Below are 115,343 nucleotides of genomic sequence, written 5' to 3'. Positions count from 1 at the left end.
ACTTTAAATAATTTTTATATGCCACTAATTCGTTATAAGATCGGAGATAGAGCGGTAAAAGGTGATGATCTAGAGTTTGGTACTTTAAAAATGGATAAAGTTACAGGTAGAACTTTAGGTGTCATTCATAAGGCTGATGGTACTAAAATTGATGGACAATTCTTTACAACGCTATTTTTCGCTAAACCTAGTATTAAATCATTTCAATTAATACAAAAAGATATCAACTTATTAGAGTTAAATATCGTTAAAAATGAGCCTTTTAATTCAGATGAGTTAGAAGCAGTATTAAATAGAATTATGACAGAACTCCCTGACATACGTATTAAAGTTAACTTTTGTGAACGTATAGACCTAACACAAACAGGAAAGATAATGTACGTATATTCAGAGTTATGATTTTATAGGTTATTGGAATGATAATTTAGAATGAATTGAAAATAACTTTAATCCACAAGATTGAATGATTCAAAACCTTATAGAATCATTACAACTTTCTATTTCTATTGGTATAATAGGCTATGCTCTTAATAAGTTATTTCTTACTATATATAATTTGTCTGTTTTCCATAACTTTATTAGTCAAAGGTTTTCTAAGAGGAGCAATAAACGCCTACTATTTTATTATTCCAGTACTAATTATATTCTATATCTTACCAGAAGTATTAGATTTTTTAGTAGGAACTAAGTTTATTGGACCAAGTTCCACTTATGTAATGCGTGAGGCTCTTCTTGATGAGAAAACTACTATTTTTTATAATATTTATATATCAATAATATTGGTGTTGTTTTCTTATCTAATGGTTAAAAGTTCATCTATCGGTACAGAAAATTTGAAGAACCAAATATATCGTTTTTCTATATTATTTAAAAAATATAAATACTTGTATTGGGCTTTGATTTTTATTCCAATTATACTTGTTTTTTATACTGGTAGCCTAGATTTTTATATGGATTATACGGATCGAAATAGATATGAAGGTCCTGCAGTTCAAGGTGTCATAAGTAAACTAGTGCTTGCTTCAACCTTATTAAGTACGTTAGCCAATCTCTACTATATTAAGTCTATAAATAATAATAATTCGTTTAAATATCTTATTCCTATATTTTTTATTAGTATACTTTTATTAATTAATTTTTACTTGCATGGTAAGCGAAGTATCGTAGTAGTATTTTTTATGGTACAGATCGCAATACTATTTATCTCTAAAGCTGTTAGTCGAAGAAAACTTTCACTGATTGCAGTAATATTTTTATTGCTCACAGCTGTTTTTATGAAATTATATGGAAAGAATATAGAATCTGGCTCTAGCCTTCTAGAGGTAATAACAAATCTAAGAGTAGATTTTAGCCGTGATTATGGAGTTAAATTTGTAATATATCACGAGTTATTTAATAATAATTCTGTTTTACCATTTAAAGGAGCTTCGTATCTATTTTTATTAACTTTTTTTATTCCAAGATCGATTTATCCTGAAAAGCCATATCCTTATGCGGTCTACTTTACAAACTCAGCATTTGGTAACTTTGGTAATGATTATTTATATGGTTGGGGGCTCACTACCTCTTTTTTATCAGAAAGTATTTCGAATCTAGGATGGTTTGGGTTATTTGCTTTTCCAGTTTTTTACATTTTATTAATAAGGTATATCTCAAATATAAATTCGATTTTCACTCACTTATTAACTTATTTAGTATTGGTATTATTACTATTAATTCAGCCTATAGCTTTTATGGTTCTGATATTGTTGCTTATTTTATTTCTTTTAAAACGGAATAAGAAAGTAGTATGGAAAAGGATATGATATGACTCAAAATGATAAAATTGTATTTTTTGTAAACAGCTTAGATAGCGGCGGTATTGAAAACTATTTACTTCGTTTTTTAAAGGAAAATCATAGTAATTTCAAAAATATTTATGTTTATTGCAAAAGTGGAAAAGGTGGTCAGTTAGAAAATGCATATAGTGAAATAATTAATTTAGTTATAATAAAAAAGGAAATAGGTTTCTTTAATTATAGAAATACTATGTCTTTAAATTCATTTTTTGTAGATAATGAAATATCTTCTGTTTGTGATTTCACAGGAAATTTTTCTGGTTTAGTTTTATTAGTAGCTCATAAGGCTGGTATTCATAAAAGAGTAGCTTTTTATAGAAGCTCTACTAATCGTTTTAAGTCAGACATATTCAGAAACTCATATGACAGACTAGTAAAAATGATGGTGAAAAAATACGCTACAGATATTCTTTCAAATTCTAAAGCTGGATTAGATTACTTTTTTTCGAAATATTGGGAAAACGATAGTAGATTTGAAATTATAAAGAACGGTATAAATGCTGAACTCTTCTTAAAAGAGTCAGGAAATCTAAGACAAGAGTTTAGTATCCCTGATACGGCTTTTGTCGTAGGACATACAGGACGTTACAATCCAGCGAAGAATCACAAGACTATTTTATCTGTAGCTGAAATATTAGTAAAAAACTATGACGATATATACTTTATTTTATGCGGTAACGGAGTCAAGAATAACCTCCAAGATATCTTGAAAACTAAAAAACTAGATAGTAGGATTTTAGTTTTTGAGAATCGAAGCGATATTTCAAAATTCTTAAATACTATGGATTGTTACTTTTTTCCTTCAATTACAGAAGGACAGCCAAATGCATTGATTGAAGCAATGATGATAGGATTACCTTATGTTGCTTCTAATATTGAATCTATAAAAGAAACAGTTCTCGATCTAAAAAACTTGTACAATCCAAAAGATATAGATTCTTTTGTTAAAGCGTTAGAACTTAATTATAAAAATCGACCACAAAAAAATGTACTTTATCAACAGCAAGTTATTGAAAAGTTTGATGCGGATAAGTGTTTTAATGCTTTTTATGAAAGGTTGTTCATATGAATATTACTTTTGTTCATGATCATAAGTTTAAGAAAATTAAGGATAAATATTTTTCTGAAGGAAAAATTACAGACGAGGTTTTTTCTCGCTATATTTCACTTTCTGAAAAACTAGTAGTAGTTAGTCGAATGGAAGAGATAGCTAACAATAGTAATCTATCTAAGATAGAGTTAGATAACATTACTTTTAATTCTGTTAAAGGGTTGCAATTCCCAAATATTTTTTCAGTTTTTTTAATTGAAAATAGTAGATGTATTATCCGAGATATATCGAATTCTGACTTTATTATTGTACGGTTACCAAGTTTTCTAGGGGTTTATGCTTTAATTTTAAATGCTTTTATAAAAAAGAAGTATTTTATTGAGCTTGTTGGTGATCCTCAAGAAGCACTCACAACATCTAAAGAAAATATAAATTTTTTTTTTAAGGTATTCGTTTATGCTTTTTCAGGGTTAAATAAATTTTTTATAAAAAGATCTGATGGTGTCATTTATGTAACTCGGTTGGCTCTTCAAAAAAAATATCCAACTGATGGTATTTCAAGCTATGCTTCAAATGTTGAGGTATCAATACAAGAAAGATTTATTGATATTAAAGACTATGAAGTCAATGAAAGAAATTTCAAGATCGGATTAATTGGCTCTTTTAATAATCATTATAAAGGCATAGCCGAAGCGATTAAAGCTATTGGCTTCCTAAGAAATAGTATGGAAAATGTTGAACTACATATATTAGGATCTGGTTCTTTAGAAAGTCATTACAAATCTGTAGCGAAAGCACTAGGTGTAAATGACTTGGTTTTCTTTGATGGTATCCTCAAAGGTGGAGATGAAGTTGCTAAATGGTTGAGTTCATTAGACTTGTATATTCAGCCAAGCTATACCGAAGGTCTACCTCGTGCTTTAATCGAAGCGATGAGTGTCGGCTTACCCGCAATAGCAACTGATGTAGGTGGTATTCCTGAGCTACTATCTAAAGATGCTTTGATAAAACCATACGACTCAATAGCTCTAGCGAAAAAAATAGATTTTTTTATAAACTCTCAACAACTTAGATTCGAGCAAGGTGAGTTGAATTATAAGAAATCCAAAGAATACGACCAAAGCGTTTTAAAACAACGTCGTTCAAAGTTTTGGAAGTCAGCTAGAGATATAGTTAAAAGGAGTTTGGTTTGAGTAAATTCCTAATAATAGCCAGTTACCCTGCTTCTATCTTAAAGTTCCGTGGTGCTCTAATTAAAGCTATACAGGATAAAGGCTTTGAAATTCATATAGCGGCACCTGAATTTAATAATTATCTAGAAGAGCGCGAACAGCTAGTAGTATTGGGATATGTCGTCCATGACATTGCTATGCAACGTACGGGTACCAATCCCAAAAAAGATTTAAAAACCATTATTGAGCTGTATCGCTTGATGACGAAAGTTAAGCCTGATTATGTGCTTGGCTATACCATCAAACCGGTTATTTATGGTTCGCTCGCTGCTAAGCTTGCCCGTTTGCCGCATATTTTTGCGCTGATCACAGGGCTTGGCTATGCCTTTAGTGGGGCAGATGAGGTAGGGTACAAAAAGTCCAATCTACAAAAAGTGATGCATCAGTTATATGCCGCAGCATTGATGACAGCCGATAAAGTCTTTTTCCAAAATCCTGATGATCAAGCGCTATTTAAAAAAATGGGTATTTTAAAGCCATCAACACCTAGCACGGTGGTCAATGGCTCAGGCGTCAATGTATCAGAATATAGCGTTGCGCCATTGCCGACAGAAAACGACGTGCCTGTACCGCGATTTTTGCTCATTGCGCGTTTGCTTGGCGCAAAAGGGGTACGTGAGTATGCTCAGGCCGCAGCCATTATCAAATCGCGTCATCCGCAAATACAGTTTGACTTGGTAGGCTGGGTCGATGACAATCCTGATGCGATTGCGCAGCGTGAGCTGGATGCTTGGATTGACGATGGAGTAGTCAGTTTTTTAGGCAAGCTTACAGATGTCAAGCCTGCCATCGCAGACAGCTCCGTCTATGTGTTGCCCTCTTATCGTGAGGGGACGCCGCGTACTGTGCTAGAGGCAATGGCCATGGGTCGCGCGGTCATCACAACCAATGCGCCAGGTTGCCGCGAGACAGTCATTGATGGGCATAATGGCTATCTGGTACCCGTCAAGGATGCGGACGCCTTGGCTGAAGCTATGCAAAAATTCATCGATGAGCCTGAGTTAATTGTTAAGATGGGTCGTACTGCTCGCCAAGTGGCTATGGATAAATTTGATGTCAATGCGGTTAACCAGATGATGTTAATGGAGATGGGAATACAATGATAAAACGACTGTTTGATATTGCAGCAGCGTCCAGCGCACTTGTGGTCTTAGCCCCTGTCTATGCGGTGACCGCTTATAAAGTAAAAAAGAATCTAGGCTCGCCTGTCTTATTTCGTCAAGTACGTCCAGGTTTGGATGGTAAGCCGTTTGAGATGCTCAAGTTTCGCTCGATGAAAGATGCTATTGATGCTGATGGCAATGTGTTGCCTGATAGCGAGCGCTTGACCGATTTTGGTAAGCGTTTGCGTGATAGTAGTCTGGATGAGCTGCCTGAGCTGTGGAATGTGATCAAAGGCGATATGAGCTTGGTAGGGCCGCGTCCATTATTGATGGAATATCTGCCGCTATACAATGATGAGCAAAAGCGCCGCCATCACGTGCGTCCTGGTATTACAGGCTATGCGCAAGTTAATGGGCGTAATGCAATTGGCTGGGATGAAAAGTTCGCGCTCGATGCGTGGTATGTGGACAATCAATCATTGTGGCTAGACATTAAAATTTTGGTAAAAACGGTTAAAAAAGTGGTTATCAAAGATGGTATCAGCGCTGAGGGTGAAGCAACGATGCCAAAGTTTACTGGCAGTATAGCCGAGCCAAGTCATGCGTAAGGTATATGCGGTTTATGGCGCATCAGGCTGTGGTCGTAGCTTGATGCCTGTTGCCAAAATGACGGTGATGCGGGAAGAGCGCACAGCAGATTTGGTATTTATTGACGACGGCTTAGAGCAGCCTGCTACGGTCAACGGCTATCCAGCGATGAACTATCAAGATTTCGTCGCACTCAGCGCTGACAAGTCAGTACTGATAGCCATTGCCAATAGCCAAGTACGCGCGCGCATCACAGCCAAACTTGCTGCCGATGATATCGCGCTCTGGTCAGTACAAGCAGACAGCACCATCATTATGGATGACGTGAGCATAGCAGCAGGTGCAGCGCTTAGTCCGTTTGTAACTATTGGTGCAAATGTGCGTATTGGCAAATGCTTTCATGCCAACTTATACAGTTATGTCGAGCATGACTGTATCATCGGCGACTATGTGACCTTTGCCCCGCGTGTCAGTTGTAACGGCAACATTCATATCCATGACCATGCCTATATCGGTGCAGGTGCCGTGATCAAACAAGGCACTCCTGACAAACCTTTAGTCATAGGGAAGGGCGCTATCGTAGGTATGGGTGCAGTTGTGACCAAAAGCGTGCCCGCAGGTGCTGTCGTGATAGGCAACCCCGCCAGACCGTTGGCGCGCTAAGATGCGCTCAGTTTTTTCTTAACCTATCGCCCTTATAGTTCCAACGTCTTATTTATTGAGGATATTATGCTAAATTCATTTTTTTCACCGTGGCCCAGCTTTACTCAAGAAGAGGCGGACAAGGTTAGTGCTGTTTTGTTGTCTAATAAAGTCAACTACTGGACAGGACAAGAAGGGCGCGAGTTTGAAAAAGAATTTGCATCGTGGGCAGACAGCCAGTATGCGGTAGCCGTTGCTAATGGCACCCTAGCATTGGATGTGGCATTAAAAGCGCTGGATATCGGTGCAGGTGATGAGGTGATTGTCACGCCGCGCACCTTTATTGCCAGTATCTCTTGTGTGGTCAATGCAGGTGCGACGCCTGTATTTGCGGATGTGGATGCCGAGACTGGCAATATCTCGCCTGAGACCATCAAAGCCGTATTGACCGATAAGACCAAAGCCGTCATTTGCGTACATTTGGCTGGCTGGCCGTGCAATATGGATGGCATCATGGCATTGGCAGACGCGCATGATTTATACGTCATCGAAGACTGCGCGCAGGCACATGGCGCAACCTACAAAGGACGCAGTGTCGGCAGTATCGGTCACGTAGGCGCATGGAGCTTTTGCCAAGACAAAATCATGACCACAGGCGGTGAAGGTGGTATGGTCACTACCAATGATGAAAGCTTGTGGCGCAAAATGTGGGCGTACAAAGACCATGGCAAAAGCTACGCCGCTGTCTATGAAACCGAGCACCCACCTGGCTACCGCTGGCTGCATGAAAGTTTTGGTACCAACTGGCGTATGCCTGAGATGCAATCGGCAATCGGACGTATTCAGCTGGCGCGCATGAGCGATTGGACACAAAAACGCACGCAAAACGCGCAGGCAATTTTGGATGCGTGTACACGCTGGGCAGAAAAAGGCTATCTGTCTGTACCCCGCCTAGAAGAAAGCGCCGACTTTGCTGATGCCAAGCACGCTTACTACAAACTTTATGTTTATGTAAAACCTGAAAATCTGCCTGAAGGCTGGACACGAGATGCTATTATTGCAGCGATTAATGAGCAAGGCGTGCCGTGCTTTTCAGGCTCGGCGTCTGAAGTGTATTTAGAAAAAGCCTTTGATGATACAGGTCTGCGTCCAGAAATCAGGCTGCCAATAGCCAAACAATTGGGTGAAACCAGTTTGATGTTTTTGGTGCATCCAACCTTGACAGAGGCAGAAATTACGCAAACGGTTCAGGCTTTAGACAAAGTTCTTGTCCGTATCGATACGGATGCTAAATAAATAATGATTCATTAAAACTTATCTATTCTGGATAAGTACACTTTATAAAGAGTAGATAATTATGTCTAAACAAAGAAAGTACAAGCAGCTGAGTGTGTTAGTAGGGCTGGGTATGGTATCCATGCTGGCCTCAGCACAGAATTTGTATATGAATGATATGAAGCTCAAATCAGAGCTAGAATGGTTAAACGCGCAAGGCGTCACTCACATTAGTACCAGTACATGGCCTCTAACTGCTAATGAAATTACAAAAGCAATCACCACGGCTCAAGTGAGCACTGACGCACAGCAAAAAGTACTACAGTCAGTCCGTGCAACACTTGCTCAAAAACCCAACTCCTTGGTGAAGGCTGAAGTAGACGCTTATGTACAGACAGATCGTCAGCAGTTACCGCAAACTTTTGCTGATGACCATTTAGCAGGGCAAGAGGTTTCAGCAGCACTCAGTTTGAGTGAAGAAAATTGGGAGATGAAACTTCAAGCCAATCTAAAAAACGACAGTTTGCTCGAAGACAGTAACGATTTGAGTTTTGAAGGTTCATATATTGCTGGCTCTGCTGCCAATCAATGGTTGATTGCCGGTCAGATCCCGACATGGTGGGGCCCTGGTACTGACGGCAGTTTGATTCGTGGCGATGCCAGTCGTCCTGTTGCAGGTATCACCATGCAACGTGATAAGCAAAATGCACCAACCTCGCCTTATCTTTCATGGGTTGGTCCTTGGCAGTATCAGTTATTTGCAGGTCAACTTGAAGATTATGATGCCGTAGCAGATGCTAAGCTATTTGGTGCTCGTCTGACGGCCAGTCCTTTACCATGGTTAGAAGTTGGTGCGTCTCGAACCTTTATGTGGGGCGGGGAAGGTCGTCCAGAGAGTTTTAGCTCCTTTGGTGATGCTGTTTTAGGCACTAAAGATAATGGTGACAATGGTGCGACGATTGGTGAAGACCCTGCTAACCAATTAGGTGGTTTTGATGCTAAGGTGCAGCTTGCCCCACTGATCAATATTCCTGCGAGTATCTACGGTCAATATATTGGTGAAGATGAAGCAGGGGGTCTACCTGCTAAAAATATGTATTTGGCGGGTGCAGACTACGCTTCGGAAGCTTATGGAAAACCATATCAATTGTATACAGAGTATGCAGACACACGTACTAGTGGTGAAGTCCGAGGCATATCATATGATCATGGTACATATACCGATGGGTACTACCAGCAAGGCTACCCACTTGGGCATTCTTTGGGCGGCGATGCAGAGAGCATATCAGTAGGTGGCAAGTTATGGCTAGATAGTCGAAACTTTATCAATACAAAACTGCAATATGCTAAGGTCAATCAATCAGGAGAGTTAGACAATCGCACTGGAAAGTCTGATAATCAAGCCTTCCCAATAACGGATAAATTAACAGCTATTGATGTATCATGGGCGCATCAGTTGAATCCAAAAACTTTAGTGACATCTCGTGTATGGGGTGTCGATTCAGACAATGCTTCAAGCGATATTGGTGCAGGCGTTGGGCTAGAGTTTCAGACTTATTAAGTTCAAGCCTATAGCCGCTAATAAATAACGCGAATGCATGAGAATGAAATGGTCTGCTAGATGATAGTAGCCCATTTTTTTATTGTATCCCAATACACGCTAGGATTTTGCAGCGTACACAGGTACAATATTATTATCAGTCAAAGGTTGACGAAGCAAAAGACAGGCATGCAAAGTACTTGCACGCGCTGTCTTTATTTTTTTATATCGTACCCTCTATTGGAGTTACTATGTCTATTGCCCACGAGTCCGCCACCGTTTTGGACGGCAAAGCACTTGCCAAACAAATAGAACAGGATCTACGCACGCGCGTGGATGCGATCAAGGATAAGACGGGGCGCACCCCAAGCTTAGCGACGATATTGGTTGGTGACGACCCAGCCTCTGCCACTTATGTCCGTATGAAAGGCAACGCCTGTCGCCGTGTTGGTATGGACTCTATACGTGTTGAAATGCCCAGTGCCACGACCACTGAGCAGCTCATGGCAAAGATTGATGAGCTAAACAGCAATCCAGACGTACACGGTATTTTGTTACAGCATCCAGTCCCTGAGCATATTGATGAGCGCGCTTGCTTTGAGCAAATCGACTTAGCAAAAGACGTCGATGGCGTGACTTGCCTTGGTTTTGGTCGTATGGCGATGCAGCAGTCCGCTTATGGCTCATGCACACCGCAAGGCATCATGCATTTACTAGAGCACTATAATATCGAGCTTTCGGGTTTGGAGGCTGTGGTCGTAGGGCGTAGTGCTATTTTGGGTAAGCCAATGGCGATGATGCTACTCAATGCGAACTGTACGGTGACTATCTGTCATTCAAGAACGCAAGACTTAGAGTCTCATATTAAGCGTGCTGATATCGTTGTTGGTGCTGTAGGTGTGCCTGAGCTGATCAAAGTAGAATGGATCAAAAAAGGCGCAGTAGTAATTGATGCGGGTTTCCATCCAACGGATAACGGCGGTGTTGGTGACATTGAAATGCAAGGCATGGAAAACATTGCTAGCGCGTATACGCCAGTGCCAGGCGGCGTTGGCCCGATGACCATCAACACGCTTATTCGCCAGACAGTCGATGCGGCTGAAAAATCAGCAGGTTTGGGGATTAACTAAAAAGATAGTCATGTGAGTGCTGATCGCCGATAGATAAAAGGCTTGAGGCAAAGTAGCCTCAGGCCAAATTAACCACCTCTTAGTTGATAGGACCTAAAAATGGCTAAAAAAGACGTAGGTATTCATGAGCGACTACAAGGTATTGGTAGAGAGTTTGTCGATGTCTGTCATTACGTTATCTTATTTTTAATCAGCGTGGTGGTGGTCTGGACGGCAGGTAAAGAGTTTATTTATATTGTCCAAAAAGGCTCAGCGGATTTAAAAGATATTTTGATGCTATTCATTTATCTTGAGCTGCTGGCTATGATAGGGATTTACTTTAAAACCCATCGTTTGCCCGTACAGTTTTTGATATTTATTGCCATAACGGCTTTATCACGACATTTAGTTGTCGATGTGCAGGCAGTGTCAGATTATTTTCATTTATGGTTGCTGGCCACCATTTCTGTGGCAATCATGCTATTGAGTGGGGCTATTGTCATACTAACCTGGACGGCAAAAACATTTGGTCGCCCAGAAGACAATCTTGATAGACAGTATGCAAATTTAACGGTCAAGGCTATGCTGCCTGATAATGCGCAAGCACCAGATAGCCATACCAAGCACCGCCGCGAATAATGATTGACGATCAGCATAAAAAAGGGCTACCAGTGGTAGCCCTTTTTTATGCATGAATGAGTTATCACAACCATTTGAGTCGCTTAAAGTTGTAATACAAGAAGCTACAAAGAGCGATGATGATTATCATAATAACGAAGTACGCATACTTCCAATGGAGCTCGGGCATAAAGTCAAAGTTCATACCATAGATACCAGCGATGGCGGTTGGTACGGCAAGGATACCTGCCCAAGCTGCAAGTTTACGTACGACTTCGTTCTGTCCCATATTGACCATTGCCATATAAGTGTTCATGACCACACTTAGCATCTCATTAAGACCATTAATGGCATCCAATGAGTGCAGGAGATGGTCATTCACATCGCGAAAATATGGCTTGGCTGCTTGAGAAAACCCTGAGACTATCTCGCTTTTTTTATGATTGATAAAAAAGCTACAGATGTCTTGCACGGGTAGGATAATGGCGCGCATATGTACCAGCTGTGATTTGAGCTGATATAGGTTTTTTAATGTGCCTTTATCAAATTCATAGGTGAAGACATAGCGCTCTTGCTCACGCAAATATCGTCCCAATCGATCGGTGATCGGCATATAGTTATCAACGATAAAATCGAGTATGGCATGGAGTACAAATATGGGACCCATGCGTAGCTTTTCTGGGCGACGATGACAGTGCTCACGTACTGGCGCATAGGAGTTTGACGGACCATTACGAATCGTAATCAGGTAGTTTTTGCCCATAAATATCGCAGTCGTACCATAACGAATGACATTGTCTTCGAGTTTGGCCGTACGTAGCACCACAAAGACCATATCGTTGTCGTAGTTCTCTACCTTGGCTCGCTGGTGGTCAGCAAAGGCATCTTCAATCGCCAATTCGTGTAGATCAAAGGCGTCTTTTACCTTGACCATGGTTTCTAGGCTGGGGTCGTAAAGACCAAGCCAGATAAACTGACCATTATTACTCAACGCACGGCTCACATCAGTAAGGGCAATTTTGTCTAGATTTTCGCCTGTTTTTCGCGAATACGCATAGCAATTAACCACTTCATCCTTACTTGATGAATCAATGTCTTCATAGCGCTCAGAGTCAGGATCATAGACCGTCATGGTCTCGATGGTATCCTGAGTTGTGGCTTCAGCATCGCCGTAGATATAGCTGTCATCGTCATTTAGATAGAGATGCCTGTCATTCATATTGGCATAAATGTGGCTCATATTAGAGTCAGGTGCAATGTGAGCCGTTTTTTTGATTAATTGGTTATTGTCGTTTTTCACACACCCTCCTGTCATATAATAAACAGCTGCAAGACTCAAAACTTGTCTTAAGCAAAGCCATTATCATTTGGTCGCACTATCTATGAACAACCTTTTACAATGCATAGCTTTTTAGCGTGTCGATATCTACCAATGCCAGTAGGCTCTCGTGGCAAGCTTCTAGTTTTATCTGCGGAGCAATGTTGAAATCTAGTGCTTCAACCCAACGCAGGGCGCAGATACACCAGTAATCACCAGGCTTGAGACCGGCAAAGTTATATTCAGGTAGCGGGGTGATAAGGTCATTGCCACGACTGGCTGAGAAGTTTAAAAACTCACTGGTCATCTTGGCACAAACGGTATGTTGACCAACATCATGGTTGCCCGTATGACAAAAACCATTGCGATAATAGCCAGTGATAGGGTCGAAGCAACAGCTGGCAAGCGCTGTGCCTAAGACATTGGTTTGGTTGATGGCAGGGTTTGGGTGGTAATCAGATGACATAAGGCTTCCGAGATAAAAATATGTGTTAGTGTACCATGAGTCGGTATTGATGACGCTGCCGTAATCACGCTCATCAGTGTATGTATAACAAAAAATAAACGCTATTGTGATCAGTCAATGCCGAGCTGAATATATGAGTGTCAATGGCTACCTCTACCGTACTAATGAGAAGCACTTAGACAGTAATTAGATACGGATTGTGGCTAATTGTCACTAGGCGAACCTTGAGTGCTATGCTAAACTAAAGCATAAAGTGCCTTGATTATTTGTCGCAATTTTTTAGCGCATAAAGATACTCGTCTTATCATTCCAAATTATACTTATTACTCACCCTCTTAAAGTCACCTGGTTTGTTTATAAATAATTGGGTCAATGATGTTGCGCGTTAAAAATAAAAACACTCGGCGTCAATACTTGGTAAAACAACCTTTGAGTACCGCATCAGTACCGCGTTTTTGGTAAGCGATACGCCAAACAAGGATTTATTGTGTCTGTTAGTTCTGATTCTGCAAAATCTGCCCAGCAAAACCCTCTAAATGAAACAGTGACTCAGTCTGCCAAAAGCAGTACTGCATCTAATAGCATGCCGTACTTGAGTAACTTTGGCAGCGATGTTGCCAATAGTTGGCTGTTGCCTGATGGGGTGGTCGATGTCCTGTTTGAAGATGCACATAAGCAAGAAGTGCTTAGGCATCAACTGATTGAGCAGCTTATCACTCATGGTTATCAGCTGGTTTGTCCGCCGATGATTGAGTTTACTGAATCTTTGCTCAGTGATGCATCAGAAGATTTGAAACGTCAAACCTTTAAGATTATCGACCAGTTGACGGGTCGCCTAATGGGCGTGCGCGCGGATATTACCCCGCAGATCTTGCGTATCGATGCGCATCATGGCGGTACGGGTATCGCTCGTTATTGCTATGTCGGTGATGTGATTCATACCCTGCCATCAGGATTGTTTGGCTCACGCACACCATTGCAGCTAGGTGCTGAGATATTTGGCTGTGCATCACTGGCAGCAGATATTGAGTTGATCGATGTGTTGTTTACCATGGTCAATAAACTCAATATAAGTGCTGCGCTTCATATCGATTTGGGTCATGTGGCGATATTTAAGCGTTTAGCCGAATTGGCTGAGTTGCCAGACAGCGCCACTGAGCAATTGATGTACTTGTACGCCAATAAAAATCTACCGGAGCTTAAGCGTCTTTGCCGAGAGTTACCGATGGGCGATGATTTTTATGTGTTGGCACGCTTTGGTCATGACATTGCAAACTTATTATCTAAATTGTCAGACGCAGCTCAGCAAGACGATCAAATCGCGGCCGCTGTCGATGAGTTACAACGCCTTAAGTCGTATTTAGAAAATCACTGGCAGTGCCCAGTCAGTATCGATGTGACAGAGTTGTCAGGCTACCACTATCATACAGGTATCGTCTTCAACGGTTATATCAATAGTGAAACGCAGCCACTAGTACGTGGTGGTCGTTTTGATGGTATGCAAAGTCAGACGCAAGCGTTACGCGCGGCCACGGGCTTTAGTATGGATGTCAGTCGCTTGCTGGCGCATACACAGTTAGATGCACCAACCACAGTACTAGTTGATTTTGCTGCTATAAATAATGCTAACGAAGATGAGATGCAGACGCTACTGCAACAAGTAGAGAGTCTACGTCAGCAAGGCTATCGTGTCACTATGCCGTTAGATGCACAGGATAGTCCAGATGATGTGACGCATCGCTTGAGTTTTGCTGACAATCAGTGGCAGCTACAAACGATTTAGCTATTCATTTGTTAAGCGAGCGCTTATTAAGCACCATTTATTAGAACGCTAAGTTTTTAGACAGAAAGCTTTTTTATATAGAAAGATATCGTCAATAAAGTCACTTTAATTTTTTAGCTTTTATTGCACACACCTCAATACATAAAGGTAAGGATTGATCATGGGTAAGAATGTTGTAGTCTTGGGTAGCCAATGGGGCGACGAAGGTAAGGGTAAAATCGTTGATTTACTTACCGAAAAAGCCTCAGCAGTAGCCCGCTTCCAAGGCGGTCATAATGCTGGTCACACGTTGGTTGTCGATGGCAAAACCACGGTCTTGCATTTGATTCCATCAGGTATCTTGCGTGAAGGCGTTACTTGCTTTATCGGTAATGGCGTGGTGTTGGCACCTGACGCATTACTAAAAGAGATGAAAGAGTTAGAAGACAACAACGTACCAGTACGTGAGCGTCTACGTATCTCTCCTAACTGCCCACTTATCATGCCTTACCATGTGGCACTTGACCAAGCTCGTGAAGCCAAGCGTGGCAGCGGCAAAATCGGTACAACAGGTCGCGGCATTGGTCCTGCCTACGAAGACAAAGTCGCTCGCCGTGCGATCAAGCTTGCTGACTTGTTCCGTGAAGATCTAGAAGAAAAACTACGTAACTTGATCGAATATCACAACTTCCAACTGACTGAGTACTATAAAGTTGAAGCGATTGATTTTGATGAAACGTACAAGCTTTGCCAAGAGTGGAAAGAAGAGATTAAAGGGATGGTTACTGATGTAACTGAAGACCTAAATCAATTGCGTTTGGCTGGTAAAAACCTCATGTTTGAAGGTGCGCAAGGTACCCTACTTGATATCGATCACGGTACTTATCCGTTTGTAACCAGCTCAAGCGTAACTGCTGGTGGCGTATCAACGGGTACCGGTATTGGTCCATTGTACTTAGACTATGTACTTGGTATCACTAAAGCTTATACCACGCGCGTTGGTAGTGGCCCATTCCCAACGGAATTGTTCGATGATGTTGGTGCTCACTTAGCCAAAGTCGGCCACGAGTTTGGTGCAACAACTGGTCGTGCGCGCCGCTGTGGTTGGTTCGATGCTGAAGCATTACGCCGTGCAGTGGTACTGAACTCTATGTCAGGTATCTGCTTGACCAAGCTTGACGTATTAGATGGTCTTGAAGAGTTGCTAATCGGTGTGGGTTATAACCTACCTGAGACTGAGTGTGCGGGCGCACATGATGCTGAATTCTATGAGTCAGTAACACCTAAGTACGAAACGATGCAAGGCTGGAGCGAGTCTACTGTTGGTATTACTAATTATGACGACTTACCAGAAAATGCGAAAAAATATATCAAACGTATCGAAGATTTGATCGGCTGTCCTGTTGACATCATCTCAACTGGTCCTGATCGTGAAGAGACTATCGTATTGCGTGATCCATACGATGCGTAGTTTTTAGCGCTACTGTGATTCAGTAGGCTGTAGTATCAATAAAAACCTCAGTGCTGAGCATTGGGGTTTTTGCTTTTGTTATAACTGATAGCATTATCAACGACTAATGAATAATAAATTTGCTGTCATGCAAGTTATAGTCATAAATTAACCCTATCATTTATAGTCTTAATCATTATAATAGGCAGCAATCCTATGTTGGCGTTCAGGTTTTTGATTTGACAGACCACTTGTCAGTCAAATCAGTCCAAATCCAACATTGTGGCCAAAGACAAAACAAAGTGTTAACCCTTTGACTTTTATCGATTTTATTACTTATTAGGAGCTTTTCATGGCTAACGAACGTACTTTATCTATCATCAAACCTGACGCAGTTGCTGGCAACCACATCGGCGCTATCTATAGCCGCTTTGAAGACGCGGGTCTAAAAATCGTTGCCGCTAAAATGCTACAACTTGATGACGAAAAAGCAGGCGGTTTCTACGCTGAGCACGCTGAGCGTCCATTCTACAATGACCTAAAGTCATTCATGATGTCAGGTCCAGTATTGGTATCAGTACTAGAAGGCGAAAACGCGATCGCTAAGCATCGTGAAATCATGGGCGCGACTAACCCAAAAGAAGCCGCTGAAGGCACTATCCGTGCTGACTTCGCGAGCAGCATCGACGAAAACGCGGTACATGGCTCAGACTCAGCTGAATCAGCAGCACGTGAAATCAGCTACTTCTTCAGCGATGACGAAGTTTGTGCACGTACGCGTTAATAGCAGCGGTTATTAATGTCAGCTCTTATTTAGCATATTGATTGTTAATAATAGGTTGTGTAAGACGGCTTATATCTTATGGGTATAGGCCGTTTTCGCTATAAATCGTTTTCGCTATTTGCCAACGGGTGACTTCGATTATAATAGCGTACTCTAGATTGAAATTATCTGCAGGGTCCCTCATTATTAGTTTTAACTAGCGTTATCAATCCCTTATGAGCATGTTTTTACTCAATATACCAAAACTGCGCTCATAACGGATTGCTCATGCATTCCTGCCGTACGTACGGCAACGCTCATCTCAATAATTGCAGCGCTTATTTAAGTGCATGCAAAAAGGTTACCTATTATGTCAACTGTTCAAGCACCAACCCAGCACGTACCTACCAAGCTTACTGATAGTATTAAGCTAGTAGACGAGGCGCACGCAAAAACCAATCTATTAGGCATGACACAAGCACAGCTGTCTAATTACTTCAAAAGTATCGGTGAAAAGCCATTCCGTGCGACTCAGGTCATCAAGTGGATTTATCAGCATGGGGTGACGGACTTTGAGAAGATGACCAACTTGAGTAAAACACTGCGCGATAAATTATCGCTCAATGCTTGTGTGGTTCCGCCCAAGATTATCCACCGTCAATACAGCGATGATGGCACGCGTAAATGGGTGTTTGAAGTGACAGGCGGCTCATTGGTCGAAACCGTATTGATTCCGGCTGATGACAGCAAACTAAACGGCCGCAAAACGCTATGTGTGTCTTCGCAAGTTGGCTGCGCGCTCGATTGTAGTTTTTGTAGTACGGGCAAGCAAGGGTTTGAGCGTGATTTAAGTGCCGCTGAGATTATCGGACAGCTGTGGGTCGCTAATGCTTCATATATGACGGACGAAAATGAAAGCTTAGAAAACGTCGATCATAGCCTATGGGAAAATAACGTTACCAACGTGGTGATGATGGGTATGGGCGAACCACTATTGAACTATAAGCCTGTGGTAAGCTCGATGGAGATCATGCTAAGCGATCATGCTTATGGACTATCAAAGCGCCGCGTCACCTTATCGACTTCTGGTGTCGTGCCGAAAATGTATCAACTGGCGCAAGATATTGATGTGGCATTGGCCATCTCATTACATGCACCAAACGATGAGCTGCGTAACGAATTAGTACCTATTAATAAAAAATATCCGTTAGATGAGCTGATTGCCGCTGCGAAAAACTACGTCTATGATGTCAATCCGCGTCATAAAAAGCACGTCACGATTGAGTATGTGATGCTCGATGGTGTCAATGATAGCAATGAGCATGCTCACCAGTTGGTCGCATTATTAGAAGGGCTGCCAAGTAAGATAAATCTTATTCCGTTTAATCCTTTCCCACATGCGCCGTACGACAAGTCAAGCAACAATCGTATTCATGCGTTTAGCAATATACTGAGCGAAGCTGGGTTTGTCTGTACTGTTCGTCAAACACGTGGTGATGATATTGATGCCGCCTGCGGTCAGTTAGTTGGACAAGTGGCTGATCGTACCAGACGTTCAGCAGCGTGGCAACAGAGCATCAAAGATCGTGAAAATGTTTGATACGTTTTGCATATGGCAGGATAAATATCCGTCTGTTCTAAAGGCTTAGCTGTCTTTTATCTGTCGCAACGGTAATGAAAATGTATCAATAACGGTCAAGATTGAAGAACATAGCAATTAATAACAACTAAATTGTACTTATAGGGGCTAAATCTATTAAACTGATGCCTCGAAGATCGAACGCATTGAACCACAGTTTTATGATGGCGGCTATGATGACTTCTAAAAATTCTTATCAGTTGGTAGAGCAAAAACCATTTTTCAACCTCTATAAAAAGGCAAGTGTGGTGACGAACCGAGTCACTGCACCGAAGTGCGCATTACTGGCCGCCGCACTCGCAGGATTATTGCTAAGTGGCTGTCAAAGTACGCCAAACAATGACTTGTCAGGCATCGCGCCTTATCAGACATCCACGAGGCCCAGCGGTGATCGCAACTTAGATCAGCAAGAAATTGCTCGTGTACGTACCTCACTTGCTGCACAATATATCCGCAAAAATGAGCTCGATACGGCGCAGCGGCAACTCGAAAAAGCCTTTTCTGCGGATAGCCGTTACGCGCCAGCCTATGATATGATGGGCGTTTTGTTGCAGCAAGAAGGCAGCCGCATTAATCTTGCAAAAGCCGATCAGTACTTTAAAAAAGCCATCGCGCTCGATAAAGAATTTGTGCAAGCACACAATAATTACGGTGTTTATTTATCACAGATGAAGCGCTATCGTGAGGCGGCGGAGCAGTTTGAGATTGCAGGCGCCTCATTAGGTTATGAAGGTCGTATCGGTGCGTTAGAGAATTTAGGGCGTACATACCTTCAGTTGGGTGACAATAGTGCCGCTGCTAAAGCGTTTTTGCGGGCCCTCGATGGCAATCGCAACAGTATTATTGCTCATATTGAGCTGGTAGATTTATTGCTTGAGCAGCAGCGTGTGCCACAGGCTCAGCGCTTGTATGACGAGACCTTGATATTGGTACAAGGGCAGGGCATCAGTCCTAGATTGCTCCTACAAGGTATCAAACTTGCGGCAGCACAAAACAACATTACAACTCGCCAGCAATTGGCACAGCAGCTTTTGTCCGCTTATCCATTGAGCGACGAAGCGAAACAACTTAAGACTTGGCTTAACAATCCAGAGGCACCATGGAAATGATCACCCCATCATCAAACACTCAATCTAACGCTCAGGGATCATTTGGTGCCACGTTGCAGCAAGCCCGTAAAACGAAGCAAGTCAGTTTAGAAGAGGCGGCTGCCGAGTTATTTATCTTAAAACGTCATCTAGAAGCACTAGAGAGCGAAAACTTTGCTGAATTACCGCAAGCGGCATTTGCTCGCGGCTTTGCTATTAACTATGCCAAATACTTGGGCCTAGACTCAGCCAAAATCGCGAGTAGCTTTGATGCCGCTTACCCCAATGAGCTCAAAGCCAAATCGGTCAACAATACTGATACACCATTGCAACCAATGGGCACGCTGCAGCGCGATACACACAATCGCATTCGTTTTAATCCGCTATTGATCATCGGTGTGATTGGACTCATTATCTTGGCAGTATTTTTATTTCGCATGGTAAGCAATGCGAGTAAAGAAAATAACCAAGAGCCTGTCTCTACTGTTGAAGATGTATCTGCTATTGAGCAAGCGCAAGGGGCTGCAATTAGCAATGATGCAAGTGGTGTCGGTGCGTCTGGCTCTGCGTTGAATTTAGGGGCTGCCAGTGCAGATACGGCTTTTTTAAACGTGAAGTTGACCGATGATGCTGTGGTTAGCATCACGGATGCATCGGGTAATAGTCTCATCAGCGGTTCACAGACGGCAGGTGACTATGACCTATCAGGTGTGCCACCATTTAGTGTACAAATTGATAATATCGATAATGTTAGCTTGATGCTCAATCAAGAAACGGTTGCTTTAGATACTTATGCAACGGATAAGCAAGCTACCTTTGAGCTAGTACCTTAGTCATCATTGGCCTCTTATCGAGCATGATTACTAGTGTTTAATAAAACTACTATACGTCTAAGTTTATTTATATATACAAGCCTGTGGTTTTTCTATTTTTGATTCAAGGATTTATCTATGTCAATGCCATCGCCTATTAACCGCCGTTTGACCAAAAAAATCTATGTCGGCGATGTTGCGATTGGTGGTGATGCGCCAATTAGCGTACAGAGCATGACCAACACTGACACTTGTGATGTGGCAGCAACCGTCGCTCAAATCGAGCGTTGCGTAGAAGCCGGCGCTGATTTGATGCGCGTATCGACGCCAACGATGGATACCGTCAAAGCCTTTGGCGAGATTCGCAAACTGGTGAGCGTACCTTTGGTTGCAGACGTGCATTTTGATCATAAGATTGCCTTAGCTGTGGCTGAAGCCGGCGCTGATTGTTTGCGTATCAACCCTGGTAACATCGGTAGCGATGCCAAGGTGCGTGAAGTGGTTGCTTGTGCCAAGTATCACAATATCCCTATCCGTATCGGCGTCAATGCAGGCTCTTTAGAAAAAGACATTCAGCGTAAATATACTGAGCCGACTGGGGAGGCGATGCTTGAGTCAGCAATGCGTCATATCGACATTTTAGAGCGTCTTAATTTTGACCAATACAAAGTGTCTGTCAAAGCCAGTAATGTGTTTTTGACACTGGATGCATATCGCCTGCTATCAGCGCAGATTGATAACCCACTGCATTTAGGTGTCACTGAAGCAGGTGTTTACCGTACTGGTGCTGTCAAATCTGCCATTGCGCTTGGTGGCCTGTTATTAGACGGTATTGGTGATACTATTCGTATCTCCTTAGCGGCTGAGCCTGAAGAAGAGATTAAGATTGGTTTTGATATTTTAAAGTCGCTTAATATCCGCTCAAATGGCGTAAACTTTATCGCTTGCCCAAGCTGCTCGCGTCAAGAGTTTGACGTGATTAGAGTGATGACGGCATTAGAGTCACGTTTGGAAGACATCCGTGAACCAATGGATCTATCTGTGATTGGTTGTAAAGTGAATGGTCCAGGCGAAGCAAAAGAAGCAGATATTGGTATCGTTGGTGCCGCACCAAGATCACTGGTATACCGTATGGGTCAAAAAAGCCATCTTATCGATACTGACAATTTAGTCGATGAAATAGAAAGTATGGTTCGCGCCCATGCAGAAGATTTGGCGAAAAAGCGCGAGAACGAGATTATTCGCGTAAAATAAGTCGCAATATAAGTATCTGCTTTTTGCTATGTGGACAAAGGGTAGGCAGCACATTTTTTATTTTAATACGTAGATAACAACAATAGATATAACTGTTAAATTTTAAGGACATGACCGTATCATGATTAAAGCTATTAAAGGGTTTAATGACATTTTACCTGATCAATCAGCAAAGTGGCTGCATCTAGAAGCGATATTGGCTGATGTACTTGGTAGATATGGTTATGAGCATATTCGCTTGCCTATCGTTGAGCAAACTGATCTGTTTGCCCGTGCTATTGGCGGCGCGACAGATATCGTTGAAAAAGAGATGTACAGTTTCACTGATAAATCTGAGCCACCGACGCCTTTGGCCTTGCGCCCTGAAGGTACAGCAGGAGCAGTACGTGCCGTTATCGAGCATAACTTATTGCGTGGGGACACGCCGAAGCTTTGGTACGTTGGTCCAATGTTCCGCTATGAGCGTCCGCAAAAAGGCCGTTATCGTCAGTTTCATCAGCTGGGTGTCGAGAGCTTTGGCAGTGCACTACCAGACGCTGATGCTGAGCTGATTGCAATGACGCATCTGATGTGGCAAGAACTGGGCCTAAAAGATGAGATGCACTTACAGCTAAACAGCCTAGGTGAGCTTGATGAGCGCCATGCCTATCGCGAAGCGCTGGTTGCCTATTTGACGGACAAAAAAGATCAATTAGACGAAGACAGTAAGCGCCGCTTGACGACCAACCCATTACGTATCTTAGATAGTAAAGAAGCAAGTACGCAGGCAGTATTAGCAGACGCACCAAAGCTTGCTGACTTCTTGGGTACAGAGAGTGTGGCGCACTTCGAACAAGTCCAAGCTTATCTGACTGCGCTTGGTATCGATTTTGAAATCAATCCACATCTGGTGCGCGGTCTTGATTATTATAATAAAACGGTTTTTGAGTGGGTAACGGACAAGCTTGGCAGTCAAGCGACGGTATGTGCTGGTGGTCGCTATGACGGTCTGGTTGGACAATTAAAGTCCATAGGTACAAACGATGATAAGTCAGATAAAAAACCTGTAAAATCTGAACCGGCTATTGGTTTTGCGATGGGGCTAGAGCGCTTATTGCTACTCATGGAAGCCGTGGCACCGATTGCTGACAAACCCGCTTGTGATGTCTTTGTTGTGGCGCATCCTGACGTTTATAGTGCAGGTATCAGCTACGCACAAAACCTACGTTATAGTCGTCCAGATGTACGCGTGAAGATGGCAAGTGCAACGAGTCTAAAAGCGCAAATGAAAAAGGCAGATAAGTCAGGCGCAGCATTGACAGTTATTATTGCACAGCAAGAGCTGGATGATAATACCATCAGTGTCAAAGACATGCAGACGGGTGAGCAACAGACTGTCACACAAGATTGGCTATCGAGTAAAGATAACTTTTCTCGTAAATAATCGTCTTGCAACGCCGCAGTTTTGATTTTGGCATCAGCAATTTAATGTACATTTTATCAGGTAAATATATATGGCTCTGACCCCCAATTCGCCGAATGCAGACAACTCCATGCAAGCATTAAAGCAGTATGGTAGTTATATTGTCACTGCGATTTTGTTGGCACTGGCTGCTTATTTTGGCTGGACATACTGGCAGAACAACCATGCGCGAGTAGATACTGTCGCCGCTGATCAATATGCCGATATCCAGCGATTGAATGAAGAAGTCAGCTTGGCTTCGCAAAATCCAGATCTAGAAGCCGACGCGCAAGAGGCGCTTGTACAGAGCCGCACACAGCTAGATAAAGATATTGATACTTTAGTCAGTACGCATGGTGAGTCAGTTTATGCCTGGCAAGCGCTGATGATAAAAGCTCGTCAACAGGTCGATAATGATGATTTTACGGCGGCAGCTGAGACATTTAAGCAAGCACTCGCCATTGATCTGGGCGATGCCGGTCTAAAGGCAATTACTCAGCTGCGTTATGCCAAGACGTTACTGGCGACAGGCGATGCAGATGCAGCCTTGTCAGAAGCCAATAACGATATGCCAAGCTCGTTTGAAGCCAGTCAGCAAGAGCTGCTGGGTGATATTTACTTGGCACAAGACAACAAAGAATCAGCGATTAAGTCTTACAATAATGCTTGGGAGCTATTACGTAGCCGCCAAGAAACGCGTGCAGTATTGGCCTTAAAGATGGAAAGCTTAGGTGTCACCCCTGAGCCAATTGCTGGGCCTACCAGTCTTATTCAAGAAACAGCTACTCCTGAGCAGCCATTGGTGGTTGAAAACTCAGAAAGTACGAGCGTTGAAGCTGTTCAGTAAGTCAATAAGTTCAGTAAATCGCTAAGTATAGTATTGAGCAGTAGCAATCGTCTAAATGCTTTTTGATATGACGTCATAATGACTAATGTGCTGTTGGCCAATGTACCAATTAATAATAATTCATTTGTAGTGAGAACATATAATGACTCAATCTATTCGCTCTAGAAAAATGTTAAAAACTACGTTGAGTAGCCAGACCATCAAGAAGACAGTCATGCATGTGGCAGTACTTGCCGTGATGAGCACTGCAGTGATTGGGTGTAACCGCGGTATCAAACCAGTGGTTAACGACCCAGTAAAATTGGTACAAATTGCGCAACCGATCAGCGTGCTCCAGCCAGTATTTAGCACCGATGTAGGTAACAAAAAAGCCAGTAAGAAAGACCCTCTAGATTTGCAAGTTGGTTACGCCAATGGGCAAATCGTTACGGCATCACGTGGTGGTGATCTGATAGGGTTTAATCAGGCAGGCGAGCGCTTATGGTCGATTAACGTCGGTGATCAGATCACAGGTGGCGTGGCGTTAGACGCTCTAAGTCAGACAGCGATCGTGAGTACTCGCAATGGTCAAGTAATGGCGTTTGATACTATGACTGGCGCAAAACGCTGGCAGCAGCAGTTGTCAGGGTCGGTGTTATCCCCAGCGCTTATCAGTAATAATCGTGTGGTACTATCAGCAAATGATGGCTTCTTGCATGGCTTATCACTACAGACTGGTGAATCAGTGTGGCAGTTCGCGACGCAAGTACCAGCGATCAGCGTGCGTGGTAGCGCGGCACCAACTTTGCTAGATAATGAAACGGCATTATTAGCGACTGCTGATGGTCGTTTGCATGCAATCACCGTTGATAATGGCTTACCAAAGTGGTCAAGACGTGTCGGTATTGGGTCTGGAAGCAGCGAAGTTGAGCGCATGAGCGATGTCGATGGCAAACCTATCGTGGATAAAAACCAGCTGTTTGCGATTAGTTATAGTGGTCAGCTATTGGGGATTGATTTAGCCTCACGTCAAGTGATGTTCGTCAATGAGCTTGCTAGTTTAAAAGCACTTGCTGTCAACCCTCAGCAAGTCGTTGCTACTAGCCTAGATGGTAAAGTGGTAGCCTATGATCGCAATAGCGGCGAGACATTGTGGGAAAGTGAGGCACTGGCTTATCGTGACCTAACCAATCCTGTCATGATTGGCAATTATATTGCAGTCGGTGATTTTGACGGTGTGGTACATTTATTTGACCCTGCTACTGGCAATATCGTTAGCCGCGTGCAGACAAAAGGGGCGCTGACGAACTTGCAAGTACAAGGCAATCGCCTCATGACTCAAAGCACGTCAGGACAAGTTGCTATCTGGCAGTTAACGCGCTGATAAGAAAATACACTGGTTTTTATCTATAAAACACAAACGCTGCTTAGTCAGCGTTTAGTGCCTTGTGTAAATCGCTTGTTTAAGTACAGGCTTTCGCGTACTCTATGCGACCGATGTGCTAACCATATATACTATATATAATTTAGTCGTCCCAATTATTTTTTAGCCATAAAATAGCCAGCTACTATTTTTGCTATTGTTTTATCATTCATTTTAATTTGCGGTTAAGTGCAGCCTTATTCGTTACTATTGCTATATCAGTGGTCATAAGAATAATTGTACTGTCCGTCATTGTGCCTTTCACTGAGAGTAACCCATGAGTATCAAGCCTGTGGTCGCCTTAATTGGTCGTCCAAACGTCGGTAAATCCACCTTATTTAATCAGTTCACAAAAAGTCGGCAGGCATTGGTTGCTGATTTATCGGGATTGACTCGTGACCGTCAATACGGTGATGCGACTTATGAAGATAAATCTTTCATCGTTGTGGATACTGGTGGTATTGGTGAAGCAGATGACGGCAGCGGTAATATCGATGATTATATGTCTGAGCAGTCGCATACCGCGATTCACGAAGCAGATATCATTGTATTCGTCGTTGATGCTCGTGCTGGTATGATCGGTGCTGACGCTGAGATTGGCAAGTTTTTGCATACTCTAGGCAAACCGGTTTATGTCGTTGCCAATAAAGTTGATGGCGTCCACGATTCAGCGCCAGCGGAATTCTATGCACTAGGATTGGGCGAGCCGTATCCGATGGCAGCCAGCCATGGTCGCGGTGTAGGCAACTTGCTTGAAGTGCTAACGGCTGATATGCCTGAGCAAGAGAATATAGTAGAGCCAAGAGGGTTGAAGCTTGCCATCATTGGTCGTCCAAACGTTGGTAAATCAACACTGGTTAACCGTCTGTTGGGTGAAGATCGAGTGGTGGTATTCGATATGCCTGGTACGACGCGTGATAGTATTTATATTCCTTATCAGCGTGAGGGCAGAGACTACGTATTGATTGATACTGCTGGTGTACGTCGCCGCGGTAAAATCGATGAAAAAGTAGAAAAATTCTCTGTTATCAAAACCTTGCAAGCGATTGAAGACTCTAATGTAACCGTTATTGTCATTGATGCGCATGAAGGTATCGTTGACCAAGATTTGCATATGATTGGCTATGCGCTTGATGCTGGTCGTGCTCTAGTCGTCGCGATCAACAAATGGGATGGTTTGACGCCAGATCAAAGAGACTATATTAAGCTTGAGATGGATCGTCGTTTTAACTTTATCCCCTATGTAAAAGTGCATTTAATATCAGCGCTACATGGGACTGGTGTGGGTAATTTATATCCATCTATCTTGCGTGCATATAAGTCTTCGATGTTTGAAGTCTCGACCAATCGCTTGACGCAAATCTTGCAAGATGCTGTCACTGCCAATCCGCCACCAACTATTGCTGGTCGCCGTATTAAGCTACGTTATGCACATATCGGTGGTCACAATCCACCTGTTATCGTGATCCATGGCAATCAAACCAGCGCGCTTCCTAAGAGCTATCAGCGTTACTTAGAGAACCAGTTCCGTCAAGTATTTAAGCTTGAAGGTACGCCGCTCAACGTCATCTTTAAACAAAATGACAATCCATACGCCAATAAGAGCGACACGCCAACCAAGGCAAAAACACAGCAATTGCGTCAGCGTGAGCGCAATCGTGCGAAGAAATTCACTACTAAAGATAAAAAGTCTCGTTAATCGCACAATCTGCTATGACTTATTTTACCGTGCAACCTAGCACGGTAAAATAAAAAAGCACTATAATCATATAGTGCTTTTTTTAGCAGTTCAGGATACTCGCTAATTACCTCAATCTTTCGCTTATCACATCTCTCAAATACCTGTAATATAAGTAAAACCTTTTTTGACTCAGTAGAGTGATATGAACAATCGTTCGTCTCAAACCATTTCTATGCTCATTTGGCGCTCTGTTGGACAGGCCGTAATTCTGGCTCTGCTGGCAGGTTTTGTATTGCCTTTTATTTATGGTTTGGTGCATCACTACCAAGAAAAACATCAGCATATACAGCAGTTAGCTTCGTTATTAACAACCAGTGCATCGACGCCAGACGGCGCTGACGTCGTCGCTGAGCAAGTGAATGTTTTATTAGAAAATGAGCCAAGCATTCAGAGTATTGTGTTTTATTCCACATCCCAGCCTATCAACGATATCAGCCAATCACTAGATGACTGGAAAAACGCTTTATTTGCCGATACGGTCAGCTTTAACTATCCTGTCGTTAGTAAGTACGAAGATTTTGAGAGTGTCAGACCCAATAAACCCACATCTAATCAGCAGTTAGCGACAGATCTGTCTGAGAGTATGAGCGCGTCATCAGTTACGGATGAATCGATCGGTAACACGAATAGGAATAACACGCTGATTGGCTATATCAACATCACCATGGATGTGAAAGTACTGCGTTCACATTGGTTTCGTAGCATTATCCCGTTGTGGTTGACCACGTTACTACTGACTATTATTTCAGGTATATATATCTTTCGAAAGCTGAATTGGCCGGTCAAAGATATCGAAGCATTAAATGGTGTCTGCGGTATTATCATCAAAAACGCAGAGCTAGAGCAGCTACCTATTATTCCGCAGCGCTTTAACTTTCAAGAACTGACACAAATAAAAAAGGCCTTGGCTATCTTGTTTGGTCGACTGCAAGAAGCCAAGCAAGGATATGATACGCTTGCTGCCTTTGAGCAGCAACTACATAACAAAGATGTCTCGCTTGATGTGCAGTTGCATAATTTCCAAAGCATGATTACCCACGAACTAAAAACATCGCTCAACGCTATCGTGGGTGGGCTACAGTTATTGGACTACGAAACCTTAACTAGAGAGCAAAAAGACGCTGTCGAAATCATCAGCAATGGTAGTGATAAATTGGTGCTGTCACTGGATCATATTATTCAGTTAAATCAGATACAAAAAGGACAAATAAAAATTCATAACAATGAATTTAATCCGTTACAGTTGATATCTGATCTTTTGATAAAGTTTGAACCTATAGCCAGTCAACAAGGCTTAGCGTTAACCAGTAATATTCATCATGTAGATTACAGCCTCTATGGCGACTCCGCAAAAATTCAGCAAATATTATCCATATTAGTCAGTAATGCCATTAAATTTACTCCTGCTGGGCAGGTAGTGATCACGTCACAACTGACGCATTTTGATAAAAGTAATCGTTGGAAAATCAGTGTCAAAGATACGGGCATCGGTATTGATAGCAATCATATTGATGATATTTTCAATCCTTTCTTTCAGGTGGATTCGTCACAAACGCGCCAGTATGAAGGCTCAGGTGTAGGCTTACCTGTGGTTAAGCAAATGGTGCAGCTCATGGGGGCGACCATCGAAGTTGATAGTACCTTGGGGTCAGGGACGCAGTTTACCCTGACGTTGGTGATGCCGAACCAACAGCAATCTCGCCAGCAGCGGCTACTAAATGGGCTAACGATTATTTATTATTATGATCAAGAGACAGGTACTTTATTCAATGAGCTGGAGTATCTGGGTGCTACGGTTGTTTGTCATAAGTGCGCGCAGCAAGTCATGAATGAGATAAGAATACAGAAGGTAGATATGGTGATGTTTGCTGAGGACGTACTCGCGGATAAAGCTGAACTATTAGCAAAACTTATTCGCCAACATGAAAACGCAGAAAGCGTGCAACGTGCGCTATTGATATATTGGTATCCCCAACATCAAGCGCGTTATGTCGATAATTTCGAGTATGGTTTAAAAGCAGCTGGCATTGATTACTGTCATAGCACGACTTATGAGCATAAGGCTTTGAGTGACTTGTTAAAACGTTGGTTAGTATGGACCTAAAACACTCTCAAAAAATAGGTTTGGCTTTTTGAAATCGTACAGTCTGTTAGATGTAATGTTTTGATAAATGAACAAGCCAAGATTTTTTTACAACAAATAAAAAAGACGCCCAATTTTAAGGCGTCTTTTTTATTATGTCATTTTCTTATAATGAGAGGCTTTGCTATAGCTTTCTATTTATAAAAATAGAACAGTTCTTAGAACAGATTCTGCGCCCAGCGTACAATATGTTGCCAAGTACGGCTCAAGAATCCTGACTGTGCGACATCATTAGTGGCAATAATAGGGACAGATGCGACAGCTTTACCATCAATAACGGCCATCATCTTACCAATCTCTTGACCTTTCTTAATCGGTGCTTCTAGGCTGTCAGGAATATCAACCACGGTCGTGATTTTATTCTTCTGCGTTTTACTGGTTAGGATTTGTAAGTTATCACCCGTTGCCAGTTCCACCTCATCGGCTTCTCCGAACCATACTGGAACTTTGCTGACGAATTGACCAGCAGGCGCTTTGGTCACTGTGGTGAAGTGGCCGAAGCCCCAATTGAGTAGTTCACGCGACTGATCAGCACGAGCCTGTTGGCTCTTGGTACCCATGATGACAGAGATGAGGCGCATACCGTCGCGGTTACTCGAAGCGACTAAACAATAACCTGCCGCATCAGTATGGCCGGTTTTTAGGCCATCAACCGTAGGATCGGTTGCGAGTAGGGCATTGCGGTTGCCCTGAGTGATACCATTATAGGTAAACTCTTTTTCTGAATAAATACTGTAGTAATCACCGCTGTTTTTGACAATAGCGCGAGCAAGTTTGGCCAGATCTAGCGCTGAGGCTTGGTGACCTTCAGCAGGCATCCCAGTAGAGTTAACGAAATGAGAGTTTTCCATACCAAGTTTTTGCGCTTGCTCATTCATCAAGATTGCAAATGATGCTTCGCTACCCGCGATATGCTCAGCCATGGCTTTTGACGCATCATTACCTGATTGAATGATAATACCGCGTAGCATATCGATGACACTAGCGGTCTTATTGACTGGCACATACATGCAAGACTGACTGCTGCTACCACGGCACCATGCATTTTGGCTCATGAGTACTTGGTCGTCTTCTTTGAGGTCGCCTGATGCTAAGCGCTGTTCGATGATATAACTGGTCATCATTTTTGTCAGAGACGCTGGCGGTAATGATTCATTCGCATTTTTCTGACCCAAGATCTCACCAGTATTATAGTCCATCAATACATAGGCGGTATTATCCATCTCAGGTGGTTGTATGGCTGCGTTTGCCATCACTGCACTCATTGAGATACTTACACCAACTACCAGCTGTACTAGCTGATTTTTTACACGCTTTACTGTCATATATCATTACACCGCATCATGGAACCAAATGTATCTATCGCTTGTATTCACTGTCAATTTTCATACATTATTTTAAGCAGCATGCCTTAAACATTATGTCTAAAATAATGTATTAATCAACACAAGAACAACTGTACGATAGACATAAAATTAACGCCTTATCTTAGCAAAATGCCAACCGATGGGGAATCGATAAATGCAAAAAAGTAAGGCATGAATAAAAAGAAAAGCGAATAGGTATCAAGTGTTTGCTCTTACTAACCTATAGATAACTTTTGATCAGCATAAATTCAACGACCACAAAAAAGCCTGCTGTACCGCTTGTGGTTTATAAACGGAATGACAGCAAGCTTTTATGTTCATTCAACCTAATGGGTAAGTGTAGAGTATCATTTTTGCCGATGATGAGAGTAGAGCTCTAAAAAGAACAAAGCCATTTTTTATTGTCGTTAATTATGACTGGCTTTTCTAGCGCTCAAGACGGCTCTCTACGCTTACACGCTTTTTAGCAATTAATATTCTGCGTTTGCCAAATCTTCGCATAATGCTTTATTTTCTTGCTTTGAAAAGCCCATTGTCCAGCTACGAATACCTTGCAGTATCTGACGATAGTCTTGCTGCGTTGACAGGTATTGGATGGCTGCTTTTGGGTCTTCTAACGAAGGCATTAATTCATGCAATTGCACGGTATAAGACTTATAAAAACGTTGTTTTTGATTGCCGTTCAGCATTGATGGACAGATCTCTGATAGTACCTGCATCACAGCAATTTCATGCTTTGTGATATTAATGCCAGACATATCTAACGGAATAGTGGTCGCAGGATTGTTTGCAGCATTAGACGCTTGAGACAGCATGGCAACAGACGTTATCAGTCCTGCCAGCCCGATTTTTGAGGCGGTCTTTGCTATCACAGAAGCTATAGATAATATCGATTGATTTTTCATTCAGTATTACACTCGCTTATCTTTATTTGATGGTGATATGTTAATGGGTAAAAAAACAAAAGTCACATAAAATATTGATTTATGTGTAGATATCTTGTGAGCCAAAGGCATTTTACAGCAACATATCAGTAGCATATACCAATGAAGTCACCTCAGTATAAACGCATCAGTTTGTATTGTTGTATGGTGTTGCATATTGTAACGCGTTGTCTTATCTCTCTCATTTCGACTCCGTTTTAGGCAGATAATATAACAATAGACAAAAATGCCAGACGGTTTTTGGTCAAAGACTGGGTTCGTGATATCTATTGTTCAGGTATAATCGCTCGTGCTATCAAGAGGATTTAGTTTTAATGTACTGATATCACAAGGCTTTCAAGAGTAATCGCCAATTTTTTTATTTTATATACTAGCCTTTGGTTGCTATTTTTATACGAATAAAGATATGGTACGGTAGCAAAAATTTCTACTAGAAAGACGGTTTGACACAAACATACTGAGCTGACATGAAGATTTTAATTAGTAATGATGATGGGGTGTACGCGCCAGGGTTGTTGGCACTGTCTCAAGCACTATCGACCATCGGTGAGGTCGTGGTAGTCGCACCAAACGAGGAGCAAAGTGGCTATGCTAGTGCATTGAGTGTATCAAAGCCATTGCATACGCATCAATTGCCATCGGGGTTTATAGCGGTTAATGGCTCACCAGCTGATTGTGTTCATCTGGCACTGCATGAGCTATACCGTGACGTGGATTTTGACTGTGTTATTACGGGTATCAATTCAGGTGCAAACTTAGGACAGGACGTGATGTTTTCTGGTACCTTTGGCGCGGCATTGACCGCGCAGCTATTGGGCATACCTGCTATTGCCACGTCTTTGGTAGGTGGCGGCGTAAAAAATGGCGGACAAGAATCAGCCAGTGATTATCAAGTGGCGGCAAATGAAATCGTCAAATTGCTCACTGAGACCTCGATTTTAGAGTTTCTCAAAAGTTTGCCCTATCATGTATTAAACGTTAATATTCCTGATGTGGATAGCAGCAGTGATATCAAAGGGCGAAAGGTTACCTTGTTGGGACATAAGCAGATCGCCGAGCCAGTGCGTCATATGATTGACCCGCGCGGCCGAGATGCGTACTGGCTGTCTTTACGCAAATGTAAAGACAGCACGCACAAAAACGAGCAACCCCTAGACAGTTCAGCTGAATCAACCAATCAAAAAAATGTTGTATCAACATCGGGCATGACGGATGATCAAGCAGTGGCGGCAGGATACATCAGTTTGTCGCCAGTACGTCTACATCATACCCCAGCGGCGGCATTGGATAAGCTTTTGGCACTAGATTTATAAGTTCGATAGGATATGATTATCAATGACATAGGTGATGGCCACCATCTCACTTGCTGTACGAGTGATATAAGTCATCTGCTAGATCGCTAATTGTAGTAACAATATCTAGAGGCTTTTGAGTGATATCAAGCGCTTTTGGATGATAAAACAATAGATAAGCAACAGAAAGAACAGGAACCTTGTATGAAAAGAATCATGACCGGATCGCACCTTGCTAAGGCGGCGTTGATTGGCACTATGGCAGTTACTACCTTGTCTGTAGTCGGCTGTGCAACCAAACCTACTTATCAATCACCAAACCAAGCAGGTCCTAAGATTATTACCAACGCACAAGGCGTCCCTAACTACCATCGCGTACAGCGTGGCGATACGGTCAGCCAAATTGCGGCACGCTATCGTCTTAACTATCGTCAGATTGGCGCACTAAATAATCTGGACAGTAAATATACGATTTATAGTGGGCAATGGCTCAAACTATGGCAGGGCGGTGCAGCGACCACGGCGAGTAATAACAGCTATAACAGACCAGCACAGCCACAACCAACTTATACCCCACCTGTAACCCAGTCTCAAACGCCAGCATACGAGGCAACGGCCAATTCGACCTCTGGGTATGATTATCCTACTCGCAATCCAGTGACGCGTAACATTGATCCAGCGGCGGGCAATATGGGCATGTGGTTTGCTGGCAATGTCGGTGATCCAGTACTTGCTAGCCAATCAGGAACGGTGCTTTACTCAGGCAACGGTCTACCAGAATATGGCAACTTGATTATGATTCGCCATAGTGATGACTACATCACGGCCTACGCACACAATAGCCAATTGCTGGTAAAAGAAGGGGACACGGTACAGCGTGGCCAACGTATCGCGACGATGGGTAGCAGTGGTCAGACCAATCAAGTAGGGCTGGAGTTCCAAGTTCGCTTGAATGGTAATCCGATTGATCCACGTACAGTACTTGGGCGTTAGTATTGAGGCATGTCGCTGATGGCTGGGCGGCTTTGGTCCATTTTATTTATTTATGTTTGAGACTTTTTATGAGATTAAAAAAACAATACCTCACTCTTATGCCAGCATTAGTGATGGTCGGGTGTACGAGCCAGCAAGCCATGCAAAAAAAGCCTGTCCGTCAAGGTGGCGTTGAGATTACTCAAACCCAAACCGTGCAGGTCAAGCCAACACCAGCGCCAGTTATTAAACCGCAGCCCGCCCCAAAGCCAAGCTATAGCAGCTTTTCTGATTGGAAGTCAGACTTTTCTATGCGTGCAATATCTTCAGGCTATGATGCTGGAGTCATTCGCCGATTGCTCGATTCCGCTTATCTGAATCAGCAAGTTATCTCATTAGACTCAGGACAGCCCGAGTTTTCTAAGATGCCTTGGGAATATGTGGACTCTGCTGTCTCTAGTGGGCGTGTGAGCGTAGGTAAGCGCAAGTTTGCAGAGCAGCGTGCGTTCTTGTCTCAATTAGAATCGCAGTATGGTGTTGATGCAGAGATTGTCGCAGCGATATGGGGTATGGAGTCGTCATATGGCGCGGTCACGGGTAACAGTGATTTGCCAAGCTCGCTTGCCAGTCTAGCCTACGATGGTCGTCGTCAAGAATTTGCAGAAGCTCAGCTATTATCCTTAGCGACGCTGCTTCAGCGTGGCGACGTATCATGGTCGCAATTGGACGGTTCTTGGGCAGGCGGCATGGGACAAACGCAGTTTATTCCTGAGACTTGGCTCAAGCAAGGCGTTGATGGCGATGGTAATGGCCATCGCAATCCTTGGGCCACAGGCGATGCACTCGCTTCTACCGCCAACTATCTGAGCAACTCAGGCTGGGTGCGTGGTCTAGCACCTTTTTATGAGGCGACTGTACCTGCTTCGTTTGATTATTCACTGATGGGCAGTAAGCAACCTGCAGCCAGATGGGCGGCGATGGGTGTCGATACGATAGATGACGTCTATTTAGATGCCAATACTCAGATGGAGCTATGGTTGCCAGCTGGTAAAGATGGTCCCGTATTGCTGCTAAGCCCAAACTTTGATGTTATCAAGGTTTACAATAACTCGTCGAGTTATGCGCTAGGGGTGAGCCTATTAGGCAAAACGATTGATGGACAAAGCGGTCTGCGAAAATCATGGCCCCGCTATGAGCGTCCGTTGTCAACCACGCAAGTGACCAACTTACAGCGCCGCCTGACGAGCATGGGTTACGACACCAAAGGTGCTGATGGTATCGTGGGCACCAATACTCGTATGGCATTTCAGCGCTGGCAAGCAGATAATGGCCAAACGCCAGATGGATTTATCACTCAAAATAGCGCCTCTTCATTGGCTGGCTGGTGAGGTAAGCTGATGGCATTTATACACCGTATGAAGGTCGCGATTCATAATCGCTTTTAGCCATTGTGAATTAACCATTAATCTTCAATTAAGCATGTTACCTTGCTCTACAAAAAGCACCTTGCCAAGGTGCTTTTTTTGCCTCAGGCTATGTCTGATTTTGCTGAAATTTATTGAATGAATAGATATTGTGATACTCATCAAATATTTGAGTTGGTTTGATCTAGTAGTCTTCAAAACTTATCAGGACAAGGTTAATACAAGAAAATCGATACTGTGAATGATAGACTCTAAAGACAGCTTTTAATAATAAAGATTCAGTCACAAATAATGAGAACGACCAAAAGAGCGTACCTTTATGATTACCATGGAAGAATTACAAGCGGCAATAAAGCTGCGTATCAATAATTATAATAATACTGACTTCCCGCTTCACAACAGAGCTATCAATACCTGCGATCTATTAGATAGTCGTAACTACATATTGGCGCAAAGCGTCGTTTCACCTTTTGATGTGCCCAGACAAAATCTATCTGCGATGGATGGCTATGCTATTGCTAGAGGTAGCGAGCTGTCAGAAGGTAATACGATCGAGATCGTCGGTGAGTCTCAAGCGGGTAATGCCTATACTGGTGAGACAGTAGCAGGGCAGGGCGTCCGTATTTTTACTGGCGCAGTGGTGCCTGATTGTTGTGATACAGTCATTATGCAAGAGAATACCAACTTTGCTGATATCAAAACGACCATCGATAAATCTCAACCTTACAGCATAACGCTCACGCAAACGGCCGAAGTCGACAATAATATTCGTGCGCAAGGCGAAGAGATTGAGTCCGGCGAAGCTGTGCTAAAGATAGGAAAACGAATTAATCCTGCCGATATCAGCTTGCTTGCAAATCTGGGTGTCAGCGAAGTGAGCGTGTTTCAACCACTCGTCGTCGGTGTGCTCGCGACAGGCGATGAGCTCGTCGCTATTGGCGATGAGCTGGAACATCTAGCCCAGATATACAATTCCAACACCCCAACGCTCAAAAGCCTACTGTCGGACTTACCTATCACCATTCGTGACTATGGCATCATTCCTGATGATTTGGATAAGACGACAGCTGCGGTCAACGAAGCCATGCAAGACTGTGATGTGCTCATATCGACAGCAGGCGTCTCAGTTGGCGATTATGATTTTCTGACGACCGTGATCGAAACACTTGGGCAAATCAACCACTATAAAGTGGCGATGAAACCTGGTAAACCGTTTGTATTTGGCGAGTTAAATAAAAATATCGATAAGCCCGTATTGTATTTTGGACTACCAGGCAACCCGCTCTCCACAGTAGTGGGCGCGCTCCAGTTTGTGATACCCGCATTATGGCAGATGTCAGGTGCGAGTTTATCAGAGCAGCCGATGCCGCTGACGATCAACGCTAAGCTCACAAACAATATCAAAAAGTCCCTTGGCCGCAAAGACTTTCAGCGCGGCGTATTGTCACAAGATGAGTCAGGTCATTACCAAGTTGAGTGCTTTTCAAGTCAACAATCACACAGAATAAAACAGCTGAGCCGCGCCAATTGCTTTATTGTGTTAGACAAAGACAGTGGCAATGTAGTATCTGGTGGTGAGGTTACCGTACAACCTTTCCCTTGGCTACATCGCTAATTCACCGTTTGCCAATCTGCTATAAAATGATGGAACGAAATTAAACAGCAATCTAGTAATGGGATGCTAAACACGAATAATAAAGTAACGCTTATGGCAAGCAATACTGATGGCAGTAATATATGAATGAAGACAATATCAAAATAGACAGACCGCAACTGTATTCTCCTGCGTCAGCACCTGTGCTGTCTGACAGCTATATACCGTCTGCTCTAATGATGCCGATTGATCAGGCGACCCAAATCCATCAGCCTTTAACTGACGGGTTTGCGCGGCGTCTGACATATCTACGCCTATCTATTACTGATTTTTGTAATTTTCGCTGCGAGTACTGTTTGCCAAATGGCTATCAGGGCAAGCGTCCTGACGATGAGTTGAGCGTTTCTGAAATTGCGACATTGGTGCGCGGCTTTGCCCAAGTAGGTACCAAAAAAGTGAGAATTACGGGCGGCGAGCCATCCATTCGCCGTGATGTTGCCGAAATCATCGAAACCATTAAACAGATTGATGGTATTGAAACAGTAGCGATGACCAGTAATGCTTATAAGTTGGGTAAACACTTAGCGAGCTGGCAAGCGGCTGGACTCGATCAGCTCAATATCAGTATGGACAGTTTTGATGCGGCTACTTTTCATAAGATGACTGGCTTTGATACCTTGCCGCAGATACTGGAGGATATGGATACCTTGCTAGAAACGACCGATATCAAACTCAAAATAAATAGCGTCTTGATGGCAGAGACTGCCTTTGAAAACCTGATCGCCGCGATCGACTACGTCAAAGATAGGCAAGTGACCTATCGTTTTATTGAGTTTATGCAGACCAGTGACAACAGCGACTTGTTTTTTGCCCAGCATGCTCAGTCTGATATCATCACGGATTATTTGTTAGATCATGGTTGGCAGCCACATGACCGTGGTAGTGCCGATGGTCCAGCGGTCGAGTACAGTCACCCTGATTATGTCGGCCGTATTGGTATGATTGCCCCTTATGCGGCGCACTTCTGTGATACTTGTAATCGCTTGCGAGTCAGTAGTCAGGGCAAGGTGCATCTGTGCTTATTTGACCAAGGTAATTATGATATTCGGCCATACTTACAGCAGGACGATATCCAAGGACTGGTAAACACTTTACATAGCTTTATGCCGATTAAGCCTGAGCATCATCATCTGCATGACTCGAACAGTGGCATCATGCACAATCTTTCGATAATCGGTGGTTAAGGTATTCTCAGTCCTTAATCATGATGCTAACCGATGCTGTTTTTGCTATAGCTTTTCTGACATAAGCTTTTTTTAATACAATTATAAAATCATATCTATAAAGGATTTTTTATGAGTAAGCCTGCTGCACCATTTACCCCACTTAATATTGCGGTCTTGACTGTTTCTGATAGCCGTACGCTGGCAGAAGACACATCAGGTCAGTATTTAGTAGATAGTTTGACCGAAGCAGGGCATCATTTGGCAGACCGTCAGCTGATTACTGATGATATTTACCAAATTCGCGCCGTGATTAGTGGCTGGATTGCCAGTCCAGATGTGCACGCGGTTATCACGACTGGTGGCACAGGCTTCTTTATTAGAGACAGTATGCCAGAGGCGGTGAGTGTATTATTCGATAAGTCGATTGATGGTTTTGGTGAGATGTTCCGTTTGATTTCAAAAGATGAGATTGGTATGTCTACTGTGCAGTCACGAGCAGTCGCTGGTATGGCCAATGGTACGGGTATATTTTGTCTACCAGGATCGTCTGGCGCATGCCGCACAGGGTGGGAAAACATTCTAAAAGAGCAGTTTGATAGCCGTACGCGTCCGTGTAATTTTGTGCCGCATTTTTTGGCGCAAAACCCCAGTCATAACTGATTGATAAATAATTAATTAATGATAAATGATTAAGCCATGACAGCTATTTAACCAAAACCGATAGGCAGTGGCATCATGACAGCGTGCTCGAATAATTCGGATAACTTGGCAGGTATAGTAATCTTAGCTGGCGGGGCATCCAAACGCATGGGTACTCCCAAAGCGACGCTTACTCTGCCCTCAGGTGAGCAGCTATTGCATTACCATGTCCGTCATGCCAGCGAGTTGCAAGTTCCTATTTTGATTGCGGATAATGGGCGTGGCTTTTATGTTGATTCAGATGCTACTTTAAACAAACCCAGTTCACCTGTGATGCCTATAGCTGACTACGTTTCCGATTTTGACGCTGATAATAATGAGCAAATTCATACAGGTGGTGCATTGGTCGCTATCGAATCAGCATTGCAAACATTGAGTGGTTTGAATGATTCAGAGGTATCAAAAAATCAGCATGCATCGTGGCTATTGGTAATGAGCTGTGACAGTTTAATACCCGCAACCGATTTGTGGCAAAAACTGCAACTCTCGATTACTCCAGCCGCTGATAAGAGAGTCATTTGCTTAAAAGACGACAATCACTTATATCCACTACTAGGGCTTTATCATTTACACATTGAACCTGATTTGAAAGCTTATATTGATAGTGGTCAGCGCCGAGTCATGCCTTTTATTCAGCCAATGGTGAAGGCTGTACCATTTACTCAGGACTGGCAGCATTTGACCAACTTTAATAACCCTAAAGATTTTAAGCTGGCATGTGCCGCGCTACCAAAATAATAAAAATACTAATAAATATATGACTAAGAAAAGGCTATATCAATGAGTAACAGCTTTCAGACAAATCATCAATCTGCTTTATCACACTTAGATAGTGATGGCGATATTACCATGGTTGATGTCAGTGGCAAGACTGCAACGACGCGAGAAGCCAATGCAATGGGGCAGGTTCGTTTTCCGAGCGAGATTTATGCGCAGATTAAAGCGGCTGATGGTATGACCAAAAAAGGCAGCATTACGCAAACGGCACACATCGCCGGCATCATGGCTGCCAAACGCACGCATGATTTGATACCGCTTTGTCATCCGCTGCCGTTAGATAAGATCGGCCTAACATTTATATATGATGATACGCTTAGCAGTATTACCGTCAGTGCGGTGGTCAAAGTCACGCACAAAACGGGGGTTGAGATGGAAGCGCTAACCGCCGTGAGCGTTGCCTGCTTGACTATCTATGATATGACCAAAGCGCTATCGCATGACATCGTCATAGATGATATTCACCTGATTAAAAAGACAGGTGGCAAGTCAGATTATAGTCATGCTTAGCTTAAAAAATACATTATCAATGAATAGAGATGTACTGAATATTAAGCAAGGACGCTTGCAAAGAAAGGAGAGATTTATGAGTGCTATTGAGACAAAAGCTGATATCGAATCAACGATGGATATTAACGTAATCTATTTTGCCAGTTTGGCGGATGAGGCCAACTGTCAGCAAGAGACTGTCAAATTACCCCAAGACACCTCATTGACTGAACTATACGAACAACTTAGTCAAAAGCATCGTTTTAGTCGTCCGCAGTCAGAGCTGCGGGTAGCAGTCAATGATTACTTCGCCAAATGGACCGATCAAATCAATGATGGTGACAGTGTGGTTTTTATTACGCCAGTTGCTGGTGGTTAAATACGTGTTTCTGAGTAGCCAGCAAGCCAATAAAAATAATAAATAGAGAAGAAAAATGACCGACAATGTCCATAACCACTCAATGACCATCAAACGTAGTAGCGATGAAGCGTACCTTATTGCTGAGCGCGACGGTTTTGCATTGCTCGATATTGCGATTGACGAAAATAAGCTCAAAAGTACGTTAGACAATGACAGCTGCGGTGCGTTCGTTTGCTTTGAAGGGCGAGTGCGAAACCATAACAATGCCACGAGTGTTGATCGCCTTACGTATTACGGTTATGAGGATTTGGCCATCAACCAAGGCCGCGCCATTATAGAAGAAGCCAAAAAGCGTTTTGAGATCACTCATGCCATAGCGATACATCGTATCGGTGCGCTAGAGATTGGTGACGTGGCTGTGTGGGTGGGGGTAGTGTCGGCGCATCGCTATCCAGCATTTGATGCGTGTCGCTGGATACTAGATACCATCAAAGCGGACATTCCTGTTTGGAAGCAAGAATATTACGAAGATGACTCGTCTAAATGGCTCAGCAATAATGGGTAGGTCACTAGCTGCTAGTATCTCTGCGTGTTGGCTATTGGCATTAAGTGCTTGTACAGCAGATAACAGTACAAATGCAGAATCGGCGACTGCGACAAGTGCTGAGCACCAAACACTACGTATCGCTGCGGCAGCCAACTTATCTGATGTCTTACCTAGTATCATTGATAGCTATCAAACGGATAGCAATATATCGAATCAAAACAACTTAGATATTGAAGTCACTTACGCGTCATCTGGTAAGCTATATGCACAAATCAAGGCAGGCGCCCCTTATGATATATTTTTGTCTGCCAACCAGGAGTTTCCGGAAAAGCTTGCTGATGAAAATGCTGCTGATAACAGTGATAAGAATAATGAATCTGCCTCGCCATTTACCTATACCAGAGGTCAGCTGGCACTCTATAGTGTCACAAAACCTTTAAATGATTTTGCGCCAGCATCACTTCTTGACGCGTTTACAAGTGCTAGTTTCACAGATAATAGCAAGATTTCTATTGCCAATCCTGAACTCGCTCCTTATGGTGCATCTGCAAAAGCCTATCTGCAATCACAAAAAATGTATGATAAATTGAATGCACAAAAAAGTCTGATACAGGCAGAGAATATTGGTCAAGTATTTCAGTACGCCCATACAGGCAGCGTAGACTATGGATTTGTGGCGCAGTCTCAACTTGTGGCAATAAAAGCCAAACCTGAGCAGTTCATTACTTTACCAAAAGCGTCTTATCCAGCTATTCTGCAGGATGGTATCGTTATCAATAATACAGTCCCAGCAGCAGCGTTTACCAAATACTTGCGCTCGGATGCAGGACAACAGCACTTCGCGCAGGCAGGCTACCTGCCCATTCAGTAATTCGTTAGACTAGACCTTCTACCTATAGAACGAGCCGTGACATTATATGATCGATCAGTCTCTTATGTCAGATATGCTCAGTCCATTTTGGGTGAGTATTAAGCTCGCTTCTGTCACGACCCTATGTTTATTATTATTTGCGACCCCTATGGCTTATTGGCTTGCCAAACCAAGCCGTAGAAAAGCCATTGGACGTCTCAAAGTTTTACTCATGGGTATCATTGCCATGCCTCTAGTGCTTCCACCTACGGTCATTGGCTTTTATTTATTATTATTATTAAGCCCAAATATGGGTATCGGTAAATGGCTGATTGAGCACAATATTAGTCCGCTTATTTTTACTTTTGAAGGTCTAGTGATTGGCTCTATTATTTATTCACTGCCTTTTTATATACAGCCAGTGTATGCACAGTTTTTGCGTATTCCCCAAAGTGTCACTGAAGTCGCGCATCTGTTAGAGCCCAGTCGTCTGCGCCGCTTTATCAAAATCTCCCTACCGCAAGCACGCGTGGGTATTATTTTGGGTAGTTTGGTGAGCTTTGCTCATACCATTGGTGAGTTCGGTGTGGTGCTAATGATAGGTGGCAGTATCTCAGGTGAGACCAAGGTGGTATCGATTGCGATATATGAGCAAGTAGAAGCGCTCAACTATGAGGCAGCGCATATGATGTCTGGCATTTTGATTATCATGGGTGTGGTGATGGTGGCGTTGATTGCTAGTGTGAGTCGCATGAGTCAGCGTCCATAGTGCTAAAATACCTGCACGTCTGCTGGATGATTATAACTATTGCTAATACAAAATAGATGCTTATCGAGAGGTAGTTATATTAGAGGGGACATAGACAAAAAACGCAGACACAAAAAAACCCCAAACAATCTAATGCTTGAGGCGAAACTTTCTTAAACTTAACAGTTTAAATTCGTTTTAAATATGGCGCAGCGGACGGGACTCGAACCCGCGACCCCCGGCGTGACAGGCCGGTATTCTAACCAACTGAACTACCGCTGCTTAGGTCGTCTTAGCTTCTTGCTCTTATTTAAAGAGCCCACCTGCTAAGAAGTGGTGGGTGATGACGGATTCGAACCGCCGACATTCTGCGTGTAAGGCAGACGCTCTACCAACTGAGCTAATCACCCTTCGAACAATCGCAATGCAATTTATTCAACATCAACTGAGCGCTACGTTTGTCACTAAGCTCTGCTGCTGTGGGTGTGTATTATATAGATTTACACTTGGCTGTCAAACGTTATTTTAACTATTTTATGAAATAATCGGAAATAAATTTTTAATCCTATTAAAAACAGTAATATATGGTAGACGCTTACTTGTATTTTTTAGAGGCAGGTTATGATTGTTAGCAGTTGTTTGACAGCGAAAAGCTACTATACTACGGATACTTTGTTTTTTGAGCATGATTGAGGGAGGCCAGCATAGATATTTTTACGATTGGGCAGATCTTTACCAACTGGACGTGGGGAGAGTACGCAGGTCTAGGTCTGATATTTCATATTATGCTGATGATTGTTATGACGTTACGCGTCGTATCAGTGCAGCGTAATATTGGTGTATCCATTGCTTGGATTGCTGTGCTTTATACCGTGCCCGTGTTCGGTCTGATTGCGTACATACTACTGGGCGAGCCGATGATCGGACGACGCTACCGTGAGCGCGTGGATCAAGCAAGCATCATGATGAATGACATGGCACGGCGCGAACATCTGGTGTTTGATAAAGGACAAGAGCTGCTACCCATCAAATACCGCGGTGTGAGTCAAATAGGAACGCGCTGGACAGGGCTGGGAGTATTTCCCGATCATCAAATGCAGTTGTTAACAGATCCTGCATCGATTTTTCAGCGTTTGATTGAGGATATCCATACAGCGCAGCGCATTGTTTTTATGGAGTTTTATATCGTATACCCCAAAGGAAAAGTACTCGATGTGATAGAGGCGTTGTCGGTAGCCGCTCAGCGCGGCGTTGAGTGTCACATATTGGCTGATAGTGTAGGCAGCTTTAGTTTTATTAATAGTAGTGCCCATCGTCAATTAGAAAAAGCCGGTGTTTTTGTCCATCAGTCGCTGCCAGTAGGGCTGCTTAAGACCTTATTTAAACGCTCGGATTTGCGTAATCACCGTAAGATGGTGGTCATTGACGAATATATTGGCTATATCGGTAGCTTTAATTTGGTCGATCCGAGGTTTTTTAAGCAAAATAAAAATGTCGGACAGTGGATTGATGTGGCGATCAGAACCACCAGCCACCACTCTATTAGTATCAATACCGCTATGGCCAAAGTTATTGTTACTGATATTGGTGCTGAAAATAACGACAATCTCGCTGAGCTACATCAGCGGGTTAACAATTACACACGTAAATTGTATGTGATGGACCCAACTATCAACGATTTGAATAGTCGAGTAAAGGTGTTGGGTGATACGATTGATTATCATGAGCAGCCAGATATCGGTAGCACTTCAATTGTGATACCAAAGATGCCTGTCGTAGATAACGTGATGGCACAGCTCATACCGTCAGCACCGCAACTCACAGCGCATGTAATTTACAATACGTTAGTGACTGTGATTCACCGTGCCAATAAGCGTATTCGTATTACCACACCTTACTTTGTACCGGATGAGTCCCTATCGGGTGCGCTGACGATAGCGGCAAAACGCGGCGTTGAAGTGACGATTATTGTTCCTGAAAAAGTCGATTCGTTTTTGGTGCAGCATGCTTCACAAGCTTATTATCAAGAGCTGCTGGATGCTGGCGTGACTATTGCGCTATTTCGAGGGGGGTTGCTACATGCGAAAACCGTGGTTATCGATGATGACTACTGCCTGTTTGGTACGGTCAATATTGATATGCGCAGTTTTTATTTAAACATGGAAGTCAGCTTGGCGATTTATACGCCAGAGATGGTCGCTCAAGTGGCTGACTGTCAAGAAATATATTTACAAAGTTGCCGTATTTTGGACAATGAAGAGTGGCAGCAGCGCCATGGATCAAAACGCTTATTTGATAATGTCGTACGCTTGTTTAGTCCTTTATTGTAGCGCGCTGAATTTTAGGTTAAGGTAACCTGTCCGTGTTTTTTATGCTCATATTTTTAATCATTATTATTGCCTCTATAATCAACTTCTCTAAAAAAGGACACGCCTGTCTATGTCTGCCTCGCCCTTAACACCACTCGATTATATTGCAGAAGGCTACTGGCAAGATTTCTTAGCTGGGCGTCCTATCGCAGGTGGTATCGCATATGAGACACAGTTGCATAATTGTGCGCTAGATGAGTCGCTTGAGAGCTTACAGCGTATTGATACACTATTGTCTCAAGTACGCCGTGACATGATGAAAGGCGGTATATGGAATGAGGCGACGCTACTGGTCGATGAGCACTATCGCAACTTTATGGTGTTTTTGGCATTTTATGCAGGTCGCGTATTGGCACAGCAATGGCAAAATAGACCACGCTGGTATGGTCAGTTTGAGCTACGTAAGCGTTATCCTGAGCTGTCATTAATTGCCGATGACTTTTATCAGCATATGGCGGTTGGCTATGGTGATAATAATGCGGCTACTGATGCTCTGCCTTTATTTTTTGCATTAGAGCCAATAGGGCTGCGTCTATTTGGCAATATTGATCGGCCGTTTAAAGCGGTACAAGGTGGACAAGCGGCGAGTGGACTATACCAAGCAGTCAGCGCAAGATTGCCAGATTTATCGGATCACGATAATGTTTTAAAGATTTCTAGTGGTCAAGCAACCAAGGTCGTAACGCATAATACGACCCAAAGCCTTCACTCAACGACAGATTCGAGTACGACTATCAGTACAAGTCAACCTGCTAATCACTATGAGCCCTCAGAGGACACACCAGTAAATAATGAATTGAATGATGTTAATGTAATATCAGCCAATATCGAGCGCCCTTCTGCTACAACTACTGTATCTGAACCATTAGTGAGTACCGCGCCGCGCCAACCAGAGCTTCAAGTAAAACCTGAGCTGACGAAATTAGAGTCGCCAGTCATTAAGCCTATGGCACCTGTAAAAGCCTCACCGACCCCAGAAATGTTTACTCAATTGCTCGTAGAGCTAGATGAGATTGAGGTGCCGCAAATAGCAGGCGTGACTGAATATCAGCAAGCTTGCAAAGTTCTCGATCAGTTTGAGCGGCACATTGCCAAGCAGGACAAACCGCGTGGCCAAGTTGTCTTTTCAGACAGCCATATAGCAGCAAAAAACAAAGCATTGCTAGCATTACAGGCGGCTGCAGAATCTGGTAATACGGCTGCTATGCTGCGCTTCGCCATGCATGAGTTACTTGGCGAAGGACTCACGGCAGATGATGAGGACGCTAAAAAATCTGGTATAGAATGGGTGAAGCAAGCTGCTAGCAAAAATGACAGCCGTGCCCAGCGTTTACTTAGCAAGCTGTATTATCAAGGGGTAGGCGTGCCGCAAGATATTGATAGTGGTAAATACTGGCTAGAGCAAGCGGCAGATAATGGTCATATAGAAGCCAAAAACCTTGTATATCAATGGGAGCAAGCGCAAACATTGATTACGACACAAAAGCAAGAGCAACACAGTATCAAGCGCTACCAGTTACTGTTTGGTGCAGTGATCGTGGTTGCGATACTGATACTGATTATCGTCTAATCGCTATTTACTCAGTAAACTTTTAAAAGTTTATGGTTACGCGCTGATTTCAGGTAGAATTGGCGCGTTTTTACATTTACCTTCCTGCTGTTTGATTCATTACTAATTTGGGCTACTCCATGCCATCATCTCATACTCCATCTAACGCCTCGTCCAACTCCACTGATACTATGCTACTAGATAATAATCTACTGACTGACAGAGCGGTGTACCAAACGCCATTTTATTATCAGTTTCTGATCGGTGTACTAAAACCATTATATCGCCTGCAAGTATGGCGGCGCTCTCACAAACGCGACAATTATCAGCAAGAAGTTGCTCAGCGTTTTGGCAAGCAGTATCCACCGCGTCCAGCGACTACTGGCCATGGTAATAAAGGTGTGATTTGGTGTCATGCGGTATCGTTGGGGGAGACCAATACGGTTGCGCCTTTATTAGACGCATTACTGGCTAGTGGCTATCAGATATGGTTGACCAACACCACGCAGACAGGTTTTGCTCGCGGTGCCAGTCGGTTTGCAAACGAAATCGCTCAAAACCGCATGAGCCACAGTTATGTCCCCGTTGATACTCCTGCCGTGATTGAGACATTTTTGACGCACGTACAGCCTATTGCCGCGCTGTTTGTCGAAACTGAACTATGGGCGAATATCTTGACCAAGCTTGCTCAGCATCAGATACCAAGTATTCTCGTCAATGGTCGTCTCTCGGTGGCTTCTTTTAAAAGTTACCAAAAAATTGGTGCGGTGAGCACTAGCATGATGAAAAACCTTGCGCTCATCATTGCGCAAGACAGCGATTCTGCCAAACGCTTCCGTCAATTAGGAGCGGATAGCGCACAGATTCGCGTGGCAGGGTCGCTAAAGTGGGTCATCAATACGCCTAAAATCGATGATAAGGCGATTGATTCTAGTGAGCAGGCTGGTGATACAGAAGAGGCACGTGTGCAGATACCCTCTAAAAAAAATGCGCTCGCCAAAAAAAATGAGCTGGCAAAAGCGTTTGCGATAGCAGACCGACCAGTTTGGGTGGCAGCAAGCACTCATAACGGCGAAGAAGAGACGGCGCTATCGTTACATCAGCAACTATTGTCACGGCCAGTATTAGCCAATACGTTACTGATCATCGTGCCTAGGCATCCTGAACGTTTTGATGAAGTTGCAGCATTGATCGAAAAGACTGGTCTAACAATGGCACGCCGCAGTCTTGATGAGGCCATTAATGCAGATACGCAAGTCTATCTGGCGGACAGCATGGGTGAGATGATGACTTGGTATACGCTGGCAAATGTTGCATTGGTTGGAGGGTCGCTAGTCGATATAGGCGGACACAATCCAGTTGAACCTGCGAGCGTGGCAACGCCTATTATCATGGGTCGTTACACCCAATCGTGTCAAAGCGTGGTCGATAAGCTGGCCGAGGTAGGTGCCTTATATCAACCAAACAATGAGTTTTATCGTCCAATCACGATAGATGGCTCAAATGAGAGCGCTAAAATTATAGCAAATCATCTGCACGGTACTGATAGCGCTGATGACACCGCACTTATTTATCAGCAGCTAGAAGCTTGGTTAAATGATTTACCATTAGCGACGCAGGCAGGGCAAGCTGGCGAGACAATAACCGTACAGCAGCAAGCGGTGTTGACTCGTCAGTTTACGATGATTGAGGACGTTATTGAGCAATATTTTCCTCAAAATTTAGGGCAAGAGATATTATGAATTGTATACTACTGCCCGTTGAAAATTTCTCTGCAAACACGGCAAAGATCAATGACTTGGTGCAAGTCGATCATGTCAATAACATACTGGACGCAAAAGTTGGTGATACGCTCAAAATAGGCCAGCTCGGTGGCAATCTTGGCACGGCTGTCATTGAGGGTATTGCCTCTGATAGCATTGAGTTACGTGACGTTCAGCTTACTATTACACCGCCAGCCAAACTGGATTTAACCGTTGTTTTAGCGTTGCCTCGTCCCAAAGTACTGCGGCGTTTGATCATGGACATGACGGCGCTTGGCGTACGCAATATTGTACTTATCAATAGCTATCGCACGCAAAAAAGCTATTGGCAAAGTCCGATGCTTGCGCGTCTTGACGAGTTTGTATTAGAAGGTCTACAGCAAGGGGTTGATACCATTGCCCCTCGTATTATGCTACAAAAACGCTTTAAGCCATTTGTCGAGGATACGTTTGCAAGTTTGGTAACCAATCGATCGATCGTCGCGCACCCTTATGGTCAGCAATCATTTTCTGAATATCGAAAAATACACTCGTCAGTAGGATTGCCAAGTCTGGTCTGTATCGGTGCAGAGGGCGGTTGGATTGATTATGAGATAGCGCTGCTTGCAGAACAAGGCTGCACGCCAGTACACATAGGGCCGCGTATATTGCGTACAGAAGCGGCGGTCAATGTGATTTTGGGACAATGGCTGCTCTAGGGCTTATCATGATTTTTATCACTATTTCCAAAATTTTGCGTTCGCTCGTTGACGTGTTGAGTCTTCATAAAAGTAAGTTTTAGCAAAATTCAACCTTATTCAACCTTTGAAAGGTGACTAATAAGTTAAATAAGGTCAGTATCTTGAGCCTGATAAATGTATTGATAATTAATCTCATTTCTATTAGTATGTTGTTTTCACAATTATGGTCAATAAGTCCTAATAAATAGGGTTTTTTAACCGTTTTATCTCACCATTTGTCGCACTTTTTTTATTGCATTATTCTGGGGAAAACCATGCCACTGAACACCATCTGTACTAACTTACCAACCGCTAAGACTGTCCTGCCTGCTGCCGTATTTGGCCTCATGTTGGGTTTGGTTGGCTGTAGCGACTCTTCTACAACAGAAGGTAGCGCGGAAACAGAAGCAGCAGAGGCTGGTACAGAGCAGCAAGCAGCGAGTGATGTAAGTGACAATGCCGCGGCAACGACAACGGGTGATGATCAAACAGTCACTATCTACTCATCACGTAATGAGCAGCTTATTAAGCCTTTATTGGATCGTTATACTGAACAGACGGGTGTTAAAGTTGAGCTGGTCACAGACAAAGAGGGTCCACTCATGGCGCGTCTGCAAGCAGAAGGGCAGAATACGCCAGCCGATATGCTACTGACCGTTGATGCTGGTAACTTATGGCAGGCTACGCAGCAAGGGTTGCTACAACCAGTGTCCTCTTCTGTATTAGAAGCCAATGTGCCCGCAAAATATCGTGATCCAAAAGGTCAATGGACAGGTCTGTCACTGCGCGCGCGTACGATCTTTTATGACCCAAGCAAAGTCACGGCCGATCAACTATCGACTTATGAGGATTTGGCAGATCCAAAGTGGAAAGGCAAGCTTTGTCTACGTACTTCTAAAAAGGTCTACAACCAATCGCTTGTGGCCAGCATGATGGAGCATTTGGGCGAAGAAAGAACAGAAGAAGTGATTCGCGGTTGGGTAGATAACTTAGCCACTGATGTGTTTAGCGATGATACCAGTATGCTAGAAGCAATCGCCGCTGGCCAGTGTGAAGTCGGTATTGCTAACAGCTATTACTATGGTCGCTTGCTGGATGAAAAACCGGATTTCCCTGTGGAGATATTCTGGGCAAACCAAGGCACTACAGGTACGCACGTGAATGTTTCAGGGGCGGGTGTGGTTGCTGGCTCAGACAATCCAGATGGTGCGCTTAAACTGATCGAATGGTTGTCATCTGATGAGGCGCAAGGCCTGTATGCCAGCTCAGACAAAGAATTCCCAGTCAAAGAAGGGATTGATGAGTCAGAAATGCTGAGATCTTGGGGTGAGTTCAAAAAAGACGATATCAACGTACAGAAATTTGGTGAGCTACAAACTCAAGCCATTCAGATGATGGATAAAGCGGGTTATAAATAAAGGACTACCAGTCATCGCAATACCAAGCTCAAAACCATCGTTTCTAAAGAACAGCCTTTAAAGATAAGTCATTAAGAGTTAGTTGTTAAAGTAATGACGATTTTGAGTTTGGTCTATGCTTAAAAAGCCTTAATGAGTGAGTATGACACGGTAATGATACTATGATCACAACGCCAGATGCGTCTGTTAGTCAAAACAATACAGTCAATGACAGTGCTAATGACACTCAGACGATCAGTCAAGACCACACCCTTCGTAAACATATTATCTCGAAATCAGTCTTAGGGCTGGTTTCGTTGTTTATGCTGGTGCCGATTTTGATTGTGTTGTTATCGTGGACGCAACCAGTCGCAGACATTTGGACACATATGGCAGAGTACGTACTGCCACAAGTGCTCAAAAATACTGCGATTTTATTGTTTATGGTAACTATTATATCAGGCACTATCGGTACGGTTTTGGCTTGGATAACCAGCATGTACCGCTTCCCTGGTCAGCGGTTTTTTTCGTGGGCATTGATGTTGCCGCTTGCCATACCGGCTTACGTATTGGCGTTTGTCACCATTGGTATTGTTGATTTTAGTGGACCGTTACAGACAGGACTGCGCGATTTTGGTATCACGACAGCGATTCCCTCAATACGCAATGTATGGGGCGCAGGTCTCATTCTATCATTGGCATTTTATCCTTACGTGTATTTGCTGGCGCGTCAGGCGTTTTTGTCGCAAGGTCGGCGGGCAATTGAGGCAGGACAGATGCTGGGTTTGAGCCGTAGCCGTGTGTTTTTTCGGTTGGCATTACCACAAGCATTGCCGTGGATCATCGGTGGCTTATTACTAGCAAGTATGGAAACGTTGGCAGATTTTGGCGCGGTTTCGGTATTCAATGTCGACACTTTTACAACGGCTATTTATAAGGCGTGGTTTGGCTTTTTTAGTTTGACCACAGCCGCTCAGTTGGCAGCGTTGCTCATCGGTGTGATTTTTATCGTGGTACTGTTTGAGCAGTATTGGCAAGCCAAGCGTGGTAGCTCGATTACGCAAGGTAGCAACCAGCGTTTTGATGCCAGCACACCTGCCAAAATAGGGATGAGCTTGCTGTGTACGTTTGTATTTTTACTGGCTTTTCTAATACCGTTTTTGCAGCTGATTTATTGGACAGCATTAAATTTTCGCCAAGATTTTGATGCGCGCTATATTGATTTTGTGACTAACAGCCTTATGATTGCTAGTATGACCACGCTTTTTATTGCTTTTTTGGCAGTGATTATTGCGTGGATTAAGCGGCAATATCCTGATAAATCGACCAAACTGATGACCACGTTGGCCAATTTAGGCTACGTCGTGCCGGGTACGGTATTGGCAGTGGGTATTTTTATCCCCATTGCGTGGCTAGACAATCAAATGATTGCCTTTGGTATCACCTCGCAGCAAGTGCTCTCTGGCAGTGTCATTGTCATGCTATTGGCCTTATCGACACGTTTTATGACGGTCAGTTTTCAGCCAGTGGATCGGCAGTTACAGCGCCTGACCGTCAATCAAGAAGCAGCAGCAAAACTGCTTAGTGACAGTGCTTACCAGCGTTGGCGTCATGTGATGCTACCAGTGCTCAGCCCTGGGGTGCTAACGGCATTATTAATGGGGTTTGTCGAAGTGATGAAAGAGATGCCGATTACATTGATGACACGCAGGCAGGGCTGGGATACGCTGGCGGTGCGAGTGTTTGAAATGACGAGCGAAGGCATGTGGGGACGGGCGGCACTACCGAGCCTATTGATTGTACTGGTTGGATTGCTTCCTGTTTGGATATTATTGCGTCAAAGTGACAAACAGGGCTAACCGCGATTTCTTTGTATACATTTGCCACATTCGATGGCGCGTAACCCAACTTATATTATAATTTTTACTGCTTTACCCAAAATTGTATCTACTAATAGCGAACTGGGATTGTCTATGTACACTGATTCAATGAACGACTCATCAGGCGCTCAGTCCGTAAAGACTGGAGCACGCATTACTCCTGTCAAAAAATCACCAGTCGTGCAAACTCGGACAGCTCAATCTCAACCCAACAAGCCTGTAAAACAAGCCGATACTGTGAGCCAAGATACTGAGAGCACTATCGCGACCAATCCTTATTTTAGTGTACAAAACCTAATTGTTGGCTATGACGATACCATCGTCGTCAATGGTATGTCTTTAGTATTAGAGCAAGGAGAGATTGGATGCTTCTTAGGTTATAGCGGCTGCGGCAAGACCACGGCATTACGAGCGATCGCAGGTTTAGAGCAAAGCCGCGGCGGTACTATTTATTTAAACAATCAGCGTCTAACGGAAAAAACAGCTCGCCAATCATTTGCCGTGGCGCCAGCCAAGCGCGGCATGGGGATGGTGTTTCAAGATTATGCGCTTTTTGGTCATTTGAGCGTGGCCAAGAATATTGCCTTTGGCCTTAATAAATGGTCAGCAGCTGATAAAAAAGCACGAGTACAAGAGATGCTAAGCCTAGTCGAACTGACTGAGCATGCGGACAAACGCCCAAATGAGCTATCCGGTGGTCAGCAGCAGCGTGTGGCGCTTGCAAGGGCACTCGCACCGAAGCCTAAATTACTACTACTTGATGAGCCATTTTCCAACCTAGACGTGGTATTACGTGAATCCTTAGCAATGAATGTCCGTGATATTCTTAAACGTACCAATACTACTGCGATTTTGGTCACTCATGATCAAAACGAAGCGTTTGCGTTAGCAGATAAAGTCGGGGTCATGGACAAGGGCAGATTGGTACAGTGGGCAACACCAAGCGAGCTGTATCATGAGCCTGTCAGTCCTTTTGTCGCTGAGTTTGTCGGCGAAGGCGCGATGATAGACGGTATCATCAAAGAAGGCCATGTTGAGACGGCGCTGGGTAATATCTATCGCCGCATGGAAGTCTACGATGAATCAGGACAACCACAATATTGCGCGTATGATTATCCCAATGGCACGCCCATTAAAGTACTCGTGCGCCCTGATGATATCATTCATGATGATGACAGTACGCAGACAGCCTTGGTGATTGGGCGGGTTTTTCGCGGTGCCAATTATTTATATCGATTGCAATTGGATGACGGACAGACCGTATTATCACTAGTTGCCAGCCATCATAATCATGCAATTGGCTCTCATATTGGTATCTTGCCATTGTTAGAGCATGTGGTGGTATTTGATGAAAAAGAAGTCAATGCCACCACTTGGTCAGAATATGACAGATCATCGAGGGTTGATGAAGACGTTTAGCAGCCTTTACAACCTTTGAGCGGTTGTCTAAATGTACCGTTTAGCCAGAATATGCAAATACCGTCCAAGCCATTTGTACGGTTCTAACTGTGAGTAACGTAACTCCATTCTTATCACCGCATCTGGGTCGTTATGGCCACCACGCTTGAGCGGTGCATAGTCATGAAATACTCGTAGACCACTACTACGTACCGTCTGATAGTCATGTGCCTTTAACCAAGACTCAACTTCTTCTTTAGCAACAGGATGATTGGGTGTGAGGCTTTTCTTATTGTCTGCCTTATAGTCTGTATTATCGAGTAAATTAAAATTTCCCATGATAAGATTGCGATAATCGAAGCTTGCAGGGTTGTAAAAGCACAAAGACAGCGCGCCATCATCTGTTAGATATTGATCAAAGAAGTCCATGACGGCAGCGGGCTCTGCCAGCCATTCGAGTAGCGCGTGCGACATGATCAAATCAAACTTATTGCTTTCTTCTTTAGCTAGCGTTTCTTCAAGCGCTTGATAAGGGCATACATACCATGTGATGTCTAGCTCTTGATCGATTTGCTCAGCGTTTGCTTTTGCCTTTTCAAGCATATTTGCTGAGATATCATTGATGACTACGCTATGACCTTGAGTAGCAAGCTCTATGGCAATTTGTGCAAGCCCTGCACCCACATCTAAGATACGCAGCGGTCGCCCAAGCGCTTCACTTATCTGCGCACTATATTCAAAAATGTCACGGCGTAATACTGCCAGTCTAATCTCTCCTTTTAATCCGCCGTAGACCTTTTTTTCAAAATGATCGGCAATGGCATCGAAGCTACGATCGGCACGTGTACCTTCTGGTGCTGTGGCTTGGTTTTGGTCAAGTTGGTTGTTTTGATGTTCAGTTGTCATAAGGCATTCAGATCAATAGATGAGAGGTTGAGAGCAATAAGAACATTTAGCGTTTCAAACGTCTATTAATGACCCATTTAAAAACGATCTTGGCTAAAACAATAATGACAAATACGACGATAACAAATACCCACATACCGTTGCCTTGTAGGTTTTCTTGATAGGCTTTTGCTAAATATGCTGATAAAGCCATAGCGACTAAAAGTGCTCCCCAACGGACATAAGGGATAGCGCGATTATTATGGTTGGGAAAGCTAGCAACATAATCACTCGAAAAGCTATATAGCACCATTGCTAAAATCCAAACAATCGCAAGAAGGATATCCATAATAAAAGTAGCCTGTTAGGTCGTTATTTGAGTTCTATAAAAGATGAGTTAGTGTAACGCTTAGGATTTTTTTGTCCAGCGTCACTAAAAAAATAGCCTCATTAACATGATTTAAACCGTAATATACTTATCATGAAAATAGCACGGTTATGAAAACCATTAGCTCATGTTAGAACAATTGGTAGGTTCTGTTCAGGTAAGGTGGGCAGAGTATCTCATTGCTCTGCAGATGGTAAATTCGTCTGTAAAAATAGCAAAATCAGTTAATCAAAAAAAACCTGCTACTAAAATTATTTTAGTGTGTGTCAATAATTCAAAATATCACTGTGAATGAACCGCTTGGCTTGATTTTAATGGCAGCCAGAACCCCCTAAATCAGCAAATTTGTGCTAAAATAGCTTCTTTTATTAAACATTAAAACTATCGCTATTTTCCTATTGTTTTGCACGTGTAGCAGTGTTTTTTTATGGTATGTATTTTGATCATGACTGCCCATTTATGTGGCAGTATTTTTATATGATCTATGGGTGCTATAAGCGATGTGTCAACGTTAGAAAAAAATGTGAGTGAAGGAGTGTATATGAGCGAATCGGTCAGTCCTATTGGCATCGTAGATGAACTAAAGCAGTCGTATTTGGATTATGCGATGAGCGTGATCGTCTCGCGTGCGCTGCCTGATGTGCGTGATGGGTTCAAACCTGTACACCGCCGCGTGATGTATGCCATGCACGTGCTATCAAACGATTATAATAAACCGTACAAAAAATCAGCCCGTGTGGTCGGTGATGTGATCGGTAAGTACCATCCACATGGCGATATTGCCGTCTATGACGCCATCGTCCGTATGGCGCAGGATTTTAGCTTGCGTTATCCAATGGTTGATGGTCAAGGTAACTTTGGCTCGATCGATGATGATCCTCCGGCAGCGATGCGTTATACCGAAGTACGTATGACCAAACTGACCCACCAGATGCTGGCTGATTTGGACAAAGACACAGTCGATTGGGAAGACAACTACGACGGCTCTGAGCGCATGCCAAGCGTGATGCCAGCGCGTATTCCTAACTTATTGGTCAATGGCGCGACGGGTATCGCTGTTGGTATGGCGACCAATATGGCACCGCATAATCTGACCGAAGTGATTAATGCGTGTTTGGCCTATGCTGAAAATCCACAAGTCTCAGCTGAAGAGCTGATGTCACACATCTCAGGCCCTGATTTTCCAACCGGCGGTATTATCTATGGTCGCGCTGGCATTTTAGATGCTTATCGTACGGGTAAAGGTCGTCTGCATATTCGTGGTCGCTATCATATCGAGCCGATGAGTAATACTGGCGTCAACCGTGACCGCGAGCGTATCGTATTTACCGAAGTGCCTTATCAGGCCAATAAAGCCAAACTCATCGAGCGTATCGCAGAGCTTGTCCGTGATAAAAAAATAGAAGGCATTAGCGAAATCCGTGATGAGTCTGATAAAGACGGTATGCGTATCGCTATTGACTTACGTCGCGGTGAGACGGCTGAAGTTATCGTCAATAACTTGTTCTTGCAAACGCCGCTTGAGTCTAGCTTTAGTATCAACATGGTGGCGCTCGATAATGGTCAGCCAAAGCTATTGACCTTGCGTCAGCTTATCGCTGCATTTGTCCGTCATCGTCAAGAAGTGGTGACACGCCGTACGATTTATGAATTGAACAAAGCCCGTGTTCGTGGTCATTTGCTCGAAGGTCTAACGGTCGCACTAGCCAATATCGATGAAATTATTGCGACGATTAAAGCGTCTGCAAACCGTGGACTCGCACGCGAAAGTTTATTGAATAATACGTGGGGTTCAGGTAGTGTCGTTGCGATGTTGACCGCTGCTGGCAGTCAGTCTGTACGTCCTGAATTTATCGAAGGTGAAGATCCTAAAGCGCCGTTTGGTCTGATTGAAGGACAAGAGCGCTATCGTTTATCCCTTGAGCAGGTCAATGCGATTTTAGATATGCAATTGCATCGCCTAACGGGCCTTGAGCAGGATAAATTGACTGAAGAATATCAAGACTTACTACGCGAAATCACTCATTTAGAGTCTATTCTTGGTGATTTTGATAAGCTCATGAGCATTATCTCTAATGAGATGATTGAGATTCGTGATAACTTTGGTGATGAGCGCCGTACCGACATCATCGACTCACGTATGGATTTTAGTCGTGAAGACCTGATTCCTGAGCAAACCGTTGTGATGACCGTCTCACGTACGGGTTACGCAAAAACTCAGCCAATTGATGACTACGTCGCACAAAAACGTGGCGGCAAAGGTAAGTCTGCAACGGCGATGAAAGAAGATGATGTGATTGACCATTTAGTCGTGACATCAACGCATTCGACTGTTTTGTGTTTCACTGACAGCGGGCGTGTCTTTAGCTTACGTGGCTTTGAAGTGCCGATTGCCAGTCGCGGTGCTCGTGGCCGTCCATTGGTGAATTTGATTGGTTTAAATAGCGATGAGACAGTGACGACGATATTGCCAATTCCAAAAATTGTAGAAGATACATCAGTAGTAGGTGAGGTATCAGCGCATAGCAATGATGACGATTCGGTAGAAGATAGCAATCAAGCAGAGCCACCTTTCGTATTCTTTGCCACGGCTAATGGTACAGTAAAGCGGGTAGAACTTAAGCAGTTTGCCAATATTCGCTCGAACGGCTTGATCGCGGTTGGTCTAGAAGATGGTGATAAATTGGTCAGCGCTCGTATTACTAATGGTAGCCAAGAAGTGATGCTATTTGCTTCAAGTGGTAAAGCCATTCGTTTTGATGAGAATGATGCTCGTGCGATGGGCCGTACAGCGAAAGGTGTTCGCGGTATGCGTCTGGCTGCTGATGAATTTATCAAATCATTGGTCGTTATCGAAGATGATGTACATGAAATCTTAATTGCTTGTGAAAACGGCTTTGGTAAGCGTACCCTTATCGAAGAGTTCAATACGCAAAATCGTGGTGGTGGCGGTGTAATTGCTATCAAGACCAGTGAGCGTAATGGCGCATTGGTACGAGCGACCAAGGTTGACGCTACTGATGATATTATTTTAATCTCTGACAAAGGAACGCTAGTACGTACGCCAGTTGAGCATGTCGCTAGCTCTGGTCGTAATACACAGGGTGTCACGCTCATTCGTCTGTCAAAAGATGAAAAATTAGTCGCTATGGCGCGTGTTGAGCACGAAGAGGGCGATGATGAATTAGTCGATGCGATGAAAGAAGATGGGACTTTCTCCGTAGACGGCCAAGAGCAGATAGATATCGATGCCGCAACTGACAATACCGCTTTGAGCGATGCCAACGACGTTATCGATATTGCCAACGATTACACATTGGACAATGATGCAGTAGATGATGACGAGTAATAGTCTTGGTAGTTAGCTTTTCAGTCTAGTTTCTGATCATTGTTCTAGAAAAAAGCCTCTGACGTTATCGTTGGAGGCTTTTATTTTTCATTCACTTTTTCTTAATAATGTACACAGGGTTTTACTTTTAAGGCTGTTGTTATGCTTACGACCAATCAAACTTTTCAGGGAACTGTCGCAGCGGTATCGTCGAGCTTTTTATTCTCGATGATGTTTTTGTTTGGGCTATTTATGCTGCCCTTAACGGGGACACAGGTAGCCTCATGGCGAGTGCTGATGATGTTGTTAAGCTTGGTCATCTTGCTCAGTTTGACCAAACAATGGCAGCATGTCTTTGATTATATAAAGACACTTAAAACCTTGAAAGAATGGCTGATATTTATATTGCCTGCACCGATCTTAGGCGGCCAGATTTGGTTGTTTATGTGGGCACCTGTGAATGGATTTGGACTGGATGTCACCTTGGGCTATTTTTTATTGCCACTTGTGATGATTGTGCTTGGTCGGTTTTTTTATCGTGAGGATATGAGTGTCTTGCAGTATGCGGCAGCGATAATGGCAGCGCTAGGTATTGGCTACGACATTTTTCAATATGGTTCGGTATCTTGGGTGACGCTATTTGTATGTTTGGGCTATCCGCCGTATTATCTATTGCGCCGCACACTTGCTGTACCGCCCATTACTGGCTTGTTGTTTGATTTGACATTGCTGACGCCAGTGGTACTGATCATGCTTTATCTCACTGGTGGTTTTAGTGTGGCGGCACAAAATATGAAGTTTTGGTACCTACTGCCATTGCTGGGTGCATTTAGTGCACTAGCAATGTCGCTGACGATGATTGCGAGTAGCAAGTTGCCAGTGTCGTTATTTGGGGCGCTGAGTTACATAGAGCCGCTGCTGTTATTTGTGTTGTCCATTACCGTTCTGAGTCAAAGTCTTGATGAAGGTGGCTCGCTCTTTATGTACGGTATGATTACACTTGCTCTAGTGGTCATGATAATCGATAGTGCGATAGGCTATCTCGTTCGTCAGCGTAATGACCGCTTGCATGGATATAGAGAGCTTCAGATTGGCGGCTTTCCGCCGCGTCGTCATTTTATCAATCAGCGTATCGATGGTGTACTAAAAGCGCATCGCTTTCGCAAAATTCGTCGTTATCAAAAAAAGATGGATAAGATACAGCAAAAACTCGAACAACTTGATGCAAAATAAGCACTTATGTCCATTAAATTTACTGGATGTAGAAATTAATACACTAGATGCACAGTAGCATTGCTTATCTATGCCGACTTTGACATAATGCCGCCCATGATGTAGCAAGATACATTAAAAGCGTTTATCTTAGATTGCGCGACGACCTTATATGCAAAAGCCTCAGACGTTATCGTCTGAGGCTTTTGTTTTTTTTAAATTGCAAAGGATGTGCCCCAATCTCTAAAGGCTGTTGTGATGTTGACTACTAACCAAACCTCGCAGGGTACGATCACTGCTGTGGCTGCAAATTTTTTATACTCATTGCTGTTCCTATTTGGTTTGCTGTTGCAACCGTTATCAGGTACGCAAGTTGCTTCGTGGCGTGTGCTCACGATGTTTTTTAGTCTGGTGCTGCTAGTGAGTGTGCTAAAGCAGTGGCAGCATATTTTTGATTATCTAAAAACACTAAAAAACGCAAAAGAATGGTTTTTATTTATATTACCTACTCCGATTTTGGGTGCGCAAATCTGGATGTTTATGTGGGCACCGGTCAATGGCTTGGGGCTTGAGGTGACATTGGGTTACTTCTTATACCCAATGATTATGATCGTGGTCGGTCGCTTTTTTTATAATGAAGACATGAGCTTGCTACAGTGGGCTGCGATTATATGTGCCGGTCTTGGTATCGCTTACGATATCTTTGAATACGGTGCGATCTCTTGGGCGACTTTGTTTGTGTGCTTGGGTTATCCGCCGTACTACTTGCTGCGTCGTAAACTGGCCGTACCGCCTATCACAGGCTTGATCTCTGATCTTGTATTGCTGCTACCAGTCGTACTGGTTGCGCTATATATGAATGGCGGCTTTGAGGTGGCAATCACCAACCATAAACTTTGGTATCTATTGCCATTATTGGGCATCATCAGTACTGCTGCGATGTCACTGACGATGGTTGCGAGTCAAAAGCTGCCTGTCTCGTTGTTTGGGACTTTGTGTTACCTTGAGCCGGTATTTTTATTCATATTTTCGATTGCGATTTTGGATCGTAACTTACATGAAGGCGGCTCCATGCTAATGTATAGCATGATTTTTATCGCACTGCTGATTATGATTGCCGATAGCGCCCTTGGCTATCTGTCGCGCAAACGTGAAGACCGCTTACATGGTTACAATGAGCCACAAGTGGGCAGTTTTCCGCCGCGCCGCCGTCTCAAAAACCGCCGTATTAAAGGCGTGCTAATTGCGCACCGCTTTCGCCAAATCAAAAAATATCAGCAAAAGATAGATAAGATGACGCGCAAGATTGAAGCACTACATGTAGAATAATGCTGACGATTACCGGGTCCTAGATATATATAGAGCTGACTTATTAGGCCGTACTTTCGTCACAGTTCTACAAAGTTGCAGTGTCAAAGGGGCAAAAATTACGCTATTATCAAGAACAGTGGTGTCATGTTTCATTCAAAACGTGGCGCCATATTTAAGAGATTATGGCTGATTTAAAACAATATATAACTAGGACGGTTTATGTTAACTCTGCATCATTTAAACAATTCGCGCTCGTTTCGTATTTTATGGCTACTAGAAGAGTTGGAGCTGGATTATGAGCTGACGACCTATGAGCGTACTAAGGCGTATCTTGCACCTGAGAGCTTAAAAAAAGTGCATCCGTTGGGACACACGCCGGTGCTTGAAGTGGGTGATCGCGCTTTGGCTGAGTCAGGTTTCATCATCGAATATTTGCTCAGACACTATGATAAAGAACATCAGTTTAAGCCAGCTGATGATAATGAAGCGGCGTGGGAAGATTATACTTTTTGGTTGCATTTTGCCGAAGCCACGGCGATGCCACAATTAGTCATGCGTCTGGTGTTTAGTAAAGTGGTTGAACGATCGCCTATGCTTATCAAGCCGATCAGCAAAGGTATTCGTAAACAAGTTGAAGATGGTATGATCAACAATAATATTATCAACAACTTAAATCTGATGGAGCAGCATCTACAACATAGTCACTGGTTTGCAGGGGAGACGTTCAGTGCCGCTGATATTCAAATGTATATCGTAGTCGCTGCATCTAATGCGCGTGCAGGTATGGATCAATCTAAATACGCCAATCTATTGAACTGGCTCAAACGCTGTCAAGAACGCCCCGCTTTTAAGCGTGCTGAGGCAAAGGGCGGAACACCGCAGTTTTAATAGATATTGGTATAATTACTTAAACACCTCTCAATGCTTGAGGTGATACTAGATAAAAGGTTTTGTTTATTTATAAGCAAAGCCTTTTTTAGGATAAAATAATGACAGACTTGAATACATCGCATCATGCAAAAACAAAGAAAGACACAGATACTAAGCAGTCGCTAGATCAGAACTTGCAAAGCAAGCAAACGGTTGATAACCAGCAAGTATCTATCAAATCTTGGTCGCAGAAGCTGCTGGTTGTGATTTTGTGTGCCGCTAGTTTTTATGGTGGCTGGAAATCTTATGAATCTAATATGGTCAATGAATGTACAGCCAATGGTGGACAAATGGTTGACGGTCAAAAAACCATGATATGCCAACGGTCCTAACCCGTGCCTCTGATAAATAAAAGACATGACCTATGCTAAAGTTAACCTTTTTGGGCACCTCCGCAGGCGTGCCAACTAAGCAGCGCAATGTGACTGCTTTGGCAATCGAGTGTTTGAATCCTCATGCGTCTGGTTCATCAAAAGGCAACCAGCCGCATAGTAACAGTCAAAATAAAAAGTCGCGCCCGTGGCTGCTCATCGATTGCGGCGAAGGCACACAGCAGCAATTACTGCATACCAAGCTCTCCTTACGTCAATTGACAGCTATTTGTATTACACACGTCCATGGCGACCACTGTTATGGCCTGCCAGGGCTGCTGGCAAGTGCCGCGATGTCAGGTCGCCGTGAGCCATTGACGCTCATTGCACCAAAAGCCATCTCGGCGCTGCTTGATGCCTTTATCCTACATACTGAACTATATCTGCCATTTACCCTCAACTTTGTGTCGATAGAGAACCTGTTGTCGCAAGAAAATAATAAAGGTAAAGTAAAAATCGACTTGGATAATCAACATCAGCTGATGATAGAGGTTCATCCGTTATCGCACCGTGTGCCATCTCATGGATTTGGTATCACGCAGACCATCAGCCGTCGCACGCTTAACACGGATAAGCTCGTAGCAAATGGTATCCCAGCAAGTGCGCTGTGGGGCAAGCTACAACAAGGTGAAAATGTCATCACTGAGGATGGTCGACAATTGCGTTCAGCAGACTATGTTCATGATGATGTGCAGCGGACAAAAGTAGTAATAGCAGGGGACAATGACACGCCAGAGTATTTGAGTGAAGCAGTTATGGACACAGATTTGTTGGTGCATGAGGCCACTTATACGCACGAGGTCATGATGGCTATTCAAGCTCGTAACCTTGAATTTGATCCCATGCATAGCAGCGCGCATATAGTGGGTACTTTCGCGCAAAAAATGAGCCTGAAAAACATCATTTTGACCCACTTTAGCGCTCGTTACCAAAGCTTTGATAATCCAGATAGCGAAACGCCAAATATGGCCTATATCCGCTTAGATGCGCAAAGTGTCTATCAAGGCAATCTATGGCTGGCAGAAGATTTTGCTCAATATACCGTCAATGGGGCTACCGACTTGGTAGATAATCAAGAGGGCCGTCGAAAGGAGAGTCGCGTGCAGTATGTAGGCTCTGCACGCAGCAATTAGGCGTGACTGTAAAGAGATAGTTTCAAAGATATGGCTTAGCGACTATGATTTACGGTCTGCAATAGCCAATTGTGTTGTGCCGCTCCAATAACGACTGAATTGATAAGCAACCCGTCCTGAGCGTCCACCGCGTTCAGATGCCCAGCGCAAGGCGTCCATTCTGATTTTGTCAGGTAGATTTTCACCGTCCACATCCATTTCAATATCAGCATTCATGCGAGCTGAAATTTTCCGTTGCTCTAAACGCAGATAATGCTGCACAATCTGTAAGTAAGTCTGCTGATCCATAGGATGAAAGGTCAAGGATAAGCCAAATCGATCCGATAACGATACGGTCTCATCAATGGTCTCGTAAGGATTAACTTCATCCGTCTGCCCATTATAAATATCAAGATTGTCCTTCATCATCTGTGGTAGCAAGCGACGGCGATTACTGGTGGCATAGACCAGTAGCTTGTCTTGCTCAGAGTCTAGCGCGCCATCAAGCACACTTTTTAGCGCCCGATAACTCTCGTCTTGACCGTTAAATGCCAAATCATCACAGTAAACGATATAGCGACAAGCGCAGTCCGCTGGCAGCGCATTAATCGCGGCACGAATCTTATCTAGCACCTGTAGATCATCACGCGCAATCTCGATAATCCGTAACCCCTCACTATGATAGGCTTGTAGCAATGCGCGAATCAGTGAGGATTTGCCGGCACCGCGTGTCCCTGTCATCAGGACGTGATTGGCAGGATAGCCTTTTAAGAACTGGCGGGTGTTTTGTACCAGCTTTGCTTTTTGCACATCAATACCTTGCAAATCATCCAAACTCAAAAATAGATTGACAGACAAAGGCTGCAGGTGACCAGTACGTCCACCGACCCAGCGATACGCAAGCTGGCTTGGGTTAATCTCAATGGTTGGTGTGACATGTTCTTGCAGATACTGACTGAGCAACGCTAATAAAGGGGCGGGCAGGGCGTAATTGTTAGACTGTGACATAATGACTCTAGCGGTAAAGTGGCGGTTGGGTAAAACGATAGTGCGCGATTGCGACTCTATAATATGGAGATAATACTTTGAAAAATAGTGCCAGTAATTTGCCTATTACACAAGCCTTGCAAGTGCAATCTGGACAACTATTACCAGTCATCACTCAAGCATTGTCAGAGCGAGCATATAGTAAAATAGTGCATCAGCGTATCAGTCAGCAATACAGAGAGGGAGGCACAGAACAAATCCAAGAAAGTAACACGCAAATTGCCAAACAACGCAGCAAGCAAGGCTACTATCAAGGTCTAACGCGTGCACGACATCTAGAGTATGGTAGTGTGATGATTAAATGGGAGCTGCGCGCCACTTCAGATAAGCTGCAAAGTGTCTCAGATTTAACTTACGAAATAAGCGTGTTGCAAGCGTTATATAATTCGCAGAAAACCCAAGTTAGCTCTATTACGCCACCTCTATTGGCCTATCACAATGTAGAGGTCGACACATTAGGACAGAGTCAGCAGTTAACAGTATTGGTTATGCCGCACTATAAAAACGGCAGCTTAGCCAAACTACTGAATCACTATCTATCGTTAACGGACAATCAAAAACATGACTTGATCAAAGAGTCTGCTCATTTAGTCTGCAACCTACACAACGCTGGCTGGCTTCATAATGATATTAAACCCAGTAATATCTTGCTCAGTGATAGTCTAACGACTCACGCTTACAGTGATTGTATAGTGCCTGACTTACTATTGACAGATTTTGCATTAGCCCAAAGAATTGATCGACCAAACGCAATAAATTTTTCTGGCGGAACACCAGCATATTTGGCACCTGAGCGTTGGCAAGGACAAAGAGCAACGATACAAAGTGATATCTATGCCTTCGGTATTATGATGGTTGAGATACTGATAGGGAAGCGAGCATTTAATATAGACTTTCAAAGCCAGCAACCGATGACAGATTGGGCCATTCAGCACTGCCAGCAGCCTATTCCAAAATTACTGTTAGAGTATGTTCGCTATCAAAGTATTGTTGATAAAGTATTGGCAAAGCGAGTAGAGAAAAGGTATCAGAGTATGGAGGCTGTATTAGGTGAGTTAGAAAAATTATAACTAGAAATGCTGAATGACAGACACAAAAAAACCTGCTAAAAGCAGGCTTTAATATTTGGTCTAAGATGTACTATCCGAAAATGGTGGGGCTGGAGAGACTCGAACTCTCACACCTTGCGGCGCCAGAACCTAAATCTGGTGCGTCTACCAATTCCGCCACAGCCCCATTTTCCGTTACTCTATCATCAAAAGCGATTAAGTTCAAACGCTATCTAGACAGTTAACTGATTCGGTAGTGCGTCTCAGTGGTTGGCTATTATATAGAGTTTGAATTTTTGGTCAACCCCTATTTGCGATTATTTTTAATTATTTTGCATTTATTTTTACTTGTTTTTATAAATAATTGATATTAATGGTTTTTTAATATGGCGTTTTAAGTGCTTAATTACTCTTTGGATGGCACTCTGGGTGCAGAGATGTCTAATTGCTGCAATTTACGGGTCAGGGTATTGCGTCCCCAACCAAGCAAGCTTGCCGCTTCTATCTTTTTGCCACCACTATGGTTGAGTGCCGCTGTCAATAAAACTCGCTCAAACTCAGGCGTGGCCATTTGTAGAATATCAGTTTCGCCTGTATTAAGAGATTGCTCAGCCCAGATAGCGAGCGCTTTTTGCCAATTTGGACTGGCAGGAGCTTGAGTGGCTTGATTATTTTGGTCGTGATTATTTTGGCTGTGATTATTTAAATCATCGTTATTTTGCAGTTGAGGATTCACTGTATTTGCTTGTGGTAATGAGTCATGCTTTTGGTACAGCTCTGACTCTAGAGGCGTGTTTTCTAATAGCTCTGGTGGCAAATCTGTCGCCATTACCGTGTCACCAGTTGCCATCACTGTCAGCCATAGGCAGACATTCTCAAGTTGACGCACATTGCCGCGCCAGTCAAAGGTCTGCATCATCTGTAAGGCCGCAGGATGCAAATGTTTCGGTGTTGTGTTCATTTGCTCAGCTGCAGACTGCATAAAGTAGGTCGCTAATGCAGGAATGTCTTCGGGGCGTTTGCGCAGTGGTGGTAGCGGTAGACGAATGACATTGAGACGATAAAACAAATCCTCACGGAAACGATTTTGTTTGACTAATTCTTCCAAGTTCTGGTGAGTGGCGGCGATGATACGGACATCTACTTGGATCGGCTGCTGTCCACCGACGCGGTAAAACTCGCCATTGGCCAGTACGCGTAACAGACGTGTTTGGGTACTAAAAGGCATGTCGCCAATTTCATCCAAAAATAACGTACCGCCATTAGCCTGCTCAAAACGTCCTTGACGAGTTGTCGTTGCACCAGTGAACGCGCCTTTTTCGTGACCAAATAATTCAGACTCAATCAAATCGTGCGGTATGGCTGCCATATTAAGTGCGATAAATGGTTGCTGTTTGCGCGGTGAATGCTGATGCAAGGCACTGGCGACCAACTCTTTACCTGTTCCTGACTCTCCGGTGATTAAGACCGAGATAGGAGACTGCGCCAATCTACCAATGGCACGAAACACGGTTTGCATGGCTTGTGACTGACCAATGATACCGCTCGGATTGCTATTAGCTTTAGAGGCAGTTGTCACATCAGCTTTATTTTTGCTGTGTTTAGAGGGTTTACTGGTAGGCTTTTCAGGTGTTATATCACTGTCGGAGCGCGCGTCAGTCGCGATATGGGTATCAGGTTCGTTCGAATAATGGGCTATCGCCATATTTGGCTGGTAGTTGATCGCTTTATAGATAGTGGCAACAGCATCATCTAGGTCAAAGGGCTTTGGCAAGTATTCAAATGCACCAGTTTGATAGCTATTAATCGCAGAGGTGAGGTCTGAGTGCGCTGTCATAATGACAATCGGCATGTCCGGAAAGTGCTGGTGTACCCAGTCACTAAATGACAATCCATCCATCATTGGCATACGAATATCAGTCAATATTACGTCTGGCAGCTGTGTGGCTGACGCTTGCTGTTTTAGTGCATCATTGAGCCGAGTCCATGCTGCCTGTGCTTGGGTAAAACTGATAACGGTCAATCCAGCATCTTCAAACGTATCTGCCAATACCATACGCAGCGCTGCATCATCGTCGATTAACCAGAGCGTTGCAGGCTGATCGCTGGGTGCATTGTTGACGGTGACTATTGGAGAGTGTGCATCGCTTTTAGGGTTTTGGTTGTCACTGTATTGGGTCATGTATCGGGCCTAATGAGCAATTGTTATTGTCGGTTTGGGATTGGATGTCTTACAATTTAGCAGTTTTATGCCGCCATGTGTTCTATGATTCAGTGACGGGCTGGGTAAAAGGCAAATATAGTGTAAAGCGTGTTTGTTTGCCGTTCGCCTCCTCTGTAGAGCTCACATCAATCATACCATGATGATGGCTGATAATATCTTGTACGATAGATAAGCCAAGGCCAGTACCTGCGGCACGGCTGGTCACCATCGGAAAAAATATTTGTCCGATAAGTGCCGGATCAATGCCTGAACCATTATCAGTGATAGTGATTTGCAGTACTTGCTTATGCTGCTGCCCGACAATCGTATGTTGAAAGGCAACGCGCGTTTGAATGTGCAAGGTTGGCTGATAAGCAGTCTCTCTATCGGTCTGCACGTCGGTTAATGCTAACTCCTTAGACGCAGAGAGCTTATTCTGCTGTAGCGTTTGCTCAAACTCAGTCATAGACTCACACGCATTATTCATAATATTTAAAAATACCTGAATCAATTGGTCTTTGTCAGCACACAACTCAGGCAATGACAAATCATAATCTCTCTGTATCGTCACTTGTGGGTATTGACTGACTACCAAGGTCAAAACATGCTCTAGTGGTTCATGGACATTCAGCGTTTGCCAGTTTGGCAGCTGGTTTGAGCCAAGCAGCTGAGCAATCAGATGTGTCAAACGGTCAGTTTCTGAGATGATAATGTCGGTATAGTTACGCAGCTTTTGATTCATTTTTTGCAAATCATCATTGGTGCCAGTGCTAGCGTCCTGTGAGATACCAAGCGCATTAGAGTGACTATTGGCCGCCGTCGTATTCGCATCACTGAATTTAATAAACTGCCTTTGCAATAACTGCGCTGCACCCCGAATGCCCGCAAGTGGGTTTTTGATTTCGTGTGCGACCGATCGTAGCATGTGGCGAGCAACCGCATATTGCTGCTGTTGGCGCTGTTCCTCTGAGATGCGACTTTGACGGTCTTTGCCCCACATCTCGATAATAAAATATGACTGCTGCTCGTAGATAACAGGCGTCACGCTATAATCGACTGAGAGTAGTAGGTTGCCATTCAAAGGCGTTTGGATGACATGATCATGGTCAATGAAAGGCTGTTGGTAATTTTGTGCTTGATTAAACCGTTCTGTCAAAGAGTAGAGGGGTTCATCCAGAGATTTGTTTTCATCATCATCACTGACATTGTCAATAGAAGCGTTTTCTTTTAATTTTAATTCATCGGGTGCTAATAGCGTCAGGATAGACTGGTTGATTAACCTTCCACTACTAATAGCCAGTAATTGCTCTGCTTGAGCATTTAAGCGGGTTATCGATAACTGATCATTGACCCACAAAATAGCGGTGAATAGATGTTGTGATACGAATGCTAAATCAGGGGTGGTTTTGGTGGTGATAAAATCAGCAGTCATGGATAGTGCCCAGAAAGATAGGATGTTTGAATCAATATTTAACCATAAATCAAGACTATAGAGCGGCAAAACTGGTGATTTTTGCAAAAAAAACGTACAATGCGCTCAGCCAATTTATCTCTAGCAAGGTCAGCCATGTCCAAAACTTCTACCGAGTCAGTGAACACGACAACGATAGCCCCTACGTCAGCCGTAAAAGACACTGCCACTATCTTTAATCCTGCAAAGCCATCAATACCGCAAGAGCAGAGTCAGACAGAGGTCAGTCAAGCAAATACTGACCAGCCCTATCATCATAAAGCCAACCACAATCAAAACCGCAGCATTGCTCAAAGCAGCCACGCTACTTCAGCCTCGACGGCTAATGCCACGGCTACTATGCCAACTAGCGTAGCGCCAAAGATTGGGTTTGTGTCACTAGGTTGCCCAAAAGCCTTGGTGGATAGTGAGCGTATTATCACTGAGCTGAGCCGTGACGGTTATCAAGTCGCCAGCGACTATGACGGTGCAGATTTGGTCGTGGTCAATACCTGCGGCTTTATTGAGTCAGCGGTGCAAGAGTCACTTGATGCGATTGGCGAGGCCATTAGCAAAAACGGTAAAGTGATTGTCACTGGTTGCCTTGGCAAAGAAGCGGACAAAATCCGTGAAATGCATCCCGCTGTACTGGCAGTGACAGGCGCGCATGCCTATGATGAAGTGATTACGGCCGTCGCACAGCACGTGCCAAGGCCAAATCGCAGCTTAGATGCCAACTATGATCCAAAAATAGATTTGATTAATGAGGCAGGTATCAAACTGACGCCAAGTCACTATGCGTATCTAAAAATATCAGAAGGCTGCAATCACCGTTGTACGTTCTGTATTATTCCAAGTTTACGCGGCGATTTGGTATCACGTCCGATTGATAATGTGATGAACGAAGCACTGGCGCTCAAAAAAGCGGGCGTGAAAGAGCTGCTCATTATCTCGCAAGATACCTCAGCTTACGGTCTTGATCTCAAGTATAAGACCAGTTTTTGGAACGGTATGCCGCTCAAGTCTAAATTTTATGACATGTGCCAAGCATTGAATGATTTAGGTATTTGGGTACGCTTGCATTATGTCTATCCATATCCACATGTAGACAAAGTCGTTGAGCTAATGGGCGAGAAGAAACTGTTGCCTTATCTCGATATTCCTTTTCAGCATGCCAGCCATCGTATCCTAAAAGCGATGAAACGTCCTGCACACAGCGAAAACACCTTAGCGCGTATCAAAGCATGGCGTGATATCTGCCCTGATATTGTGATTCGTTCGACCTTTGTGGTTGGCTTCCCGGGTGAGACTGAAGAAGATTTTCAGTGCTTGCTTGACTGGCTAGTAGAGGCGCGTCTTGATCGCGTGGGTGCATTTACGTATTCAGAGGTAGAAGGTGCTGTCGCCAATGATTTGCCAGACCATGTGCCTGAAGACGTCAAACAGTCTCGCTACGAGCGTTTGATGGCGCTGCAACAAGATATCTCAGCGCAAAAACTACAAGAAAAAGTCGGTAAGACTTTAACGGTATTGGTCGATGAGATCGATAGCGATGAAAATATTGCTATTTGCCGTAGCTATGCCGATGCGCCTGAAATTGATGGGCATGTCTATGTTGATGATATTACGGATCAAGTCAAAGTTGGTCAGTTCCTGACCGTGACGATTGATGACGCTAGCGAATATGATCTATTTGCCAGTTATCAAGGTTAAGTGTTCGATAAGATATACGAGTGAAAATTGCCCAATGGCGGGCAGTTTTTGCTACAATTAGCGCAATTTAGCCTGTTTAATACGCTTATCTTTAAGCGCAGCGTTACGGGCAAACTTGATTTGTGTTTTACCCATAATTTTCTTTATAATTTCATGATAATAAGGTGACCTCATGTCTGACAAAAACCCGCGTTACGCTCGTATCTTGCTAAAACTCTCTGGCGAAGCCTTGGCTGGTAGCAAAGACATGGGTATTGATACCGAAGTGCTCGATAAGATGAGCCTGTCTATCGCTCACTTGCGCGGACTAGGTGTTCAGGTTGGTATCGTGGTTGGCGGTGGTAACTTATATCGCGGCGCGCAATTACAAAAAGAAGGGTTGGTTGGCCGTGTGACGGGTGATCAGATGGGTATGCTAGCCACTGTCATGAATGGGTTGGCGATGCGTGATGCGCTTGAGCGTCGTAATATCAAAACGCGTTTGATGTCTGCATTGCCGATTGGTGAAGTCACCGAAAGCTATAGCAGTCGTAATGCGATTCGCTATCTCAAAAATGGTGAAGTGTGTATCTTTGTTGCGGGAACAGGCAACCCATTCTTTACTACTGATACGGCTGCTTGTTTGCGTGGTATCGAAATCGAAGCGGGCTTGATACTTAAAGCGACCAAGGTCGACGGCGTTTATGACAAAGACCCAAGCCTACACGATGATGCAGTCAAATATGATGGTCTGACCTTTGATGAAGTGTTAGAGCAAAAACTTGGCGTGATGGATTTGACTGCTATTGCCTTATGCCGTGAGCATAATGTACCGCTACAAGTGTTTGATATGACCAAACCTAATGCATTATTGAATGTCATCATGGGTGAAAACGAAGGCACACGCGTTTTTCATTAATTCCATGCGCTGATGTAGCGTTGATTGGTCACTTCAGAGAATGGCTAATAACGAAAAGTAGCTAATAACAAATATCCCAATAGCAAATAAAAAATTTGTCGATAGCGACAAATAAGGACACACAATGATTAAAGAGATTAAGCAAGACGGCGAAGCACGCATGCAAAAAACGTTGGAAGCGCTTGAGAGTACTTTCAGTAAAGTTCGTACTGGACGTGCACACCCAGGCATGTTGTCAGGCGTGATGGTCAGCTACTATGGTTCTGATACACCGCTAAACCAAGTAGCAAGCGTGAACGTTGAAGACTCACGTACGTTATTGGTTCAACCGTTTGATCGTACGATGGTACAAGCGGTAGATAAAGCCATTCGCGAAGCAGACTTGGGCCTAAACCCGATGACAGCGGATGTGATTCGTGTGCCAATGCCAGCGTTGACTGAAGAGACTCGCCGCGATATGCAAAAACTTGCTCGTGGAGAAGCAGAGAGTAGCCGTGTGTCTATCCGTAATATTCGCCGCGATATGATGAATGACATCAAAGAGTTAGCCAAAGAGAAAGAAATCTCAGAAGATGATGAGCGCCGTGCTAATGATGACATCCAAAAAATCACTGACAAATACATTGAAACTATCGATAGCCGCTTGAGTAAAAAAGAAAGCGACTTGATGGAAGTTTAAGACGAGCAGTTTTGTCATTCATCATTCATGGCAAAACTTGGTTCAGAGTATTATCTACATTTTAGCAGCCAATACCTTGCAGTTATTGGCTGTTTATCATGACATGGATAATATGATTTACTAATATAAGTGCAGTTTACTGATATTTCTCAAATATATTGTAAGCTATAAAAATTTTGAACGCTAAGTTATGATAAATTTGTGAATTATTTACATGACACTTTTTAATCGCCACTGCACACGTTATTATTATTTTACCTCAACAATAAGCAAGTTTGCCTATGTCCACTTCAGCCACCTCGGCACCTAACACGCTTCCTCGTCATATCGCTATTATCATGGACGGTAATAACAGATATGGCAAAGCCAATAATTTGGGTAAAGGTCAAGGCCACATAGCTGGTAAAACGGCTTTAGACCCTATCGTAGAATATTGTGTAGAGACCGGTATTGAAGTACTGACCGTTTTTGCTTTCTCTAGCGAAAATTGGCAGCGACCACCTAGTGAAGTTGCACTATTGATGCAGTTGTTGGCATCGACTATTCATGAGCAAATGCCGCGTATGAAAAAATACCGCATTCGTTTACGTTTTATTGGTGATCGCAGTCAGCTTAGTGAAGAGTTACAAGCGCTAATGGCAGATGCTGAAGCAGAAACTGCAAGCTTTGATGCCATGACATTAGTCATTGCGATTAGCTACGGTGGACAATGGGATATTGCTCATGCAGCAAAACAGCTGGCACAACAAGTGCAGGCAGGTGAGTTGAGAGCTGAAGATATTAGTGCAGAAATGCTTGGTGAGCAAGTACAACTGGCAGACGCTCCAGCAGTAGATATGCTTGTTCGTACCGGTGGTGATTACCGAATATCGAATTTTTTATTATGGCAAGCGGCCTATGCGGAGTTGTTTTTCACGCCAACTTTATGGCCAGATTTTGTTCCAAAAGAGCTGGCTTCGATGATTGCTGAGTTTTCACAGCGACAACGCCGCTTCGGTAAAACCAGCGAGCAGGTAGGGATAGAGCAGCATAGTTGCTGATGCAATAGTAGCCATAAAAATTCAGACAGTGTTCTCTAGGTCGCCAATACCGCTTGCTTACGAGATGATAAACCGTTTTAATGAGGGTCAATCGCTATTAATGGGCATAGGTCTATTAACTGTTATAATGCATTTTTTTGACTGTACCTTCTTCATTATTATAAGGCTCGATAAGTATGTGGCAACGAATTAGAACGGCAATTGTTCTCGTTATTATCGTTGGTATTGCAATGTTTGCGAGCCAAACCCCTATTTTATTCGCACCGCTTTTAGCCGTTGGCGTGATTATTGCCGCTCATGAGTGGGCGAAGTTGATGCCGAAGTGGCGTCGACCTATTGTCTTTGTGCTACTAGTTTTAGTGATAACTGTTCTATCGCTTATGTTTAAGGTGACTTGGTTATTTTGGTGGACGGCCTCGCTTGTCATATGGCTAATGGCACTGTCTTGGGTACGTGCATTCCCAACAAAGACAAAATGGTACGGAAAACATCTAGCGTTGTTGGGTGTCATTATTTTGTCCGCCTCTATTACTGCGATTTTTTACCTCTGGCAGCTATCAGCATGGTGGCTACTCTATGTATTTTTATTGGTCTGGTGTGCTGATAGTGGTGCTTATTTCGTTGGTCGTAAGCTTGGCCGCCGAAAAATGGCACCCAATGTCTCACCCAATAAGAGTATGGAAGGATTGGCCGGTGGTTTGATTACAGGTCTACTGGTAGTCGTTGCGATCAGTGTGTTTAAGCTACAACTGACGGGCGCAGCGCTAGTCGCCTTTGTAGCTCTATCGGCGCTAACGATTCTAGCTTCTGTGCTTGGTGATCTTTTTGAGTCAATGCTCAAGCGCCGTGCTGATGTCAAAGACTCTGGCACCATCTTACCAGGGCATGGTGGTGTACTTGATCGTATTGATTCATTGCTATCTGCAACTCCGATATTCGCGCTTGGCTTTTGGGCGATACAGCAGCTTGGTTTGATTGTGGTATAAGACAAAGTCACTTAGCTGATTTTATGGTGTGATAAGTAAGCGAAGTGACCGTTTTGGCTCATCTTTTACAACGATCTTATTTGTTACTATATAGCTTTATTGCCTTTTATACTGTTCAACCTTCATTTATTCTTTTCTCATTCTCTAAATATTAAATATCATAGGCATTAATGGTTATGACGCAACGCATCGCCGTACTAGGCGCGACAGGCTCGATTGGCGATAGCACGTTAGCAATATTAGCGGCGCAACCGCAATATTATGAAGTCTACGCATTGTCAGGCTACTACCGTTTAGATAAGCTGTTTGCGCTCTGTCAGCAGTTTTTGCCTAAGCGCGTCAGCGTGCCAGCAGCAGCTGTGGATGAGTTTGCCAAAAGGCTTAAAGCAGCAGGAATTGATAGTGATGTAGTAGGGGGCGAGGAAGGGTTAGTAGATATCGCTACTGATTCACAAACTGATACTGTCGTTGCTGCCATCGTAGGTGCGGCAGGACTGCCTTCTACCTTAGCAGCAGCACGCGCAGGTAAGCGTATTTTGCTCGCCAATAAAGAAGCGCTAGTGATGGCAGGGCAGGTCATGATCAATGCGGTCAAAACACATGACGCTACGTTGTTACCCCTCGACTCTGAGCACAATGCCATTTTTCAGTGCTTACCACTTGCTATTCAGCAAGACAATACGCAAATTCATCAGCCAAATCATGGTGTCCGTAAACTATGGTTAACAGCCTCTGGTGGACCATTTTTGCAGCAGTCTTTTAAACATATGCAGCAAGCAACTGTCGCAGAGGCAGTCAAGCACCCTAACTGGTCAATGGGCCAGAAGATATCTGTCGACTCAGCCACAATGATGAATAAAGGGCTTGAGCTGATTGAGGCTTGTCATTTGTTTGATTTGCCTGAAAATAAGATAAATGTGGTCATTCATCCACAAAGTATTATTCACTCAATGGTAGAATATAGCGATGGTAGCTTTTTAGCGCAGCTTGGCAGTCCAGATATGAAAACCCCAATTGCCCATGCGCTCAGTTACCCTAGCCGTATTGATAGCGGTTCGCAGCCACTAGATTTATATGCACTTAGTGGTTTGGAGTTCGTCGAGCCTGATCTGCAAAAATTTGCCTGTCTACGCTTGGCTCGTCAAGCCATGCAAGCAGGTACGCAGGCGACTATTGTACTAAATGCAGCCAATGAAATTGCAGTGGCGGCGTTTTTAGATGGACAAATTCGTTTAACTGATATTGCTGATATCAATGAGCGTGCCTTGAACGATATACAGCTGCCACCATTAAACGAAACGGCTGACATAGAAGATATATTAGCCATTGACAAGATAGCGCGTCACCTTACTGATAAGCTTGTGGCAAAGTTGACATAATCGTATAAATCGTTAGCAATAGACAGCATCTTAATTAAAATATGGTGCTAATAAACGATATTAGTGAAGATGTCGATGTCGATGTTAATGTTGATAAAAGATGCTAAGCAACAATACTGAGAAAAGATCATGACGTTTTTATTAACGCTTCTTGCGGCAATATTTGTCTTAGGTCCACTCATTGCCTTACATGAGTGGGGGCACTATATCGTGGCACGGATGTGCGGCGTCAAAGTATTAACATACTCTATCGGTTTTGGCCCTAAACTATTTGGTTGGACAAGCAAAAAAAGTGGCATCAATTATCGTATCTCAGCATTGCCACTCGGTGGCTACGTCAAAATGCTTGATGAGCGTGAAGGCAATGTCGCAAAAAATGAACAGCATCTTGCGTTTAATTATCAGCATCCGCTCAAGAAGATTGCGATTGTCGCCGCTGGCCCTATCATGAATTTCATCATTGCTATTGCGCTCTTTTGGGTGTTGTTTATGACGCCGTCTGAGCAGTTGGCTACGAAGATTGGGCAAGTACTGCCAGATACCCCTGCTGCGATGGCGCAATTACCTGTCGGTGATAAGATTGTTGCGATTGATGGACACGATGTACAGACGTGGGAAGGTATCAATTATCGCCTTGCAGGCCGGATGGGCGAGACAGACAATGTGAGTATCACTCTACAGTCAGATGCTCAAACCAATCAGTCGATCAAAACCTATCAAGCACCAGTCACACAATTTATGCAGGGTGATGCACAAGGCAAAGATGCATTGACCAGCTTTGGTATGTTACCGTGGCAGCCACAGATTGCCCCGATTGTCGGTGAATTGGCGCCTGATGGTGCCGCTAGCCGTCAAGGTCTACAGGTGGGAGATCGCATTACTGCCATCAATAATCAAAAAATTGATGATTGGATTAGTGTCACGCGTATTATTCGTGATAATCCTGAGGTCCTACTTGATTTTACCGTATTGCGTGACGATAAGGCGGTGCAATTGCAAATTATGCCGCAAGGTAAAAAAGACAACTTGGGCAATGATTACGGTCAAATTGGCGCCATGGTGGATCAGACTGAGATTGTTATCCCTGATGCCTACAAAACCACCGTGGTTTATGGCCCTGGCGAGTCATTGGTCAAGTCGTTCGAGAAGACTGAACAGCTCGCCGTGATGACGGTAAGCTCGATGGGAAAAATGCTCTCAGGTATGATTGGTCTGGATAACTTGTCAGGTCCGATTACCATTGCCAAAGTTGCCAAACAAAGCTTTGATATCAGTTGGCAGATGGTATTATCGACGGCTGCATTGATTAGCCTGAGTCTTGCTGTATTGAATTTATTACCAATTCCAGTATTGGATGGTGGTCATATCGTTTATCATTTCATCGAACTGATCCGCGGTAAGCCGCTCTCTGAAGGGGTACAAATGGTGGGTTTAAATATCGGTTTACTCTTACTGGCAGGTTTCATGGTGTTAGCAATTGGTAATGATATCAGTAGGCTGTTTTGATCGGTTGATGAGTAATATAATCAATAAAGCACGATATACTAATGGTTTAATGGCGCTTACGCTTTGATTGTTGCTATTATACGCAAGATACTTTGTGTCATAGCCTCTGTACTAATCGTAATTTTTAGTTTATTTTGTGATGCTTTTTATATAAAGTGTTCTGAGTCAGCCATGCATGGAGTTGCAACTTTGTGCAAATGGGCTGGACAACATGTGCTTTTTAACTTAACTTTAGCAAGTTTTTTATTGACGGATAGTGTTTATGCGTACGCCTTTATTTATGAGCGCGGCTGGGTTGCCGTTAGTTGTAGCGATGATGAGTATGCCGGTACAGGCTGCAGAATTTGTAGTGACTGACATCGGTTTCAATGGCTTACAACGCCTAACCCCTGATAGCCTCTATCCGGTTCTACCTATTACGGTAGGAGATACGGTAAATGACAGTAGCTTAGCAGCCAGTATCAAGGCACTATATGCGACTGAAAACTTTGCTGATATTCAAAGCCGTGTCGAAGGTGGCAATCTAAGGTTTGATGTTATTGAACGTCCAACCATTGCCGAAGTAAATTTTGAAGGTAACAAGCTCATTCCTAAAGAAGGGCTGGAGCAAGGCCTTGGGAATGCTGGGCTGTCTGTTGGTAATGTACTGAAGCAATCGACCTTGCAAGGCGTTGCTAATGAGCTACAACAGCAGTATATCAGCCAAGGTTACTACAACAGTAATATTGAAGTAGATCAGACGGTACTTGATGGTAATCGCGTCAAGCTTGATGTGCGCTTCATTGAAGGTAAGCCTGCTAAAGTTGTTGATATCAATGTGATTGGCAACAAACACTTTAGTGATGAAGAAATCAAAGATGTCTTTGCTGTAAAAGAATCATCATGGACACGCTTGCTATCAAAATCTGATCGATATGCACAAGAAAAACTGGCCGCCAGTTTAGACAATTTAAAAGCGTTGTATCAAAACGATGGTTATGTGCGTTTCGCAGTAGATAACGCGGTACTCAATATTAGTGAAGATAAGCGTAGTGTGTTTATTGAAGTCAGTTTGAGTGAAGGTGAGCAGTATCAGTTTGGTGACGTCAATTTCTTAGGTAAGCCCACTTTTGATAATAACGAACTAAAAGAGTTGGTTACTTTTGCGCCTAATGAAAAATACTCACAAGCCAAACTGGATGAAACAACAGCCGAGCTCAAAAGACGCTATGGTAACGAAGGATATTATTTAGCTCAAGTTAGACCCGTACCACGCATTAATGACGATACCAAGATGGTTGACGTGGATTATTATATCGATCCTGCACGTCCTATTTATGTTCGCCGTATCAACTTCACAGGCAATCTAAAAACTCAAGATGAAGTATTGCGCCGTGAGATGCGTCAATTGGAAGGGTCTCTTGCCTCTAGTGAAAAGATTCAGCTTTCACGTACACGTCTTATGCGTACCGGTTTCTTCAAAGCTGTTAACGTTGATGTAAAACCAGTACCCAATCAGCCAGATCAAGTAGATGTCAACTATACAGTAGAAGAGCAACCTTCTGGTAGTTCAACGATTGCGGCAGGTTACTCGCAGAGCGGCGGTGTCACTTTTCAGTTGGATTTAACCCAAAATAACTTTATGGGTACTGGTAACCGTGTTAAAGCCGCACTGTCACGTTCAGAGACACGTGATTCGTATAGTTTAGGATATACCGATCCATACTTTACAGAAAATGGCGTCTCGCAAGGTGTGAGTGCTTACTATCGCGAAACCAAATATGATGATAGAAACGTTAGTAATTATGTCACTGATGCCTACGGTGCTACGCTAAATTATAGCTATCCTGTGGATGAGACCAAGCGTGTCAGTGCTGGTCTAAATGTCGACAATACGACAGTACGTGGTGGCCGTTTCCTCGGCATATCGAACGCGCAAGAAATCATCGATGACGGCGGTACTGTTGAAGACTTCACTGGAGATTTCGAAGGTCGTACTGGCTTTAAAAATGATTATCAAACCTATAACTTACTATTGGGCTGGGACTACAGCACCCTAGATCGCCCAGTGTTTCCGACCAAAGGTATGAGCCACACTGTTGATGCTACCATTGGTCTTGGCGATTCTAGCTATCAGAAACTCGTTTATCGCGGCAACGTGTATTATCCGCTTTATAAAGACTGGATCGCGCGCGGTTATACCAAACTGGGCTATGGTAATGATTTGCCATTCTACGAAAACTTCTACGCGGGTGGTTATGGTTCAGTACGTGGTTATGAGTCTTCAACGTTAGGACCTAAGTCTCAAGCTTATTATGATGCTATTAACGATCCCGCTAATCAGACGTATAGTACAGAAGAGGTTGGTGGTAATGCGTTAGTTAGTTTTGGTAGTGAGCTGATTTTGCCAATGCCGTTTAAAGGGGATTGGGCAGATCAAGTGCGTCCAGTACTATTTGCTGAAGGTGGTCAGGTATTCGATACGAGTGACAAAGAAGACCGTACCTTCGTTAATCCTGGCACCGGTGAGGATACAGGTGTACCACTCTTAACCCAAGACAACGAATTCCGATTTAGTGCAGGTGCAGGTGTGACCTGGTATACGCCAATTGGTCCAATTTCACTCAGCTATGCCGTACCTTTTGGTGATAAAGAAGGCGACGAAACTGAAAAAGTCCAGTTCCAGATTGGTAATACATTCTAGATCGCCAATATTATCTAAATATATCTAATCGTTCTCAAATATTTGTCTAAGTAAGTTAGAATGTCATTAGTTCCCAGTAGGTCGTCAAAACACATTGTTATTTTGACGACCGTTTTATATATAACAATAGTCTATTAATAGTCATTATGATAACGATTGAGCAACTTATCACTCGGATTGAGCAGCGTCAGCCCATTATCAATAAGGCTGATATTAGTGCTGAACAGTTACGTCACCCATTTAACAGTGTTGGAAGTTTAACTACTGCTGACCAAAGGCAGCTAAGCTTTTTGGCAGACCCTCACTATATCTCTAGTTTGTCCAGTAGCCAAGCAGGCGCAGTATTGGTCACCCAAGAGTATCGTGACCAAGTACCTGAGTCGGCCTTAGCGTTGATTGTCTCTAACCCATACCTAGCTTATGCCAGTGCCAGCCAACTATTTGCCCGTCAGTCACTATCTGCTGGAATCCATCCTAGCGCTGTGATCTCTGATAGTGCTGTGATTGGTGATGAGGTCAATATTGGTCCTTTTTGTATCATTGGTGACTATGTGCAAATAGGGGCGCGTAGCTCACTTGATGCCCATGTAGTGATTGAGGCGCATTCTGAGATCGGTACTGACAGTGTTATCAAATCGCAAGTGGTTATTGGTCATGATTGTGTCATTGGCAATTATGCAAGATTGCATGCGGGTGCGAGTATTGGTGCCGAAGGGTTTGGCTTTGCGCCCACCAACAATCCTAGTGTTTCAGGCTGGGAGCGTATCGCTCAGCTAGGCCGTGTGATTATTGGTGATCATGTGCGTATTGGTAGCCACACCTGCATCGATCGCGGCGCCATTGATGATACGGTTATTGGCAATCACGTTATCATTGATAATTTGGTTCAAGTTGCACATAACGTACGTATCGGTGACGGTACTGCCATTGCTTCCCAAACGGGTATTGCGGGTAGTACGACTATAGGCAAACGTTGCATTATTGGCGGTGCTGTTGGTATCACAGGCCACATCGAAATTACAGATGATGTGGTTTTATCAGGTATGACCATGGTGACTAAGTCTATAAAAACTGCTGGTTCGTATTCTTCTGGAACTGCTGCTATGCCAACTGCTAATTGGCGCCGTGCAGCGGTACGCTTTCGTCAGCTTGGGCGTGATTAATGCGAACACATATAAACAATAAATATTCAAAACATAGCAAGGAAGCCTCATTATGAGCAATAACCATATAGATATCCCAACCGATGACGACATCAAGAGCTTGGCTGAGCAAGGTCTTACGCTACCACTAACATATCATACGATTAAGCATTATTTACCACATCGTTATCCTTTTATGTTGGTCGATAGGGTGGTCGCTTGTACACCAGGAGAGTGCATCACGGGTATCAAAAATGTGACCATTAATGAAGAGTTTTTTAATGGACATTTTCCTGATGAACCAATCATGCCAGGGGTTTTGATGGTAGAGGCAATGGCACAGGTTTCAGGCATACTTGGGTTTATTAGTGCAGGTCTGACTTCAGAAGATGGCTATCTGTATTTATTTGCTGGTGTGGATAAAGTGCGTTTTAAGCGTCGAGTGATTCCTGGTGATCAACTCATTATTCGTGCCAAGACAGTGATGCAACGCCATGGTATTTATAAGTTTGATTGTACGGTACATGTCGAAGACGAACTTGCTGCGAGTGCTCAAATCATGATTGCGCGTCAAGAACAGCAAAAAATCAAAGACAGTAAAAGTGCCTAAGTTTGTAATAAGTTAGCATTCATTAGGCGCTATATCGAATCGATTTTTACAATTATAATGAGCTATTATATTGATATTTAACAAAGCAGCGGATATTGGTTTCATTCATGAAGCCAAACCGGCTGTATTTGGCTGACTATTTATTTGCATTGAATGATACAAGGGCCCACATCATGAGTCAGATTCACCCTACAGCACTCATCTCACCATCTGCACAGATTGATGAGACTGCCATCATTGGTCCCTACTGTATCATTGGTGATGAAGTGTCAATTGGACCACATACTGTGCTGCATAGGCATGTCATTGTGACTAGGTTGACTCGTATTGGTGCGCATAACCAGTTTTATCAGTTTGCGAGTGTTGGAGAGGATCCTCAGGATTTAAAGTATGCAGGTGAGCGCACTTGGCTTGAGATTGGCGATCACAATACGATTCGCGAAGCTTGTAGCCTTCATCGCGGTACTGCACAAGATAGTGAACTGACCAAGATAGGTAGCCATAACTTGTTAATGGTCAATACTCATGTGGCGCATGATTGTGTGATTGGCGATCATAATGTGCTGGCAAATAATGTGGGCGTTGCAGGTCATGTGACTATCGGTAGCCATACAATCATCGGTGGTAATTCAGGTATTCATCAGTTTTGTACAGTAGATGATTACAGCTTAATCGGCGGTGCCAGTTTGATTTTAAAAGACGTCGCAGCATTTACGATGGTGTCTGGTAATCCAGCAAAAGCTCATGGTCTAAATATCGAAGGCATGCGCCGAAAAGATTGGTCGAAAGAAACGATTGATGTCTTACGCCAGGCCTATCGTATCGTCTTTAGATCGGGTCTGACCACAGCAAAAGCGTTGGAGGTTCTGCAAGGCGAGCTACTATCTCAAGAGCCAAAAGTTCAATTGTTGATTGATTCACTACAGAAAAGTCGTCGCGGGGTAGTGCGTTAAACGTATGTTCAGCCACCGTAGAAGCTAGGCTAAATAGTTATTTTTTGCAGTTTTAATTTGCCTAAATTTTATTAATAAAAGATAATATTGCCAAAAGCCATAACCAATTGTTATGGCTTTTTATATTTATGAGTGCTTGACTTTTTTGGTCGCTTAGCAGAAACTGAGCGTTTATGATATTGTAAACAATTCTTTCTTAATGTTACGGGGCACTTCACATTGAAGTGTTTACTAAATAGTTTGATAGTAGTAGTCACTATTTATGATGATCAAGGAGGATTATCAGTAGCGTTATTTGAAGTACGAGGACGCAAAAAATGGCTATCAATAAACAAGAACATGCACAATGGAGCTCAAGTTTTGGCTTCGTATTAGCGGCAGTAGGTTCAGCAGTTGGTTTGGGAAATATATGGAAATTTCCATATATGGTGGGCGAGAGCGGTGGTTCGGCTTTCGTTATCGCTTATTTGTTCTGTATCGCGCTAGTCGGTTTTCCAATACTGGTTGCTGAATGGCTCATTGGTCGCCGTGGACAAAAAAACCCAGTCAACACGTTTGCGGATGTGGCTGCTAGCGAAGGTAAATCTCGTAACTGGACCATCGTTGGTGCTACTGGTATTTTGGGTGGCTTTTTAATTCTATCTTTCTATAGTGTCATCGGTGGTTGGGCACTTAACTATATCACTAAGGTTGCGTCAGGCAGCTTTACAGGCCAAGACAGTGATTCAGTGGCTGCGACCTTTGATGCGATGCTAGCATCAGCCGGTACATTGACGATTTGGCACACCGTATTTATGATTTTGACTGCCGTCATCGTTGGTATTGGTGTAACGAGCGGTATTGAAAAAACAGCCAAGATTTTGATGCCACTACTGGGTGTGATTCTTTTCATTATCGTTGGTTATAACGTAATGAATGGTGGTTTTGGTGAGGCAGTCGCTTATTTGTTCACGCCAGACATGAGCAAGCTGACGGCTGACGTTATGCTTGCAGCATTAGGTCATGCCTTCTTCACACTATCTATTGGTATGGGCATCATGGTTGCTTATGGTTCGTATTTGGGCCGTGAAGTGAACTTGCTAAAAACTGCACGTACTGTTGTTATCTTAGATACGGTTATCGCTTTGGCGGCCGGTCTAGCCATCTTCCCAATTATCTTTAGTAATGGTCTAGATCCTGCATCAGGCCCTGGTCTGATCTTCGTCAGCTTACCGATTGCTTTTGGTAGCATGGGTGCAGGTACTATCATTGGTGCATTGTTCTTTTTGCTTATCACCTTTGCAGCTGTCACATCATCTATCTCATTATTAGAGCCAACAGTTGAGCTGCTAGAAGAACGTACGTCGATGAGCCGTACCGTATCGACTATTGTTGCCAGTACTGTGATTTGGCTATTAGGCATTGCCGCGTTGCTATCGTTCAACCTATGGTCTGAATTTACTATTATGGGTAATGGTATTTTTGATGCACTAGACAAGATTACCAGTAAGTTCCTTCTACCTCTAACAGGTCTTGCGGCCATCGTATTCGTTGGTTGGAAAATGGATCAGCGTAGCATTCAGCAAGAGCTTGGTTTATCTAATGCGACATGGCAGCTTTGGCAAATTGTTGCAAAAGTCATCGCGCCAATCGCTGTGATCGTGGTATTTGTTACTTCACTGATGGGCTAATAGTTATTTACAATGATTTAGACATGTAAATCATTGAGTGATAAAAGCGGTTCATATAAAAAGGGCTTAAGAATTATCTTAAGCCCTTTTTTATGTCTAATAATATCAATAAATATTAAAATGGATTAACGTAAATTTAACTCAGGAACCGTTTGTCCACGCTTACTATAAAATTCGCTAACGAATTCATCGAACCGATCTTGCTCGATAGCATCTCTGATACCTTGCATCAAACGCTGGTAATAGCGTAAGTTGTGAATGGTTGCCAATTGTGCACCCAGCATCTCTTTACATTTATTAAGATGATACAAATAAGCGCGGCTAAAGTTTTGGCAAGTGTAGCAGTCACATTCAGGATCTAATGGGCCTTCGTCGTTACGATACTGGCTATTACGGATACGCACCACACCAGCATTGTCTGCATCGCCCGTCACAAAGTAATGACCATTACGCGCGTTACGAGTAGGCATCACACAATCGAACATGTCCACACCGCGGCGTACGCCTTCAACTAAATCTTCAGGCTTACCAACACCCATTAGATAGCGTGGCTTATCTGCTGGCATATCATCAGGCAGGTAGTCTAGGACGTCTATCATCTCTTCTTTTGGCTCACCAACCGACAGACCGCCGATAGCATAACCATCAAAGCCGATTTCTAGCAAACCTTCGAGTGATTGCTGGCGTAAATCAGGATACATACTACCTTGTACAATACCAAATAATGCGTTGGTGCTGCCCAGCCTATTGTGCTCATCAACGCAGCGTTGTCCCCAACGTAATGATAGCTCTAGCGACTTTTTCGCTTCATCATGAGTGGCTGGATAGGGCGTACACTCATCGAACTGCATGACGATGTCCGAGTTCAAGCTGTATTGAATTTGCATAGATTTTTCTGGTGAGAGAAATATCTTTGCGCCATCGATAGGCGATTTGAAGTTAACTCCTTCTTCGGTAATTTTACGCATGGCACCTAGACTGAATACTTGAAAACCGCCTGAATCCGTCAAAATAGGCTTATCCCAATGCATGAATTTATGCAAGCCGCCAAATTTATCGATGACTTCCGTGCCTGGACGTAACCATAGGTGAAAGGTGTTGCCTAAAATGATATCAGCACCAATGGCTTCGATATCACGTGGCAGCATACCTTTGACCGTACCATAAGTACCAACAGGCATAAAAGCAGGCGTTTGCACGTCGCCATGATTGAGATGAACGGTACCACGGCGTGCACGCGTTGCACCGCTGGCTGTTTTATGTAAGACAAATTGCATATGTTAACCGATATATGAGCTATGAAAATGGCGATAATTATAGCATTGTTAGAGATTTTTTGGATATTGATATTCAGGCCGTCAATATAGCCAGTCAGTGCGTTTTTTTGATTGATACAATATTGTCATAACCAAAAGACACAGACAGTGCTTCAAAACACACAGACAACCCTTACGTTGCGCTGGTAAAGTAAAAGTCATAATAATGATGACGTATTTAGAACCATCAGCGCATATTTTAAGAAAACGGAGAGGTTATATGAAAAAGACAGGTTATTTATTATTAGTTGGCGGGATATTATTGATATCAAAAGGGGCGATGGCTGCTGATCCAGAAGAGCCAGAGTATACGTTATTGGCACAATCAGATGACTTTGAGTTACGTCGTTATGATGAGCAGTTGATCGCCCAAACGTGGGTAAGTGGTGATCAACGCGCGGCAAGTCGTGCAGGGTTCAAAATCCTAGCGGATTATATTTTTGGTAATAATACCGCACCAACTGGTGGTAGTAGCAAAATCAGCATGACAGCGCCTGTCACTATGCAGTCTGATAATAAAGGGAATAACGAGTCACAGAAGATCGCAATGACCGCACCAGTCAGTATGCAACAAGATGACGGAAAGTGGCGCGTACAATTCACGATGCCCAGCAAATATACGATGGAGACGTTACCAAAACCGAATAACTCAGACGTCGAAATCGTTGAAGTACCCGCTCAAAATTATGGCGTTATCAAATTTTCAGGATTTACTGGAAGTGATAAAGTAGATAAGAAGACACAAGAACTGAGAAATTGGATGCAAAGCAAAAATTTAACGCCTATAGGTGGTCCAGAATTGGCACGTTACGATGAGCCATGGACATTGCCATTTTTACGTCGTAACGAGGTAATGATTGCGTATGAGCCAAAGTAATACAAGGGTATTAGGACATATAGTCATTATTCTTAGCCATTTAGATTATTGATCGCAAAAAAAGACAGCACTTGCTGTCTTTTTTGTATCTGATGTTTTGGTTATTTGATTTAGTTTTTTTGCTCACGAATGATATTCAGCATACGGCGCAATGGTTCTGCTGCGCCCCACAGCAGCTGATCACCAACAGTAAAGGCACCTAAATACTCAGGGCCCATTTTAAGCTTACGTAAGCGGCCTAATGCAACTGTTAACGTACCAGTCACTGCGACTGGCGTTAAGCGATTCATAGTGGCTTCTTTATCGTCTTCGACCAAATCTAACCACTCATTGCCGCTATTTTTTAGGGCGGCTTCAATTTCTTCTAGAGGGATGTCTTTTTTGAGCTTGATGGTTAGACCTTGCGCATGGCAACGCATTGCTCCGACGCGTACACACATCCCATCGATAGGAATCGTGCTAGCTTCGTCATTACCAAGAATCTTGTTAGTCTCAACGCCGCCTTTCCATTCCTCTTTTGACTGCTTGTTTTCTAACTGCACATCGATATAAGGAATCAAGCTACCAGCAAGCGGTACACCAAAGTACTGTGTAGGAAAGTCTGCTGAACGCTGTGTCTGAGCGATTTTTTTATCAATATCAAGAATGGCGCTAGCAGGGTTGGCTAGTTCATCTTGTACAGCGTCACGCAAGACACCCATACCTGAGATCAGCTCACGCATGTTATTGGCACCCGAGCCACTAGCAGCCTGATACGTCATCGCGCTGACCCATTCAACCCAGCCCTTATTGAATAGCTCACCAATCGCCATTAGCATCAGTGATACGGTACAGTTGCCACCGATAAAGTCTTTTTTGCCACTGGCTAGGGCATCATCAATGACGCTGCGATTGACTGGATCAAGAATAATGATACTATCGTCTTTCATACGTAGCGTACTTGCTGCATCAACCCAATAGCCAGTCCAGCCGCTATCACGTAGTGGTTGGTGAACTTTTGAAGTGTAATCACCACCTTGGCAAGTAATAATCACATCACAAGTAGCAAGTGCTTCAATATCATGAGCATCTTTTAGTTGGCCAGTTTCAATACCGTCGAATTTTGGCGCATCACCACCAGCATTACTGGTTGAAAAAAAGACAGGCGTAATACCGTTAAAGTCATTTTCTTCTTGCATACGTTGAATCAATACTGACCCTACCATGCCGCGCCAGCCTACTAAGCCTACTGTTAAATTACTCATGAAATTCAGTCCTATTTACAATTATTTGTTGCATCACCAACCGATAACAATGCCGTGAATGGTACAAAAAAGCAAGGCGTTTTGGCTATTATTTACTCGTTTTCTATACACTATTAACTATGTGTACTATAACTTTACGTTATTATTAGAGTCTGGCTTAGGTATTGGCAAAATATATTTGGTTGTCCGTAAAGGATAAGGCTCTCGATAAAATACCTATTATTTTGATCAGGCAGGTATTGTAAATTTTTATGGCAGTTGTTGCAGAATCGCGACTCATATATAGGCGAAAATCTTATGAAATGCTAAAGTAAGCTTCTAGCATTAATACTTGACGTCAGTTCAGTTAAAACTCAGTTCATTTAAAACCATGATATGCGTTGTCATGGAATGAATGGCATATATCATCATTGGCCCCATTATCATCTCAATAAACGGTTATTACATACTATGGATCTCTCACTATTATATTACAGCTTACAATGGCTAGCAGGATTCATCGCATTTTTAACGATCTGGGGTTGGGTGCCGCTGGATAATTGGTGGGTGCGTGGCGTCGAATTCCCACGCATTCAGATAATGGTACTGGGCATTATTGCTTGGATTGGCATGATCATGTTTTTCTCAGAGTGGCAACTGGGACAATGGTTGTTATTTATAGTGCTTAGTATCACGTTAGCGTTCCAGCTAAGAATGGTATTGCCGTATACCAAGCTATGGAAAAAAGAAGTTCAAAAAGCAAAAGACAAACCAGAAGGGCAAGTACATCAATTAAAAATCATGGTCTCAAATGTGTTAACACCCAATGATGAAACACAAAAATTGGTTGATTTGGTCAAGCATAGACAGCCCGATATTTTAATTACGCTTGAAACTGATAAAAAATGGGAGAAAGCATTACAGCAAATTGAGTCTGATTATCCTTATACAGTTAAGGTTCCGCTGGACAATCTATACGGTATGCACCTGTACTCTAAGCTTGAGCTCATAGATCCTGAAGTGAAGTACCTAATGATTGATGACATACCTTCTATTCATACGCAGTTACGACTGCAAGGCGGCCGCGTAATTTGGCTATATTGTTTGCATCCTATGCCTCCAAGTCCAACTGAGGCTGATAAATCTACCACGCGTGATGCTGAGCTTCTGATGGTTGGCAAACACATCAAAGAAAATGAGCAAACCGCGATATTGGCTGGTGATCTTAACGATGTGGCATGGTCAAAAACCACGCGGCGCTTTCAGCGTATTTCTGGGCTGCTAGATCCTCGTATTGGTCGACACTTTATCAACACCTTTCATGTCAAATATCCATTTCTGCGTTGGGCATTGGATCATATTTTCCATAGCGCTTGCTTTACAGTAGTTGATATCAGACGTATGCCGTCTATAGGATCTGATCATTTTCCTGTAATGACGACTTTACAATATGAGCCAGAAGAAACGAGCAAGCAAGAAGGCAATGCGCCTACTGCAGAAGCAGAAGATGTAGCAGAAGCAGATAGCAAGATTGAAGAAGGTAAAAAAGAAGGCAAGAAAATGTCAGATGAACGCAGAGAGGTGCAAGGCAGTCTTAGTTTATGAGGAGTACGACGTATAGGTTAAAGTTGACTCTTATAACGTAAGCATATGCTTACGTCAAATAAGGTCTTTAGCTTCTATTCGTACCAAATTGATTGTCCTATAATGTATTCATCAACACAAGGATACGCAAGGATGCAGTGTTGAGACGGTATCAATAAAAGAACAGGTCAGCCCGCTGTCTTATACGTTACTGTTTATGACTTAGGATGAGTCAACATGGAAGAGAGATAATAACAATAACATGAAGCACCGAAGCCCTGAACCAATCGCCCTAGGTTCGGGGCTTTTCTTTGTGCGTCATTTGTCGATTTGTAATATTCCTGCCATACACAGCTGAATAGATTGGTTTAACCGCCTATTAAGTTAATTGTACTTAGGCGGTTTGCTATCCATTATCCTAATTAACTGACAGTCAGTCGATTTCTAAATAAAAAAAGGGTATATGCATTGGCATAGACCCTTTTTCTGTGCAAGCTAATCAGTATTATTAGCGCTCAGTGTATTAACTTATGACCAAGCAGTTGAACGCAGGTCTTTAACCGAGTACTTGGATATAGGCACCTGCACGCAACTCTTGCAACCAGTCTTCTTGTGCTTGAGGCGCTAGGCGCTGATACAATGCTTGGCGTGCCATATTGCGACGATATTGCTCGCTGACATCCTGCTGACGCTTACCGTCAACTTTTAGAATATGCCAGCCGAACTGAGTTTTAAATGGGGCAGAGTAGTCACCAACAGCTGTATTTTTCATTGTGGCCTCAAATGGACCTACCATATCTTCTTCACTGACCCAATCAAGATCACCACCGCGGCCAGCCGATCCTGGATCGTCTGAATAGGTTGATGCTAAGGCAGCAAAATCAGCACCGTTACGCAGTTGCTCATACAAATCATTAATTTTCTGTTCAGCCAGTGCATCTGTCTGTAACTCATCGACTTTTACTAAGATATGACGAGTATGCCACTGCGGAATCAACATGGTATCACTGGCTTTTTTATCAGCCAGCTTAACGATATCGATACCTTCAGGCGTTAGTAACGGCTCACTGACTGCACCAATATCGAGGTTGGTAATTTTGCTTGATAGCTCTGTCGGTAGGGATGCCGCTTTGTGAAAGCCCATATCACCACCTTGAATAGGGATAGGATAGCTACCTTGGCTTGCAGCAACAGCTTCAGAGACATTGACATTTGGTGCAAGTAAACGAGTACGCAAATCCTGTGCAACTTTTAGCGCTTCCTCACGCTGAGCTGCTGACAGACGGCTGTAGTCATCTATATAAGGAACGCGTACATGCACAGTTTGGTATTCACTTTGATTCAAACGTTTTGCTTCAGGCGACGCCAAAAATGCATCAATATCTTGCTCACTAATGCGTACTCGGCGACTGATTTGACGCTGCTGCAGCTCTTGAATAGCAGCATCTTCGATCAGTTGAGCACGTAATGCGGCATAACTACCAGGACGCGCGGCATCTAAGCGTTGCTGTAATACTGAGATGCTATTGAGCCCTTGAGATTGAGCGATTTGAGCAAGGCGTTGATTGATCTCGGTTTCATCAGGAGATAAACCGACACGTTTTACCATTGATAGTTGCAATTCACGCAAGATAAGCGCGTTTAGCACCTCTGACTGCAATTGCGCTGAGTTTGCAATAGGTTCTCCTGCTGCTCGTGCGCGGGCTTGGGTTTGTGTAATGGCATCGACCAATTCACTTTTTAGGATAGCGTTTTCATTGACTAAAGCGACAATACCATCGGTGCTATTGGCAGGTGTCAAGCGACTTACTGCATTCTGATTAGCAGTAGTCGAGGCTTGTGCTGTGGCAGGTTTCACAGTCGCTGCTTGAGCACTTAATGTCAGTGCAAGACTGGCACCCATAGATAGCAGTACAGCGCGGCTGGTTTGACGTAAAGAAAAAAATCTCATGATGCTCCTCATCAATGTCATCGCATCGGATGGTAGTCGGTCAACGCAATCCAATACTTAATAATCAGATATTTGACAGCGTGACCCATAGTAGGGTTATAAATATTTGTGCAAATAGTGCTGCAATCTAGCAAAAAATCTCGTTAGTCTTTCCATGCAGTTTGGACAGGTTCAAAGCCTAATATCTTATCAGAGAGCAACCGTGTTAGGCGGCTACTGCCACTGCCAAGCCCATTTAATCTAATTTCTGCCATAACAGCTTGTGTTGGTTCGTCTTTGACGTTTAAGTCATTATAGTAACGGCGACCGTAAACTGCAAAGCCAAAGCAGCAATCTTCATAATCAACACCGATGAGTGAATCGAGCATCTTGTTACGATTATAGTCATATTGACCTTGAGCCAATATCCGCCAGCTATTATTAATAGGGAAAACGGCAGAGGCGGTAAATGCGGACAATGGCAACTGATCAGTGTTTTCATCACGCTGACGCTTGACATAGCCCACATTGAACAAGCTATTATCTGATGGCTGATAACGTAGCTCAGTCGTTATATAGTTCAAATCATAGTCGTTAGTCAGCGCACCGCTTACATCAACCCAAAAATTGTTATAAGGTTGGGTGCTGGTATCCCATACCATGCCTGAGGAAGAAGAGTTGAATACTCTTTGTTCATCATCAAGCGTAACACGACCATCATCTATATAGAACTGTTCTGCAATGCTACCATCAAAACGTGTCACACCCGTTGCATCGATGTAACGATAATTGACACCAGGCGTGATAGAGTGCAAATCTTGCAAGCGATCATGGCCTAAGAACCAACTGTCTGAAAATAGCTGCTCATAGTTAATAGACGCAATACGAGTGTTGAAGTTAGGAATATCATTTTGGTTTTTATACGGTGAATAAGTGTATTTCACCCGCGGGCTAAGCAGACGATAGCCACCCATGGTGTCATCAAAAGCGCCAAAGGGTGAACCTGCTTGGTAGAAATTCAGACCTGCATCAATACTGGCTTGCGGAACGAAGACTGATTGGCTACCATCTTCTTCACTAATGTTATTGTCTGCCAAGCTGTCTTCATCATATGAAGTATAGAGATGCTGTAGGCTTAGCTTCGGCCTAATATAGCCCCAAGACTTCTCCATCGGGTAAACGGCACTTATTTTGTTATAAATGCGTGCACCGCTCTTTTCATCCTCAGAGCCATCATCAATAGACTTCTTAAAATAGGCAGAGTCATGTACGCCAGTGATGTCAAAGTTCTTCGCCCACGGCAGTCGATAGTTGAGCTTTAGCTGTGGTAGGCGTGAATAGGGTTTGTCTTTATCCTCTAGAGCCTCACCATTATCAGTAAACGCATCTAACGTTTGGAAGGTTTCTACTTTTAACTCACCATCGACGTAATCATTATAATAATTAACTCGAGCACGCCTTGGTAGATTGATTGTGTTATCTGATAAACCTAAAGTGTCAAAATCATCAAGATAATCTGCATCTGATACATAGCTGTATTTGGCATCACCACTTAACCGTGGAATACTTTTGGATGACCAATAATGATCATAAAAAAAGCTTTTACGATCTTCGTCATTATATTCTTTGTCATTAGGCAAGTATGAACCGTTAAAAATGCCTTCTCCATAGTTTTCGGTCAAATAACGGAACTCACCTGAGACCATAGGATTACGGTCGGTGTATACATGCGTATTGAGCGTGGCATCGTAATTGGGCGCTAGGTTGAAGTAATAAGGAACATCAATCTCAACACCGCTCTCACTACTTACGCTAGCACTTGGTAATAAAAATCCGCTACTACGACGACTGTCTATTGGAAAGTTAAAGTAGGGGAGATAAAAGACAGGCACGTCAGCAATACGAAAAGTCGTATTATAGGCTTCGCCGCGTCCTGTATCAGTATTCAAATCGATACTTTTGGCATCAAATTGCCATTTACGGTTGGTGGGTGGACAGGTGCTAAACATCACCTCGTCCAGCTCGTACTCACTATCATTAGGCTTGTTCAAGCGCTTAGCGTAGCCGTGTGCTTGTAGCTCAACACTAGCAAAAGCCACATCGTTGGCTGTTGATTGTCCAGTTTCAGTATTATAGTTTAAGCTGTCTGCAACCCCAATCAGACCACCTTTTTTTGCTCTCTCATTAAAGCTGGTTTGAGCATTGCTCGGTGCATTGCTACGTTGCAGTGATTGTCCTGTCGCCTGATCGGTAAACATGACTCTACCTTGTGCAGCAGCCACCCCATTGCTTAGATCAATCACAACTTTTTCTGCTTCGATATGCTGGGTACCCTGATCGACTTTCACATTACCTGATAGTTCAGCATAATTGATATTATTGTAATAACCGTAATCTGACTCTGTGAATAGAGGTGCTTGATTATTGGGAATACTGTCAACATCAGGTACGGGTTGTCCATTTGCACCGCCAGCCTCATTCACAGCACGCTGATAATTAGGGTTGCTCTTTGGATAGACCCATTGACCTTCACAGCGTTGTGCACTATCTATAGCGTTTGGCAATAATCGTAAGTTCTTACCAACTTTTGGAATGGTCTGCGCTGTAGGCGCTAAAGTACTCTGTATATTATCTGACTCAGCATTTTCTGTATTATCCACGTCATTTGAGACAGGAGTCTCTGGTGTGAGCTCATAAAATTCTGCCAAACGCACTAGACTGTCTTGAATACTCTCATCACTGATATCTAGCTGACGGTTATCCGCTACGGTATTTTCAGGTGTAACCATAGCATTAGCACGTGTGTCGCGGCTTACCTGATCGCTATCTGTCGTATTTGATGGTTGTATCGAGGCGGTATCAGAAGACTCATTAATCTCTGTGATATTCAAAACATCATCGGAGGCGCTGTCCTCTAACGTAGCATCGCTTGCGAAACCTGTGTCATCAAAATTAGAAGCAGGAGTCGCTCTTTGAGAATTATCGACCTGTGGGCGCGCGTCTTTATAACGGATATCGTTGTAATCACTGCTTTGAGTGACATTACTGTTATTGGTATCAGAGAGGTAGCTGCTTGTACTACCAGCACTTGATGGCTCAGTTGTCTGTGTGTCAGCATCGTTGATGGCAGCACTAACTGTTAGGCTAGATAAGCCTAAGGCACCAAATAAGATCAAACGAATGCTTTGGTAAAGCGGAGAATATAACAAGGGCACACCTATGATTGCAGAGCCTATTGGATTGCGATACTGAATTGCATAGTCGTATTATTCAACAAGACAGAGTTGTTAATAAACGGCTAAAAAATCACTCATCGATAGCGTCATCTCAAGAATTTGGCTGTTTTACATATAATGACGACTAATCATAGTCAAAAAAAACCAAATCAGCTACACTATTTACCAAAATTTATAATATAGCCAAGCTACTTTTAAATGAGCTAAAAGACTCAGCTTAGCGCTAAATTACTGAATGATATCTTGATATGTCTACTGGCGCAGTTGTTGCGGCTTAAGATATGACCATTTTAGCAAGTATTTGCCTGACTTATCACTACTTTAATTATTTATGATTTATATTTAACCTATGATGCCCATTATGACTGATAAAACCACTATAGAGCCTGACATGACCGATAACAATAACGACAATCGCCAACAACAACTCGAGCATTGGTTACAGCAAGTATTTGTAGATATGCCCTTTAATCTAGACAGCTTACCGGGTGATGCGAGTGCACGCCGCTATCATCGCATTCAATTGCTAGAGGCTGATGGGTCAGGAGATACGCGTTATATCGTCATGGATTCTGCTGATGAGCAAGATGCCATGCGGCAATTCATCAATGTTGCCAAGCTTATGTCGCCTGCAATCAATGTACCGACGCTCATCGCACAAAATCTAGAAAAAGGTTTTTTGGTGCTACAAGACTTTGGTGCAGTAGAGTTTGCTCATTTGCTGACTGATGCAACACCAGATCAAATAAATGACTATTATCAGCTCGCCATGCAGACGTTAGTAGCGCTGCAAACGGTACCAGTCGAGACTGCAAGATCTCAGTATCAGCTGCCAGATTACGATACGGCGTTATTAGATCGCGAGATGAACCTGTTTAGTGAGTGGTTTATCCCTTATATCAGCGTAGAGCTGAATGAGAAGGTGTGGGAAAACTTGAAATCGGTACTTATCAATGAAATCCTGCTGCAGCCACAAGTCATTGTGCATCGCGACTATCATAGTCGTAACCTCATGCAAGACCAAGCGGACACATCGCGCTTAGGTGTGATTGATTTTCAAGATGCCGTGATCGGCTCTTACACGTATGATTTGGTTTCGCTAGTACGTGATGCCTATGTCGAATGGCCAGAGCGTCAAGTATCTGCATGGATTAACGACTTTTGGCAGCTACAAAAGCAACAATCGCTAACCACAGCCGATAATGTGGTGCAGCTTGAAAACGACGTCAATGTAATGGGCGTACAGCGTCATTTAAAAGTACTAGGTATTTTTATTCGATTATCTAAACGCGATGGCAAAGATCGCTATTTGGCCGATATTCCCAAAGTCATGCGTGATTTAATTATTGAATTAAACTGGCTGGCTGAACAAGGTAATGATGAGGTCAAGCATGCCGTCATATCTTTTAATCAATGGTTAAAAGATGCTGTCGTACCTGCATACAAAGGTAAGTTTGTTTCAGCGTAGATGATGCTCAATCAAATTAATGATATAAATAATAAAAATAGGAGTAAGCATGTCTAGCTTTACGATTACACAAGCCATGATCTTGGCTGCTGGCAAGGGTACACGTCTGCGACCATTAACACTAGAAACGCCCAAGCCTTTGGTTGAAGTAGGTGGACAGCCACTTATCGTCTGGCATATTAAAGCACTACAAGACGCAGGTATTACCGATATCACGATCAATGCATCATGGTTGTCTGATAAGCTGATAGATACCTTAGGCGACGGCTCGCAATATGGGGTCAAATTACATTGGTCAGTAGAAGGCGATGAACCGTTAGAGACGGCAGGTGGCATTTTTCAAGCATTACAGTCAGGCAAGCTGCGAGACGAGCCATTTATTCTCGTCAACTCTGATGTTTGGACGACCTATGATTTTGCTCAGTTGCGAGACTATACATTAGGTGCGGATCAGCGCGCACATCTGTTGTTGATTGACAATCCAGAGCACAATGATGGTGGTGATTTCGCTATTAATAATGGTCTTGCCAGCGAGCAGCCAGTTGGCAATGCGGACAAATTCACTTTCGCTGGTATCAGCGTGATGTCTCCTACGTTGGTAGAAGGACTGGTATCAGGACAGCCTGCCGCATTGGCACCACTACTTAAGCAAGCGATGATTAAATTCCAGATTACTGCTGAAGTAATTACTGACAACTGGATCGACGTTGGTACAGCCGAGCGCTTGGCACAAGTGAATGAGTTTATTGAAAAAAACGATATCGATAATCATCAAGGTCGAGTAAATTCATAAGCAAAAATACACCGGTAAACACAAAAAAGCAGCGTTGAATTATCAACGCTGCTTTTTTATGGGTTCCGACATTTTTTACGGGTTTTGATATATCGTTTTTATCGTGCCTTCAACGCATCAATCACAAAATACATTCAAATCTAGCAAACTGAGTATACAGATGGTTATGATTCCAATAGTTCTAATCTCTAATGTCAGGCAGTTTTATTAAACACCCATAGCAAGTTTGATAAGCTGTGCAATCGTAAACACAACTAAAAACCCTGCTGTATATAGACCAATAAACCATAACCATTGAGATTGTTTTTTACTAAGCTTTTTCATATCTTTCTCCTGATTAGCGTATCAACAGTGGCTATCAACTGTCAGCAAAAATAGCCACTGCTTCTAGCTGATCCGTTACTTATCACTATTAACGATTAGTACATCGGATTATGATCAGATTTACCTTTGAACGTATAGTAAGCAAAAGCGGTATAGCTCAAGATAATCGGTAGCATGATAACAGCGCCAATAAGCATAAATGATAGCGAAGTATCCGCCGCCGCCGCCTCATAAATTGTCATCTGATACGGTACGATATAAGGGAATAGCGCAAAACAAACACCGATATAACCCATTAAAAATAGCGCAACCGTCAATAAAAACGGACGATACTCACGTTCGGTCTTCAGGTCTTTGCGCATGATAAAGAACAAAATCACAGCAATGACAGGCATAGGGGCAAGATATAGCAGCTCTGGAAAACCAAACCATCCCTCTAATGCATCAATGTCCGAAAAATACATGAACGCGGTCACAACAATCATCGCTACCACTAACGCGGTCAGCATCCAGCCTGAGACTCTGCGCGCCCATACTTGTAGGGAGTGTTCTGTTTTTATGATGAGCCATGTCGAGCCAAGTAAGGCATAACCGATAATCATGGCAAATCCGCAAACAATCGAGAAAGGCGTAAACCAATCAAACGGGCCACCAGTATAGAGACGGTTACTGGCCTCTAACCCTTGTACCAGCGCACCAAGCATAATACCTTGAGAGAAAGTAGCAACGACTGAGCCGACAAAAAAGAAAGTGTCCCACACATGTCGACGCGACGACGACTTGAAGCGAAACTCAAACGCTACCCCGCGCATGATAAGACCGAATAGCATGGCGGTCACAGGTAGGTAGAGACCTGTCATGATGATACCGTAAGCAACAGGGAAGGCGGCAAATAGACCGCCACCGCCCAATACCAACCACGTCTCGTTACCATCCCAGAAAGGGGCGATAGAATTCATCATGCGACTGCGATTTTTATCTGAGCCTGCAAACGGGAATAAAATTCCGCAGCCCAAATCAAACCCATCAAGCAGCACATAAACAAAGACAGATAAAGCAATCAATCCGCCCCAAATAAGAGGTAAATCTAATACATCACCGAAGTTAAACATTAGCGTAATCCTCCATCATCGACATCATCTGCAGGCGCATCTAAGTCCTCTTCAGTATTTTTGGCAGGATTGCTGTCGCCACTCAATGCGCGACCTTGGCTTTCTGTTACTGAGTGTTCATAGAAGTTGTCTTCAGCAGGATCTGTATAAGGCTTAGGACCTTGGGCAATCAAACGCAAGATATAAAAACTACCCGCACCAAAAACAAAGATATAGAGCACAATAAAGCCAATGAGTGTCGTAGCCACTTGCTGCGCTGCAAGGGGAGACATACTTTCAGCAGTACGAATCACCCCATATACTGTCCAAGGCTGACGTCCTGTTTCAGTCACGAACCAACCGGACAATAGAGCAATAAAGCCAAGCGGCGTCATCATCATCCACGCACGGTGGAACCACACGCTATCAGAATTGAATTGTTGTTTCTTAAAGTATTTGTAGAGACTGAATAAGCCAACCAGCACCATCAACATCCCGATACCAACCATGATACGAAATGCCCAGAACACAATAATGACCGGTGGCTGGTCTGCAGGTGCCCAGTTCTTTAAACCTTTGACCTCACCATCTAATGAATGGGTAAGAATCAGGCCAGTCACATAAGGGATTTTTACTTCGTATTTATTGGTCTGGTTTTCTTGATCAGGAATCGCAAATAGTCGTAGAGCGGCACCGCGCTCATCCTCCCAGATACCTTCCATGGCGGCGACTTTAGCTGGCTGATGTTCAAGCGTATTTAGACCATGCTCATCCCCAATCAACACCTGCGCCGGCGCGACAAAGATAGCCATAATCATCGCCATACCAAGCATCACGCGACCATGCGCACGGTGATCGGCATGTTTTTTGGATTGGATATAGTAAGCACCAATACCACCGATAACAAAGGCAGTCGTCAAGAATGCCGCGGTCATCATATGTGCGTAGCGGTAAGGAAATGAAGGGTTGAAAATAATCTCAAGCCAGTCGGTTGGATAAAGCAGACCGTCTGCACCCATCATAAAGCCCTGAGGGGTTTGCATAAAACTGTTAGCAGAAAGTATCCAAAATCCTGAGATTAGCGTACCAATAGCGACAATGGCAGTCGAGGCAAAGTGCATGCGTTTGCTGACACGTCCCCAGCCAAATAGCATGATACCCAAAAAAGAAGCTTCTAAGAAAAAAGCAGTCAGTACTTCATAGGCGAGTAGTGGGCCTAAAACGTTACCTGCCTTGTCAGAGAATACAGCCCAGTTAGTACCGAACTGATAAGACATCACCACGCCAGATACCACACCTAGACCGAAAACGACGGCAAATATCTTGACCCAATGCTTATACACTTCAGCATAGATAGGATTACCGGTTCTTAACCAGCGAAATTCAAGTACTGCAAGCCAGCTGGCAAGTCCGATAGAGAAGGCAGGAAAGACAATATGAAACGAGATAACAAAAGCAAACTGAATGCGCGCGAGCATCAGCGCATCGAGCTGGTCAATCATAAACGTAGCGAACATAAACGGTTACTCTCATCTGTTAGCTGAATAGCGCTGGCTTCCGTACAACGCTCAAGTAACTGTCCGTAACTGTACATAAATCAAGGTGACAAAGATTACGGGCAATGGCTCAATGGCGCAGAACTTTACTTTACCAACATTAGACATAAATTGTGGCTAAGCTTGCGACTCACTGTTTAGCTGAATTGAATAATTTATGTCCCTATAAATTCATATATTACAGTCATGTGCTGTATATATTATGCGCCTCCCTAGATAGTCACGCAACCCATACCGTTAGACAGCTACATACCTATGAGTCAGAAAAACAATCATAAAATACTCTTGAAAATAAAATTAACGTTATGAATAACAATGACTTGGAAATAGTGAGTATTTTTTCATAAAACATCTGTTCTGTTTATTACTTGGTGTCCCATGCATTAAAACATTCACCAATAACAAAAACATACATCATTCTTGTAACTGTTCATGCAAAATTCGCCGCAGCGTCAAAATAGTTTGCGGATTGGTTTGAATACTATGACCGCCATTGATAACTGTTTCAGACGCGGCGCCATCTAGGTGAGCACTGGTATAGGGAACAATGCCATCTGATAAACGCTGGGTTAGCGCCTGACTGATATTTTTATCAACAGTGACGGCAGCGACAAGCGGCTCAGCAGGCAGCTCTGATGTGTCCTCTGACACGCTGACACTTACGCTTTTATCTGTCGCGTCTTCTTCTACTGCTTGCGATAAATCAATTTTGGCACCGTCAGGCTGTGCTTGAGCCAACCCTTTTGTGATATCAGCATCGTTGTTGGCAATAATTGAATGATAAGTCACATGGCTATTGATCGTCAGATCTTTGGTTAATTCGATAAAAGAAGATTTGTCACTGAGCTGACTGGCACCATTTTGTAGATATAAAGCGCCCAATGGGTTTTGCGCCAGATCGCCTTGCGTGGCAATCGTCGCTAAGTTATCAGTCACAGTTTTGACCAAACCGACTGGCAAATAAACAATACGGCGCAGTGCCCGCGTAAACCAGCGGTCTGCATAGTCAGTGCCGCGAAAAGGTGCAGATAAAAAGACAGCGGTGTCTACTTGTGGCAAGGATTGTAGCTCAAACCGTTTTTTCAATTCCTTTTCACCAAACGATTCTTTTAGTGCGTCACGGATTTGCCGTTTTTCACTACTAGAGAGAATGTCTTGATCATCAAGTCTATCCAAATCATCGACCAAGTTGTCATCGGACAGCATCATGCGCGCGATAATGGCTCCCATGCTGTGGCTAATGATCACGCTGTTTTTACTGGCGCGATTTTGTCCTGTCGGGTCCGTCTGCTCGTAGGTAGTGTTGATTAATTGCTGAATCTGATAACGGTTTTCTAAAATAGGCAAATTGGTTGGATAAAATATTTGCCAAACTTGGTAATTGTCGCGCAGCTTATCATCATTGAGAATATCGTTAGTAAGATTGACCCACGTTGCAGGGCTAGACGCCAGCCCATGCAGCATAATGATGACACGCTTGTCAGGGTCATAAGGTTCGAGCATAAACAGTTTGGGTAGACGAGCATCTGGCTGGCGCGTGATGAGGTTCAAATAACCCACGCTGTCCAACTGGTTTTCTGCCAGCCACATTCCATAACCTGCTGAGAAATTGGCTGCTAACGGATAGTTATCGTTAAGAATGTTGACGGTTTCAGTTTGGTATGGATTGTATAGATGGATATCGAGCTGGCGACTGCTCAGCACATCCAGCACGCTATCACCACTTGGTTTGATCAAACCAGTCAGCAGTAGATGACCAGTAGGGTAAATGCGTGAGCTTGGCTCGCTATCTTTTGTATTGTCACTCTCATTGGCTAATCGACCCGATAGTGATGATGCCAATAACTGGCGAATCGTGGTGGTATATCGATCATCGAGAGAAGCAACTAAGCTGATACCTAAACCGGGACGTTTGCTAACAGAGTTTAGCCCAGAGAGACGTAGCTCGTAAGTAGAAACTAAGTCTGCTAGCGCAGAGTCTTGCTTATGAGCATTTTGCAAATAGTTGTTTTCATTTGGCAAATAGATGCCGAGGTCATAATCATCTACTTGTACTTTCATGACCTTCACTTGGTCGATCGCTCTACCTTTTAGCGGGGCTCGATTGGCAATCGCTGCTTGATCGCTGCTATCGCGCTTGGCAGAAGGTATGGTTAAGTATTCCACTCTTGTGCCATTCATTAATTTATCTGAATTTTCGGTCGATCGATACAGCTGCGTAATGACATCATTGCTGGCAGCGTTGTAGATATCTTGGGTCTGAATATCGTTGTCAGTTGGGATGCGGGTTTGCGCATGATCACTACTATAGCTTTCATCAGCACCCTCAAAATCATGAGTCAGGCTGTCATAAAACAAATAGGTATAGCTATATTTAACCGCATTAAATAGTCTGTCCTGATAATTGTTTAAGCAAAGAGTGGTCTCTTCTTGCTGCGTTTTGGCATCGTCTTCGCTCAAAGGCGCATTGGCGTAGTATGGGTCAAGTGGTGGACGAGCAAGTGCATTGCGGCAGTTTTGTGAGTCGGCAAGCTGGCGCGCTTTTGCGTAGTGCAGTTCTGCAAAAATCGCCAGTGCAGGTCGATAGTGCTTATTTAAAATACTGTCCGTGAGCTGAGTCAGGCACAAGTCGAATTGCTGCATACAAGCTTGCTCATTAAGACCTGCTGATAGCAAGGCAGATGCCGTATCGCTGCTTAGTTGATTATCAGTGACGATATTACCGCGCTGTGCTGAGATGGTCTTGGCCGATGCTTGTTTTTCCACCGAGACGACACTACAGGCTGGTAGCAGCATTGCGGCTGTTAATAATGCGACTGAGGCGATAGGCAGCATTTTTTTATTGGCTTGCGTTACCGTGTTTTTGCTAGTGCTAGCAGAAGTCATAGGTCAGTCCGGTAAAAAAGTAGTTATGAGAAAACTAGAAATGGAAATGCTCTTGGTTATAATAGAGTTTAGCGTAACTTTTGATATTAGACTATTTTATTTGAAGGGTTGTAACCAAGCGCTATATATCGAACGATTTTTTCAAATGATGGTTATTATTTTGAGATACACTTAAATTTTTGGTTAAAAAGGGCGTTCATTTAGACAAAGGAGAAAAAGACAAAGTATAAAAAGACAATGTTCTGTGCAAGCAGGTTTCTATTAGATACAAAAAAGCGCCTTTGCTTTATATTCATAAAAACAAAGGCGCTAGGTATGCTAAGACTACAAAATTATTTGTTTATCTTTAATGTAGGCAAACAGTACCAATTTAGGCACCTGGCTTCACATTGATATCCGGTGCAGGGATGTCCCAAATGTAGAATTTGCCATCTTCAACCAGTTTGATTTGCTGAGGAATAACGGTGTTGTTAGGGTATTTTGCTTCAAGACGACGTAGGCGCTCTAGGGCGTTAGCACGGCGATCACTGAGTAGGTCTGACTGTGCCAAGCTTTGCTCTGCTTCGGTATAACCTAGTGATACGGCGCGGTCTAGATATTTTTGGCCTTCTTTAAACCCGCCACCTTCTGATAGCATCATGCCATATAAGAAATTGGCTTCACCGCTATCTGGTTGAATTTTGATGGCGCGGTCAACATATTGCCCGCCGCGTACCGTGTAGTCTGAGCCTAAGTCTAGATTACGACCCATTCCGTTTAGCTTAGCTGCGCGCATCAATACATCGTAAGACGCATTTGGTGATTTGGCATAAGGCTCAATCCAATCGGCCAATACTTTGATTTTTTCGCGAGTGTAATGGCGCTGAGTGCGGTTAGGGAAGTTCGGTGGATAGTGACGAGCATTCGGTGAGACGTCTGCGATGAAATCATCAAGCAAACTGACGTCAAGTTTATCAGTACCTAGGCCCTTTTGTTGCGGGATCAAGACGGTTTTGATAAAGCTCACATCTGAGAGCTGTACTTGTGGTGTTGGAATATTCAAGAGCTGACCGCTGCGCAGATCAATACCAGTCGCAGTCATCGGACCTGGCTCATAGACGCGAGTGGTACCGCTGATTACAGGGGCATTAGCTGGATTCATCATTTGCGATGCTGGTGGCTGAGCGGCGCTGACAGGTACACGATTTGGTTGAGTACTGCTTGATTGCATCATCTGTGCTGCCTGTGCCGTGCTCAAAGGGGTACGGTTAGGCTGAGTGTTGCTTGACGGCATCATTGGCTGAGTATTAACTGACGGAGCGCTATTAGAAGGCATAGCATCTGTTGTACTTTGAGCTGTGCTGGCCGTCGCACCTGGCCTTGCCAGACGAATCACACGTTTGCTGGAATCTATAGCGCTCGGTACAGCAGGTGCTGATGTAGCAGCAGTGTCAGCTTCTGCGGCATTCACAGGCGCAGAAAGCATCATTGCACAGGCAGCCGCGAGCGCAGTCAAGGTTGCAAGCTTTGGCGACTTGGAAGACGCGCTATTAAAGAGAGTTGCTTTCATAAAAATCATTACCTTATTTAATTTATTTAGTCGTTATTTATTCATTAATCGGTTGATAGTCAGGATATATTTTTGCTGCAAAATCGTACAAATTTTTAACACCCTAGCAAATTAAGCTTTGCGCTATCTGTGGTAGGATTGTTACTCGCTAGCGTTGAGTGAATCTGGTAGTGTCAGTGAGACCAGATATGCCATCGATGAACTTATTATATATACCTCTACAAATGATAAGCAGTCGCCTTCATACAGTTGGCCATCCAGCGCATCGTCTGACGTACAGGTGGTGATAATGCAGCGCCGCCACTTGCTAGTGCGAGCTCGCGATGATGTCGCTCTTCGATATCCATTTGTGCCAGTATTTCTCTTGAACGTTTATCATGTTCGGGTAGTTGATTGATATGATCTTGCAGGTGCTCGCTAACTTGTGTTTCTGTTTCCGCGACAAACCCCAAACTAAACTCATTTGAGATAGCCCCCGCGACTGCACCTAGGCCAAAAGACATCCCATACCAAAGCGGGGTAAACACACTCGCATGGCTACCCAGTTCATTTAAGCGCGTCTCGCACCAGACCAGATGGTCGACTTCTTCTTCAGCAGAATTTTGCATGGCTTGCTTGACGCCACTGTCTTTCGCAGCAAATGCTTGTCCGTGGTAGAGACCTTGCGCACACACTTCACCGGTATGATTGATACGCATCAATCCTGCGACATGACGCGCCTCTGTGATGGTCAGTTCAGGAATCTCGTCACTACTCACTGGCAATGGGCGCGTACTGGGGTTTGAGTTTGGCACGACAGCTCGTAATGCTTTGTCGACCCCAAGCAATAACTGGTCGATTTTGGATAAGGGACGCAGGGCCATGGTTCACTCCTGATGGCGTTAAATTCTATCAATAAAATAAGACTAGTGACTGCTCTAGGGCAATAATCCTATGTACAGCTCTTATGCACATTACTATAGCAAACAATCGAAATTATCGGCATCAATATTATTACCTTGATAACCTATCGATTGCTATCGTTATTTAAGCTCGATATGGCTTATTTATATAACCATTTCATCATTGGTTTGGATAACCGCCTGTTTGATATGTCTATTTAGCTTAAGGTATAAGAAGATACCAAAAGCAATATTGAGCACACCTGTTACCAAAAATAGCTGCGGTAGACTTAGCCCTAATGCATTTAAGATGACAATCGCAAAAATCGCTGACGTGACCATAAATATCGCATTGAATATGTTGTTGGCACCCACGATACGCGCGCGATGGCTCTTTGGCGCATAGGCCTGCATCGAGGCATATAAAGGCACAATATACAGACCACCACTAAATCCCAATAAGAACAAATCAGCAAAAACGCGCCAGCTCCCACTGATACCAAATAAATCACTGATACCAAGCAATGTGTCATTATTCACATTTATGTTTAGGCTTGAAAGTGAAAAGTACAAATCAATAGCAAAGATACTCAATCCAGCAATACCAAAAGGTAATAGGCGCAGGCTTACTTGGTTTTTGGTCAATGATTTGCATAGGAGCGAGCCTATCGACACGCCTACCGAAAATAGCGTCAATAGAAAAATAACCACCGACTCATCACCATGCAAAATGACTTTGCTGAACTCTGGCACTTGAGTCAAAAACGTCGCCCCATAGAACCAAAACCAGCTGTTGCCAAGAATGACAAAAAACAAAAATGGTAGAGAGTAGAGATAGCGCACCGTAGACAAGCTGGTGGTGATAATATTCCAGTTAATCTTAAGATCAGGCTGCATAGCTGGCATGTTAGGGATATAACGTGCTGCCAGATAACCCAGCACAGCAACGACCAATACGGTGGCGCTAATCCAGTACAGTGATTGTGATAGCTGAGTTAAGATGCCAGCGACAATCATACCAACAAGTATAGCCAGAGAAGTGCCCATCTGAAACAGACCATTGGCACCGACCAGCTCATCTTCTTTCATCGCCTGTGGTAGATAAGCGTACTTAATCGGTCCAAAAAAGGTCGAATGCGTGCCCATCAAAAACAACGCGACAAATAAAAGGGTGTACCATTCAAAAACAAAACCAACCGCAGCGATTGCCATGATGATCAGCTCAAGCACTTTGATAAACTGCGTGAGCTTAGATTTTTCATACTTATCAGCGATTTGTCCTGCCAATGCCGAAAACAAAAAGTAGGGCAGTATGAATAACATCGCGGCCAAATTGTTTAAAATACTGACTTCGACGCCCAATTGACTGGCAGCGGTATAAGTCAGAACCAGTATGAGTGCTTGTTTAAAGATATTGTCATTAAAAGCGCCCAAAAACTGGGTAAAAAACATGGCGCTAAAACGGCGGCGCTTAAATAGCTGAAACTGATTGGACATGAACGTTCCTACAGATGAGACGCGGCTGATAAAGTAAGAAGAGGCGCTGAACGCAGCTTATAATGCGATAGCAATCATCAATATTATCAAAAACTTATCGAAATACAGCATAGGTTTTATCAATATTAAGCCGTATAATAGCAAGGCTTAGGTAAAAATACATGAAACCTGCGCTATGATTTCATAATTAACTAAGTTATGATTTGTAAATTTTATGTGGTTGTATTAAAAGGTGCGAGCGACGGTAAAGGTGAAGGCCTGCTATCAATCAAGACTGTTTGAATGGTGTCACCCATCGAGTGCTGAATAATATGCGCTAGAGACTTCCATCATGACAAGCAACGCAGTAAACCATTAATTTCAGCCCACTGCTATAAGCTTATTCACCGGTCAGACTTGGCGATAGTCATCGTTAATAATAGTATGCCGCGTGAAGGGATAGGACGTAAACATGACCCAGCCGCCTTCAACTCGAGCACGCAACATATTAATGAGGCAGCGTGACAGCATGAGTATTCAGAACGATATCAGCATCCAAAGCACTCATAGCGGTACTCCCCGTATTCATTTCAAGCGCTCAGCGCTCTGTACCGCGCTAGCTACTAGCCTAGTCAGTGTTGCACCTGCAGCATTGGCTGAGACAACCAACACAAATATCACCAATCCATCGACCAGTAATCAAGTCGCTAAGACTCAATTAGCCAACAATCAAACGGCTAATAATACATCAGGCGCACCATCAGACGATGATAGCCAGCTCGATACTGCCCTAGATGCACTACGTCTAAAAAAGGCAGTGGAGCAGGGCATTATTGATCAGTCGGTCTTGGATGACTATAGCGAACAAACACTAGGTATCAAAAAATCAGGCGCTAACTCGTCATCTTCTCAGAATGACAGTGCCCGAAATAATAATCAGAATAGTGGCCTGCAAGATTCAAATCGTTTCGACGATGATAGGTACGCAGAAGGCATGCAAGCAGATCTATCTAACGATGATTTGTTGCAACAAGCAACGGCGATACAGCAGCAAAGCTATCAGATGATGACGCCTGAGCAGATTGATCGTGAGTTGGCTGCGATGGATTTGCAAAATGCTCAAGATATCGACAGCATTAACAATGACAGTGCTTTTGATACGCCAATTGCCACATTAAACGACACAGCGCCGCCCATTGGCTTAGATGTTGAGTTAGATGCGACCGACTTATCTGCACCTAGCAATCTTGACACATTAGGCAAAAGTGAAACGGCAGCAGAGCAGGCAGCCACAGCTGAAATTATGTCACGTCCCATTAACGTGAGTGACTCTGTCAGTAGTGGAGGTGTCAATACAGCAAATGGCATTAATGACGAGATAGTAGCGGGTGATAGCGATATAACCGATGGCGACAACATGCCCTCAGATGTGATTGATCCTGAAGACTACTTACCGGATTATCAGAATGATACTCAGGCTGTCAATCAAAGCATCGAGCAAGCTGACCAGTCAAAGCCGCTCGCACGTAATAAAAGCAACATTGTTAAACGTCTTTATAATCGGTTGTTCAATGGTGGCGCGATGGCATTGCCTAGTGTGGAAACCACGGTTTATATACAACAAGCCGCTGGTGAAGACACCGCTAATGGTCAGCCAAAACTCATCAAGGCTGACAACGATGCTCAGCCAATGAAAAACATTAAAGCGGCCCTCGATGACACCTCAGTGCGATCAGTCATTGATTTCACAGCGGCGCTGCCACGTCTGCGGCAAACAGCATTGGATGCTGCCAAGGCAGTGGGTTACTATGATGTGACGCTTAGTCTACGTCAGCCTACGCGTGATACGATCAATGTGGTTATCGAAGAGCTGGGCGAGCCTGTTATTGTAGACAGCCGTATTGTTGATATTCGCGGTGAGGGCGGTGAGCAAGAAGAGTTTGTCGCGCTTGAAAAAGAACTACCACCGCAAGAAGGTGATATTTTTAACCACCGTGTCTACAAGAGCAGCAAAGCCGCGCTTGAGTCTTTGAGTAATACTTATGGATATTTCGATCAATATTGGTTGAACAAATCTGTCGATATTATCTTGCCAGACAACAAAGCGGATATGTCTTTGGTCTATAACACAGGCGACCGCTACGAGTTTGATGATGTTGTTTTCTTTACCTATGACAAAGAAACCAACACGCTGACACAAGACCCTGACAAACTCCCAGTAGAATTGTCGTTATTGCAGCAATTGTATGAGTTTGCGCCAGGTGATCCTTTCTATCGTCCGTCAGTGACAAAGTTTAGTAATGACTTGTCAGCGACTCGCTATTTCAATACTGTCAACGTTGAGTCTATATTACCGCCAGATGACCGGAGTGAAGCCAGTACATTGGCATTTGATAATGCACCTGCCAATAGCAATGCTATATTGGATGAGGATGTTGATAATGATGGCGTCTCAGGTATTACTGGCGATAATGCTACTCTAGCAGCATCCAATAATCGTTTGGCTAGTACAGAAAATACGGGTAGTGATACTGGCGTAGCGAGCGAAAGTGCCTTAGGTAACGGTAGTGGAGAGACTGTCAACGAAGCTGACATTGCTGCTATCGAGTTTGAGGCTGATGAAGAAACGCTTGATAAGCTACAAGCCGTTAAGAAAAAAGCAGAGCGCCTAAGTAACTTACCTGATGATCGCGTGCTAGATGAAAAAGACCAAGAAGCTGATAACTTATTAGGCAAAATTAGTGATTCAATTAGCAATGTGGCACAAAAAATATTCCCTGATGAAGAAAACCTACTGGCTGATGAGAACTTTGTACCACCGACATTAGCAGGACGCAAGACGCCGCAAGACGTTGCGACAAGCAAAAAAGTACCGTTATACGTTTTTGTCTATGCTGACAAACCGCGTGATGCGCAAGTTGGTTTGGGTTATGGTACTGACACAGGCGTTCGAGCAACCGCAAAGATCGATTATAATTTGCTTAACCGTCAGGGTTATCAAGCAGGCGCAGAAACGGAAGTATCCAGAATCAGCAAAAACGTCGCTGTCTATGCAAGCCGCCCTTGGAATCACCCGCTCAATGATAAATTGGATGGGCGTCTGTCTTATGAAGAAGAAGTTATTGACCAAGGCAAAGGTAACTTTGATTTATCTACCACCACTTTAAAAGCGGCCTTGGCACGTAATATTCGCCGTGATAGTGGTTGGAATCGTAGCTACTCTATGCGTTATCGTTTGGACGAGCTAGAGACTGGCGTTGATGGCGCCGCGCGTGATGATTTACCTATCCGCTTTACCTCGTCAAATCCCAAGCAGCAAGCATTGCTGTTTGGCTATGGTATGAATAAAACCGACACGGATAGTGCGACCAATCCAACGCGCGGTATGCGTCAGTATTATTCGATTGAAGCAGGTGCTGACAAAGCACTGAGTGATACTGATTTGGCCATCGTTCGTGCTGGTGTTAGCGGTATTTATAGCTTTGGTGATGACAAAAAACATCAAGTACTTGGTAGTTTGAATGGTGGTTATATTTGGGCAGATGATTTCTATGATGTGCCTTACAAATTGCGCTTTTTCGCAGGTGGCGACCAAAGTATCCGTGGCTATGACTACGAGAGCTTATCGCCACTAAACGATAAAGGCTATCTGACAGGCGGGCAAGTACTAGCGGTTGGTAGTGCAGAGTATAACTATGAGTTCAAACCGGGCTTTCGCGGTGCATTCTTTACCGATGTTGGTAATGCGTACGACAAAGACTTTGATGCTGAAACCAAAGTTGGCGTCGGCGTCGGTGTGCGCTGGGCCTCTCCTGTCGGAATAGTGCGTGTCGATGTCGCCGCAGGGGTGACAGAAGACAATATTCCTGTGCGATTGCACTTCTTTATTGGCTCACCGTTGTAGATGCTCGCTTTATCAGTGTACAAACAAATTGCCTAAACCGTTTTATTCATCACTTACCGTACCGATTGCTGGTCATCACTTTTTAACGTAGTTGAGAGTCATGCTGACAGAAAATACCCCGCCTAACAATGCACCAGATGAAGATCCAGCACAGCGCGATGCTCGTGCTGTTAGGCGCTGGTACCCGCTATCATTTTTACTCAAGCTACTGGTACTGATTCTTATCGTACTAGTGATTATGTTTGCGATATTTTTTTATGCCGCAGGCACTGACTCTGGCACCAAGTTCATTTTAGAAAAAATCAGTGCTGAGACGGGCATCGATTTCAAATATGGGCGCGGTAATTTGCGTGATGGTATTTGGCTGACCGATATCGATATCGATGCAACTGAAGACCTTGAGGTATTAGTAGACAAAGCCTATGTAAAAATAGGCTGGCGTGCGGTATTTGCAAAAGAAGTGCATCTGAGCGATGCCGATATACAGACCATCGAAATTCTCAATAAGAAACCACCGACTGGCGAACCTTTTGATTATAAAACCCTAAAGCTACCAGTCAATCTACGTTTTGATAAAGCAAAAATTAAGAAAATTATTTATAAGCAAGTAACCAAAGATCCTATTGTCATCAATGACATTGTGGCTCGTGATCTGACATGGGTTGGTAGTACCGTCACGGTAGGTCGTGGCGACTTACAGTATGCTGATATCGTCAAAGTCAGTGCCCTACAAGGCGAGATTGACTTGCAAGGCGACTATCCGTTGGATTTGAGCGCGATTGCAGAAGTCAGTGCGCTTGAAAAGGCATACATTGATCCACTGAATATCACGGCAACCGGTACGCTAAAACGTACGGTTGGGCAAGTGCGTAGCCGCTATAACGATAGCGATGTTAGTGGCAATTTTGTCGTTCAGGCACTGGATACAGGGTCACCATTTCAAGCAAAACTACAATGGGATGATATTTTGGTTCCTTATGCAGACGATCAAGACATTCGTCTGCAAAGTGGTATGGCGACTGCATCAGGGGTCATCTCCGAGATACGACTTCGCATCAATACGGAATTGACTGCCAAAGACATTCCGTCCGGTCATTATCAAGGGCGGGCGGTCATTGCAGATAGTCAATTGCGCATTGATCGTTTAGAGGCTGACGTTCCATCTGGGCGTTTGGTAATACAGGGTATATTAGGTTGGAAAGATAGCTTTAATGCGACGCTGCGTGCGGCTGGTAGTAACTTTGATATTCGCCGTGCTATTCCTGACGACTATACTGATTTTAAAGCGTATGCTCCGCAAACCCTTAATGGCAGGTTATCGCTACGCTATCAGCAGCAGAACAGCAAAGGTAATACGCAGATCGATGCAGATTTGCGTCAGCGCGATGGTGAACATATCAATGCCAATATGATCCGCGGTGAAACCTCTGCTAAGTCTAAGCAAGTGGCGCCTTGGTACGTTGATGCCACTTGGCAAAATTTGATCCGCCGTGATGTACCCAACATCGGCAATATTGATAGTCCTCGCGGTCAGGCAGATGTCATCGTTCGTGGTTCAAACCTATCCGTCGATGCCAATGCCGTTATCAATGAACTCAATGCTGCACCTAAAGGCAATTATGACGTGCGCTTGCGTAAAGCAGGTGACATTATTGATATCAATCGACTCAATTATGATGGCATCGTAGGCGATCTGTCAGGCGCCGGACAAATTCAGTTAGCAAATAAAAACCGTCCGCTGACGTGGCAAATTGATGCAGCGACCAAAGGTTTATTGCCTAAAGAATACCGTAGCGATTTACCACTTGAGCGTCTAACAGGGCGTGTGAGTGCTCGTGGTCGATTGCTAAATATCACCAAAAACGGGGTGAGCGGTCAGCGTCATGTGATTACTGTCAATAATACCGACTTACAGGCACAGCTTGATGCCACGCAAAACGGTCGCGCGATCGGTATAACAGGTAGCGGTGATACCAGTGTCGATATCGTGGGTGGTGAGTTGTCTGTATTTGACGCCCGTTTTAATGGTCAGATCGATACGGCAGACGTACCAAAAGGTCGTCTATCAATTGATGCAGCAGGGACGCCTGATCTGATTAGTATCCGCAAACTAAATTATAATGGTGAGGCTGGAGGAGTGAATGCCAAAGGTGTCATTGATTTGCGTAGCAATATCGGCTGGACCGTCGATGGTCGCTTTGACAACTTCAATTTGGGTTACTTTTTACCCAATAATCCAGCCATCATCACAGGTGATCTAAAAACCAGTGGCGAGTGGCAGGCTGCGCCTAAAAATAGACCAAATACCGCAGGTACATTACAGCGTTTTGCTGTGAATTTTGATGGGGTCTTGGATGCCGAGCAATTACCAGCAGGTAAGCTCAATATTGAGGCAAGTGGTGATAGCCAACTGATTCGTATCAAGCGTTTCCGCCACGTGGGTGCAGCAGGTAGTATCGATGCCACAGGAACGGTCGATGTGCGTCAAGGCATCGCGTGGGACATCAATGCGGTGATGGATCGCTTCAATATCGGATATTTCTTAAAGGATACACCAAGCCTTATCACAGGTACCATCGATACGGATGGTCGCTGGAGCGATACGCAGCAAACGATCAATATCAAACAAGTCAATCTGAGCGGTATGCTAAAAGGCCAGCCACTTAGTGCTAAAGGTAGTTTGGCTGCAAAACTGCGATTGCCAAAAGACTTAGCCAGTTATTTCAAACGTCTACAAACACAAGATGCCCAAGCACAGTATAAGCAAGTGAATGCATTGATCGATAGTTTAAATGCTGACAACTTGATACTGCGCTGGGGTGACAACTATGTCACTGCTAATGGTAATGCCAAACAGCTACAAACTAAAATTAATATCACAAGCTTAGATCAGTTATCGGACAAGCTTGCTGGCAAAGTGACTGGTGGAGCGACTTTGTCTCAACCAGCAGGTCAGGCACTGCCAACGATTTATATCGATTTAGTCGGTGAGCGGATTGCACTACCGGGCTTTATTTTGCGTCAAGGTCGTATACGTGGCAAGCTGGTTAATTTAGCCAATAGCCCAAGCCAGCTTATCGTCAGCGCTGAAGGTCTGGATGCTGCGGGACAAAGCTTCGATAGTGTTAAAGCATCATTTAACGGTACTGAAAAATCTCATGTGGTTGATCTCAATGTGGCCAATAAGCAACTGGACATTGGTGCCAGACTAAAAGGTGGGTTCGATCGAAACACACTACGCTGGTCAGGGGTCATCGGTAAAGGCCGCGTTAAATCCAGATACGCTACCCTGAATCAATTACAGCCAGCACAGCTGATTGTGAATTTGCCTAATAATCAAAATGGCAATAGTACAGATCTCAAAGTACAGTTGGCTGCACATTGTTGGCAGGCCGCGGATCAAACGGGCAAACTATGCTTACGCAAGAACTTAGTGGCTTCTCCAGCCAGTGGTGAGGTCGATGTGGCATTGCAGAATTTAGATACATCATTATTTTCAGTATTTTTACCAAAGGATATTGATTGGCACGGCAAAATTAATGGTAAAGCCATTGTCGGTTGGCAACGTGGTCGTCCACCAACCATTAACACGGCACTATATTCAGATAATGGCAAAATCGGCTTGATTCAAGACGGGGATAGCACGCCTGTGACACTGCCTTATAAGCGTGTTTCACTAATCGCCTTGTCGGTGCCAGAAGGTATCAAGCTGCGTACCGACATCAATACGGGTCGCGGTGCTCGCGGTTATGCTGAAGTCGTTGTTGATCCTTATAAAACGCCGAAACCAATCTCTGGTGCACTCGTGTTAAATGAGCTTGATTTGGCCATCTTTAAGCCTTTCTTCCCGGGTATGCGAGTACTAAAAGGTAACGTTACGATGGCAGGAGGACTTGGCGGTACGCTAGATAAGCCTCAGTTCTACGGTGATGTGAAACTCTCTAATGGTCGCATCGCCATGCTAGACTTGCCAGTGAATTTGACTAATGTTAATACACAGGCCAAAATTCGCGGCACGCAGGCGACTATTGACGGGACGTTCAAAAGCGGTACAGGGACAGGTACACTGACCGGTACGGTCAATTGGCAGCAAAAGCTACAAGCCAAATTGAGTATTGTTGGTGAAGGGCTTGTGATTACGCAGCCGCCTTTACTAGTGGCTGAGATCAATCCTGATATTGACATTATCGTACGTCCAAGTGACCGCTATGTGGACATCAAAGGGGCAGTTAGCGTGCCGTCAGCGACCATTCGTCCACCAGAAGCCAGCGAAGACATTGTGACTCAATCTGAAGATGTAGTTGTGCTAGACCGTCGTTTGATTGGTAACATCGATGACGTATTGGCAATGTCAAAACCTTGGTCTATTAATGCTGATATCGGTGTCGATTTAGGCGATGATATCAACTTCCGTGGTTTTGGTGCCGTCATTCCGTTGGCTGGTGCGATTAACATCAACCAAAATGGCACAGGTATCATGCGCGCAAAAGGAGTGGTTCAGGTCTCGCGTCGTACCAACATTAATGCTTTTGGTCAAAGCCTAGAGCTCAATTATGGTCAAGTGCGCTTCAATGGCGACGTTATGAAGCCTAGCTTGAGTATTGAAGCTGCAAAAACCATTAATGGTAAAACAGTGGGTCTGCGTGTGAAAGGTACGACTGAAAGCCCAAATATCATCGTCTTTAATAATGCAGGTTTGACCCAGCAGCAAGCAATGAATGCGCTAGTGACAGGGCGAATCGATAACAAAAGTGCGACTCAAATCAGTGAGCAAGGGTTCAAGTCACAAGTGACCAATAACTTGGCAGCAGCTGGACTAAGCTTTGGTCTTAGTGGAACGCGCAGCCTTACCAATCAAATTGGACAAGTTTTTGGCTTACAGAGTTTGACCGTTGATGCCTCAGGCAGTAGTGAAGATACCAATGTCAATGTCACCGGTTACGTGACCCCTGACTTGTATATTCGCTATGGCGTAGGTGTTTTCAATGCTCAAAACAGTCTGTCTGTTCGCTATCAGTTGACTCGTCGCATCTACGTAGAAGCCAGTTCAGCCGCCGAGAACGCGGTAGACGTGGTCTATAGTTGGCAGTTTTAAATGACACATTTAGTAGACGGTTAACTTATAACTGACATTACTAGGGCGTGTCCCTAATTCAAACGTGTATCACTAAATGGGCTAAAAATGGCTAAATCTTTGACAAACGGCGTCAAATAGCT

At 43.7% G+C, this 115,343-nt stretch carries 86 protein-coding genes and 3 tRNA genes (1 of these 89 running past the window's edge); 67 read left to right on the top strand and 22 right to left on the bottom strand.

The window, feature by feature from the left end; translation table 11 throughout:
• The 11 genes from I3255_RS08785 to I3255_RS08735 all read left to right on the top strand — a co-directional run.
• Nucleotides 1-399, top strand: the end of a protein-coding gene (locus tag I3255_RS08785; protein WP_238038502.1) for a hypothetical protein. 912 nt of this gene lie to the left of the window's left edge; only the last 399 of its 1,311 coding nucleotides appear in the window; the start codon falls outside the window, past its left edge; it ends in the stop codon at nt 397-399.
• A gap of 122 nt (nt 400-521) precedes the next feature.
• Nucleotides 522-1,805, top strand: coding sequence for a hypothetical protein (locus tag I3255_RS08780; RefSeq protein ID WP_238038501.1), 1,284 nt, complete (start codon nt 522-524; stop codon nt 1,803-1,805).
• 1 nt (nt 1,806) lies between these two features.
• Nucleotides 1,807-2,907 (top strand): glycosyltransferase, encoded by a 1,101-nt coding sequence (locus I3255_RS08775; protein ID WP_238038500.1) that lies wholly within the window; start codon nt 1,807-1,809, stop codon nt 2,905-2,907.
• The gene (locus I3255_RS08770) at nt 2,904-4,082 is read left to right on the top strand and encodes a glycosyltransferase (protein WP_238038499.1); all 1,179 of its coding nucleotides are present in this window, start codon (nt 2,904-2,906) and stop codon (nt 4,080-4,082) included. The genes I3255_RS08775 and I3255_RS08770 overlap by 4 nt, the downstream gene beginning before the upstream one ends.
• Nucleotides 4,079-5,224, top strand: a complete 1,146-nt coding sequence (locus I3255_RS08765) for a glycosyltransferase family 4 protein (RefSeq protein ID WP_238038498.1) — start codon at nt 4,079-4,081, stop codon at nt 5,222-5,224. The genes I3255_RS08770 and I3255_RS08765 overlap by 4 nt, the downstream gene beginning before the upstream one ends.
• Entirely contained in the window at nt 5,221-5,832 is a 612-nt protein-coding gene (locus tag I3255_RS08760) for a sugar transferase (protein WP_238038497.1), read from the top strand. The genes I3255_RS08765 and I3255_RS08760 overlap by 4 nt, the downstream gene beginning before the upstream one ends.
• Nucleotides 5,825-6,475, top strand: a complete 651-nt coding sequence (locus tag I3255_RS08755) for a NeuD/PglB/VioB family sugar acetyltransferase (protein WP_238038496.1) — start codon at nt 5,825-5,827, stop codon at nt 6,473-6,475. The genes I3255_RS08760 and I3255_RS08755 overlap by 8 nt, the downstream gene beginning before the upstream one ends.
• 66 nt (nt 6,476-6,541) lie before the next feature.
• Nucleotides 6,542-7,750, top strand: coding sequence for a DegT/DnrJ/EryC1/StrS aminotransferase family protein (locus I3255_RS08750; protein ID WP_238038495.1), 1,209 nt, complete (start codon nt 6,542-6,544; stop codon nt 7,748-7,750).
• A 61-nt stretch (nt 7,751-7,811) separates the two neighbouring features.
• Nucleotides 7,812-9,290, top strand: a complete 1,479-nt coding sequence (locus tag I3255_RS08745; protein ID WP_238038494.1) for a capsule assembly Wzi family protein — start codon at nt 7,812-7,814, stop codon at nt 9,288-9,290.
• Nucleotides 9,291-9,520: 230 nt separating this feature from the next.
• Complete coding sequence (gene folD, locus I3255_RS08740; protein ID WP_238038493.1) at nt 9,521-10,399, top strand: bifunctional methylenetetrahydrofolate dehydrogenase/methenyltetrahydrofolate cyclohydrolase FolD; 879 nt, start codon at nt 9,521-9,523, stop codon at nt 10,397-10,399.
• Between the two features lie 99 nt (nt 10,400-10,498).
• A complete protein-coding gene (locus I3255_RS08735; protein WP_058024361.1) occupies nt 10,499-11,017 on the top strand; it encodes a phosphate-starvation-inducible PsiE family protein in 519 nt (172 codons plus the stop codon).
• Between the two features lie 64 nt (nt 11,018-11,081).
• Here the strand turns inward: I3255_RS08735 and corA are convergent, their stop codons facing one another.
• Both corA and I3255_RS08725 read right to left on the bottom strand, forming a co-directional pair.
• The gene (gene corA, locus I3255_RS08730; RefSeq protein WP_238038492.1) at nt 11,082-12,296 is read right to left on the bottom strand and encodes a magnesium/cobalt transporter CorA; all 1,215 of its coding nucleotides are present in this window, start codon (nt 12,294-12,296) and stop codon (nt 11,082-11,084) included.
• A gap of 94 nt (nt 12,297-12,390) precedes the next feature.
• Nucleotides 12,391-12,780 (bottom strand): DUF2237 domain-containing protein, encoded by a 390-nt coding sequence (locus I3255_RS08725; protein WP_238038491.1) that lies wholly within the window; start codon nt 12,778-12,780, stop codon nt 12,391-12,393.
• A 487-nt stretch (nt 12,781-13,267) separates the two neighbouring features.
• On the opposite strand from I3255_RS08725, the gene I3255_RS08720 reads away from it, so the two are divergent.
• The 12 genes from I3255_RS08720 to I3255_RS08665 all read left to right on the top strand — a co-directional run bounded on the left by I3255_RS08720 (nt 13,268) and on the right by I3255_RS08665 (nt 29,083).
• Nucleotides 13,268-14,563 carry an ATP phosphoribosyltransferase regulatory subunit gene (locus I3255_RS08720; protein ID WP_238038490.1) on the top strand — a complete coding sequence of 432 codons (1,296 nt, stop codon included), beginning with the start codon at nt 13,268-13,270 and terminating at the stop codon, nt 14,561-14,563.
• Nucleotides 14,564-14,723: 160 nt separating this feature from the next.
• Complete coding sequence (locus I3255_RS08715) at nt 14,724-16,013, top strand: adenylosuccinate synthase (RefSeq protein WP_075106326.1); 1,290 nt, start codon at nt 14,724-14,726, stop codon at nt 16,011-16,013.
• A gap of 331 nt (nt 16,014-16,344) precedes the next feature.
• Nucleotides 16,345-16,776, top strand: a complete 432-nt coding sequence (gene ndk / locus I3255_RS08710; RefSeq protein WP_075106325.1) for a nucleoside-diphosphate kinase — start codon at nt 16,345-16,347, stop codon at nt 16,774-16,776.
• Between the two features lie 349 nt (nt 16,777-17,125).
• Nucleotides 17,126-18,355 carry a 23S rRNA (adenine(2503)-C(2))-methyltransferase RlmN gene (gene rlmN, locus I3255_RS08705; RefSeq protein WP_238038489.1) on the top strand — a complete coding sequence of 410 codons (1,230 nt, stop codon included), beginning with the start codon at nt 17,126-17,128 and terminating at the stop codon, nt 18,353-18,355.
• Between the two features lie 212 nt (nt 18,356-18,567).
• A complete protein-coding gene (gene pilW, locus I3255_RS08700) occupies nt 18,568-19,503 on the top strand; it encodes a type IV pilus biogenesis/stability protein PilW (RefSeq protein WP_238038488.1) in 936 nt (311 codons plus the stop codon).
• A complete protein-coding gene (locus I3255_RS08695; protein WP_201602566.1) occupies nt 19,500-20,315 on the top strand; it encodes a helix-turn-helix domain-containing protein in 816 nt (271 codons plus the stop codon). The genes pilW and I3255_RS08695 overlap by 4 nt, the downstream gene beginning before the upstream one ends.
• Nucleotides 20,316-20,432: 117 nt before the next feature.
• Nucleotides 20,433-21,548, top strand: coding sequence for a flavodoxin-dependent (E)-4-hydroxy-3-methylbut-2-enyl-diphosphate synthase (gene ispG, locus I3255_RS08690; RefSeq protein WP_238038487.1), 1,116 nt, complete (start codon nt 20,433-20,435; stop codon nt 21,546-21,548).
• Nucleotides 21,549-21,669: 121 nt separating this feature from the next.
• Nucleotides 21,670-22,971 carry a histidine--tRNA ligase gene (gene hisS / locus I3255_RS08685; protein WP_238038486.1) on the top strand — a complete coding sequence of 434 codons (1,302 nt, stop codon included), beginning with the start codon at nt 21,670-21,672 and terminating at the stop codon, nt 22,969-22,971.
• A gap of 70 nt (nt 22,972-23,041) precedes the next feature.
• Entirely contained in the window at nt 23,042-23,836 is a 795-nt protein-coding gene (locus I3255_RS08680) for a tetratricopeptide repeat protein (protein WP_238038485.1), read from the top strand.
• A 142-nt stretch (nt 23,837-23,978) separates the two neighbouring features.
• Entirely contained in the window at nt 23,979-25,199 is a 1,221-nt protein-coding gene (bamB, locus tag I3255_RS08675; RefSeq protein ID WP_238038484.1) for an outer membrane protein assembly factor BamB, read from the top strand.
• Between the two features lie 316 nt (nt 25,200-25,515).
• Nucleotides 25,516-26,937: a ribosome biogenesis GTPase Der gene (der, locus tag I3255_RS08670; RefSeq protein ID WP_058025087.1), complete on the top strand. Its 1,422-nt coding sequence runs from the start codon at nt 25,516-25,518 to the stop codon at nt 26,935-26,937.
• 184 nt (nt 26,938-27,121) lie between these two features.
• A complete protein-coding gene (locus tag I3255_RS08665) occupies nt 27,122-29,083 on the top strand; it encodes a HAMP domain-containing sensor histidine kinase (protein ID WP_238038483.1) in 1,962 nt (653 codons plus the stop codon).
• 197 nt (nt 29,084-29,280) lie between these two features.
• On the opposite strand, the gene I3255_RS08660 is transcribed toward I3255_RS08665, so the two are convergent.
• Complete coding sequence (locus I3255_RS08660) at nt 29,281-30,447, bottom strand: D-alanyl-D-alanine carboxypeptidase family protein (RefSeq protein WP_238038482.1); 1,167 nt, start codon at nt 30,445-30,447, stop codon at nt 29,281-29,283.
• A 512-nt stretch (nt 30,448-30,959) separates the two neighbouring features.
• Nucleotides 30,960-31,394 carry a hypothetical protein gene (locus I3255_RS08655; protein WP_058025084.1) on the bottom strand — a complete coding sequence of 145 codons (435 nt, stop codon included), beginning with the start codon at nt 31,392-31,394 and terminating at the stop codon, nt 30,960-30,962.
• Between the two features lie 506 nt (nt 31,395-31,900).
• On the opposite strand from I3255_RS08655, the gene surE reads away from it, so the two are divergent.
• The 12 genes from surE to modB all read left to right on the top strand — a co-directional run bounded on the left by surE (nt 31,901) and on the right by modB (nt 42,433).
• The gene (gene surE, locus I3255_RS08650) at nt 31,901-32,746 is read left to right on the top strand and encodes a 5'/3'-nucleotidase SurE (RefSeq protein ID WP_238038481.1); all 846 of its coding nucleotides are present in this window, start codon (nt 31,901-31,903) and stop codon (nt 32,744-32,746) included.
• A 183-nt stretch (nt 32,747-32,929) separates the two neighbouring features.
• The gene (locus I3255_RS08645) at nt 32,930-33,718 is read left to right on the top strand and encodes a peptidoglycan DD-metalloendopeptidase family protein (protein ID WP_238038480.1); all 789 of its coding nucleotides are present in this window, start codon (nt 32,930-32,932) and stop codon (nt 33,716-33,718) included.
• Nucleotides 33,719-33,786: 68 nt separating this feature from the next.
• Nucleotides 33,787-35,085, top strand: coding sequence for a lytic murein transglycosylase (locus I3255_RS08640; RefSeq protein ID WP_201601252.1), 1,299 nt, complete (start codon nt 33,787-33,789; stop codon nt 35,083-35,085).
• A gap of 355 nt (nt 35,086-35,440) precedes the next feature.
• Nucleotides 35,441-36,736 carry a gephyrin-like molybdotransferase Glp gene (glp, locus tag I3255_RS08635; protein ID WP_238038479.1) on the top strand — a complete coding sequence of 432 codons (1,296 nt, stop codon included), beginning with the start codon at nt 35,441-35,443 and terminating at the stop codon, nt 36,734-36,736.
• 122 nt (nt 36,737-36,858) lie between these two features.
• On the top strand, nt 36,859-37,959 hold the full coding sequence (gene moaA / locus I3255_RS08630) for a GTP 3',8-cyclase MoaA (protein WP_238038478.1): 1,101 nt from the start codon (nt 36,859-36,861) through the stop codon (nt 37,957-37,959).
• A gap of 111 nt (nt 37,960-38,070) precedes the next feature.
• Nucleotides 38,071-38,601, top strand: coding sequence for a molybdenum cofactor biosynthesis protein B (gene moaB, locus I3255_RS08625; protein ID WP_238038477.1), 531 nt, complete (start codon nt 38,071-38,073; stop codon nt 38,599-38,601).
• A 75-nt stretch (nt 38,602-38,676) separates the two neighbouring features.
• On the top strand, nt 38,677-39,378 hold the full coding sequence (locus I3255_RS08620) for an NTP transferase domain-containing protein (protein WP_238038476.1): 702 nt from the start codon (nt 38,677-38,679) through the stop codon (nt 39,376-39,378).
• A 42-nt stretch (nt 39,379-39,420) separates the two neighbouring features.
• Nucleotides 39,421-39,927, top strand: a complete 507-nt coding sequence (gene moaC / locus I3255_RS08615) for a cyclic pyranopterin monophosphate synthase MoaC (RefSeq protein ID WP_238038475.1) — start codon at nt 39,421-39,423, stop codon at nt 39,925-39,927.
• A 76-nt stretch (nt 39,928-40,003) separates the two neighbouring features.
• Nucleotides 40,004-40,285: a MoaD/ThiS family protein gene (locus I3255_RS08610; protein ID WP_238038474.1), complete on the top strand. Its 282-nt coding sequence runs from the start codon at nt 40,004-40,006 to the stop codon at nt 40,283-40,285.
• A 55-nt stretch (nt 40,286-40,340) separates the two neighbouring features.
• Nucleotides 40,341-40,832, top strand: coding sequence for a molybdenum cofactor biosynthesis protein MoaE (locus I3255_RS08605; RefSeq protein WP_238038473.1), 492 nt, complete (start codon nt 40,341-40,343; stop codon nt 40,830-40,832).
• The gene (modA, locus tag I3255_RS08600) at nt 40,825-41,685 is read left to right on the top strand and encodes a molybdate ABC transporter substrate-binding protein (protein WP_238038472.1); all 861 of its coding nucleotides are present in this window, start codon (nt 40,825-40,827) and stop codon (nt 41,683-41,685) included. The genes I3255_RS08605 and modA overlap by 8 nt, the downstream gene beginning before the upstream one ends.
• A 46-nt stretch (nt 41,686-41,731) precedes the next feature.
• On the top strand, nt 41,732-42,433 hold the full coding sequence (gene modB / locus I3255_RS08595; RefSeq protein WP_238038471.1) for a molybdate ABC transporter permease subunit: 702 nt from the start codon (nt 41,732-41,734) through the stop codon (nt 42,431-42,433).
• A 184-nt stretch (nt 42,434-42,617) separates the two neighbouring features.
• Here modB and I3255_RS08590 read toward each other — a convergent pair.
• Together I3255_RS08590 and I3255_RS08585 are read right to left on the bottom strand one after the other, a co-directional pair.
• A tRNA-Asp gene (locus I3255_RS08590) sits at nt 42,618-42,694 on the bottom strand.
• Nucleotides 42,695-42,746: 52 nt separating this feature from the next.
• Nucleotides 42,747-42,822: transfer RNA gene (locus I3255_RS08585), tRNA-Val, on the bottom strand.
• A 279-nt stretch (nt 42,823-43,101) separates the two neighbouring features.
• On the opposite strand from I3255_RS08585, the gene I3255_RS08580 reads away from it, so the two are divergent.
• The 7 genes from I3255_RS08580 to I3255_RS08550 all read left to right on the top strand — a co-directional run bounded on the left by I3255_RS08580 (nt 43,102) and on the right by I3255_RS08550 (nt 53,508).
• A complete protein-coding gene (locus I3255_RS08580) occupies nt 43,102-44,742 on the top strand; it encodes a cardiolipin synthase (RefSeq protein ID WP_238038470.1) in 1,641 nt (546 codons plus the stop codon).
• A gap of 109 nt (nt 44,743-44,851) precedes the next feature.
• Nucleotides 44,852-46,351 carry a tetratricopeptide repeat protein gene (locus I3255_RS08575; RefSeq protein ID WP_238038469.1) on the top strand — a complete coding sequence of 500 codons (1,500 nt, stop codon included), beginning with the start codon at nt 44,852-44,854 and terminating at the stop codon, nt 46,349-46,351.
• A 119-nt stretch (nt 46,352-46,470) separates the two neighbouring features.
• Nucleotides 46,471-48,072, top strand: coding sequence for a 3-deoxy-D-manno-octulosonic acid transferase (locus I3255_RS08570; protein WP_238038468.1), 1,602 nt, complete (start codon nt 46,471-46,473; stop codon nt 48,070-48,072).
• Nucleotides 48,069-48,791: a 16S rRNA (uracil(1498)-N(3))-methyltransferase gene (locus I3255_RS08565; RefSeq protein ID WP_238038467.1), complete on the top strand. Its 723-nt coding sequence runs from the start codon at nt 48,069-48,071 to the stop codon at nt 48,789-48,791. Before I3255_RS08570 ends, I3255_RS08565 begins: the two co-directional genes overlap by 4 nt.
• A gap of 296 nt (nt 48,792-49,087) precedes the next feature.
• A complete protein-coding gene (locus I3255_RS08560; RefSeq protein WP_238038466.1) occupies nt 49,088-50,230 on the top strand; it encodes an extracellular solute-binding protein in 1,143 nt (380 codons plus the stop codon).
• Nucleotides 50,231-50,391: 161 nt separating this feature from the next.
• Nucleotides 50,392-52,068 (top strand): iron ABC transporter permease, encoded by a 1,677-nt coding sequence (locus tag I3255_RS08555; protein ID WP_238038465.1) that lies wholly within the window; start codon nt 50,392-50,394, stop codon nt 52,066-52,068.
• A 354-nt stretch (nt 52,069-52,422) separates the two neighbouring features.
• Complete coding sequence (locus I3255_RS08550) at nt 52,423-53,508, top strand: ABC transporter ATP-binding protein (protein WP_238038561.1); 1,086 nt, start codon at nt 52,423-52,425, stop codon at nt 53,506-53,508.
• A 27-nt stretch (nt 53,509-53,535) separates the two neighbouring features.
• Here the strand turns inward: I3255_RS08550 and I3255_RS08545 are convergent, their stop codons facing one another.
• Together I3255_RS08545 and I3255_RS08540 are read right to left on the bottom strand one after the other, a co-directional pair.
• Nucleotides 53,536-54,393, bottom strand: coding sequence for a methyltransferase domain-containing protein (locus I3255_RS08545; RefSeq protein WP_238038464.1), 858 nt, complete (start codon nt 54,391-54,393; stop codon nt 53,536-53,538).
• A 46-nt stretch (nt 54,394-54,439) separates the two neighbouring features.
• Nucleotides 54,440-54,721: a hypothetical protein gene (locus I3255_RS08540; RefSeq protein ID WP_238038463.1), complete on the bottom strand. Its 282-nt coding sequence runs from the start codon at nt 54,719-54,721 to the stop codon at nt 54,440-54,442.
• Nucleotides 54,722-55,301: 580 nt separating this feature from the next.
• Here I3255_RS08540 and gyrA point away from each other — a divergent pair.
• The 6 genes from gyrA (at nt 55,302) to I3255_RS08510 (ending at nt 63,045) form a co-directional block, all read left to right on the top strand.
• Complete coding sequence (gyrA, locus tag I3255_RS08535) at nt 55,302-58,109, top strand: DNA gyrase subunit A (protein ID WP_238038462.1); 2,808 nt, start codon at nt 55,302-55,304, stop codon at nt 58,107-58,109.
• Between the two features lie 141 nt (nt 58,110-58,250).
• Complete coding sequence (rarD, locus tag I3255_RS08530) at nt 58,251-59,321, top strand: EamA family transporter RarD (protein WP_238038461.1); 1,071 nt, start codon at nt 58,251-58,253, stop codon at nt 59,319-59,321.
• Nucleotides 59,322-59,558: 237 nt separating this feature from the next.
• Nucleotides 59,559-60,629, top strand: a complete 1,071-nt coding sequence (rarD, locus tag I3255_RS08525; RefSeq protein WP_238038460.1) for an EamA family transporter RarD — start codon at nt 59,559-59,561, stop codon at nt 60,627-60,629.
• 201 nt (nt 60,630-60,830) lie between these two features.
• The gene (locus tag I3255_RS08520; protein WP_238038459.1) at nt 60,831-61,499 is read left to right on the top strand and encodes a glutathione S-transferase; all 669 of its coding nucleotides are present in this window, start codon (nt 60,831-60,833) and stop codon (nt 61,497-61,499) included.
• Between the two features lie 101 nt (nt 61,500-61,600).
• The gene (locus I3255_RS08515) at nt 61,601-61,873 is read left to right on the top strand and encodes a hypothetical protein (protein WP_238038458.1); all 273 of its coding nucleotides are present in this window, start codon (nt 61,601-61,603) and stop codon (nt 61,871-61,873) included.
• Between the two features lie 32 nt (nt 61,874-61,905).
• On the top strand, nt 61,906-63,045 hold the full coding sequence (locus I3255_RS08510) for a ribonuclease Z (protein ID WP_238038457.1): 1,140 nt from the start codon (nt 61,906-61,908) through the stop codon (nt 63,043-63,045).
• 42 nt (nt 63,046-63,087) lie between these two features.
• Here I3255_RS08510 and I3255_RS08505 read toward each other — a convergent pair whose 3' ends face one another.
• Nucleotides 63,088-64,032, bottom strand: coding sequence for an ATP-binding protein (locus I3255_RS08505; protein WP_238038456.1), 945 nt, complete (start codon nt 64,030-64,032; stop codon nt 63,088-63,090).
• A gap of 77 nt (nt 64,033-64,109) precedes the next feature.
• Between I3255_RS08505 and I3255_RS08500 the strand changes: the two genes are divergently transcribed.
• A complete protein-coding gene (locus I3255_RS08500; RefSeq protein WP_238038455.1) occupies nt 64,110-65,141 on the top strand; it encodes a protein kinase in 1,032 nt (343 codons plus the stop codon).
• Nucleotides 65,142-65,222: 81 nt separating this feature from the next.
• Here I3255_RS08500 and I3255_RS08495 read toward each other — a convergent pair.
• The 3 genes from I3255_RS08495 to I3255_RS08485 all read right to left on the bottom strand — a co-directional run bounded on the left by I3255_RS08495 (nt 65,223) and on the right by I3255_RS08485 (nt 68,755).
• A tRNA-Leu gene (locus tag I3255_RS08495) sits at nt 65,223-65,307 on the bottom strand.
• 219 nt (nt 65,308-65,526) lie between these two features.
• Nucleotides 65,527-67,302, bottom strand: coding sequence for a sigma 54-interacting transcriptional regulator (locus tag I3255_RS08490; protein ID WP_238038454.1), 1,776 nt, complete (start codon nt 67,300-67,302; stop codon nt 65,527-65,529).
• Between the two features lie 82 nt (nt 67,303-67,384).
• Nucleotides 67,385-68,755, bottom strand: a complete 1,371-nt coding sequence (locus I3255_RS08485) for an ATP-binding protein (RefSeq protein ID WP_238038453.1) — start codon at nt 68,753-68,755, stop codon at nt 67,385-67,387.
• Between the two features lie 135 nt (nt 68,756-68,890).
• Between I3255_RS08485 and rimO the strand changes: the two genes are divergently transcribed.
• The 12 genes from rimO (at nt 68,891) to I3255_RS08425 (ending at nt 84,032) form a co-directional block, all read left to right on the top strand.
• The gene (gene rimO / locus I3255_RS08480; RefSeq protein WP_238038452.1) at nt 68,891-70,486 is read left to right on the top strand and encodes a 30S ribosomal protein S12 methylthiotransferase RimO; all 1,596 of its coding nucleotides are present in this window, start codon (nt 68,891-68,893) and stop codon (nt 70,484-70,486) included.
• A 172-nt stretch (nt 70,487-70,658) separates the two neighbouring features.
• A complete protein-coding gene (pyrH, locus tag I3255_RS08475) occupies nt 70,659-71,384 on the top strand; it encodes a UMP kinase (RefSeq protein WP_057759121.1) in 726 nt (241 codons plus the stop codon).
• A gap of 124 nt (nt 71,385-71,508) precedes the next feature.
• Nucleotides 71,509-72,063, top strand: coding sequence for a ribosome recycling factor (frr, locus tag I3255_RS08470; protein ID WP_238038451.1), 555 nt, complete (start codon nt 71,509-71,511; stop codon nt 72,061-72,063).
• A gap of 281 nt (nt 72,064-72,344) precedes the next feature.
• Nucleotides 72,345-73,103 (top strand): polyprenyl diphosphate synthase, encoded by a 759-nt coding sequence (gene uppS, locus I3255_RS08465; RefSeq protein WP_238038450.1) that lies wholly within the window; start codon nt 72,345-72,347, stop codon nt 73,101-73,103.
• Nucleotides 73,104-73,279: 176 nt separating this feature from the next.
• Nucleotides 73,280-74,089, top strand: coding sequence for a phosphatidate cytidylyltransferase (locus I3255_RS08460; protein WP_238038449.1), 810 nt, complete (start codon nt 73,280-73,282; stop codon nt 74,087-74,089).
• Nucleotides 74,090-74,259: 170 nt separating this feature from the next.
• Nucleotides 74,260-75,468 carry a 1-deoxy-D-xylulose-5-phosphate reductoisomerase gene (ispC, locus tag I3255_RS08455; protein WP_238038448.1) on the top strand — a complete coding sequence of 403 codons (1,209 nt, stop codon included), beginning with the start codon at nt 74,260-74,262 and terminating at the stop codon, nt 75,466-75,468.
• 129 nt (nt 75,469-75,597) lie between these two features.
• On the top strand, nt 75,598-76,974 hold the full coding sequence (gene rseP, locus I3255_RS08450) for an RIP metalloprotease RseP (protein ID WP_238038447.1): 1,377 nt from the start codon (nt 75,598-75,600) through the stop codon (nt 76,972-76,974).
• Between the two features lie 262 nt (nt 76,975-77,236).
• A complete protein-coding gene (gene bamA / locus I3255_RS08445) occupies nt 77,237-79,657 on the top strand; it encodes an outer membrane protein assembly factor BamA (protein WP_238038446.1) in 2,421 nt (806 codons plus the stop codon).
• 146 nt (nt 79,658-79,803) lie between these two features.
• On the top strand, nt 79,804-80,820 hold the full coding sequence (gene lpxD, locus I3255_RS08440; RefSeq protein WP_238038445.1) for a UDP-3-O-(3-hydroxymyristoyl)glucosamine N-acyltransferase: 1,017 nt from the start codon (nt 79,804-79,806) through the stop codon (nt 80,818-80,820).
• Nucleotides 80,821-80,872: 52 nt separating this feature from the next.
• On the top strand, nt 80,873-81,409 hold the full coding sequence (gene fabZ / locus I3255_RS08435) for a 3-hydroxyacyl-ACP dehydratase FabZ (protein WP_238038444.1): 537 nt from the start codon (nt 80,873-80,875) through the stop codon (nt 81,407-81,409).
• A gap of 173 nt (nt 81,410-81,582) precedes the next feature.
• Nucleotides 81,583-82,362 carry an acyl-ACP--UDP-N-acetylglucosamine O-acyltransferase gene (gene lpxA, locus I3255_RS08430; RefSeq protein WP_238038443.1) on the top strand — a complete coding sequence of 260 codons (780 nt, stop codon included), beginning with the start codon at nt 81,583-81,585 and terminating at the stop codon, nt 82,360-82,362.
• 317 nt (nt 82,363-82,679) lie between these two features.
• Nucleotides 82,680-84,032: a sodium-dependent transporter gene (locus tag I3255_RS08425; protein WP_238038442.1), complete on the top strand. Its 1,353-nt coding sequence runs from the start codon at nt 82,680-82,682 to the stop codon at nt 84,030-84,032.
• A gap of 125 nt (nt 84,033-84,157) precedes the next feature.
• On the opposite strand, the gene tgt is transcribed toward I3255_RS08425, so the two are convergent.
• On the bottom strand, nt 84,158-85,309 hold the full coding sequence (gene tgt, locus I3255_RS08420) for a tRNA guanosine(34) transglycosylase Tgt (protein ID WP_238038441.1): 1,152 nt from the start codon (nt 85,307-85,309) through the stop codon (nt 84,158-84,160).
• Between the two features lie 259 nt (nt 85,310-85,568).
• On the opposite strand from tgt, the gene I3255_RS08415 reads away from it, so the two are divergent.
• Nucleotides 85,569-86,225 (top strand): heme-binding protein, encoded by a 657-nt coding sequence (locus I3255_RS08415; protein WP_238038440.1) that lies wholly within the window; start codon nt 85,569-85,571, stop codon nt 86,223-86,225.
• Between the two features lie 110 nt (nt 86,226-86,335).
• On the opposite strand, the gene asd is transcribed toward I3255_RS08415, so the two are convergent.
• Nucleotides 86,336-87,469 carry an aspartate-semialdehyde dehydrogenase gene (asd, locus tag I3255_RS08410; protein WP_238038439.1) on the bottom strand — a complete coding sequence of 378 codons (1,134 nt, stop codon included), beginning with the start codon at nt 87,467-87,469 and terminating at the stop codon, nt 86,336-86,338.
• A 450-nt stretch (nt 87,470-87,919) separates the two neighbouring features.
• Between asd and I3255_RS08405 the strand changes: the two genes are divergently transcribed.
• Nucleotides 87,920-89,053: an endonuclease/exonuclease/phosphatase family protein gene (locus I3255_RS08405; protein WP_238038438.1), complete on the top strand. Its 1,134-nt coding sequence runs from the start codon at nt 87,920-87,922 to the stop codon at nt 89,051-89,053.
• Between the two features lie 535 nt (nt 89,054-89,588).
• Here I3255_RS08405 and I3255_RS08400 read toward each other — a convergent pair.
• Complete coding sequence (locus I3255_RS08400) at nt 89,589-90,983, bottom strand: peptidylprolyl isomerase (RefSeq protein WP_238038437.1); 1,395 nt, start codon at nt 90,981-90,983, stop codon at nt 89,589-89,591.
• Nucleotides 90,984-91,126: 143 nt separating this feature from the next.
• On the bottom strand, nt 91,127-94,177 hold the full coding sequence (lptD, locus tag I3255_RS08395; protein WP_238038436.1) for an LPS assembly protein LptD: 3,051 nt from the start codon (nt 94,175-94,177) through the stop codon (nt 91,127-91,129).
• 382 nt (nt 94,178-94,559) lie between these two features.
• Here lptD and I3255_RS08390 point away from each other — a divergent pair, with 382 nt between their 5' ends.
• On the top strand, nt 94,560-95,666 hold the full coding sequence (locus I3255_RS08390; RefSeq protein WP_238038435.1) for a phosphotransferase: 1,107 nt from the start codon (nt 94,560-94,562) through the stop codon (nt 95,664-95,666).
• A 49-nt stretch (nt 95,667-95,715) separates the two neighbouring features.
• Nucleotides 95,716-96,459: an N-acetylmuramate alpha-1-phosphate uridylyltransferase MurU gene (murU, locus tag I3255_RS08385; RefSeq protein ID WP_238038434.1), complete on the top strand. Its 744-nt coding sequence runs from the start codon at nt 95,716-95,718 to the stop codon at nt 96,457-96,459.
• Between the two features lie 419 nt (nt 96,460-96,878).
• Here murU and cydB read toward each other — a convergent pair whose 3' ends face one another.
• The 6 genes from cydB to I3255_RS08355 all read right to left on the bottom strand — a co-directional run bounded on the left by cydB (nt 96,879) and on the right by I3255_RS08355 (nt 106,243).
• Nucleotides 96,879-97,895, bottom strand: coding sequence for a cytochrome d ubiquinol oxidase subunit II (gene cydB, locus I3255_RS08380; RefSeq protein WP_238038433.1), 1,017 nt, complete (start codon nt 97,893-97,895; stop codon nt 96,879-96,881).
• Nucleotides 97,895-99,376, bottom strand: a complete 1,482-nt coding sequence (locus tag I3255_RS08375) for a cytochrome ubiquinol oxidase subunit I (RefSeq protein WP_238038560.1) — start codon at nt 99,374-99,376, stop codon at nt 97,895-97,897. Before I3255_RS08375 ends, cydB begins: the two co-directional genes overlap by 1 nt.
• A gap of 468 nt (nt 99,377-99,844) precedes the next feature.
• Nucleotides 99,845-102,316 (bottom strand): alpha/beta hydrolase, encoded by a 2,472-nt coding sequence (locus tag I3255_RS08370; RefSeq protein WP_238038432.1) that lies wholly within the window; start codon nt 102,314-102,316, stop codon nt 99,845-99,847.
• A gap of 370 nt (nt 102,317-102,686) precedes the next feature.
• A complete protein-coding gene (locus I3255_RS08365) occupies nt 102,687-103,865 on the bottom strand; it encodes a hypothetical protein (RefSeq protein ID WP_238038431.1) in 1,179 nt (392 codons plus the stop codon).
• 218 nt (nt 103,866-104,083) lie between these two features.
• On the bottom strand, nt 104,084-104,722 hold the full coding sequence (coq7, locus tag I3255_RS08360; protein ID WP_238038559.1) for a 2-polyprenyl-3-methyl-6-methoxy-1,4-benzoquinone monooxygenase: 639 nt from the start codon (nt 104,720-104,722) through the stop codon (nt 104,084-104,086).
• Nucleotides 104,723-104,911: 189 nt separating this feature from the next.
• Nucleotides 104,912-106,243, bottom strand: a complete 1,332-nt coding sequence (locus tag I3255_RS08355; RefSeq protein WP_238038430.1) for an MFS transporter — start codon at nt 106,241-106,243, stop codon at nt 104,912-104,914.
• Between the two features lie 451 nt (nt 106,244-106,694).
• Here I3255_RS08355 and I3255_RS08350 point away from each other — a divergent pair, with 451 nt between their 5' ends.
• Nucleotides 106,695-110,126, top strand: coding sequence for a BamA/TamA family outer membrane protein (locus I3255_RS08350; RefSeq protein ID WP_238038429.1), 3,432 nt, complete (start codon nt 106,695-106,697; stop codon nt 110,124-110,126).
• A 100-nt stretch (nt 110,127-110,226) separates the two neighbouring features.
• Nucleotides 110,227-115,221 carry a translocation/assembly module TamB domain-containing protein gene (locus I3255_RS08345; protein ID WP_238038428.1) on the top strand — a complete coding sequence of 1,665 codons (4,995 nt, stop codon included), beginning with the start codon at nt 110,227-110,229 and terminating at the stop codon, nt 115,219-115,221.
• Nucleotides 115,222-115,343 lie beyond the last annotated feature (122 nt).

Origin of the sequence: Psychrobacter sp. Ps6, from assembly GCF_022129235.1 — a bacterium.
GTDB lineage: Bacteria > Pseudomonadota > Gammaproteobacteria > Pseudomonadales > Moraxellaceae > Psychrobacter.
Note: the sequence above shows the minus strand (reverse complement) of the source record. Positions and strands in the feature narration are given on the sequence as shown.

Excerpts from the sequence above, each read along its gene's own strand:
- I3255_RS08780 (WP_238038501.1), top strand. The coding sequence starts at position 522 with ATGCTCTTAATAAGTTATTTCTTACTATATATAATTTGTCTGTTTTCC.
- I3255_RS08775 (WP_238038500.1), top strand. The coding sequence starts at position 1,807 with ATGACTCAAAATGATAAAATTGTATTTTTTGTAAACAGCTTAGATAGC.
- I3255_RS08770 (WP_238038499.1), top strand. The coding sequence starts at position 2,904 with ATGAATATTACTTTTGTTCATGATCATAAGTTTAAGAAAATTAAGGAT.
- I3255_RS08760 (WP_238038497.1), top strand. The coding sequence starts at position 5,221 with ATGATAAAACGACTGTTTGATATTGCAGCAGCGTCCAGCGCACTTGTG.
- I3255_RS08755 (WP_238038496.1), top strand. The coding sequence starts at position 5,825 with ATGCGTAAGGTATATGCGGTTTATGGCGCATCAGGCTGTGGTCGTAGC.
- I3255_RS08750 (WP_238038495.1), top strand. The coding sequence starts at position 6,542 with ATGCTAAATTCATTTTTTTCACCGTGGCCCAGCTTTACTCAAGAAGAG.
- I3255_RS08745 (WP_238038494.1), top strand. The coding sequence starts at position 7,812 with ATGTCTAAACAAAGAAAGTACAAGCAGCTGAGTGTGTTAGTAGGGCTG.
- folD (WP_238038493.1), top strand. The coding sequence starts at position 9,521 with ATGTCTATTGCCCACGAGTCCGCCACCGTTTTGGACGGCAAAGCACTT.
- I3255_RS08735 (WP_058024361.1), top strand. The coding sequence starts at position 10,499 with ATGGCTAAAAAAGACGTAGGTATTCATGAGCGACTACAAGGTATTGGT.
- I3255_RS08725 (WP_238038491.1), bottom strand. The coding sequence starts at position 12,780 with ATGTCATCTGATTACCACCCAAACCCTGCCATCAACCAAACCAATGTC.
- I3255_RS08715 (WP_075106326.1), top strand. The coding sequence starts at position 14,724 with ATGGGTAAGAATGTTGTAGTCTTGGGTAGCCAATGGGGCGACGAAGGT.
- ndk (WP_075106325.1), top strand. The coding sequence starts at position 16,345 with ATGGCTAACGAACGTACTTTATCTATCATCAAACCTGACGCAGTTGCT.
- rlmN (WP_238038489.1), top strand. The coding sequence starts at position 17,126 with ATGTCAACTGTTCAAGCACCAACCCAGCACGTACCTACCAAGCTTACT.
- pilW (WP_238038488.1), top strand. The coding sequence starts at position 18,568 with ATGATGACTTCTAAAAATTCTTATCAGTTGGTAGAGCAAAAACCATTT.
- I3255_RS08695 (WP_201602566.1), top strand. The coding sequence starts at position 19,500 with ATGATCACCCCATCATCAAACACTCAATCTAACGCTCAGGGATCATTT.
- ispG (WP_238038487.1), top strand. The coding sequence starts at position 20,433 with ATGTCAATGCCATCGCCTATTAACCGCCGTTTGACCAAAAAAATCTAT.
- hisS (WP_238038486.1), top strand. The coding sequence starts at position 21,670 with ATGATTAAAGCTATTAAAGGGTTTAATGACATTTTACCTGATCAATCA.
- I3255_RS08680 (WP_238038485.1), top strand. The coding sequence starts at position 23,042 with ATGGCTCTGACCCCCAATTCGCCGAATGCAGACAACTCCATGCAAGCA.
- bamB (WP_238038484.1), top strand. The coding sequence starts at position 23,979 with ATGACTCAATCTATTCGCTCTAGAAAAATGTTAAAAACTACGTTGAGT.
- der (WP_058025087.1), top strand. The coding sequence starts at position 25,516 with ATGAGTATCAAGCCTGTGGTCGCCTTAATTGGTCGTCCAAACGTCGGT.
- I3255_RS08665 (WP_238038483.1), top strand. The coding sequence starts at position 27,122 with ATGAACAATCGTTCGTCTCAAACCATTTCTATGCTCATTTGGCGCTCT.
- I3255_RS08660 (WP_238038482.1), bottom strand. The coding sequence starts at position 30,447 with ATGACAGTAAAGCGTGTAAAAAATCAGCTAGTACAGCTGGTAGTTGGT.
- I3255_RS08655 (WP_058025084.1), bottom strand. The coding sequence starts at position 31,394 with ATGAAAAATCAATCGATATTATCTATAGCTTCTGTGATAGCAAAGACC.
- surE (WP_238038481.1), top strand. The coding sequence starts at position 31,901 with ATGAAGATTTTAATTAGTAATGATGATGGGGTGTACGCGCCAGGGTTG.
- I3255_RS08645 (WP_238038480.1), top strand. The coding sequence starts at position 32,930 with ATGAAAAGAATCATGACCGGATCGCACCTTGCTAAGGCGGCGTTGATT.
- I3255_RS08640 (WP_201601252.1), top strand. The coding sequence starts at position 33,787 with ATGAGATTAAAAAAACAATACCTCACTCTTATGCCAGCATTAGTGATG.
- glp (WP_238038479.1), top strand. The coding sequence starts at position 35,441 with ATGATTACCATGGAAGAATTACAAGCGGCAATAAAGCTGCGTATCAAT.
- moaA (WP_238038478.1), top strand. The coding sequence starts at position 36,859 with ATGAATGAAGACAATATCAAAATAGACAGACCGCAACTGTATTCTCCT.
- moaB (WP_238038477.1), top strand. The coding sequence starts at position 38,071 with ATGAGTAAGCCTGCTGCACCATTTACCCCACTTAATATTGCGGTCTTG.
- I3255_RS08620 (WP_238038476.1), top strand. The coding sequence starts at position 38,677 with ATGACAGCGTGCTCGAATAATTCGGATAACTTGGCAGGTATAGTAATC.
- moaC (WP_238038475.1), top strand. The coding sequence starts at position 39,421 with ATGAGTAACAGCTTTCAGACAAATCATCAATCTGCTTTATCACACTTA.
- I3255_RS08610 (WP_238038474.1), top strand. The coding sequence starts at position 40,004 with ATGAGTGCTATTGAGACAAAAGCTGATATCGAATCAACGATGGATATT.
- I3255_RS08605 (WP_238038473.1), top strand. The coding sequence starts at position 40,341 with ATGACCGACAATGTCCATAACCACTCAATGACCATCAAACGTAGTAGC.
- modA (WP_238038472.1), top strand. The coding sequence starts at position 40,825 with ATGGGTAGGTCACTAGCTGCTAGTATCTCTGCGTGTTGGCTATTGGCA.
- modB (WP_238038471.1), top strand. The coding sequence starts at position 41,732 with ATGATCGATCAGTCTCTTATGTCAGATATGCTCAGTCCATTTTGGGTG.
- I3255_RS08575 (WP_238038469.1), top strand. The coding sequence starts at position 44,852 with ATGTCTGCCTCGCCCTTAACACCACTCGATTATATTGCAGAAGGCTAC.
- I3255_RS08570 (WP_238038468.1), top strand. The coding sequence starts at position 46,471 with ATGCCATCATCTCATACTCCATCTAACGCCTCGTCCAACTCCACTGAT.
- I3255_RS08565 (WP_238038467.1), top strand. The coding sequence starts at position 48,069 with ATGAATTGTATACTACTGCCCGTTGAAAATTTCTCTGCAAACACGGCA.
- I3255_RS08560 (WP_238038466.1), top strand. The coding sequence starts at position 49,088 with ATGCCACTGAACACCATCTGTACTAACTTACCAACCGCTAAGACTGTC.
- I3255_RS08555 (WP_238038465.1), top strand. The coding sequence starts at position 50,392 with ATGATCACAACGCCAGATGCGTCTGTTAGTCAAAACAATACAGTCAAT.
- I3255_RS08550 (WP_238038561.1), top strand. The coding sequence starts at position 52,423 with ATGTCTTTAGTATTAGAGCAAGGAGAGATTGGATGCTTCTTAGGTTAT.
- I3255_RS08545 (WP_238038464.1), bottom strand. The coding sequence starts at position 54,393 with ATGACAACTGAACATCAAAACAACCAACTTGACCAAAACCAAGCCACA.
- I3255_RS08540 (WP_238038463.1), bottom strand. The coding sequence starts at position 54,721 with ATGGATATCCTTCTTGCGATTGTTTGGATTTTAGCAATGGTGCTATAT.
- gyrA (WP_238038462.1), top strand. The coding sequence starts at position 55,302 with ATGAGCGAATCGGTCAGTCCTATTGGCATCGTAGATGAACTAAAGCAG.
- rarD (WP_238038461.1), top strand. The coding sequence starts at position 58,251 with ATGCTTACGACCAATCAAACTTTTCAGGGAACTGTCGCAGCGGTATCG.
- rarD (WP_238038460.1), top strand. The coding sequence starts at position 59,559 with ATGTTGACTACTAACCAAACCTCGCAGGGTACGATCACTGCTGTGGCT.
- I3255_RS08520 (WP_238038459.1), top strand. The coding sequence starts at position 60,831 with ATGTTAACTCTGCATCATTTAAACAATTCGCGCTCGTTTCGTATTTTA.
- I3255_RS08515 (WP_238038458.1), top strand. The coding sequence starts at position 61,601 with ATGACAGACTTGAATACATCGCATCATGCAAAAACAAAGAAAGACACA.
- I3255_RS08510 (WP_238038457.1), top strand. The coding sequence starts at position 61,906 with ATGCTAAAGTTAACCTTTTTGGGCACCTCCGCAGGCGTGCCAACTAAG.
- I3255_RS08505 (WP_238038456.1), bottom strand. The coding sequence starts at position 64,032 with ATGTCACAGTCTAACAATTACGCCCTGCCCGCCCCTTTATTAGCGTTG.
- I3255_RS08490 (WP_238038454.1), bottom strand. The coding sequence starts at position 67,302 with ATGACCCAATACAGTGACAACCAAAACCCTAAAAGCGATGCACACTCT.
- I3255_RS08485 (WP_238038453.1), bottom strand. The coding sequence starts at position 68,755 with ATGACTGCTGATTTTATCACCACCAAAACCACCCCTGATTTAGCATTC.
- rimO (WP_238038452.1), top strand. The coding sequence starts at position 68,891 with ATGTCCAAAACTTCTACCGAGTCAGTGAACACGACAACGATAGCCCCT.
- pyrH (WP_057759121.1), top strand. The coding sequence starts at position 70,659 with ATGTCTGACAAAAACCCGCGTTACGCTCGTATCTTGCTAAAACTCTCT.
- frr (WP_238038451.1), top strand. The coding sequence starts at position 71,509 with ATGATTAAAGAGATTAAGCAAGACGGCGAAGCACGCATGCAAAAAACG.
- uppS (WP_238038450.1), top strand. The coding sequence starts at position 72,345 with ATGTCCACTTCAGCCACCTCGGCACCTAACACGCTTCCTCGTCATATC.
- I3255_RS08460 (WP_238038449.1), top strand. The coding sequence starts at position 73,280 with ATGTGGCAACGAATTAGAACGGCAATTGTTCTCGTTATTATCGTTGGT.
- ispC (WP_238038448.1), top strand. The coding sequence starts at position 74,260 with ATGGTTATGACGCAACGCATCGCCGTACTAGGCGCGACAGGCTCGATT.
- rseP (WP_238038447.1), top strand. The coding sequence starts at position 75,598 with ATGACGTTTTTATTAACGCTTCTTGCGGCAATATTTGTCTTAGGTCCA.
- bamA (WP_238038446.1), top strand. The coding sequence starts at position 77,237 with ATGCGTACGCCTTTATTTATGAGCGCGGCTGGGTTGCCGTTAGTTGTA.
- lpxD (WP_238038445.1), top strand. The coding sequence starts at position 79,804 with ATGATAACGATTGAGCAACTTATCACTCGGATTGAGCAGCGTCAGCCC.
- fabZ (WP_238038444.1), top strand. The coding sequence starts at position 80,873 with ATGAGCAATAACCATATAGATATCCCAACCGATGACGACATCAAGAGC.
- lpxA (WP_238038443.1), top strand. The coding sequence starts at position 81,583 with ATGAGTCAGATTCACCCTACAGCACTCATCTCACCATCTGCACAGATT.
- I3255_RS08425 (WP_238038442.1), top strand. The coding sequence starts at position 82,680 with ATGGCTATCAATAAACAAGAACATGCACAATGGAGCTCAAGTTTTGGC.
- tgt (WP_238038441.1), bottom strand. The coding sequence starts at position 85,309 with ATGCAATTTGTCTTACATAAAACAGCCAGCGGTGCAACGCGTGCACGC.
- I3255_RS08415 (WP_238038440.1), top strand. The coding sequence starts at position 85,569 with ATGAAAAAGACAGGTTATTTATTATTAGTTGGCGGGATATTATTGATA.
- asd (WP_238038439.1), bottom strand. The coding sequence starts at position 87,469 with ATGAGTAATTTAACAGTAGGCTTAGTAGGCTGGCGCGGCATGGTAGGG.
- I3255_RS08405 (WP_238038438.1), top strand. The coding sequence starts at position 87,920 with ATGGATCTCTCACTATTATATTACAGCTTACAATGGCTAGCAGGATTC.
- I3255_RS08400 (WP_238038437.1), bottom strand. The coding sequence starts at position 90,983 with ATGAGATTTTTTTCTTTACGTCAAACCAGCCGCGCTGTACTGCTATCT.
- I3255_RS08390 (WP_238038435.1), top strand. The coding sequence starts at position 94,560 with ATGACTGATAAAACCACTATAGAGCCTGACATGACCGATAACAATAAC.
- murU (WP_238038434.1), top strand. The coding sequence starts at position 95,716 with ATGTCTAGCTTTACGATTACACAAGCCATGATCTTGGCTGCTGGCAAG.
- cydB (WP_238038433.1), bottom strand. The coding sequence starts at position 97,895 with ATGTTTAACTTCGGTGATGTATTAGATTTACCTCTTATTTGGGGCGGA.
- I3255_RS08375 (WP_238038560.1), bottom strand. The coding sequence starts at position 99,376 with ATGATTGACCAGCTCGATGCGCTGATGCTCGCGCGCATTCAGTTTGCT.
- I3255_RS08370 (WP_238038432.1), bottom strand. The coding sequence starts at position 102,316 with ATGACTTCTGCTAGCACTAGCAAAAACACGGTAACGCAAGCCAATAAA.
- I3255_RS08365 (WP_238038431.1), bottom strand. The coding sequence starts at position 103,865 with ATGAAAGCAACTCTCTTTAATAGCGCGTCTTCCAAGTCGCCAAAGCTT.
- I3255_RS08355 (WP_238038430.1), bottom strand. The coding sequence starts at position 106,243 with ATGTCCAATCAGTTTCAGCTATTTAAGCGCCGCCGTTTTAGCGCCATG.
- I3255_RS08350 (WP_238038429.1), top strand. The coding sequence starts at position 106,695 with ATGACCCAGCCGCCTTCAACTCGAGCACGCAACATATTAATGAGGCAG.
- I3255_RS08345 (WP_238038428.1), top strand. The coding sequence starts at position 110,227 with ATGCTGACAGAAAATACCCCGCCTAACAATGCACCAGATGAAGATCCA.